The sequence below is a fragment of the Actinosynnema sp. NPDC091369 genome (assembly GCF_044757065.1).
Classification (GTDB): domain Bacteria; phylum Actinomycetota; class Actinomycetes; order Mycobacteriales; family Pseudonocardiaceae; genus Actinosynnema.
Window position 1 is genome coordinate 394,965 of sequence record NZ_JBIVUG010000003.1, and the last position, 111,587, is coordinate 506,551.

At 72.2% G+C, this 111,587-nt stretch carries 115 protein-coding genes, 2 tRNA genes and 3 pseudogenes (2 of these 120 cut by a window edge); 89 read left to right on the top strand and 31 right to left on the bottom strand.

From position 1 onward, the window contains the following. The 4 genes from ACIQMJ_RS14335 to cimA all read left to right on the top strand — a co-directional run. Nucleotides 1-523: the final stretch of a FecCD family ABC transporter permease gene (locus ACIQMJ_RS14335; RefSeq protein WP_499761420.1), read on the top strand. 545 nt of this gene lie to the left of the window's left edge; 523 of the gene's 1,068 nt are visible here — the last part of the coding sequence; its start codon lies off the left edge, out of view; its stop codon occupies nt 521-523. Further along, the gene (locus ACIQMJ_RS14340; RefSeq protein WP_499761421.1) at nt 523-1,275 is read left to right on the top strand and encodes a heme ABC transporter ATP-binding protein; all 753 of its coding nucleotides are present in this window, start codon (nt 523-525) and stop codon (nt 1,273-1,275) included. Before ACIQMJ_RS14335 ends, ACIQMJ_RS14340 begins: the two co-directional genes overlap by 1 nt. Continuing rightward, entirely contained in the window at nt 1,272-2,261 is a 990-nt protein-coding gene (locus tag ACIQMJ_RS14345) for an ABC transporter substrate-binding protein (protein WP_499761422.1), read from the top strand. The genes ACIQMJ_RS14340 and ACIQMJ_RS14345 overlap by 4 nt, the downstream gene beginning before the upstream one ends. A 140-nt stretch (nt 2,262-2,401) precedes the next feature. Next, nucleotides 2,402-4,060 carry a citramalate synthase gene (gene cimA / locus ACIQMJ_RS14350; RefSeq protein ID WP_499761423.1) on the top strand — a complete coding sequence of 553 codons (1,659 nt, stop codon included), beginning with the start codon at nt 2,402-2,404 and terminating at the stop codon, nt 4,058-4,060. Here cimA and ACIQMJ_RS14355 read toward each other — a convergent pair. Beyond that, on the bottom strand, nt 4,041-4,685 hold the full coding sequence (locus ACIQMJ_RS14355) for a S1 family peptidase (protein ID WP_499761424.1): 645 nt from the start codon (nt 4,683-4,685) through the stop codon (nt 4,041-4,043). The genes cimA and ACIQMJ_RS14355 overlap by 20 nt on opposite strands. Nucleotides 4,686-4,742: 57 nt before the next feature. On the opposite strand from ACIQMJ_RS14355, the gene ACIQMJ_RS14360 reads away from it, so the two are divergent. Continuing rightward, nucleotides 4,743-5,513: a fumarylacetoacetate hydrolase family protein gene (locus tag ACIQMJ_RS14360; protein WP_499761425.1), complete on the top strand. Its 771-nt coding sequence runs from the start codon at nt 4,743-4,745 to the stop codon at nt 5,511-5,513. 3 nt (nt 5,514-5,516) lie between these two features. Here ACIQMJ_RS14360 and ACIQMJ_RS14365 read toward each other — a convergent pair whose 3' ends face one another. Then, on the bottom strand, nt 5,517-6,764 hold the full coding sequence (locus ACIQMJ_RS14365; protein WP_499761426.1) for an FAD-dependent oxidoreductase: 1,248 nt from the start codon (nt 6,762-6,764) through the stop codon (nt 5,517-5,519). 89 nt (nt 6,765-6,853) lie between these two features. Here ACIQMJ_RS14365 and gltX point away from each other — a divergent pair, with 89 nt between their 5' ends. From gltX to ACIQMJ_RS14385, 4 genes are all read left to right on the top strand, one after another. Then, on the top strand, nt 6,854-8,359 hold the full coding sequence (gene gltX, locus ACIQMJ_RS14370) for a glutamate--tRNA ligase (protein ID WP_499761427.1): 1,506 nt from the start codon (nt 6,854-6,856) through the stop codon (nt 8,357-8,359). A 104-nt stretch (nt 8,360-8,463) separates the two neighbouring features. Next, on the top strand, nt 8,464-9,201 hold the full coding sequence (locus tag ACIQMJ_RS14375; protein ID WP_499761428.1) for an HAD family hydrolase: 738 nt from the start codon (nt 8,464-8,466) through the stop codon (nt 9,199-9,201). Nucleotides 9,202-9,304: 103 nt separating this feature from the next. Next, a tRNA-Gln gene (locus tag ACIQMJ_RS14380) sits at nt 9,305-9,376 on the top strand. Between the two features lie 89 nt (nt 9,377-9,465). Continuing rightward, nucleotides 9,466-9,538 (top strand) — tRNA-Glu (locus tag ACIQMJ_RS14385). 238 nt (nt 9,539-9,776) lie between these two features. Here ACIQMJ_RS14385 and ACIQMJ_RS14390 read toward each other — a convergent pair. Continuing rightward, on the bottom strand, nt 9,777-10,478 hold the full coding sequence (locus ACIQMJ_RS14390) for an IclR family transcriptional regulator (protein WP_053723084.1): 702 nt from the start codon (nt 10,476-10,478) through the stop codon (nt 9,777-9,779). 71 nt (nt 10,479-10,549) lie between these two features. Between ACIQMJ_RS14390 and leuC the strand changes: the two genes are divergently transcribed. The 3 genes from leuC to ACIQMJ_RS14405 all read left to right on the top strand — a co-directional run bounded on the left by leuC (nt 10,550) and on the right by ACIQMJ_RS14405 (nt 13,470). Next, on the top strand, nt 10,550-11,953 hold the full coding sequence (gene leuC, locus ACIQMJ_RS14395) for a 3-isopropylmalate dehydratase large subunit (protein ID WP_499761429.1): 1,404 nt from the start codon (nt 10,550-10,552) through the stop codon (nt 11,951-11,953). A 15-nt stretch (nt 11,954-11,968) separates the two neighbouring features. Next, entirely contained in the window at nt 11,969-12,571 is a 603-nt protein-coding gene (leuD, locus tag ACIQMJ_RS14400) for a 3-isopropylmalate dehydratase small subunit (RefSeq protein ID WP_499761430.1), read from the top strand. A 209-nt stretch (nt 12,572-12,780) separates the two neighbouring features. Beyond that, on the top strand, nt 12,781-13,470 hold the full coding sequence (locus ACIQMJ_RS14405) for an HU family DNA-binding protein (protein WP_499761431.1): 690 nt from the start codon (nt 12,781-12,783) through the stop codon (nt 13,468-13,470). 252 nt (nt 13,471-13,722) lie between these two features. Here the strand turns inward: ACIQMJ_RS14405 and ACIQMJ_RS14410 are convergent, their stop codons facing one another. From ACIQMJ_RS14410 to ACIQMJ_RS14420, 3 genes are all read right to left on the bottom strand, one after another. Continuing rightward, a complete protein-coding gene (locus ACIQMJ_RS14410; RefSeq protein WP_499761826.1) occupies nt 13,723-14,634 on the bottom strand; it encodes an NUDIX hydrolase in 912 nt (303 codons plus the stop codon). Nucleotides 14,635-14,641: 7 nt separating this feature from the next. Further along, entirely contained in the window at nt 14,642-16,906 is a 2,265-nt protein-coding gene (locus tag ACIQMJ_RS14415) for an RNA degradosome polyphosphate kinase (RefSeq protein WP_499761432.1), read from the bottom strand. Nucleotides 16,907-16,974: 68 nt separating this feature from the next. Continuing rightward, entirely contained in the window at nt 16,975-17,181 is a 207-nt protein-coding gene (locus tag ACIQMJ_RS14420; protein ID WP_499761433.1) for a hypothetical protein, read from the bottom strand. 87 nt (nt 17,182-17,268) lie between these two features. Here ACIQMJ_RS14420 and ACIQMJ_RS14425 point away from each other — a divergent pair, with 87 nt between their 5' ends. Next, nucleotides 17,269-18,855, top strand: coding sequence for an LVIVD repeat-containing protein (locus tag ACIQMJ_RS14425; protein ID WP_499761434.1), 1,587 nt, complete (start codon nt 17,269-17,271; stop codon nt 18,853-18,855). A 173-nt stretch (nt 18,856-19,028) separates the two neighbouring features. Here ACIQMJ_RS14425 and cofC read toward each other — a convergent pair whose 3' ends face one another. Further along, nucleotides 19,029-19,637 (bottom strand): 2-phospho-L-lactate guanylyltransferase, encoded by a 609-nt coding sequence (cofC, locus tag ACIQMJ_RS14430; protein ID WP_499761435.1) that lies wholly within the window; start codon nt 19,635-19,637, stop codon nt 19,029-19,031. 82 nt (nt 19,638-19,719) lie between these two features. Between cofC and ACIQMJ_RS14435 the strand changes: the two genes are divergently transcribed. The 4 genes from ACIQMJ_RS14435 to ACIQMJ_RS14450 all read left to right on the top strand — a co-directional run bounded on the left by ACIQMJ_RS14435 (nt 19,720) and on the right by ACIQMJ_RS14450 (nt 23,150). After that, entirely contained in the window at nt 19,720-20,421 is a 702-nt protein-coding gene (locus tag ACIQMJ_RS14435) for a lysophospholipid acyltransferase family protein (protein WP_499761436.1), read from the top strand. Nucleotide 20,422: 1 nt separating this feature from the next. Then, nucleotides 20,423-21,427, top strand: coding sequence for an NAD(P)H-dependent glycerol-3-phosphate dehydrogenase (locus ACIQMJ_RS14440; protein WP_499761437.1), 1,005 nt, complete (start codon nt 20,423-20,425; stop codon nt 21,425-21,427). Beyond that, a complete protein-coding gene (locus ACIQMJ_RS14445) occupies nt 21,424-22,482 on the top strand; it encodes a cystathionine gamma-lyase (RefSeq protein WP_499761438.1) in 1,059 nt (352 codons plus the stop codon). Before ACIQMJ_RS14440 ends, ACIQMJ_RS14445 begins: the two co-directional genes overlap by 4 nt. A 200-nt stretch (nt 22,483-22,682) precedes the next feature. Beyond that, nucleotides 22,683-23,150: a cysteine dioxygenase gene (locus tag ACIQMJ_RS14450; protein WP_499761439.1), complete on the top strand. Its 468-nt coding sequence runs from the start codon at nt 22,683-22,685 to the stop codon at nt 23,148-23,150. Here the strand turns inward: ACIQMJ_RS14450 and ACIQMJ_RS14455 are convergent. Then, entirely contained in the window at nt 23,134-23,781 is a 648-nt protein-coding gene (locus ACIQMJ_RS14455) for a pyridoxamine 5'-phosphate oxidase family protein (protein ID WP_499761440.1), read from the bottom strand. The two genes, ACIQMJ_RS14450 and ACIQMJ_RS14455, sit on opposite strands and share 17 nt — an antisense overlap. A 68-nt stretch (nt 23,782-23,849) precedes the next feature. On the opposite strand from ACIQMJ_RS14455, the gene pdxR reads away from it, so the two are divergent. Both pdxR and ACIQMJ_RS14465 read left to right on the top strand, forming a co-directional pair. Then, complete coding sequence (gene pdxR / locus ACIQMJ_RS14460; RefSeq protein ID WP_499761441.1) at nt 23,850-25,319, top strand: MocR-like pyridoxine biosynthesis transcription factor PdxR; 1,470 nt, start codon at nt 23,850-23,852, stop codon at nt 25,317-25,319. Nucleotides 25,320-25,380: 61 nt separating this feature from the next. Continuing rightward, nucleotides 25,381-26,448 (top strand): D-alanine--D-alanine ligase family protein, encoded by a 1,068-nt coding sequence (locus ACIQMJ_RS14465; protein WP_499761442.1) that lies wholly within the window; start codon nt 25,381-25,383, stop codon nt 26,446-26,448. A 1-nt stretch (nt 26,449) separates the two neighbouring features. Here the strand turns inward: ACIQMJ_RS14465 and ACIQMJ_RS14470 are convergent, their stop codons facing one another. Together ACIQMJ_RS14470 and ACIQMJ_RS14475 are read right to left on the bottom strand one after the other, a co-directional pair. Beyond that, nucleotides 26,450-27,013, bottom strand: a complete 564-nt coding sequence (locus tag ACIQMJ_RS14470; RefSeq protein WP_499761443.1) for a DUF3515 domain-containing protein — start codon at nt 27,011-27,013, stop codon at nt 26,450-26,452. A 20-nt stretch (nt 27,014-27,033) separates the two neighbouring features. Beyond that, on the bottom strand, nt 27,034-27,267 hold the full coding sequence (locus ACIQMJ_RS14475) for an Lrp/AsnC family transcriptional regulator (RefSeq protein ID WP_499761444.1): 234 nt from the start codon (nt 27,265-27,267) through the stop codon (nt 27,034-27,036). Between the two features lie 97 nt (nt 27,268-27,364). Here ACIQMJ_RS14475 and ACIQMJ_RS14480 point away from each other — a divergent pair, with 97 nt between their 5' ends. Genes ACIQMJ_RS14480 through ACIQMJ_RS14495 form a run of 4 tightly spaced genes read left to right on the top strand, consistent with a single transcriptional unit; the run spans nt 27,365 to nt 30,043 of the window. Beyond that, complete coding sequence (locus tag ACIQMJ_RS14480) at nt 27,365-28,330, top strand: thiamine-phosphate kinase (protein ID WP_141981089.1); 966 nt, start codon at nt 27,365-27,367, stop codon at nt 28,328-28,330. 14 nt (nt 28,331-28,344) lie between these two features. Continuing rightward, nucleotides 28,345-28,815: a GNAT family N-acetyltransferase gene (locus tag ACIQMJ_RS14485; protein ID WP_499761445.1), complete on the top strand. Its 471-nt coding sequence runs from the start codon at nt 28,345-28,347 to the stop codon at nt 28,813-28,815. 17 nt (nt 28,816-28,832) lie between these two features. Continuing rightward, nucleotides 28,833-29,354 (top strand): gamma carbonic anhydrase family protein, encoded by a 522-nt coding sequence (locus tag ACIQMJ_RS14490; RefSeq protein WP_499761446.1) that lies wholly within the window; start codon nt 28,833-28,835, stop codon nt 29,352-29,354. 14 nt (nt 29,355-29,368) lie between these two features. After that, nucleotides 29,369-30,043, top strand: a complete 675-nt coding sequence (locus ACIQMJ_RS14495) for a uracil-DNA glycosylase (protein WP_499761447.1) — start codon at nt 29,369-29,371, stop codon at nt 30,041-30,043. A gap of 209 nt (nt 30,044-30,252) precedes the next feature. On the opposite strand, the gene rpmB is transcribed toward ACIQMJ_RS14495, so the two are convergent. After that, nucleotides 30,253-30,444, bottom strand: a complete 192-nt coding sequence (rpmB, locus tag ACIQMJ_RS14500; protein WP_073891577.1) for a 50S ribosomal protein L28 — start codon at nt 30,442-30,444, stop codon at nt 30,253-30,255. 146 nt (nt 30,445-30,590) lie between these two features. Here rpmB and ACIQMJ_RS14505 point away from each other — a divergent pair, with 146 nt between their 5' ends. The 4 genes and pseudogenes from ACIQMJ_RS14505 (at nt 30,591) to ACIQMJ_RS14520 (ending at nt 36,267) form a co-directional block, all read left to right on the top strand. Further along, nucleotides 30,591-32,183 (top strand): DAK2 domain-containing protein, encoded by a 1,593-nt coding sequence (locus tag ACIQMJ_RS14505; protein ID WP_499761448.1) that lies wholly within the window; start codon nt 30,591-30,593, stop codon nt 32,181-32,183. 14 nt (nt 32,184-32,197) lie between these two features. Next, nucleotides 32,198-32,704: pseudogene (locus ACIQMJ_RS14510) on the top strand (OB-fold nucleic acid binding domain-containing protein); the annotation flags it as partial. Between the two features lie 1,014 nt (nt 32,705-33,718). Then, nucleotides 33,719-35,410 (top strand): annotated as a pseudogene (locus tag ACIQMJ_RS14515) (ATP-dependent DNA helicase RecG); the annotation flags it as partial. Between the two features lie 47 nt (nt 35,411-35,457). Beyond that, nucleotides 35,458-36,267, top strand: a complete 810-nt coding sequence (locus ACIQMJ_RS14520) for an SCO4651 family lipoprotein (RefSeq protein WP_499761449.1) — start codon at nt 35,458-35,460, stop codon at nt 36,265-36,267. 23 nt (nt 36,268-36,290) lie between these two features. Here the strand turns inward: ACIQMJ_RS14520 and ACIQMJ_RS14525 are convergent, their stop codons facing one another. After that, the gene (locus ACIQMJ_RS14525; RefSeq protein WP_499761450.1) at nt 36,291-37,529 is read right to left on the bottom strand and encodes a hypothetical protein; all 1,239 of its coding nucleotides are present in this window, start codon (nt 37,527-37,529) and stop codon (nt 36,291-36,293) included. 469 nt (nt 37,530-37,998) lie between these two features. Between ACIQMJ_RS14525 and ACIQMJ_RS14530 the strand changes: the two genes are divergently transcribed. The 6 genes from ACIQMJ_RS14530 (at nt 37,999) to coaD (ending at nt 44,526) form a co-directional block, all read left to right on the top strand. Next, a complete protein-coding gene (locus ACIQMJ_RS14530; RefSeq protein WP_499761451.1) occupies nt 37,999-41,376 on the top strand; it encodes a pyruvate carboxylase in 3,378 nt (1,125 codons plus the stop codon). Nucleotides 41,377-41,446: 70 nt separating this feature from the next. Further along, nucleotides 41,447-41,857: a hypothetical protein gene (locus ACIQMJ_RS14535; protein WP_499761452.1), complete on the top strand. Its 411-nt coding sequence runs from the start codon at nt 41,447-41,449 to the stop codon at nt 41,855-41,857. A gap of 35 nt (nt 41,858-41,892) precedes the next feature. Then, the gene (locus ACIQMJ_RS14540) at nt 41,893-42,264 is read left to right on the top strand and encodes a hypothetical protein (protein WP_499761453.1); all 372 of its coding nucleotides are present in this window, start codon (nt 41,893-41,895) and stop codon (nt 42,262-42,264) included. A gap of 62 nt (nt 42,265-42,326) precedes the next feature. Further along, on the top strand, nt 42,327-43,418 hold the full coding sequence (locus ACIQMJ_RS14545; protein ID WP_499761454.1) for an MBL fold metallo-hydrolase: 1,092 nt from the start codon (nt 42,327-42,329) through the stop codon (nt 43,416-43,418). A 4-nt stretch (nt 43,419-43,422) separates the two neighbouring features. After that, on the top strand, nt 43,423-43,989 hold the full coding sequence (gene rsmD, locus ACIQMJ_RS14550; protein ID WP_499761455.1) for a 16S rRNA (guanine(966)-N(2))-methyltransferase RsmD: 567 nt from the start codon (nt 43,423-43,425) through the stop codon (nt 43,987-43,989). A gap of 54 nt (nt 43,990-44,043) precedes the next feature. Continuing rightward, a complete protein-coding gene (gene coaD / locus ACIQMJ_RS14555; protein ID WP_499761456.1) occupies nt 44,044-44,526 on the top strand; it encodes a pantetheine-phosphate adenylyltransferase in 483 nt (160 codons plus the stop codon). Nucleotides 44,527-44,530: 4 nt separating this feature from the next. Here coaD and ACIQMJ_RS14560 read toward each other — a convergent pair whose 3' ends face one another. Then, complete coding sequence (locus tag ACIQMJ_RS14560) at nt 44,531-44,758, bottom strand: hypothetical protein (protein ID WP_499761840.1); 228 nt, start codon at nt 44,756-44,758, stop codon at nt 44,531-44,533. Between ACIQMJ_RS14560 and ACIQMJ_RS14565 the strand changes: the two genes are divergently transcribed. The 7 genes from ACIQMJ_RS14565 to mutM all read left to right on the top strand — a co-directional run bounded on the left by ACIQMJ_RS14565 (nt 44,721) and on the right by mutM (nt 48,644). Then, nucleotides 44,721-45,155, top strand: a complete 435-nt coding sequence (locus ACIQMJ_RS14565) for a ribonuclease domain-containing protein (protein ID WP_499761827.1) — start codon at nt 44,721-44,723, stop codon at nt 45,153-45,155. The two genes, ACIQMJ_RS14560 and ACIQMJ_RS14565, sit on opposite strands and share 38 nt — an antisense overlap. Next, nucleotides 45,086-45,802: an SPFH domain-containing protein gene (locus ACIQMJ_RS14570; RefSeq protein ID WP_387487921.1), complete on the top strand. Its 717-nt coding sequence runs from the start codon at nt 45,086-45,088 to the stop codon at nt 45,800-45,802. Before ACIQMJ_RS14565 ends, ACIQMJ_RS14570 begins: the two co-directional genes overlap by 70 nt. Before the next feature lie 105 nt (nt 45,803-45,907). After that, nucleotides 45,908-46,495 carry a YceD family protein gene (locus ACIQMJ_RS14575; RefSeq protein WP_499761457.1) on the top strand — a complete coding sequence of 196 codons (588 nt, stop codon included), beginning with the start codon at nt 45,908-45,910 and terminating at the stop codon, nt 46,493-46,495. Nucleotides 46,496-46,497: 2 nt separating this feature from the next. Beyond that, nucleotides 46,498-46,680: a 50S ribosomal protein L32 gene (gene rpmF / locus ACIQMJ_RS14580; RefSeq protein WP_073896635.1), complete on the top strand. Its 183-nt coding sequence runs from the start codon at nt 46,498-46,500 to the stop codon at nt 46,678-46,680. Between the two features lie 30 nt (nt 46,681-46,710). Next, the gene (gene rnc, locus ACIQMJ_RS14585) at nt 46,711-47,535 is read left to right on the top strand and encodes a ribonuclease III (protein WP_141981102.1); all 825 of its coding nucleotides are present in this window, start codon (nt 46,711-46,713) and stop codon (nt 47,533-47,535) included. A 7-nt stretch (nt 47,536-47,542) separates the two neighbouring features. Next, nucleotides 47,543-47,776, top strand: a complete 234-nt coding sequence (locus ACIQMJ_RS14590) for a hypothetical protein (protein ID WP_499761458.1) — start codon at nt 47,543-47,545, stop codon at nt 47,774-47,776. A 10-nt stretch (nt 47,777-47,786) separates the two neighbouring features. Continuing rightward, nucleotides 47,787-48,644 (top strand): bifunctional DNA-formamidopyrimidine glycosylase/DNA-(apurinic or apyrimidinic site) lyase, encoded by an 858-nt coding sequence (gene mutM / locus ACIQMJ_RS14595; protein ID WP_499761459.1) that lies wholly within the window; start codon nt 47,787-47,789, stop codon nt 48,642-48,644. Nucleotides 48,645-48,647: 3 nt separating this feature from the next. Here the strand turns inward: mutM and ACIQMJ_RS14600 are convergent, their stop codons facing one another. Further along, the gene (locus ACIQMJ_RS14600; protein ID WP_499761460.1) at nt 48,648-49,082 is read right to left on the bottom strand and encodes a MarR family winged helix-turn-helix transcriptional regulator; all 435 of its coding nucleotides are present in this window, start codon (nt 49,080-49,082) and stop codon (nt 48,648-48,650) included. Nucleotides 49,083-49,336: 254 nt separating this feature from the next. Here ACIQMJ_RS14600 and ACIQMJ_RS14605 point away from each other — a divergent pair, with 254 nt between their 5' ends. Further along, nucleotides 49,337-50,014: a response regulator gene (locus ACIQMJ_RS14605; protein ID WP_499761461.1), complete on the top strand. Its 678-nt coding sequence runs from the start codon at nt 49,337-49,339 to the stop codon at nt 50,012-50,014. Nucleotides 50,015-50,041: 27 nt separating this feature from the next. Here ACIQMJ_RS14605 and ACIQMJ_RS14610 read toward each other — a convergent pair whose 3' ends face one another. Continuing rightward, nucleotides 50,042-51,148 carry an NAD(P)/FAD-dependent oxidoreductase gene (locus tag ACIQMJ_RS14610; RefSeq protein ID WP_499761462.1) on the bottom strand — a complete coding sequence of 369 codons (1,107 nt, stop codon included), beginning with the start codon at nt 51,146-51,148 and terminating at the stop codon, nt 50,042-50,044. A gap of 68 nt (nt 51,149-51,216) precedes the next feature. Here ACIQMJ_RS14610 and ACIQMJ_RS14615 point away from each other — a divergent pair, with 68 nt between their 5' ends. After that, nucleotides 51,217-51,747 carry a GNAT family N-acetyltransferase gene (locus ACIQMJ_RS14615; protein WP_499761463.1) on the top strand — a complete coding sequence of 177 codons (531 nt, stop codon included), beginning with the start codon at nt 51,217-51,219 and terminating at the stop codon, nt 51,745-51,747. Here the strand turns inward: ACIQMJ_RS14615 and ACIQMJ_RS14620 are convergent, their stop codons facing one another. The 3 genes from ACIQMJ_RS14620 to ACIQMJ_RS14630 all read right to left on the bottom strand — a co-directional run bounded on the left by ACIQMJ_RS14620 (nt 51,748) and on the right by ACIQMJ_RS14630 (nt 53,576). After that, nucleotides 51,748-52,212: a hypothetical protein gene (locus ACIQMJ_RS14620; protein ID WP_499761464.1), complete on the bottom strand. Its 465-nt coding sequence runs from the start codon at nt 52,210-52,212 to the stop codon at nt 51,748-51,750. A gap of 133 nt (nt 52,213-52,345) precedes the next feature. Beyond that, complete coding sequence (locus ACIQMJ_RS14625; RefSeq protein WP_499761465.1) at nt 52,346-52,840, bottom strand: hypothetical protein; 495 nt, start codon at nt 52,838-52,840, stop codon at nt 52,346-52,348. Nucleotides 52,841-52,871: 31 nt separating this feature from the next. After that, nucleotides 52,872-53,576: a CAP domain-containing protein gene (locus ACIQMJ_RS14630; protein WP_499761466.1), complete on the bottom strand. Its 705-nt coding sequence runs from the start codon at nt 53,574-53,576 to the stop codon at nt 52,872-52,874. A gap of 64 nt (nt 53,577-53,640) precedes the next feature. On the opposite strand from ACIQMJ_RS14630, the gene ACIQMJ_RS14635 reads away from it, so the two are divergent. Genes ACIQMJ_RS14635 through smc form a run of 4 tightly spaced genes read left to right on the top strand, consistent with a single transcriptional unit; the run spans nt 53,641 to nt 58,866 of the window. Beyond that, on the top strand, nt 53,641-53,937 hold the full coding sequence (locus ACIQMJ_RS14635; protein ID WP_499761467.1) for an acylphosphatase: 297 nt from the start codon (nt 53,641-53,643) through the stop codon (nt 53,935-53,937). A gap of 33 nt (nt 53,938-53,970) precedes the next feature. Beyond that, nucleotides 53,971-54,477, top strand: coding sequence for a sigma-70 family RNA polymerase sigma factor (locus ACIQMJ_RS14640; RefSeq protein WP_499761468.1), 507 nt, complete (start codon nt 53,971-53,973; stop codon nt 54,475-54,477). Beyond that, nucleotides 54,474-55,112, top strand: a complete 639-nt coding sequence (locus ACIQMJ_RS14645) for an anti-sigma factor family protein (protein ID WP_499761469.1) — start codon at nt 54,474-54,476, stop codon at nt 55,110-55,112. The genes ACIQMJ_RS14640 and ACIQMJ_RS14645 overlap by 4 nt, the downstream gene beginning before the upstream one ends. A 58-nt stretch (nt 55,113-55,170) precedes the next feature. Continuing rightward, nucleotides 55,171-58,866: a chromosome segregation protein SMC gene (gene smc, locus ACIQMJ_RS14650; RefSeq protein ID WP_499761470.1), complete on the top strand. Its 3,696-nt coding sequence runs from the start codon at nt 55,171-55,173 to the stop codon at nt 58,864-58,866. A gap of 3 nt (nt 58,867-58,869) precedes the next feature. On the opposite strand, the gene ACIQMJ_RS14655 is transcribed toward smc, so the two are convergent. From ACIQMJ_RS14655 to ACIQMJ_RS14670, 4 genes are read right to left on the bottom strand one after another with little or no spacing between them, the layout of a single operon-like run. Then, nucleotides 58,870-59,568 carry a lysophospholipid acyltransferase family protein gene (locus tag ACIQMJ_RS14655; RefSeq protein WP_499761471.1) on the bottom strand — a complete coding sequence of 233 codons (699 nt, stop codon included), beginning with the start codon at nt 59,566-59,568 and terminating at the stop codon, nt 58,870-58,872. A 14-nt stretch (nt 59,569-59,582) separates the two neighbouring features. Further along, nucleotides 59,583-59,918: a hypothetical protein gene (locus ACIQMJ_RS14660; RefSeq protein ID WP_366202248.1), complete on the bottom strand. Its 336-nt coding sequence runs from the start codon at nt 59,916-59,918 to the stop codon at nt 59,583-59,585. A gap of 45 nt (nt 59,919-59,963) precedes the next feature. After that, entirely contained in the window at nt 59,964-61,133 is a 1,170-nt protein-coding gene (locus ACIQMJ_RS14665) for a cytochrome P450 (RefSeq protein ID WP_499761472.1), read from the bottom strand. Between the two features lie 10 nt (nt 61,134-61,143). Continuing rightward, the gene (locus ACIQMJ_RS14670) at nt 61,144-61,722 is read right to left on the bottom strand and encodes a maleylpyruvate isomerase N-terminal domain-containing protein (RefSeq protein ID WP_499761473.1); all 579 of its coding nucleotides are present in this window, start codon (nt 61,720-61,722) and stop codon (nt 61,144-61,146) included. A gap of 47 nt (nt 61,723-61,769) precedes the next feature. On the opposite strand from ACIQMJ_RS14670, the gene ACIQMJ_RS14675 reads away from it, so the two are divergent. After that, on the top strand, nt 61,770-62,705 hold the full coding sequence (locus ACIQMJ_RS14675) for a GNAT family N-acetyltransferase (RefSeq protein WP_499761474.1): 936 nt from the start codon (nt 61,770-61,772) through the stop codon (nt 62,703-62,705). A gap of 7 nt (nt 62,706-62,712) precedes the next feature. Here the strand turns inward: ACIQMJ_RS14675 and ACIQMJ_RS14680 are convergent, their stop codons facing one another. Both ACIQMJ_RS14680 and ACIQMJ_RS14685 read right to left on the bottom strand, forming a co-directional pair. Then, entirely contained in the window at nt 62,713-64,272 is a 1,560-nt protein-coding gene (locus ACIQMJ_RS14680; RefSeq protein ID WP_499761475.1) for a sodium:solute symporter, read from the bottom strand. After that, nucleotides 64,259-65,395, bottom strand: a complete 1,137-nt coding sequence (locus ACIQMJ_RS14685) for an anhydro-N-acetylmuramic acid kinase (RefSeq protein ID WP_499761476.1) — start codon at nt 65,393-65,395, stop codon at nt 64,259-64,261. The genes ACIQMJ_RS14680 and ACIQMJ_RS14685 overlap by 14 nt, the downstream gene beginning before the upstream one ends. Nucleotides 65,396-65,509: 114 nt before the next feature. Here ACIQMJ_RS14685 and ftsY point away from each other — a divergent pair, with 114 nt between their 5' ends. Continuing rightward, nucleotides 65,510-66,844 (top strand): signal recognition particle-docking protein FtsY, encoded by a 1,335-nt coding sequence (gene ftsY / locus ACIQMJ_RS14690; RefSeq protein WP_499761477.1) that lies wholly within the window; start codon nt 65,510-65,512, stop codon nt 66,842-66,844. A 149-nt stretch (nt 66,845-66,993) separates the two neighbouring features. Here ftsY and ACIQMJ_RS14695 read toward each other — a convergent pair whose 3' ends face one another. After that, nucleotides 66,994-67,752: an IclR family transcriptional regulator gene (locus ACIQMJ_RS14695; RefSeq protein ID WP_499761478.1), complete on the bottom strand. Its 759-nt coding sequence runs from the start codon at nt 67,750-67,752 to the stop codon at nt 66,994-66,996. 79 nt (nt 67,753-67,831) lie between these two features. On the opposite strand from ACIQMJ_RS14695, the gene aceB reads away from it, so the two are divergent. From aceB to ACIQMJ_RS14710, 3 genes are all read left to right on the top strand, one after another. Next, nucleotides 67,832-69,364: a malate synthase A gene (aceB, locus tag ACIQMJ_RS14700; protein WP_499761479.1), complete on the top strand. Its 1,533-nt coding sequence runs from the start codon at nt 67,832-67,834 to the stop codon at nt 69,362-69,364. 1 nt (nt 69,365) lies between these two features. Further along, a complete protein-coding gene (locus ACIQMJ_RS14705; RefSeq protein WP_499761480.1) occupies nt 69,366-70,562 on the top strand; it encodes a DUF6986 family protein in 1,197 nt (398 codons plus the stop codon). A 75-nt stretch (nt 70,563-70,637) separates the two neighbouring features. Then, nucleotides 70,638-71,096 (top strand): Imm1 family immunity protein, encoded by a 459-nt coding sequence (locus tag ACIQMJ_RS14710; protein WP_499761481.1) that lies wholly within the window; start codon nt 70,638-70,640, stop codon nt 71,094-71,096. A 34-nt stretch (nt 71,097-71,130) separates the two neighbouring features. On the opposite strand, the gene pucL is transcribed toward ACIQMJ_RS14710, so the two are convergent. From pucL to uraD, 3 genes are read right to left on the bottom strand one after another with little or no spacing between them, the layout of a single operon-like run. Further along, nucleotides 71,131-72,009: a factor-independent urate hydroxylase gene (gene pucL, locus ACIQMJ_RS14715; protein WP_499761482.1), complete on the bottom strand. Its 879-nt coding sequence runs from the start codon at nt 72,007-72,009 to the stop codon at nt 71,131-71,133. Nucleotides 72,010-72,012: 3 nt separating this feature from the next. After that, nucleotides 72,013-72,306: a hydroxyisourate hydrolase gene (locus tag ACIQMJ_RS14720; protein ID WP_499761483.1), complete on the bottom strand. Its 294-nt coding sequence runs from the start codon at nt 72,304-72,306 to the stop codon at nt 72,013-72,015. Beyond that, the gene (uraD, locus tag ACIQMJ_RS14725; protein WP_499761484.1) at nt 72,303-72,788 is read right to left on the bottom strand and encodes a 2-oxo-4-hydroxy-4-carboxy-5-ureidoimidazoline decarboxylase; all 486 of its coding nucleotides are present in this window, start codon (nt 72,786-72,788) and stop codon (nt 72,303-72,305) included. Before uraD ends, ACIQMJ_RS14720 begins: the two co-directional genes overlap by 4 nt. Before the next feature lie 156 nt (nt 72,789-72,944). Between uraD and ACIQMJ_RS14730 the strand changes: the two genes are divergently transcribed. From ACIQMJ_RS14730 to ACIQMJ_RS14875, 30 genes and pseudogenes are all read left to right on the top strand, one after another. After that, nucleotides 72,945-73,724 (top strand): hydroxypyruvate isomerase family protein, encoded by a 780-nt coding sequence (locus tag ACIQMJ_RS14730; protein ID WP_499761485.1) that lies wholly within the window; start codon nt 72,945-72,947, stop codon nt 73,722-73,724. Beyond that, nucleotides 73,721-74,593 carry a 2-hydroxy-3-oxopropionate reductase gene (locus ACIQMJ_RS14735; protein ID WP_499761486.1) on the top strand — a complete coding sequence of 291 codons (873 nt, stop codon included), beginning with the start codon at nt 73,721-73,723 and terminating at the stop codon, nt 74,591-74,593. The genes ACIQMJ_RS14730 and ACIQMJ_RS14735 overlap by 4 nt, the downstream gene beginning before the upstream one ends. A gap of 17 nt (nt 74,594-74,610) precedes the next feature. After that, a pseudogene (locus ACIQMJ_RS14740) lies at nt 74,611-76,210 on the top strand (thiamine pyrophosphate-binding protein). Then, complete coding sequence (locus ACIQMJ_RS14745; protein ID WP_499761487.1) at nt 76,207-77,214, top strand: glycerate kinase; 1,008 nt, start codon at nt 76,207-76,209, stop codon at nt 77,212-77,214. Before ACIQMJ_RS14740 ends, ACIQMJ_RS14745 begins: the two are co-directional and overlap by 4 nt. Before the next feature lie 5 nt (nt 77,215-77,219). Continuing rightward, nucleotides 77,220-78,527 carry an allantoinase AllB gene (allB, locus tag ACIQMJ_RS14750; RefSeq protein ID WP_499761488.1) on the top strand — a complete coding sequence of 436 codons (1,308 nt, stop codon included), beginning with the start codon at nt 77,220-77,222 and terminating at the stop codon, nt 78,525-78,527. Next, nucleotides 78,524-79,522 (top strand): allantoicase, encoded by a 999-nt coding sequence (gene alc, locus ACIQMJ_RS14755; RefSeq protein WP_499761489.1) that lies wholly within the window; start codon nt 78,524-78,526, stop codon nt 79,520-79,522. Before allB ends, alc begins: the two co-directional genes overlap by 4 nt. 125 nt (nt 79,523-79,647) lie before the next feature. Beyond that, on the top strand, nt 79,648-81,186 hold the full coding sequence (locus ACIQMJ_RS14760) for an alpha/beta hydrolase (RefSeq protein WP_499761490.1): 1,539 nt from the start codon (nt 79,648-79,650) through the stop codon (nt 81,184-81,186). A gap of 312 nt (nt 81,187-81,498) precedes the next feature. Beyond that, nucleotides 81,499-82,842 carry an ammonium transporter gene (locus ACIQMJ_RS14765; RefSeq protein ID WP_499761491.1) on the top strand — a complete coding sequence of 448 codons (1,344 nt, stop codon included), beginning with the start codon at nt 81,499-81,501 and terminating at the stop codon, nt 82,840-82,842. Next, entirely contained in the window at nt 82,839-83,177 is a 339-nt protein-coding gene (locus tag ACIQMJ_RS14770; protein WP_073896567.1) for a P-II family nitrogen regulator, read from the top strand. Before ACIQMJ_RS14765 ends, ACIQMJ_RS14770 begins: the two co-directional genes overlap by 4 nt. Before the next feature lie 29 nt (nt 83,178-83,206). Then, nucleotides 83,207-85,561 (top strand): [protein-PII] uridylyltransferase, encoded by a 2,355-nt coding sequence (locus ACIQMJ_RS14775; protein WP_499761492.1) that lies wholly within the window; start codon nt 83,207-83,209, stop codon nt 85,559-85,561. 223 nt (nt 85,562-85,784) lie between these two features. After that, entirely contained in the window at nt 85,785-86,327 is a 543-nt protein-coding gene (locus ACIQMJ_RS14780; RefSeq protein ID WP_499761493.1) for an AAA family ATPase, read from the top strand. 55 nt (nt 86,328-86,382) lie between these two features. After that, nucleotides 86,383-87,921: a signal recognition particle protein gene (ffh, locus tag ACIQMJ_RS14785; protein ID WP_499761494.1), complete on the top strand. Its 1,539-nt coding sequence runs from the start codon at nt 86,383-86,385 to the stop codon at nt 87,919-87,921. After that, nucleotides 87,918-88,994, top strand: coding sequence for an amidohydrolase family protein (locus ACIQMJ_RS14790; RefSeq protein ID WP_499761495.1), 1,077 nt, complete (start codon nt 87,918-87,920; stop codon nt 88,992-88,994). Before ffh ends, ACIQMJ_RS14790 begins: the two co-directional genes overlap by 4 nt. A gap of 142 nt (nt 88,995-89,136) precedes the next feature. Then, nucleotides 89,137-89,847, top strand: coding sequence for a CPBP family intramembrane glutamic endopeptidase (locus tag ACIQMJ_RS14795; protein WP_499761496.1), 711 nt, complete (start codon nt 89,137-89,139; stop codon nt 89,845-89,847). A gap of 9 nt (nt 89,848-89,856) precedes the next feature. Beyond that, complete coding sequence (locus ACIQMJ_RS14800) at nt 89,857-90,639, top strand: CPBP family intramembrane glutamic endopeptidase (protein WP_499761497.1); 783 nt, start codon at nt 89,857-89,859, stop codon at nt 90,637-90,639. Next, nucleotides 90,636-91,403, top strand: a complete 768-nt coding sequence (locus tag ACIQMJ_RS14805) for a LamB/YcsF family protein (protein WP_499761498.1) — start codon at nt 90,636-90,638, stop codon at nt 91,401-91,403. Before ACIQMJ_RS14800 ends, ACIQMJ_RS14805 begins: the two co-directional genes overlap by 4 nt. Before the next feature lie 153 nt (nt 91,404-91,556). Continuing rightward, nucleotides 91,557-92,009, top strand: coding sequence for a 30S ribosomal protein S16 (gene rpsP, locus ACIQMJ_RS14810; protein ID WP_141981137.1), 453 nt, complete (start codon nt 91,557-91,559; stop codon nt 92,007-92,009). Further along, a complete protein-coding gene (locus tag ACIQMJ_RS14815; protein WP_015104447.1) occupies nt 92,006-92,245 on the top strand; it encodes an RNA-binding protein in 240 nt (79 codons plus the stop codon). The genes rpsP and ACIQMJ_RS14815 overlap by 4 nt, the downstream gene beginning before the upstream one ends. Before the next feature lie 8 nt (nt 92,246-92,253). Beyond that, nucleotides 92,254-92,772 (top strand): ribosome maturation factor RimM, encoded by a 519-nt coding sequence (gene rimM / locus ACIQMJ_RS14820; RefSeq protein WP_499761499.1) that lies wholly within the window; start codon nt 92,254-92,256, stop codon nt 92,770-92,772. Then, nucleotides 92,762-93,496, top strand: a complete 735-nt coding sequence (gene trmD, locus ACIQMJ_RS14825; protein WP_499761500.1) for a tRNA (guanosine(37)-N1)-methyltransferase TrmD — start codon at nt 92,762-92,764, stop codon at nt 93,494-93,496. Before rimM ends, trmD begins: the two co-directional genes overlap by 11 nt. A gap of 167 nt (nt 93,497-93,663) precedes the next feature. Then, entirely contained in the window at nt 93,664-94,023 is a 360-nt protein-coding gene (rplS, locus tag ACIQMJ_RS14830) for a 50S ribosomal protein L19 (RefSeq protein WP_053720493.1), read from the top strand. A gap of 34 nt (nt 94,024-94,057) precedes the next feature. Next, nucleotides 94,058-94,960, top strand: coding sequence for a signal peptidase I (gene lepB / locus ACIQMJ_RS14835; RefSeq protein ID WP_499761501.1), 903 nt, complete (start codon nt 94,058-94,060; stop codon nt 94,958-94,960). A gap of 16 nt (nt 94,961-94,976) precedes the next feature. Then, nucleotides 94,977-95,879 carry a signal peptidase I gene (gene lepB, locus ACIQMJ_RS14840; RefSeq protein ID WP_499761502.1) on the top strand — a complete coding sequence of 301 codons (903 nt, stop codon included), beginning with the start codon at nt 94,977-94,979 and terminating at the stop codon, nt 95,877-95,879. A gap of 9 nt (nt 95,880-95,888) precedes the next feature. Continuing rightward, a complete protein-coding gene (locus tag ACIQMJ_RS14845) occupies nt 95,889-96,683 on the top strand; it encodes a ribonuclease HII (RefSeq protein ID WP_499761503.1) in 795 nt (264 codons plus the stop codon). Then, on the top strand, nt 96,683-97,006 hold the full coding sequence (locus ACIQMJ_RS14850; protein WP_033431454.1) for a DUF2469 domain-containing protein: 324 nt from the start codon (nt 96,683-96,685) through the stop codon (nt 97,004-97,006). The genes ACIQMJ_RS14845 and ACIQMJ_RS14850 overlap by 1 nt, the downstream gene beginning before the upstream one ends. 199 nt (nt 97,007-97,205) lie before the next feature. After that, the gene (locus ACIQMJ_RS14855) at nt 97,206-97,559 is read left to right on the top strand and encodes a YraN family protein (RefSeq protein ID WP_499761504.1); all 354 of its coding nucleotides are present in this window, start codon (nt 97,206-97,208) and stop codon (nt 97,557-97,559) included. Then, nucleotides 97,559-99,070, top strand: coding sequence for a YifB family Mg chelatase-like AAA ATPase (locus tag ACIQMJ_RS14860; RefSeq protein ID WP_499761505.1), 1,512 nt, complete (start codon nt 97,559-97,561; stop codon nt 99,068-99,070). Before ACIQMJ_RS14855 ends, ACIQMJ_RS14860 begins: the two co-directional genes overlap by 1 nt. Before the next feature lie 340 nt (nt 99,071-99,410). Further along, a complete protein-coding gene (dprA, locus tag ACIQMJ_RS14865; protein WP_499761506.1) occupies nt 99,411-100,559 on the top strand; it encodes a DNA-processing protein DprA in 1,149 nt (382 codons plus the stop codon). A gap of 33 nt (nt 100,560-100,592) precedes the next feature. After that, nucleotides 100,593-101,570, top strand: a complete 978-nt coding sequence (locus tag ACIQMJ_RS14870) for a tyrosine recombinase XerC (protein WP_499761507.1) — start codon at nt 100,593-100,595, stop codon at nt 101,568-101,570. Then, nucleotides 101,545-102,543: a FliA/WhiG family RNA polymerase sigma factor gene (locus ACIQMJ_RS14875; protein WP_499761508.1), complete on the top strand. Its 999-nt coding sequence runs from the start codon at nt 101,545-101,547 to the stop codon at nt 102,541-102,543. Before ACIQMJ_RS14870 ends, ACIQMJ_RS14875 begins: the two co-directional genes overlap by 26 nt. A 473-nt stretch (nt 102,544-103,016) precedes the next feature. Here the strand turns inward: ACIQMJ_RS14875 and ACIQMJ_RS14880 are convergent, their stop codons facing one another. Further along, nucleotides 103,017-103,586: a M23 family metallopeptidase gene (locus ACIQMJ_RS14880; protein ID WP_499761509.1), complete on the bottom strand. Its 570-nt coding sequence runs from the start codon at nt 103,584-103,586 to the stop codon at nt 103,017-103,019. A gap of 351 nt (nt 103,587-103,937) precedes the next feature. On the opposite strand from ACIQMJ_RS14880, the gene rpsB reads away from it, so the two are divergent. From rpsB to ACIQMJ_RS14905, 5 genes are all read left to right on the top strand, one after another. Beyond that, nucleotides 103,938-104,795: a 30S ribosomal protein S2 gene (gene rpsB / locus ACIQMJ_RS14885; protein ID WP_499761510.1), complete on the top strand. Its 858-nt coding sequence runs from the start codon at nt 103,938-103,940 to the stop codon at nt 104,793-104,795. A gap of 148 nt (nt 104,796-104,943) precedes the next feature. Further along, a complete protein-coding gene (gene tsf / locus ACIQMJ_RS14890) occupies nt 104,944-105,759 on the top strand; it encodes a translation elongation factor Ts (protein WP_499761511.1) in 816 nt (271 codons plus the stop codon). A 139-nt stretch (nt 105,760-105,898) separates the two neighbouring features. Further along, nucleotides 105,899-106,609: a UMP kinase gene (pyrH, locus tag ACIQMJ_RS14895; RefSeq protein ID WP_141984185.1), complete on the top strand. Its 711-nt coding sequence runs from the start codon at nt 105,899-105,901 to the stop codon at nt 106,607-106,609. Nucleotides 106,610-106,655: 46 nt separating this feature from the next. Next, a complete protein-coding gene (gene frr, locus ACIQMJ_RS14900) occupies nt 106,656-107,213 on the top strand; it encodes a ribosome recycling factor (RefSeq protein ID WP_141981148.1) in 558 nt (185 codons plus the stop codon). Nucleotides 107,214-107,274: 61 nt separating this feature from the next. Further along, on the top strand, nt 107,275-108,141 hold the full coding sequence (locus ACIQMJ_RS14905) for a phosphatidate cytidylyltransferase (protein WP_499761512.1): 867 nt from the start codon (nt 107,275-107,277) through the stop codon (nt 108,139-108,141). Nucleotides 108,142-108,156: 15 nt separating this feature from the next. Here the strand turns inward: ACIQMJ_RS14905 and ACIQMJ_RS14910 are convergent, their stop codons facing one another. Beyond that, nucleotides 108,157-108,975: a VOC family protein gene (locus ACIQMJ_RS14910; protein WP_499761513.1), complete on the bottom strand. Its 819-nt coding sequence runs from the start codon at nt 108,973-108,975 to the stop codon at nt 108,157-108,159. 55 nt (nt 108,976-109,030) lie between these two features. On the opposite strand from ACIQMJ_RS14910, the gene ACIQMJ_RS14915 reads away from it, so the two are divergent. Together ACIQMJ_RS14915 and ACIQMJ_RS14920 are read left to right on the top strand one after the other, a co-directional pair. Next, nucleotides 109,031-109,777 carry a class I SAM-dependent methyltransferase gene (locus ACIQMJ_RS14915; protein ID WP_499761514.1) on the top strand — a complete coding sequence of 249 codons (747 nt, stop codon included), beginning with the start codon at nt 109,031-109,033 and terminating at the stop codon, nt 109,775-109,777. Nucleotides 109,778-109,801: 24 nt separating this feature from the next. Then, nucleotides 109,802-110,785 carry an aldo/keto reductase gene (locus ACIQMJ_RS14920; protein ID WP_499761515.1) on the top strand — a complete coding sequence of 328 codons (984 nt, stop codon included), beginning with the start codon at nt 109,802-109,804 and terminating at the stop codon, nt 110,783-110,785. Between the two features lies 1 nt (nt 110,786). Here the strand turns inward: ACIQMJ_RS14920 and ACIQMJ_RS14925 are convergent, their stop codons facing one another. Then, entirely contained in the window at nt 110,787-111,440 is a 654-nt protein-coding gene (locus tag ACIQMJ_RS14925; RefSeq protein WP_499761516.1) for a PadR family transcriptional regulator, read from the bottom strand. A 132-nt stretch (nt 111,441-111,572) separates the two neighbouring features. On the opposite strand from ACIQMJ_RS14925, the gene rlmN reads away from it, so the two are divergent. Further along, on the top strand, nt 111,573-111,587 hold the 5' end (the start) of the coding sequence (gene rlmN, locus ACIQMJ_RS14930) for a dual-specificity RNA methyltransferase RlmN (protein WP_499761517.1). It continues 1,092 nt past the right edge of the window; the window shows 15 of its 1,107 coding nt (coding positions 1-15); its start codon is at nt 111,573-111,575; the stop codon falls past the right edge of the window.

The window sequence follows — 111,587 nt, forward strand, 5'->3', positions numbered from 1 at the left end:
CATGCTGCTGGTCTTCCAGTCGCCGCGCGGCGAGGCCGCCCGGGCCGCCATGTTCTGGCTGCTCGGCAGCCTCGGCGGCGTCACGTGGACGTCCCTGCCGATCGCCGCCGCCGTCACCGCCGCGGGCACCGCCTACCTGCTGACCCGCGCCAAGCACCTCAACGCGCTGTCCATGGGCGACGAGACGGCCACCACCCTCGGCATCGACGTCTCCCGCACCCGCAAGGCGCTGTTCGCCGTCACGGCCGCCATGACCGGCGTGCTGGTCGCGGTCAGCGGCGCGGTCGGGTTCGTCGGCCTGATGCTGCCGCACCTGGTCCGGCTCACGGTCGGCGCGGACCACCGCAAGGTGCTCGCCGTGGCCCCGCTCGCGGGCGCGTGCTTCCTGATCTGGGTGGACGTCGCCGCACGCCTGCTCGCCGCGCCCGAGGAGCTGCCGCTGGGCGTCATCACGGCCGCGCTGGGCGTGCCGTGCTTCATCCTGCTGATGCGCCGCCGCGGCTACGTGTTCGGCGGTCGCTGATGGACGTCCGACTCGAACGCGTCACCGTCGACGGCATCCTGCACGGCATCGACCTGCACGCGCGCGACCACGAGGTGCACGGCATCGTCGGCCCGAACGGCAGCGGCAAGTCGACCACCCTGCGCTGCGTGTACCGGGCGCTGCGGCCGTCCGGGGGAGTGGTGCTGCTCGGCGGCCGGGACGTCGCGGCGACCAGGGCCCGCGACACCGCCGAGCACCTGGCCGCGCTCACCCAGGACAGCCACGTCGAGTTCGACTTCACCGTCACCGAGGTCGTCGCGATGGGACGCCTCCCGCACCGCACGACCCCCGGGCACGACGCCGAGGTGGTCGCCGAGGCGCTGTCGCGAGTGGACGCCGCCCACCTCGCCCACCGCGGCTTCCTGACCCTCTCCGGCGGCGAGCGCCAGCGCGTCCTCATCGCCCGCGCCCTGGCCCAGCAGCCGAAGGTGCTCGTGCTGGACGAGCCGACCAACCACCTCGACATCAGCCACCAGCTCGCGGTCCTCTCGCTGGTCCGGGGCCTGGGCGTGACCGTCCTCGCGGTCCTGCACGACCTCAACCTCGCCGCCGCCTACTGCGACCGCCTGCACGTGCTCGACGGCGGTCGGGTGGTGCGCAGCGGCACGCCGGAGGAAGTGCTCACCCCCGAGGTGCTGCACGAGGTGTTCGACGTCCGCGCCCACGTCGTGCGCCACCCGGCCAGCGGCGTGCCGCAACTGCTGTTCGACCACAGGGAGTCCACCGCGTGAAGAAGCTCGTCGCCCTCGCCGCCGTCCTCACCGCCGTCGTCACCGCCGGCTGCGGCGCGCGGATAGCGCCCGCCGCCGCCACCGCCACGGTCACCGTCACGAACTGCGGGCAGCAGGTCGCGTACGCGGCACCGTCCCGTGTGGTCACCAACGACACCGGCATCGCCGAGATCATGTTCGCGCTGGGCCTCGGCGACCGGATGGCCGGGTACGTCATCGGCGGCGGCCAGGCCGGTGACGTGGCCTCCTCGCCCTGGAAGGCCGACTTCGAGCGCGTGCCGAACCTCGGCGAGCAGATCACCAAGGAGCTGGTCCAGGGCGCGAAGGCCGACTTCGTGTTCGCGGGCTGGAACTACGGGTTCTCGGAGGCCACCGGCTTCACCCCGGACGCCCTCGCCGACCTCGGCATCGCCACCTACCAGCTCACCGAGGCGTGCCGGAACGGCGTCGGCAAGCAGCGCGGCATCATGCCGCCGCTGGACGCCCTCTACACCGACCTGCGCAACCTGGGCCGCGTGTTCGGCGTGGAGGCCAGGGCCGAGGAGCTGATCGCGGGCTACCGGAAGCAGGTGGCCGACGCCGCGAAGCTCGTCGAGCAGAACCGCCCGAAGGTGTTCCTCTACGACAGCGGCCTCGACCAGCCGTTCACGTCGGGCCGCAACGCCGCGCCGCACGACATCATCGGCAAGGCGGGCGGCGACAACATCTTCGGCGACCTCGACGACAGCTGGACCACGGTCGGCTGGGAGGCCGTCGTGGACCGCGCCCCGGACGTGGTGCTGATCAACGACTACGCCGACGGCGAGGCGACCACCCCCGACGAGAAGCGGGCGTTCCTCCAGTCCTACCCGCCGCTGGCCGACGTGCCCGCCGTCAAGCACGGGCGGTTCTTCGTGCTGCCCTACGCGGCCCTGGTGGAGAGCCCGCGCAACCCGGCCGCCATCGAGGCGTTCGCCAGGTTCTTGGCCGATAGCTTCCACCCATAGTGTGGGACGACCCGTCCGCGGCTTGGTATCCGCGGACGGGTTGTGGCACCATCGCGGACGTGGCTCTCCACACCGTGATCATTATTTCCCAGCGCGCCGGGTAGTGCTGCCTCGAAGCACCCGGCGCGCCGACCTCTCGCATGTTGCGGGGGGTCTTTTTGTTTTCCACGATCCCTAGGAGCCCTCTCGTGACCCCCCTCGGTGATTCCTTCCACGTCTTCGACACGACCCTGCGGGACGGTGCCCAGCGCGAGGGCATCTCCTACTCGGTCAACGACAAGCTGGCCGTGGCCCGCCTGCTCGACTCGCTCGGCGTCGGCTTCATCGAGGGTGGCTGGCCGGGCGCCATGCCGAAGGACACCGAGTTCTTCGCCAGGGCGGCGGCGGGGGAGCTCGCGCTCAAGCACGCGCAGCTCGTCGCGTTCGGCTCGACCCGCAAGGCGGGCGTCAAGGTGCACGAAGACGCGCAGGTCAGGGCCCTGCTGGAGGCGCAGACACCGGTCGTGACGCTGGTCGCGAAGTCCGACCGCAGGCACATCGAACGGGCCCTGCGCACCGACGTGGCGGAGAACTGCGCGATGGTCCGCGACACCGTCGCGCACCTGGTCGGCGAGGGCCGCCGGGTGTTCCTCGACGCCGAGCACTTCTTCGACGGCTTCGCCTTCGACCCGGACACCGCGCTGCGCGTGCTGGAGTCCGCTGTGGAGGGTGGCGCGGACGTCGTCGTGCTGTGCGACACCAACGGCGGCCAGCTGCCCCTGGGCCTGGCCGAGACCGTCGCCGACGTGGTCGCCCGCACGGGCTTCCGGGTCGGCATCCACTGCCAGGACGACACGTCCTGCGCGGTGGCCAACACCATCGCCGCGGTGCAGGCGGGGGCGACCCACGTCCAGTGCACCGCGAACGGCTACGGCGAGCGGGCGGGCAACGCGGACCTGTTCGCCGTCGTCGGGAACCTCGTGACCAAACTCGGCCTCCAGGTGCTACCCACCGAATCGCTGGCCGAGCTCACCCGGGTCTCCCATGCGCTGGCCGAGATCGCGAACATCGCACCCGACACCCACCAGGCTTACGTCGGGTCGTCGGCCTTCGCCCACAAGGCGGGGCTGCACGCGAGCGCGATCAAGGTGGATCCGGAGTTGTACAACCACATCGACCCGGACACCGTCGGCAACGACATGCGGGTGCTGGTCACCGAGATGGCGGGTCGGGCCAGTCTCGAACTCAAGGGACGTGAGTTCGGGATCGACCTGACCCGCCGGCCCGACGCGCTCACCAACGTGGTGCGCAAGGTGAAGGACCTGGAGGCGGGCGGCTGGTCGTTCGAGGCCGCCGACGCCTCCCTGGAGCTGCTGCTCCTGGCGGAGATGTCCGACCTGGACGCGCCACCGTTCGTCCTCGAGTCGTACCGCGTCGTGCTCGACCACCACCAGGACGGCGCGATCGTGTCCGAGGCCACGGTGAAGGTGCACGTGGCCGGTGAGCGGGTCATCGCCACCGCCGAGGGCAACGGCCCGGTGCACGCGCTGGACGCCGCGTTGCGCAAGGCGCTCCTGCCCCACCTGTCGTGGTTGGACGCGGTGGAGCTGAACGACTACAAGGTGCGCATCCTGCCCGGATCGCACAACTCGGCCGAGCACGGCACCGACGCCGTCACCCGCGTGCTCGTGGAGTCCAGCGACGGCGAGCGCGAGTGGACCACCGTGGGCGTGCACGGCAACATCGTCGAGGCCAGTTGGCTCGCCCTGTGCGACGCGCTGGTGCACAAGGCGATGAGGGTCAACCCGTCACGAGCGTGAGCCCCTCGGCGGCCAGCACGCGGTTGAGCGGCTCGAAGTAGGACGCGCCGCCGGTGGAGCAGTTGCCGCTACCGCCGAGCGAGTGCCCCTGCGCCTGGGAGCCGGTGAAGATCGGGGCCCACTGGTCGCCGGGCTCGGTGCACACGTTCGTCCGCGTCAGGCCGTAGACGATCCCGCCCGGGTAGTTGACGGTCACGTTCTTCGCCTGCACGGTGCCGCACCGCAAGCCGGTGGTGCGGCCCGCCGCGCACACCTGGCCGCCGACGGGCGTCTCGGCCGAGCCGGTGATGGTGCCGCCGCGCCCGGCGATGGTGGGCCGCTGGACCCACGCGGCGGTGTTGGTGATCCGGACGATCGAGTAGGTCGACCGGACCGCCACGACCGGGCCGACGTCGACGAGGTTGGGGCCGCGGACCACCGTGCCGAGCGCCCCGCAGGACGTCGGCACGATGAGGTGGCCGCGGGCGTTGAAGCCGTTGGCGCAGCGTCCGCCGGACACCGGGTACAGGGTGGTGCCGGCTTCCAGCGGGGTCGGCAGCGCGGCGGCGCCGATCCCTCCCGGGGTGGCCGCGGCCGGCGCGGTCGCGGCGAGGAGCAGGGTCAGCACGATCAGCAGGGTTCGCATCCCTCCGACGCTAGGCACGCACGGTGCCGTTTCAAGCCGCCGGTTAGGGTGATCGCCGTGCGCATTGCCCGTATCGCCCAACCCGACGGCCTGGCCTTCGCCGCGATCGAAGGCGAAGGCGACGACCTCACCGCGGTCGAGATCGCCGACGACCCGTTCGCCAACCCGACGTTCACCGGCCGCCGCTGGCCGCTGGCCGACGTCCGCCTGCTGGCCCCGTTCCTGCCGCCGAAGATCGTGGCCATCGGCCGCAACTACGCCGAGCACGCGGCCGAGCTCGGCAACGAGGTGCCCGCCGAACCGCTGATGTTCCTCAAGCCCAACACCGCCGTGATCGGGCCGAACGCCGACATCAAGCTGCCCGCCGTGTCGGAGCGGGTCGACTTCGAGGGCGAGCTGGCCGTCGTCGTCGGCGTCGGCGGCCGGGACATCCCCGCGTCCCGCGCCCGCCAGTCGATCCTCGGCTACACGATCGCCAACGACGTCACCGCGCGCGACCTGCAGAAGACCGACGGCCAGTGGACGCGGGCCAAGGGCTTCGACACGTTCTGCCCGCTCGGCCCCTGGGTGGAGACCGAGTTCGACCCGTCCGACGTGGCCATCCGCACCGAGGTGGACGGCGTGGTCAAGCAGGACTCGCGCACCTCGCTGCTGCTGCACGGCATCCCCGAGCTGATCGAGTACATCTCCTCGGTGATGACCCTGCGACCGCTCGACGTGATCCTCACCGGCACCCCGGCGGGCGTCGGCCCGCTGACCGCCGGGCAGACCGTCTCGGTGACCGTCGAGGGCCTGGGCACGCTGACGAACACCGTCACCAACCGCTGAGCCTCAGCTCCGCTCGATCCGCTCGGGCGCGCGCCGGGCGAACTCCGGCGCGTGCTCGGGCCGCAGCCCGATGGCCACCAGGTAGGCGGGCACCCCCTGCAACCGGGGGAACCGCGCCATCAGCCGGACCGGCAGCGGCGGACGCCCCGGCGCGGCGCTCGCCGAGCCCGTGAGCGTCGGCTTGAGGAACGAGTCCTGGATGCGCCGCTGGACGGCCTGGGTCACCGCCGTGGGCAGCCACCGCCGGCGCCGCACCTTCGCCAGCACCTCCGGGCCCAACCGGCCGCGGCGCAGCGGCGCGGCGACGAGCCTCGCGGCGGCCACCGCGTCCTGCACGGCCAGGTTGATGCCCACGCCGCCGATGGGCGACATGGCGTGCGCGGCGTCACCGATGCACAGCGCGCCGTCGACGTGCCAGCGCCGCAGGCGGTCGAGCTTCACGTCCAGCAGCTTCACGTCGTCCAGCGACTCGACCGTCCCCATCCGCTCCGCCAGCCACGGCACGAGCGCCACCACCCGCTGCCGGAACGCGGCGACCCCCTCCGCCCGCAGCAGCTCGTCGGTGCCCTTGCGGATGAGGTACGCGCACTGGAAGTAGTCGCCGCGGGGGATCAGCACCATCGCCTGGCCTTGGGTGAACCGCCCGGTGGCGCCGGTGAGCTCGCCGGGGTTGCGCGGCAGCCGGAACCACCACACGTCCATCGGCGCGCCGAACTCGTGCACCGGCAGCCCGAGCTGCTCCCGCACCAGCGAACGCCGTCCGTCGGCCGCGATGACCAGGTCCGCGGCCAGCTCGCCGGTCTCGCCGCCGGGCGTTCGGTAGCGGACGCCGGTCACCTTGCCGCCGCTGCGGACCAGCCCGGTGAATTCGGTGTTCATCCGCAGCGTGAACATCGGCTCGCGCTTGCCCGCGTCGGCGAGCAGGTCCAGGAAGTCCCACTGCGGCACGAACGCGATGTGCTTGTGCGGCCCGGGGAGCCGGGTGAGGTCGCCCATCGTCTGCGGGCCGCTGTCCAGCAGCACCTGCACCTTGTCCACGAGCTGGTGCGGCACCTCGGCGAACGACGGCCCGAGGCCGAGCTCGTCCAGCAGCGTCAACGTCGACGCGTGCACCGTGTCGCCGCGGAAGTCGCGCAGGAAGTCGCCGTGCTTCTCCAGCACCGTCACCTCGACACCGGCCCTGGCCAGCAGCAACCCGGCCACCATGCCCGCCGGGCCGCCCCCGACGACCACGACACCAGTCCTCTCCATGATCCACCCCTCGGTTTTCAACACCGGTTGAATAAGGCCAGGATGCTCCGGAGTGCGGCCCAGGTCAAGCCGGATACGCTGATCGGGTCATGAGCGCACCAGCAGCTCCGCCCGCCGGAGCCGACGCGGCGGTCCGCGTCCGCTTCAGCCCCTCGCCCACCGGCACGCCGCACGTGGGCCTCATCCGCACCGCCCTGTTCAACTGGGCCTACGCGCGCCACACCGGCGGGGCCGTCGTCCTCCGGATCGAGGACACCGACGCGGCCCGCGACTCCGAGGGGTCGTACCTCCAGCTGCTGGCGGCCCTGCGGTGGCTCGGCCTGGACTGGGACGAGGGCCCGGAGGTCGGCGGGCCGCACGCGCCGTACCGGCAGAGCCAACGCCGCCACCTCTACGCCGACATCGCCCGGCGCCTGGTCGAGGCGGGCGAGCTGTACGAGTCGTTCTCCACCGCCGAGGAGAGCGAGGCGCGCCGCCGGGCCGCGGGCCAGGACCCCAAGCTCGGCTACGACGGGCACGACCGCACCCTCACCGAGGAGCAGCGGTCCGCGTTGCGCGCCGAGGGCCGTGCGCCGGTGCTGCGCCTGAAGATGCCCGACGAGGACATCACGTGGGTCGACCTGGTGCGCGGCGAGATCACGGTCAAGGCGGGCAGCACGCCCGACCCGGTGCTGGTGCGCGCCGACGGCGACCCGCTCCACCCGTTCGCGGACCCGGTGGACGACGCCCTGATGGGCATCACGCACGTGCTGCGCGGCGAGGACCTGCTCCCGTCGACGCCGCGCCAGATCGCGCTGCACCGGGCGTTGGCGCGGATCGGCGTGACGTCGTCCACGCCCCGGTTCGGGCACCTGCCGCACGTGCTGGGCGAGGGCAACCGGAAGCTCTCCAGGCGCGACCCGCAGTCGAACCTTTTCCACTACCGCGACCGCGGGTTCGTGCCCGAGGGCCTGCTGAACTACCTGGCGCTGCTCGGCTGGTCCATCGCCGACGACCGCGACGTCTTCTCCGTCGCCGAGCTCGTCGAGGCGTTCGAGCTGGAGCGGGTCAGCGCCAACCCGGCCCGCTTCGACCTGAAGAAGGCCGAGGCGATCAACGCCACGCACCTGCGCGCCCTGCCCGTAGGGGACTTCCTCGACCGCGTGCTGCCCCACCTGGTCAAGGACGGCGTGCTGCCGGCCGACCCCGACCCGGAACAGCTGGCCGTGCTCACCGGCATCGCGCCGCTGGTGCAGGAGCGGCTCGTCGTGCTGTCCGAAGCGTCCGCGATGGTCCGGTTCCTGTTCGTGCCGGAGCCGGACTTCGCGCCCGAGGAGGACGCCGCGGCCAAGGCGCTCGGCGAGGACGCCCGGCCCGTGCTGGAGGCGGCGGTGGCGGCCTTGGAGCCGCTTCCGGAGTGGACGGCCGCCGCGATCGAGGGCGCGCTGACAACGTCTCTTGTGGACGGATTGGGGCTCAAACCGCGCACGGCCCACGCGCCGGTGCGGGTCGCCGTGACGGGCCGTACCGTCTCGCCACCACTGTACGAATCCATGGAACTACTGGGCCGCAGTCGCTCGATCGGGCGATTGCGCCGCGCGCTCGGGGCAATCTGACTGGTTCGTTCGGGCGGTTCAGCGGTGCTTGACCGTGCAAGAACCCCTAGATATCACCTCTCTGGTCGAGTCGGACGGGGGTCGACCGCACCTAGCCTCACGGGGTGACAACCGCAGCCCCGACTTTTACCCCTCGGAGAACCGGCGAGATCCGGGCCGTGTGCCTCGACGTCGACGACACCCTCGTCGACTACAGCACCTCGTCCCGGGCCGCCCTGGCCGCGATGGTCGGCAACGCCGACGCGTGGCCGCTGTGGCAGCGCATCACCGATGAGCACTGCGAACGCCTGCTCGCGGGCGAGCTCGAATACGAGACCATGCGCAACATCCGCACCCGCGCGTTCTTCGCGGCGCTGGGCGAGGAGCTGGACGAGGAGGAGGCGACCCGCCGCGAACTGCACCGGCAGGAAGTCCTCGCGTCCGGCTGGCGGCTGTTCCCCGACGTGGTGCCGTGCCTGGAGTGGCTGCGGGCCACCGGTCTGCCCATGGCGGCCGTGAGCAACGCCTCAGGGCGGCACCAGCGCGTGAAGATCGCCACGCTGGGGCTGGCCCAGTACTTCGACACGGTGCTCATCGCGGGCGAAGTCGGTGCGGCCAAGCCGGACCGGGTGATCTTCGACACCGCCTGCGCCGACCTGGGCGTGGAGCTGGGCGACACTGTGCACATCGGCGACCGCCTGCACGCCGACGCGATCGGCGCGCGCGACGCGGGCATGAAGGGCGTGTGGCTGAACCGCCAGGGTCCGCGCGAGGGCGCGCTGCCCGCGGGCATCTCCGCCATCAGCAGCCTCGCTGAGCTGCCGGAACTCCTGGTCTGCGAGCTGTCGCACGCCTCGGCGTGACCCCGATTTCCGTTCCGCCGGGCCCGTGGTCTAGTATTCCTTCCGGCGGAACGGAGAGGCCCCCACCGAGCAAGACCGGGTGGGAGTCGGGCCGGGAACCCAATGGGGTATGGTGTAATTGGCAGCACGACTGATTCTGGTTCAGTTAGTCTAGGTTCGAGTCCTGGTACCCCAGCTGCAAGGGTAGAAAGAAAGATGTGCTAGACTACCCGAGCAACGCAGGACAGCAAGACATGATAAAGTAAATATCGCCGGTAAGATCCTGGCCCCGTCGTCTAGCGGCCTAGGACGCCGCCCTCTCAAGGCGGTAGCGTGGGTTCGAATCCCATCGGGGCTACAGATCGGGAGATCCCTGTTTCGCTTACGCGAAACGGGGATCTTTCGCATTTACTCCCGGGGGTGCGACCCCCGGACCCCGCGCAGGCGGGGCTTCGCCCCCCTGCACCCCCCGACGCGACCGGGCTCCCGTCCCCGACGCCCGCGATGCGGCGGCGGAGAGTGGGAGCCCGGTCAATACAGGGAGATCAGTGCAGGCACTGGTCGGGGTAGGCGCAGGCAGATGTCTGTGCTGTGCGCTAGAGGCGGGATTGGAGGGCTTCGGCGGCGGCGAGGAGGTCGGCGGCCCAGCGAGCGCCAGGGCGGCGGCCCATGCGGTCGATCGGGCCAGAAACGGAGACCGCGGCCACTACCGAACCCGTGCTGTCGCGCACCGGGGCGGAAACGGAAGCTACGCCCGGTTCGCGTTCCGCTACGGATTGCGCCCAGCCGCGCCGGCGCACTTCCAACAATGTGCGCTCGCCGTAAACCGCGTCGGCCAGAACAGAACGTTGAGTTCCCGGATCCGCCCACGCCGCCAATACCTTCGCGCCCGAACCCGCGGTCATCGGCAAACGCGCGCCGATCGGCACGGTGTCGCGCAAACCACTCGGTGGTTCCGCCGAGGACACGCAGATCCGCTGCATCCCGTCCCGCCGGTACAACTGGACGCTCTCGCCCGTGATGTCGCGCAACCTCGGCAACACCGAGGAGGCCGCGTCGAGCAGCGGGTCGGTGGCCCCGCCCGCCAACTCCGCCAGTGCCGCGCCCGGACGCCAGCGGCCGTCGGAACCCCGTCGCAGCAACCGGTGCACCTCGAGCCCGACCGCCAACCGGTGCGCGGTAGCCCTCGGCAAGCCCGTCCGGTTGCACAACTCGGCGAGCCCACACGGATCCTTTGCGACGGCGTTCAAGACAGCCACTGCCTTGTCCAACACGCCGATCCCGCTATGCTGTCCCACAAGCCGATACTAACTTCCCACTGTCTGGGAAGTCCAGATCTATCGACTGTCCAGATCTTGGGAGAGTTGCGATGAGCCGCACGCTCGCGGAGAAGGTGTGGGAAGCACACGTCGTGCGCCACGGCAGTGGCGCGGAGCCGGACCTGCTCTACATCGACCTCCACCTGCTGCACGAAGTGACCAGCCCGCAGGCGTTCGACGGCCTGCGGCTCGCCGGCCGGCAGCTGCGCCGACCGGACCTGACGATCGCCACCGAGGACCACAACGTCCCGACGGTCGACATCGAGCTCCCCATCGCAGACCCGGTCTCGCGGACCCAGGTCGAGACGCTGCGCAAGAACTGCGCGGAGTTCGGCGTGCGGCTGCACCCGATGGGCGACGCCGAGCAGGGCATCGTGCACGTCGTCGGCCCGCAGCTGGGCCTGACCCAGCCGGGCATGACCGTCGTCTGCGGTGACAGCCACACGTCCACGCACGGCGCGTTCGGCGCGCTGGCGTTCGGCATCGGCACGTCCGAGGTCGAGCACGTGATGGCGACCCAGACGCTGCCGCTGCGGCCGTTCAAGACGATGGCCATCACGGTCGACGGCGAGCTCAAGCCCGGCGTCACGGCGAAGGACATCATCCTCGCGGTGATCGCGAAGATCGGCACCGGCGGCGGCCAGGGCTACGTCCTGGAGTACCGGGGCAGCGCGATCGAGGCGCTGTCCATGGAAGCCCGCATGACCGTGTGCAACATGTCGATCGAGGCGGGCGCCCGCGCGGGCATGATCGCGCCGGACCAGGTCACGTTCGACTACATCCAGGGCCGCCCGCACGCCCCGTCCGGCGCGGACTGGGACGCGGCGGTGGAGTACTGGAAGACCCTGCGCACCGACGACGACGCCGAGTTCGACGCCGAGGTCCGCCTCGACGCCGACGAGCTCACCCCGTTCGTCACCTGGGGCACCAACCCCGGCCAGGGCCTGCCGCTGAGCGCGTCCGTGCCCGACCCCGAAGCCATCGTCGACGAGAACGAGCGCGTGGCCGCGGAGAAGGCGCTGACCTACATGGGGCTGGAGCCCGGCACCCCGCTGCGCGACATCCACGTCGACACGGTGTTCCTCGGCTCGTGCACCAACGGCCGCATCGAGGACCTGCGCGCGGCGGCCGACGTGCTGCGCGGCCACAAGGTGGCCGACGGCGTGCGGATGCTCGTCGTGCCCGGGTCCATGCGGGTGCGCGCGCAGGCCGAGTCCGAAGGTCTGCACGAGGTGTTCCTGGCGGCGGGCGCGGAGTGGCGCCAGGCCGGGTGCTCGATGTGCCTGGGCATGAACCCGGACCAGCTCAAGCCGGGCGAGCGCAGCGCGTCGACCTCCAACCGCAACTTCGAGGGCAGGCAGGGCAAGGGTGGCCGCACCCACCTGGTTTCGCCACTCGTGGCCGCCGCCACCGCCGTGCGCGGCACCCTGTCGTCGCCCGCCGACCTGGTCTGAGGGAGTTCTACGAACATGGAAGCGTTCACCACGCACACCGGGGTCGGCGTTCCGCTGCGCAGGTCCAACGTGGACACCGACCAGATCATCCCGGCCGTCTACCTCAAGCGCGTGACCCGCACGGGCTTCGAGGACGGCCTGTTCGCCGCCTGGCGCGGCGACGAGCAGTTCGTGCTCAACCAGGAGCCGTTCCGGGCGGGCAGCGTGCTCGTCGCCGGGCCTGATTTCGGCACCGGGTCGTCCCGCGAGCACGCCGTCTGGGCGCTCATGGATTACGGCTTCCGGGTGGTCATCTCCTCCCGGTTCGCCGACATCTTCCGGGGCAACTCGGGCAAGCAGGGCCTCGTGGCCGCCCAGTGCGAGCAGTCCGATGTCGAATTGCTGTGGAAGCTGCTGGAGAACGAGCCCGGCACCGAGGTCACCGTCGACCTGACCGCGAACACGGTTGTGGCGAAGGACTTCACCGCCCCCTTCACCATCGACGAGTACACCCGCTGGCGGCTGCTGGAGGGATTGGACGACATCGCCCTGACCCTGCGGCACGCCGATGACATCACCGAGTTCGAGCAGCGCAGGCAGGGTTGGTTGCCGACTACCGATCCGCTGCCCTCGAGGTGACGCCGAAGGGGCCGGATTCCCTCCCCAACAGCGGGAATCCGGCCCCTTCGATCCCTCCGCCGGTCGCCCGGGTGTCCCTCGACAGGTCGTAATTGCCCACGCCACAACAAGAAATCTGGCGTGGCGATTGGTATTTCCTTGCATATGGGCTTACCGTGGGCAATCAGTCGGCCCGACTAGGGCCGTGAGCGTCCTGGGAGGGACTGAAGGTGAACAAGGCCCAGCTCATCGAGGCGCTCGCCGAGCGCCTTGGCGACAAGAAGAACGCCGCTGCCGCTGTCGACGGGCTCGTCGACGTCATCGTCCGCAGCGTCCACAAGGGCGAGAAGGTCAACATCACCGGCTTCGGTGTCTTCGAGAAGCGTGCCCGTGCGGCCCGCACCGCTCGCAACCCGCGCACCGGTGAGACCGTGAAGGTCAAGAAGACCAACGTTCCCGCGTTCCGCGCGGGTTCGACGTTCAAGGACGTCATCAGCGGCACGAAGAAGCTGCCGCGCGTCACGGCCGCCAAGCCCGCCGCAGCCGCGGCGGCCAAGCCGGCCGCCGCGACGAAGGCGCCGGCGACCCGCAGCACCACCGCGCGCGCCACCACCGCCCGCGCGACGCGCAGCACCGGCACCGCGACGCGTGCCGCAGCGGCGGCCACCAAGGCGCCGGCGACCCGCCGGACCGCCGCGGCCGCGAAGCCCGCCGCCACCGCCACCAAGGCCGCGCCCGCCAAGAGCGCCGCGACCAAGGCCACCACCGCCGCGAAGTCGACCGCGGCCAAGGCGACCACGGCGGCCAAGCCGGCGGCGGCGGCCAAGAAGGCCACCACGGCGAAGGCGTCGACGGCGAAGGCCACCACGGCCGCCGCCGCGAAGCCTGCGGCGAAGAAGGCCCCGGCCAAGAAGAAGTGAAGCCGGGCCGGGTGATCACCGGCCAGGCACGCAACACACGCTCAGGGCCCGGTGCGGACGCGCACCGGGCCCTGAGCGCTGTCTACCCCCGGACCGCCGCTCCGGCGCCGCACAGGCGCTCTGAGCCTCCGGAACCCCGAAGCGGGAGAGGACCCCTGAGTTCAACGCTCAGGAGCGGTTGGAACCGGGATAACCGGGAACCCGAACCGTGCCCGAACGGACGCCGGACGTGACCCGAGTGGCCGATTCAGGTCACGTGGTGGGCTTCGGCAGGGCGGTGGGGAAGTAGTGCGCCGAGACCAGCCGCGGCCAGGAGGTGTGCGAGTCCGAAGTGGACCACCCCGGCTCCGGCCGGCGGAACGCCAGCAGCCACGCGCTGCCCTTCTTGCACGGCGTGCCGCTCAACGACACGCCGCCCAGGTCGGCGAGGGTGGACACGATGTCCGGGATCACACCGCCCTGGCTGCACACGACGGCCGTGCCCGCGCCGTCCGCGATCTCCAGCAGCCGCACCAACCCGGCCTCGCGGTCCGGCCAGAACCCCTCCTCGGACAGCCGCGGCTCCAGCAGCACGCCCACGCCCAGGTCCTCCGCCACCCCCTGGACGGTCTCCACGCACCGCACGCGCGGCGCGGAGTGCACCCGCGTCGGCCCCCACAGCGGCAGCATCGACCGCAGGCCACCGGCCTGCCGCCACCCCGCCGAGCTCAACGGCCGCAGGTCGTCGTCACCCGGCCAGTTGTCCCGCTTGCCCGCCTTGGCGTGCCGCACGAGCAACACCGTCGCCAGGTCCGCGGGCTCGGCCGCGAACGCCGCCAGCACCGAGCGGTCGGCGTCCGACGTCACCAGCGCGGACGCCTCGGCGACCGGCAGCCACCGCAGCTCGTCCACCTCGTCGTTCGGCGTGAACGCCCCCGACCCGACCCGCGCGCTGAAGTAGTCCACGACCTTCGGCTTGCCGAAAGCCCGGTACGACACCTGGCACAGGTACCGCCCCAGCACGGCCCGGAACCCGGTCTCCTCCAGCACCTCCCGCACCGCCGCCGCGGGCACGGTCTCACCGGCGTCCAACTTGCCCTTCGGCAACGACCAGTCGTCATAACGCGGCCGGTGCACGACCGCCACGGAACCCTCGCGCCACAGCACGGCGCCTGCTGCCCGGATCACCGCCTCACCCCAGCGCGCGGTGGTTGCGCAGCATCTCGGTCTGGTGGTCGCGCACCCTCGTGCCGTCCGCGGGTGACGCCTCCCACTCGCCGTCCGGCTGGAGCACCCAGCACCGCGTGGTCGGCTCCAGCGCCGAGTCCATCATCGCGTCCAGCTGCGCGGTGAGCTTCGGGTCGGTCACCCGGACCTGCACCTCCACCCGCCGGTCCAGGTTGCGGTGCATCATGTCGGCGCTGCCGATCCAGTGCTCGCCGCAGCCGACGAAGTGGAACACCCGCGAGTGCTCCAGGAACCGGCCGAGGATGGACCGGACGTGGATGTTCTCCGACAGGCCCTTGATACCCGGCTTGAGCGCGCAAACACCCCGCACGACGACGTCCACCCGGACGCCCGCCTGCGAAGCCCGGTACAGCGAGTCGATGACCTGCTCGTCCACCAGCGAGTTCACCTTGATGCGCACCCCCGCGGGCGAGCCGGCCCGCGCGTGCTCGATCTCCCGCTCGATGCGCTCCACGATCCCCCGCCGCACGCCGTAGGGCGCGACGAGCAGGCTGCGGTAGTGGTCCTGCCGGGCGTACCCGGTGAGCACGTTGAACAGGTCGGTGAGGTCCGCGCCGATGGTCGGCTCGGCGGTGAGGATGCCGATGTCCTCGTACAGCCGGGCCGTCTTCGGGTTGTAGTTGCCGGTGCCGATGTGGCAGTAGCGCTGGATCCGGGAACCCTCCTGCCGGACGACCAACGCGGTCTTGCAGTGCGTCTTGAGCCCCATCAGGCCGTAGACGACGTGCACGCCCGCCTTCTCCAGCGCACGCGCCCACTTGATGTTCGCCTGCTCGTCGAACCGCGCCTTGATCTCGACCAGCGCCACGACCTGCTTGCCCGCCTCGGCCGCGTCGATCAGCGCGTCGACGATCGGGGAGTCGCCCGAGGTGCGGTACAGGGTCTGCTTGATGGCCAGCACGCGCGGGTCGGCCGCCGCCTGCTCGATGAACCGCTGCACGGACGTGGAGAACGAGTCGTACGGGTGGTGCACGAGCACGTCGCCCTCGCGCAGGGTGGCGAAGATGCTCTTCGGCGTCTCCCGCTCGCCGAACGCCGAGTGCGTCGCCGGGACGAACGGCGCGTCCTTGAGCTGCTTGCGGTCCACGCTGTAGAGCTGCCACAGGCACGACAGGTCCAGCAGGCCGGGCACCTGGACGACGTCGTGCGGGTCGACCTCCAGCTCGCGCAGCAGCCGTTCCAGCATGTGCTCGGTCATGTCGTCGGCGATCTCCAGCCGCACCGGCGGCCCGAACCGGCGGCGCGCCAGCTCCCGCTCCAACGACTTGAGCAGGTCCTCGTCCTGGTCCTCCTCGACCTCCAGGTCGGCGTTGCGGGTGACCCGGAACGCGTGGCACTCGATCACCTGCATGCCCGCGAACAGCTCGCCCAGGTGCGCCGCGATCAGCTCCTCCAAGGGCAGGAACGTCGCCGTCGGGCTGGTCCGGTCGCTCTCCACCCGGACCAGGCGCGGCACGTTGTCCGGCACCTTGATGCGCGCGAAACGCTCCGCGCCGCCTTCCGGGTCGCGGACGGTGACGGCCAGGTTCAGCGACAGGCCGGAGATGTAGGGGAACGGGTGCGCGGCGTCCACGGCCAGTGGCGTGAGCACCGGGAACACCTGGTCGGTGAAGTAGTTCGACAGCCGCAGCTTCTCGAAGTCGGTCAGCTGCGCCCAGTTGACGATGCTGATGCCGTGCTTCTCCAGCTCCGGCTGGATGTGGTCGAGGAACGCCCTGGCGTGCTGCTCGACCAGCTCCTGGGTGCGCTTGGAGATGTTGGACAGCTGCTCGCGCGGGGTGAGGCCGTCCGCGCTGCGCACCGACAGGCCCGTCTCGTCGCGGCGCTTCAGGCCCGCGACGCGCACCATGTAGAACTCGTCGAGGTTCGACGCGAAGATGGCCAGGAACTTCGCCCGCTCCAGCAGCGGCTGGGAGGCGTCCTCGGCCAGCGCGAGCACCCGGGCGTTGAAGTCCAACCAGGACAGCTCCCGGTTGAAGTACCGGTCGTCGGGCAGGTCGGCCTGCGCCTCGGTGGCCGTGACGGCGGGCGGTGAGCCGGGGAACGAGCGCGTCGGCGCCTCGACGTCCTGGAGCGGCGTGGCACGGGTGCTGCCGCGGCGGACGGCCGGGCGCGGTCCGCGTCGGGGGGTGCTCGCCGCCGGCGTGGCCCGCGGCGTCCTCGTCCGTCGCTTGGGCGCGGGCTGCTCGGGAGTGTTGTCCGTGCTCACGATCAGCATTGTTCCCCAATATGGGCGACAGCGCGCTGAGCGGAGCCGACGAGGAAGTGAACTCCGCGTCACACGGGGCGCAGGACGCCTCGCACGTCACCGGCGGCATCACGCACGAGGGCGACCCGCTGGCCGGGGCGCAGCGCGCGCCAACCGCCTTCGGCGACGGCTTCGGCGGTCACGTCGACCAGCACGCCGTCGTCGCGCAGCACGGTCGCTGAGCCGTCCGGGTGATGGGCGCTCACCGTCGCCTGCTCGCGCGGGTGTTCGGTCACGGGGCAAAGCTAGCCGATTGGCGGGTGGTGGGCGGTCGGGTGGCGCTGCGACGCTCCGCATCGGCCCCATCACCGGAAGGAGTCGGCATGAGGGTTGTGGCAGGGGTGTTGACCGCGTTGCTGGTCGGCGGTGTTGTCGCCGCTGGTCAGGGGACGGCGTCCGCTCGGGCGGCGGAGCCGGTCGCGGGGGCGTCGGAGCCGGCGACGGCGTCGGGTGAGGGGTTGCAGGCGGCGGCGGAGAACGTCGAGCTGCGCGCGGCGATCCCGGAGACCGAGGGTGCCGTCTCCATCAACTTCATGCAGTACCGGCACCGGGACGTGATGTTCCTCAGCGGCACGTTCGGGCTGAAGACGTACGACGTGAGCGATGTCGACCGGCCGAAGCTGCTCGACCACCTGACCAAGCAGGAGCTGGCGCTGCCGGGCGACGACCCCGAGCAGCGGTTCTGGGAGAACGAGGACGTCACCGTCGACCCGCACCGCAAGCTGGTGTTCCTGGCGCGGGAGCGCAGCGCGTTCGGCCGCCAGGCGGGCGCGGACCGGCCGACGGGTGTGTACTTCGTGTCCGCGGTCGACCCGGCCCGGCTGGAGCTGCTGAGCTTCGCGCCGATGGGCACGGGGCACATCACGTCGTGCGTCAACGACTGCACGTACCTGTGGACGACCGGCTACGACGGCACGCCGTCCACCGACCCGGACACCTACCGGCGTTCGGGCAAGGTGTTCGTCACCGACATCCGCGACCCGCGCAACCCGAAGACCCTGGGCACGTACGTGGACCTCAACCGCAACCAGGGCGAGACGCACATGACGCACGACGTCCAGGTGGACGCGGCGGGCGTGGCGTGGGTGGCCGGTACCGGCGGCACGCGCGGCTACTACACGCGCGGTTGGCACCGCGACCCGTTGAGCGGGCGGGTGCGCGAGGCCACACCGGTGGACCCGGTCCCGTACGCGGGCGGCGCGGCGCCGAAGCTGGACATGCCGACGTCGTTCTCGCACAACTCGTTCCGACCGGTCGGGCGGACGCTCAAGGACGGGCCCGAACCGACGCGGGAGCACCCGGCGGGCAGCTTGCTGCTGCACACCGAGGAGGCTTTCGGGTCGGCGACGTGCAAGGACCAGGGGCGGTTCGTGATCTCGTCGCTGGAGGGGTCGACGGGCGGCGAGTCGTGGCGGGCGACGCCCGAGCAGCCGTTCCACCTGAAGACGGTGGGTGTCTGGTCGCCGGACGACCAGGAGGGCACGTTGCCCGGACCGGACACGTTCTGCTCGGCGCACTACTTCGACGTGCACGAGCGGATCGTGGCGTACTCCTGGTACGAGCAGGGGACGCGGTTCCTCGACATCAGCGACCCGGCCAACCCGATCCAGGTGGCCTACTGGCGGCCCGAGGGCGCGGTGTCGTTCGCGCCGTACTGGCACCGGGGGCGGGTGTTCGTGGCGGACATCGCCCGCGGGGTGGAAGTGGTGAAGCTCACGGCGCGGGCGTACGAGGCGCAGGCTTCGCACACGAAGGTGACGTTGAAGACGGTGCCGGTGGGTGCCGGTGCGGCGGAGGTTCGGCCGGTGGAGAGCCCGAGGCGGAGGTTGCCGTTGGCGCCGGATCCCGATTACGGGTTCGCCTGTCCGATGTTGGTGGGGCGGTGCGTGCCCGGGCAGCCCTGCTGCTGAGGTGAAGGCCGGAGATCGGAGGGGCCCTCGCCGGACGGGCGGATCAGCAGGATGACCGCTGCGACGCGGTGAGCCCCGTTCCGGCGTCGTGTCATCCCGCCGACTTGGCGCAGCCAGGTCGGCGGGATGACACAGGGCCCTCTTCCGGGAGGGACGGCGTGGGTGTGCGCGGGTCAGAGGCCGACCGGGGTGACGGTGGCGGAGGTGTGGGGGCCCAGGCCCAGGTCGGCGGCCAGGCGGAGGTCTTCGGCGGTGTCCACGTCGTGGCGCAGGGAGGGCCACGGGCCGAGGAGGGGTGTGGCACCGGAGGCGGTGTGGGCGGCGGCGGAGTCCGGGCCGAACGTGGGGGTCAGGTCGCCGCCGGGGGTGGAGAGCAGGAGGGTGGTGCCCGTGCCCTGGCGGTCCGGGCAGAACGAGCGGCCCCGGGCGGCGGACAGGGCGGCGGTCAGGTCCCGGGTCCGGAGAGCGGGCAGGTCGGCTTGGAGGGCTCCCACGACGGAGTCGGGGTCGCGGGAGCGGAGGAGTTCGAAGCCGAACTGGAGTGACTCGTTGAGACCTTCGGGGCCCGGTGCGGACTCGACGTCGAGGGCGCGCAACTCCGCGATGACGGAGGGGTCCGAGGTGATGGCCAGCACACGGCGGACGGCCGGGAGTGCGGCGAGGATCGTGTCCAAAGCGAACGCCAGCGCCAGCGCCGGGCGGTCCAGTCGGGTGCCGACCAGGCGTGACTTGGCCCGTTCCAGCGTCTTGACCGGCACCACCAGGTCCACGTCGGCTCCCACCCCGCCATACTCCCGGATGCCGGCTGGACCTGGCCAGGGGCTCCGGGGAAGACTCCAGGTCCACGACGAAGAGGGAGTGCACGTGGCCAAGGAGAAGGGCGGCTTCTGGGTCGGGCTCGCCGCGGCGGTCTTCTACCCCGTCACCGCGGTGATGGCGCGGCGGCGCGACGAGGGGGGCGAGCGGGTGCCCAGGACCGGTGGGGCGCTCATCGTGATGAACCACGTGTCCCACCTGGACCCCGTCTACGACGCCGTCTTCACGCACAGGCAGGGGCGCGTGCCGCACTTCCTCGCCAAGCACAGCCTGTGGAACGTCCCGTTCGTCGGCACGGTGGTGAGGGGCGCTCGGCAGATCCCCGTCTACCGCGGCACCGCGGACGCCCAGCAGAGCCTGCGCGCGGCGCACGAGGCGCTGGAGAAGGGGCTCGTGGTCGTCATCTACCCGGAGGGCACGATCACCCGCGACCCGGACGGCTGGCCGATGGCCTCGCGCACCGGTGTGGCGCGGCTCGCGCTGGAGCACGACGTGCCGGTGCTGCCGGCGGCGCGCTGGGGCACCCGCGACCTCTACGACCACTACCGCAAGAAGTTCCGGCCGTTCCCGCGCAAGACCGTGGTGACGAAGGTCGGACCGCCGGTCGACCTGAGCGCCTACCGGGGCCGGCCGGAGAACCTGGCGTTGCTGCGCGAGGTGACCGACGTGCTGATGAACGAGGTCAAGGACCTGCTCGCGGACATCCGCCAGGAGCAGGCGCCCGACGGCTTCTACACCAAGAAGGTCTGACGTGGACCGGGTCGCGGTGCTGGGCGCCGGGTCGTGGGGCACCGCTTTCGCCAAGGTGCTCGCCGACTCCGGCACGGACGTGGTGCTGTGGGCGCGGCGCGCCGACGTGGCCGACGCCATCTCGGAGGAACGGGTCAACGCGGACTACCTGCCGGGCGTGGTGCTGCCCGCGAACCTGGCCGCCACGTCGGACGCGGAGAAGGCGTTGGACGGCGCGCAGGCCGTGGTGCTGGCCGTGCCCAGCCAGACGCTGCGGGAGAACCTGGCCGGCTGGCGGCCGTGGCTGCCGTCGGGGGCGACGCTGGTCAGCCTGGCCAAGGGCGTGGAGCTGGGCACGCTGAAGCGGATGAGCGAGGTGGTCCGCGAGGTCGCCGGGGTGCCGGAGGACCAGGTCGCGGTGGTGTCCGGGCCGAACCTGGCCAAGGAGATCGCGGCCGAGCAGCCGACCGCGACGGTCATCGCGTGCACCGACCACGACCGGGCGGTGGAGTTGCAGCACGCCTGCTCGAACCCGTACTTCCGGCCGTACACGAACGTCGACGTGGTGGGCTGCGAGCTGGGCGGTGCGTGCAAGAACGTGATCGCGCTGGCGTGCGGCATGGCGGCGGGACTGGGGTTCGGGGACAACACGATGGCCTCGATCATCACGCGCGGGTTGGCCGAGACGGCGCGGTTGGGCGCGGCGCTGGGCGCGGACCCGTTGACGTTCGCCGGGTTGGCGGGGTTGGGCGACCTGGTGGCCACGTGCGCGTCGCCGCTGTCGCGCAACCGGTCGTTCGGGGAGCGGCTGGGGCGCGGCGACTCGTTGGCGCAGGCGCAGGAGGCCGCGCACGGGCAGGTCGCCGAGGGCGTGAAGTCGTGCTCGTCGATCCGCGAGCTGGCGGCGCGGGTCGGGGTGGACATGCCGATCACCGACGGCGTGCACCAGGTGTGCCACGAGGGGTTGGACCCGCGCGTGCTGACGGCGGCGCTGCTCGGGCGCGAGCGGAAGGCGGAACGGCAGTGACGTGGGGTGACGGCACGCGCGTCGTGCACACGACGGGCGCCGCGCCCGGTGAGCCGTTCCTGGCCGGGCCGGTGTTCGCCTCGGCGTACCACCTGGGCGGCGCGGACACCTACGGGCGGGCGCACAACCCGACGTGGCGGGCGTTGGAGTCGGCGCTGGGCGAGCTGGACGGCGGCACGGCCGTGCTGTTCCCGTCCGGCATGGCGGCGATCTCGACGTTGCTGCGCGTGGTCCTCGCGCCCGGCGACGTGGTGGTGGTGCCCGGTGACGGCTACTACCTGACCCGCACGCTGGTGGCGGAGATGCCGGTCCGGGTGGTCGAGGCGCCGACGGCCGGGCCGTACCCGTCCTTCGAGGGCGTGCGGCTGGTGCTGCTGGAGTCGCCGTCCAACCCGGGTTTGGACGTGTGCGACATCACGGCGTTGGCCGAGGCGGCGCACGCGGCCGGCGCGTTGGTGGCGGTGGACAACACGACCGCGACGCCGCTGGGGCAGCAGCCGCTGGCGCTGGGCGCGGACGTGGTGGTGAGCAGCGACACGAAGGCCGTGGCCGGGCACAGCGACGTGCTGCTGGGGCACGTGTCGACGGCGGACGCGGACCTGGCGGAGCGGGTGCGCGCGGCGCGGACCACGAGCGGGGCGATCCCCGGTCCGTTCGAGGCGTGGTTGGCACACCGCGGGCTGGGGACGCTGGACCTGCGGTTGAGCCGGCAGGCGGCGAACGCGGCGGCGCTGTACGAGGTGCTGAAGGACCACCCGGCGGTGACCGGGCTGCGGTGGCCGGGCGCGCCCGAGGACCCCGCGCACGAGGTCGCGGCGAAGCAGATGCGGCGGTTCGGCGGGGTGCTGACGTTCGTGCTGGCGGACGAGGCCGCGGTGGCGTCGTTCCTGGAGAAGTCCCGGTTGGTGTTCGCGAGCACGAGCTTCGGCGGCCTGCACACCAGCCTGGACCGGCGGGCGCAGTGGGGCGACCCGGTGCCGGAGGGCCTGGTGCGGCTGTCCGCGGGGTGCGAGGACACCGCCGACCTGGTCGAGGACGTGCTCCGGTCACTCTGACGGGTTTCACCGCGTGGGACGGGTTGCGTGGCGGCGAACCGGCTGCCACCCTCGTCACCATGTCTTTTCGCGCCATGACCGACGGGCGGGGTCACATCGACCTCCGCCTGGTCGCCAGCGCGCTCTGTCCTTCCCGGTGATCGTCTCGCGTCCCGCGCGCCCCTGAGGCCCGCACACTCACCGAGTCCCGAGAAGGAACCATGTTCGCCGTTCCGGAGAACACCATCGCCCTGCCCCAGTCGCACGCCGCGCTGCACCCCGTGCGGATCGCGCTCGACACGGCGGCACGGCGCGAGCGCTGGGCCCACCTGCTCCGCTACGACCCCGAGACCCGCTTCGCCGCGCTGGTCGACCGCACGCCGGAGCAGGAGGTGTGGCTGATGAGCTGGTTGCCCGGCCAGCACGCCGACCTGCACGACCACGGCGTCACCAGCGGCGCGTTCACCGTGGTCAGCGGCTCGCTGACCGAGGTCGTGACGCCCGGCCCGACCCAGGTGCTGCACCACCTCGTGGCGGGGCAGTCGCGGGTGTTCGGGCCGGGGTACGTCCACCAGGTGCGCAACGACGGGAGCGACCCCGCCGTCACGATCCACGTGTTCCGCGACGGCGGGCGCACCCTGCGGCCGGTCCGGTACGACCCCCTGTCGGGGGCTACCTCCGCGCGGTGACGTGCGGCGGCACGTCCCAGTCGCCGACCAGCGCCGGGTCCGGCTCGGGCTCGCCCCACACCGTGCGCAGCGGCAGCACGCCCGCCCACCTCGCGTTGGCCTCGACGTCCTCGGGCTCGTCGCCGGGCGGGCCGCTGCGGATCTTCACCGACGCCTCGGCGAGGTCGAGGGAGAGCACGGCGGTGGCGGCGAGCTCCTTCGCCGTCGGCGGCCGGGCGTAGTCCCACGAGCCGGGCGCGAGGTGCTCGGTGAGCACGCGCAGGGCGTGCCGCTTGGCGTCGGGGTCGGTGATCGGGACGGCGGTGCCGTGGATGACGGCGGCGCGGTAGTTCATCGAGTGGTCGAACGCGGAGCGGGCGTAGACGACGCCGTCCACGAGCGTGACGCCGACGCACACGGGCACGCCGGTCGCGGCTTCGCGGAGGCTGCGCGCGCCGGTGGAGCCGTGCAGGTAGAGCGTGTCCCCGTCGCGGCCGTAGCCCGTGGGCAGCACGAGCGGCGCGTCGTCCACGACGACGGCGAGGTGGCAGACGAGGGCGGCGTCGAGGACCGCGTGCAGCGCCTCGCGTTCGGTCACGGCGCGCTTGCGGCCCCGCTTGATGGTGCTGCGGTCCGTCGGTGACAGCGTCATGGGCTGAGCCTGTCCGGTAAAGTGGCCCTCTTCAAGTGCCAATTCTCGGCGATTTGAGGAGGCCACTTGTGGCGGAGACGGCATTGGCGGTCGTGCTGGACCGCGAGTCGGCCGAACCGCTGGCCGTGCAGCTCGCGGACGCCCTGCGCGCGGCGGCGGCCGACGGCCGGCTGCGCAGCGGCGACCGGCTGCCCTCGACCCGGGCGCTGGCCGAACGGCTCGGCGTGAGCCGGACCGTGACAGCGGCAGCATACGAGCAGCTGCACGCCGAGGGCTGGATCGCGGGACGGCACGGTTCCGGCACGTACGTGACGACGACCCCGCCGGGTGCGTTGAAGGCGCGGACGCGGCGGGCGGCGGCTCCCGTGACGCAGGCGGACGTGGTGGACCTCGCACCCGGCTCGCCGTGGGCCGAGGGGTTGGACCGGGCGGCGTGGCGGCGGGCGTGGCGCGCGGCGGCGGACGTGCAGCCGATGTTCCGGCCGGCCCGGGGCGGGTTGCCGGAGTACCGGGCGGTGGTGGCCGAGCACCTGTTGCGGCACCGGGGGTTGGCCGTGCGGGGCGGGTTGCGGGAGGAGCTGGTGCTGGCGACCGGCGGGACGACGGCGGCGTTGGTGGAGCTGGGCGCGGCCGTGCTGCGGCCCGGTGACGCGGTGGCGGTGGAGGAGCCGGGGTACCAGCGGGCGGTGTGGGCGTTGCGGTCGGCCGGGGTGAAGGTCGTGCAGGCGCCCGTGGACGCCGAGGGGCTGCTGGTGGATGCCGTGCCGCCGGGCGTGCGCGGGGTGTACTGCTCGCCGGCGCACCAGTACCCGATGGGCGGGCGGATGTCGGCGGCGCGGCGGGTGGCGCTGGTGGAACGGGCCCGCGCGGAGGGCTGGCTGGTCGTCGAGGACGACTACGACGGCGAGCTGCGCTACGACGTCGCGCCGCTGCCGTTGCTGGCGGCGCTGGCACCGGACGTGGTGGTGCACCTGGGCACGACGAGCAAGATCCTCACGCCGACGCTCGGCGCGGGGTGGATGGTCGCGCCCGAGCCGATCGCGGCGGAGGTGCTGGCGCACCGCGACCGCACCGGCACCAGCCCGTCCGCGGCGGGGCAGCGGGTGCTGGTCGAGCTGGCGCGCAACGGGGACCTCGGCCGGCACCTGCGCAAGCTGCGGCGCGAGCTGTCGGAGCGCCGCGCGCTGCTGTCGGCGGCGTTCGGCGAGGCGGGAATCCCGGTGCTGGGTGACGACGCGGGCGCGCACGTCGTCGTGCCGCTGCCGTCGGCGCAGGCGGAGCGGGACGTGCTGGCGGACGCGCTGGGCCTCGGGCTGCGGCTGGACGGCCTGGCCCGCCACCACGCCGGCCGGCCGAAGGTGCACGGCGCCGCGATCGGCTACAGCGCCTGCTCCCGCGACCAGCTGACCGCCGCCGTCCCGACCCTGATCCGCATCATCTCCGCCCGTTCCGAACGCTCGACTCACCCGTCCCGAACGCAGGACTCTCGCGAGAGTCGAACGCTCAGGTCCCGAGAGTCGAACGCTCAGGACCCCTGAGTTCTGCGCTCGGGTGTGCGGTGGAGGTGGCCGGTTACGCCATCCGGGTAGGGTCCGAGCCATGACACAGCGCAAGACCAAGGTCGCCGTGGTGTTCGGCGGGCGCAGCAGCGAGCACATGGTCTCCTGCCTGTCCGCCGGCAGTGTCCTGCCCCACCTGGACCGGGACCGGTTCGACGTCGTGCCGGTGGGCATCACGGAAACGGGCGCGTGGGTGATCGGCGCCGACGACACCAAGGCGCTCGAAGTGCGGGACCGGCAGCTGCCCACCGTCAACGCGCTGGTCCCCGTGTCCGGCAACGAACTGGTGCCGGTGGCGCCCACCGAGGTGCTGGCCGACGTGGAGGTCGTGTTCCCCGTGCTGCACGGCGCGTGGGGCGAGGACGGCACCATCCAGGGCCTGCTGGAGCTGGCCGACATCCCGTACGTGGGACCGGGTGTGCTGGCCAGCGCGGTCGCCATGGACAAGGAGTTCACCAAGCGCCTGCTCAAGGGCGCGGGGCTGCCGGTCGGCGAGTTCGCCGTGCTGCGGCGCGACCAGGAGACGCTGACCGAGGCCGACCGGGAACGCCTGGGGCTGCCCGTCTTCGTCAAGCCCGCCCGCGCCGGCTCGTCCGTGGGCATCTCGAAGGTCGTGGACTGGGCCCACCTGGACAGCGCGATCGCGCTGGCCCGCAAGACCGACCCGAAGGTCATCATCGAGGCCGCCGTCTCCGGCCGCGAGGTCGAGTGCGGCGTGCTGGAGTTCCCCGACGGCCGGGTGGAGGCGTCGCTGCCCGCCGAGCTGCGCATCGTCGGCGGCGAGGTCGACTGGTACGACTTCGACGCCAAGTACCTCGACGACGTCTGCGAGTTCGACATCCCCGCCAAGCTGGACGAGCACGTCACCCGCGACCTGCGCGAGATGGCCGTCGCCGCGTTCCGCGCGCTGGACTGCCAGGGCCTGGCCCGGGTGGACTTCTTCGTCACCGACTACGACGAGCTCGTGGTCAACGAGGTCAACACCATGCCCGGCTTCACGCCGATCTCGATGTACCCGCGGATGTGGGCCGAGACGGGCGTGGGCTACCCGGCGCTGCTGACCACGCTCATCGAGACCGCGCTCGCCCGCGGCACGGGCCTGCGCTGACCTAACCCGTGGTGTCCACGGGGCCCTGGGCGAGGGTGTCTCGCACCGCGGTCGAGACGTCCTGCAGGGGCCCCGTGCCCGCATCCGACGGCACGGTCAGCGCCACGTACACCGGCCGGTCCACCACGTACCAGGTGGCCGAGCCGCCCTCGGACACCTCCAGCCACTGCACGTCCGAGATCACCCGCAGCCGGGAGGTCGGGGTGAGGTCACGCGGCCGGTCCAGCCCGCACCTCAGCACGACGGGCTCGCGCAGCCCGTCGCTCCACGCCACCGCGCCGGCGGGGGCGGGCGCGGCGAGCTCGCGGCGCGGCAACGGGACGCCGTCGGACACCAGCTGCGCGGACAGCCCGCCCAGCAGCGCCCGGCACCCGTCCGACCCGGCCTGCGGCGCGGGCACCGGCACGAGCGCCACGGGCCCGGTGTCGGCGGCCGGCGGGTCGTCGCCGCCGCGGGAGAGCAGACCCACGGCCACGACGCCCGCCACGAGCAGCGCGGTGAGCCCGACGGCCACGATCAGCAGCGGTCGGGGCAGCGGCGGGGCGGGTGACGGTTGTGGTGCCACCCCGCTATGACAGCACGGACCTACAGGTGGACCACCGGGCAGGTCAGCGTTCGGGTGATGCCCTCGACGTTCTGGATGCGGGCGACCACGAGCTGGCCGAGCTGGTCGACGGTGTCGGCCTCGGCGCGCACGATGACGTCGTACGGGCCGGTGACGTCCTCCGCGGTGGCCACACCGGGGACGCCGGAGATCTCCGCCGCAACGGCGGCTGCCTTCCCGACCTCGGTCTGGATGAGGATGTATGCGTGCACCACGGCGTGCCCCTTCGTCGCGACAGGTTAGGTCGGGGTAGGAACGTGCACAGCAACGTACCCCAGTTGGGGTTCCGAATGCTCAGAACGGGAGGCAATCTTGCGTCCGGAGCCGCCGCGCAACGCGGACACGGTCGCTGAGGTGGGTGAGTTCGGTCTCATCCGCCGGGTGACGGCAGGTCGGACGCAGCCGCCCACCACCCTGCTCGGGCCGGGTGACGACGCGGCTGTCGTCGCGGCGCCCGACGGTCGCGTGGTGGTGTCCACCGACGTGCTGGTCGAGGGTGTCCACTTCAGACTCGACTGGTCGTCTCCCGAGCAGGTGGGGCGCAAGGCGGCGGCCGTGAACCTGGCCGACGTGGTGGCCATGGGCGCGATGCCGACGGCCCTGCTGATCGGCCTCGCGTGCCCGTCCGACACCCCCTCCGCCGTGGTCGAGGGGATCACCGCCGGGCTGTGGCAGGAGGCGACCGTCGCGGGGGCCGGCGTGGTGGGCGGCGACATGGTGTCGTCCGCGACACTGGTGATCTCCGTTACGGCGATGGGCGACATGGGCGGACTGGAGCCCATCACCCGTTCAGGCGCTCAAGTGGGTGATGTCGTCGCGGTGTGCGGGCGGCTCGGCTGGGCGGCGGGTGGGCTGGCCGTGTTGCAGCGCGGTTTCCGGTCGCCGGTCGCGGTCGTCGGGGCGCAGCGGAACCCCGAACCCCCTTACGCCGCCGGGCCGCAGGCCGCCGCGGCAGGCGCCACGGCGATGATCGACGTGTCCGACGGCCTGCTGGCCGACCTGGGCCACATCGCGGACGAGTCCGGCATCGGCATCGACATCCGCACCGAGCTGCTGGAGGTGCACCCGCGGCTGATCGACGTGGCCGCGGCGCTCGGCGCGGACGCCCGGCACTGGGCGCTGACCGGTGGCGAGGACCACGCGCTCGCGGCGACGTTCCCGGAGCCGGGGGCCGTGCCGGAGGGGTGGCGGACGATCGGCACGGTGCGGCACGGCAGCGGTGTGACCGTCGACGGGCGCGCGTACGAGAAACCCCCTGGCTGGGAGCACTGGCGGTAGGTAGCCTGACGAGTGTGGAACTATGCACGCTCGCGTATGATCATCCAGATTCGGTGAAGTTGATCGCCGAACTCCAGCAGGTCTACCTGGACCGCTACGGCGAGGTCGACGTCACACCGGTCGACCCGGCGGAGTTCGCCGCGCCGCTGGGGCACTTCGTGGTCGGCTACCTCGACGGCGAACCCGTCGCGTGCGGCGGGTGGCGCGCGCACGACGTGGCCGAGCACCCCCTGCGCCCCGGTGACGCCGAGATCAAGCGCATGTACGTGGTGGAGGCCGTGCGCGGCGGCGGTCTCGCGCGGGCCGTGCTCGCGTCGCTGGAGACGGCGGCGCGCGCGGCCGGGCGCAAGCGGATGGTGCTGGAGACCGGGTTGCGCCAACCCGAGGCCATCCGGCTCTACCAGTCCAACGGGTACGCGCGCATCGACAACTTCGGCGTCTACCGGCATCATCCGGAAAGCCTTTGCTTCGCGAAGGATCTCTGAGGCCGGGAGGGACCGCGATGGCGATCTACGCGTTGGGTGACTTCGAGCCGGTGATCCACCCGGACGCCTACGTGCACCCCGACGCGACGGTGATCGGCGACGTGCGGATCGGAGCGCACGCCTCGGTGTGGCCGCAGGCCGTGCTGCGCGGCGACTACGGGCGCATCGAGGTCGGCGAGCGGACGTCGATCCAGGACGGCACGGTCGTGCACTGCACCGAGGTGCACCCGGCGCTGATCGGCGCGGAGTGCGTCATCGGGCACAACGTGCACATCGAGGGCGCGACCATCGCCGACCGGTGCCTGATCGCCTCGGGATCGGTGGTGCTCAACGGGTCCGTGGTGGAGACCGGCGCGATCGTCGGCGCGGGCGCGGTGGTGTCGTTCGAGGGGCACGTGCCGGCGCGGTCGATGGCGCTCGGCGTGCCCGCCCGCGTGCGCGAGGGCTACGTCGTGCCGGACGGCGCGTGGCAGTTCGCCGTGGACAAGTACGTGAACAACATCTTGCTCTACCGCAAGGAACTGCGGCGGCTGGACTGAGATAGGGTCCCGCCGTGGCACGTCCGCTTGAGGAGATCATGGAAGCCGGCTGGGCCGCGGCACTCGCGCCCGTGGCCGATCGCATCGCCGCGATGGGCGAGTTCCTGCGGGCGGAGGTCGCCGCCGGGCGCACCTACCTGCCGGCCGGGGAGAACGTGCTGCGGGCGTTCCAGCAGCCGTTCCACTCGGTGCGGGTGCTGATCGTCGGCCAGGACCCCTACCCGACGCCGGGGCACGCGGTCGGCCTGAGCTTCTCCGTCTCGCCGGAGACGCGGCCGATCCCCAAGAGCCTGGTCAACATCTACACCGAGTACGTGTCCGACCTGGGGCACCCGAAGCCGTCCACCGGTGACCTGACCCCGTGGACCGAGCGGGGCGTGCTGCTGCTCAACCGCGCGCTGACGGTCCAGCCGGGCAAGTCGAACTCCCACCGCAACAAGGGCTGGGAGCCGGTGACCGAGCAGGCGATCAAGGCGCTGGCCGAGCGCGACGCGCCGCTGGTCGCGATCCTGTGGGGCAGCCAGGCCCGCGCCCTCAAGCCGCTGCTGGGCGCCGACCGCTGCGTGGAGTCGGTCCACCCGAGCCCGCTGTCCGCCGCGGGCGGCTTCTTCGGCTCGCGACCGTTCAGCAAGGCCAACGAGCTGCTGGTGAAGCAGGGCGCCGAGCCGATCGACTGGAAGCTGTCGTAACCGACCCCGCTCACCGCCCGTGACGCGCGGCGGCGGAGCACCGCCCTGCCGGCAGGTGCTCCGTCGCACCACGGGATGACAGGGCTGCGCCTCCTCGCGAGTCCCCGGCGAACGCCGGAGGCCCTTCCCCGCGACCGAGGCGGCTCCGGACGCCGAAAGGCCCCCGGGAACGAGTCCCGGGGGCCTTCGACAAGCTCGAGCGCGGGATGTCAGCCGCGCACCACCTTGCCCGCCTTCAGGCACGAGGTGCACACGTTCAGCCGCTGCCGCGTCGAAGAAGAAACCTTCGCGCGCACGGTCTGAATGTTCGGGTTCCACCGGCGGTTGGTGCGCCGGTGGGAGTGCGAGACCGACTTGCCGAAGCCCGGCCCCTTGCCACAGACGTCGCACACGGCAGCCACGTCAGCCACTCCTTAAGGTTTCTTCAGCGGTACTCACGCCCCGGCGGGCGCGCAAGCGTGCACAAGCCTCAGCCGGGCATGGCAACCTGGACAGGGTAGCCGGTGGCGCGTTCGGCCACCAAACCGGGTCGAATACCCTCGCCGGCATGCAGGCTCTCGACGCGGTCGCGGTGCGCCAGTGGGCGGACGCCTGCGTTCGGTCCCTGGACGCGAACCGGGAGGACATCGACCGCATCAACGTGTTCCCCGTGCCCGACGGCGACACCGGGACCAACCTGCTCCAGACGATGCGCTCGGCGCTGGACGCGCTGCTCAGGACACCCGCGGACACGGTCGGGGCGGCGTTGGGCGCGCTAGCGCGCGGCGCGCTGGCGGGGGCGCGCGGCAACTCCGGGGTGATCCTGTCGCAGGTGCTGCGCGGCCTGGCCGAGGCGGCGCACGGCGCCTCCACGGCGACCGGGGCGTCGTTGCGGCGTGCGTTGTGGCGCGCCGACGAGCTGGCCACCGCCGCGGTGTCGGAGCCGGTCCAGGGCACGGTGCTGTCCGTGCTGCACGCGGCGGCCGAAGCGGCTCGCGACTGCCCCTCGGACGAGCTGGACGAGGTCGTGACGGTCGCGGCGAAGGCGGGGGCCGAGGCGTTGGCCGACACCCCGCGCCACCTGGCCGTGCTGGCCCGGGCCGGTGTGGTCGACGCGGGCGGGCGCGGGCTGGTCGTGCTGCTGGACACGCTGGCGGCGGTGATCACCGGGCGCGCGGTCGAGGAGGTCGCGGCGGTCGGCACCGTGCCGCGCGACGCCCTCACCACCGCCCGCGAGGCCGGGTCGTCGGAGTTCGAGTACGAGGTCATGTACCTGCTGGACGGCTCACCCGACGTCGACGCGCTCAAGGACGAGCTGGTGGCCGTCGGCGACTGCGTGTCCGTGGTCGGCGACGGCGCGGGGCTGTGGACCGTGCACGTGCACTGCAACGACATCGGCGCGGCGGTCGAGGCGGGCATCCGGGCGGGCCGGCCGCACCGCATCACGGTCGCCCGGTTCGCCGACCAGATCGCCGCCCAGGCGCCCCGGTTCGTGCGCGACCGGGCCATCGTCGTGCTGGTCGAGGGCGAGGGCGTGGCCGAGCTGTTCCGGTCCGAGGGCGCGGTGGTGTTCGAACCGGGTGACGAGGTGACGGCGGCCGACCTGCTCGCGGTGGTGGTGAGCACGCGGGCGCGGCAGGTGACCGTGCTGCCGGGCGACCCGACCTGGCGCGAACCGCTGGACGAGGCCGTCGCCCAAGCCGTCGCCGCGGGTCAGGACGTCGTGGTCGTGCCGACGTTCTCCCCGGTGCAGGCGCTGGCCGCGTTGGCCGTGCACTCGCCGTCCCGGCGCGCGGGTGACGACGTGGTGGCCATGGCGGAGGCCGCGGCGGCGACCCGGCGCGGCGAGGTGGCCGTGTCGGACCGGGAGGCGATCACCTGGGTCGGCCGGTGCCGTCCCGGCGACCTGCTCGGCATGGTCGACGGCGAGGTGGTCGTGATCGAGCCCGGCGACGCCGACGTGGGCGCGGTGGCGTGCCGGCTGGTCGACCGGATGCTCGCCAGCGGCGGCGAGCTCGTCACCGTGCTGCTGGGCCGGGCCGCCCCGGACGGGGTCGAGCGGGTGCTGGAAGATCACCTGCGCGTCGCGCACCCCGAGGTGGAGCTGGCCGCCTACCCGGGCGGGCAGCGCGACGCGCTGCTGGTTGTCGGTGTCGAGTAGTTGAATAGGCCGGGATGACGACCTTCGACGAGAAGCTGGTGTCGGTGCTCGGCAAGAAGAGCGCCGACGCGCTGGAGGCCGGTCTCGGCCTGACCACCGTCGGCGAGCTGCTGCGCCACTACCCGCGCCGCTACGACGAGCGCGGCAAGCTGACCGAGATCGCCGGGCTGGAACTGGGCGAGCACGTCACCGTGCAGGCGAGGGTGAAGAGCGCGCGGCAGCGGCGGATGAAGTCGCGCAGCGGCGAGCTGCTGGAGGCCGTGATCACCGACGGCACCAGCGACCTGCACCTGGTGTTCTTCGGGCGCGGCTCGCGCAAGGTCGAGCGCGAGCTGCTGCCCGGCCGCGAGGCGATGTTCGCGGGCAAGGTCGGCATGTTCAACGGCAAGCTCCAGCTCGCCCACCCCGACTACCAGGTGCTCGACGGCGAGGGCGTGGCGGCGGCCGACTTCGCGGGCGCGCTCATCCCGGTGTACCCGGCGGCGCAGGGCATCCAGTCGTGGAACGTGTCCAACTGCGTCGAGCAGGTGCTCGCGGTGTGGGACGGCGTGACCGAGGACCCGCTGCCGGAGTCGCTGCGCGCCGAACGCGGCCTGGTCGGCCTGGAGAAGGCGCTGCGCGACATCCACCGGCCCGACGGCTGGGCCGCGATCACGGTCGCGCAGCAGCGGTTGAAGTGGGACGAGGCCATGGCCGTCCAGCTGACGCTGGCCCAACGCCGCCGCTCCGCCACCGCCCGCCCCGCGCCCGCCTGCCCACCCCGGGACGGCCTGGTGCGCGACGCGTTCGACGCGCGCCTGCCGTTCGAGCTGACGGCGGGCCAGCGCGAGGTCGGCGAGCAGATCGCCCGCGACCTGTCCGGCGAGCACCCGATGAACCGGCTGCTCCAGGGGGAGGTCGGCTCGGGCAAGGCGCAACCGCTCGACGCGAAGGTGCTGACGCCGACGGGGTTCCGGCCGATGGGCGACATCCGGCCGGGTGACGAGGTCATCGCCGCCGACGGCGAGGTGACGGTGGTCACCGGCGTGTTCCCGCAGGGCGAGCGCGAGGTCTACCGGGTCGTCCTCTCCGACGGCACCAGCGCCGAGTGCGACCTGGAGCACCTGTGGGCGGTCACCGCGGCGGATCGGCGGGACCGCGGCAACCCGCCGGAGGTGCTGACCCTGCGGGAGATCCGGGACGACCTGGTGACCGCCGACGGCGCGGCCAAGTGGCACCTCCCGACCGCCGCGGCCGCGGAGCTCGACTGCCACGAGGACCGGCCGGTGGACCCGTACCCGGTGGGCCTGCTGCTCGGCGACGGCAGCCTGCTCGACGGGCGGATCACGTTCACGAGCCCGGACCAGGAGCTCGTCGACGGCCTCGCCGAAGCCCTGCCCGCCGGCTGCGAGGTGCGGAAGTCGCCGGCGGGCGGCCAGGACGACTGGCACGTCGTGGGCTCCGAGCCGGGGCGCAACCCGGTGCTCGACGCCCTGCGCGGGCTCGGCGTGCGCGGTCTGGGCTCGCACGCGGAGTTCGTGCCCGAGCCGTACCTCGTCGCGCCGGTGAAGGACCGGCACGCCCTCTTGCAGGGCCTGCTGGACACCGCCGGGACCGTGGACCGCGCGCGGGGGTCGGACGTGACCTTCGCGTCGGCTTCGGCGAGGCTCGCCGAGCAGGTGGGGTGGCTGGCGGAGTCCCTGGGCGGCACCGGTCGGGTCCGGCCGGTGACCGAGGCGGGGAACACCCGCTACCTGGTGAGCCTCCGGCTGCCGGACGACTTCCCGCCGTTCCGGCTCCCGCGCAAGGCCCGCCTGGTGGGGGAGCACGCGGAACCGGTCCGCGCGATCCGCCGGGTCGAGCACGTGGGGCGCAAGCCGGTGCGGTGCATCTCGATCGCCCACCCCGATCAGCTCTACGTGACCGACCACTTCATCGTCACGCACAACACGATGGTCGCGTTGCGGGCGATGTTGCAGGTCGTGGACGCGGGGCGGCAGGCGGCGATGCTCGCGCCGACCGAGGTGCTGGCGGCGCAGCACGCGCGGTCGTTGCGGGAGTTGCTGGGTGATCTCGGGCAGGCCGGGGAGCTGGGTGGGGCGGAGCACGCCACGCGGGTGACGTTGCTGACCGGGTCGATGGGCGCGGCGGCGCGGAAGCGGGCGCTGCTGGAGATCGTGTCCGGTGAGGCCGGGATCGTGGTCGGCACGCACGCGTTGATCCAGGACAAGGTGGAGTTCGCCGACCTGGGGCTGGTCGTGGTGGACGAGCAGCACCGGTTCGGGGTGGAGCAGCGGGCCGCGTTGAGCGGGCGCGCGGGCGGGTCGACGCCGCACGTGCTGGTGATGACGGCCACGCCGATCCCGCGCACGGTGGCGATGACGGTGTACGGCGACCTGGAGGTGTCCGCGCTGCGCGAGCTGCCGCAGGGCCGTTCGCCGATCAGCACGTCGGTGGTGCCGGTGGCGTCCAAGCCGGGGTGGCTCGACCGGGCCTGGCAGCGGATCCACGAGGAGGTCGGCAAGGGGCATCAGGTGTACGTGGTGTGCCCGCGCATCGGCGACGACGCGGCGGAGGACGACGGGGACGCTCCGCCCAAGGAGGACTCGGGCAAGGGCGACGGTTCGGACCGCAGGCCGCCGCTGGCGGTGGTGGACGTGGCGAACCGGCTGGCCGAGGGGCCGTTGCGGGGGCTGCGGATCGACATCCTGCACGGCCGGATGGCGCCGGACGACAAGGACGCCGTGATGCGGGCGTTCGCGGCCAACGAGGTGCAGGTGCTGGTCGCCACGACGGTGGTCGAAGTCGGCGTGAACGTGCCCAACGCCACCGTCATGGTGATCATGGACGCGGACCGGTTCGGCGTGAGCCAGCTGCACCAGCTGCGCGGGCGGGTCGGCCGGGGCAGCGCGCCGGGGCTGTGCCTGCTGGTGACCGAGATGCCCGACGGCACGTCGACGATGGAGCGGCTGCGGGCGGTCGAGTCCACGCTGGACGGCTTCGAGCTGGCGCAGCTCGACCTGGAGCTGCGGCGCGAGGGCGACATCCTGGGCGCGGCGCAGTCGGGCACGCGGTCGGGGCTGAAGATGCTGTCGCTGCTGCGCGACGAGGACGTGATCGCCGAGGCGCGGGTGGTGGCGCAGGAGGTCGTGGCGGCGGACCCGGAGCTGACGAGGCACCCCGGGCTGGCCGGGCTGGTGGCCGGGTTGCTGGACGACGAGCGCGCGGAGTACCTGGAGAAGGCTTAGCGGGAACGGTCGGGAGGGGGCCGGGCGCGATCCGGTTACCCTGGCTTGTGCGCCGATTCCTGCTCGCCCTGGTTCCGCTGGTGCTCGTGGCCTGCTCCGGTGCGCCGGCCGGTGACCCGGCTCCCACCACGTCCTCGCTGCCGAAGGGCGACCTGGCGGTGCTCGCCGAGCGCATCGAGCAGCGGCGGGCGGAGCTGGGGACGGCGGCGTTCCACACCGAGGGGCTCGCCTCCGACGGGCAGGCGACCGAGGTCCGCACCGTCGTGGACGGCGTGGTGCGCCAGGACGGCGACGGTGTGACCGGGTCGATGACGATGGACGTGTCGACCGGCGGGCAGCCGAAGAAGATCGCGCTGGTGCTCGTCCGCGACGGCACGTACGTGCAGGTCGAGGGCGCGCCGATGCCCGCGGGCAAGAAGTGGGGCTTCTACCCGGCGGACGGCGGCGGCGAGGTGGCCGCGCTGCTGCGGGGCTTCGGGCCGAGCGCGACGGTCGGCGCGGAGCTGGACTACGTGCAGCCGCGGGCGGCGCTGATCCTGGGCAAGTCGGCCGAGCAGCTCGACGGGGTGCCGGTGACGCGGTTCGACCTGGTGGTGGACCCGGTGAAGATGGCCAAGGTCATCGAGGACAAGGACATCCAGCTCCAGCACACCCAGCTGGCCGAGTACGGGGTGACGATCTCGGCGGCGGTGTGGGTGGACGACACGAGCGCGCCCGTGCAGGCCGAGTACCGGTTCGAGCTGGACGGCAAGGTCGTCAAGCGGTCCACGACCCGGTTCCGCGGGTGGGGCGAGCCGGTCGAGATCACCGTGCCCGCGCAGGCCGAGGTGGTGGCGGCCGACCAGCTGCCCCAGTAGGCGGCGCTACCCGGACTGCCCGGCTACTTGGACTGCCTGCCCTTCGGGACCGGGAGCTGGGCGGTCGGCTGCTCGGACGGGTCGACGTCCTTGGCCTTGGCCGGGGCGGGCTTGGTGGCAGGTTTGGCCGTCGACTTCGCGGGCGCGGGCTTGGCGGTCGCCGGTGTCGTGGGGGCGTCGGCAGCGGCCTCGGCGGTGGGGGAGGGCTCGGTCTCGGCTGCCTCGTCATCGGCTGCCTTGTCGGCGGCTTCGTCGTCCAGCGGCGTGAGGGACGCCACCGCGCGGGACACCGCTTCCTGAGCGGCGGCGAACTGCTCGCTCAGCGCGCGGTGGACGCGGTGCAGCTCGGCCAGCTTCTCGTCGGCCGCCGTGGTGCGGCGGTCGGCGTGCGCGTCCGCTTCGCTGACGGTCTTCTCGGCGTGCGCGTCGGCGTCGGCGATGGTCTTCTCGGCCCGCGCGGTGGCCTCGCTGATCGCCTGCTCGGCCTTGGCCAGCGCCTCGGACTCCAGCTCGACGACCTGCTTCTCGGTGTCCGCGCGCAGCTCCGCCGCCTCGGCGCGGGCGGCTTCGAGGAGCTTCGCGGCCTCGGCCTTGGCCTCGACCACGTGCACCTCGTGCTCCTTGCGGAGCGTGGTGCGCAGCTCGTCGTACTCCTTGTCGAGGTCGTCGTGGTAGCCCTTGTACTTCTGCTCCAGCTCGACCCGCTTCGCCTCCAGCTCCGCGGTCTTCGCCTCCAGCTCCGCGGTCTTCGCCTCGAAGTCCGCGGTGAGCTTGTCGCGGTCGGCGCGGGTCTCGGCCATCAGCGCCTCGTGCTCGGCGGTCAGCTTGGCCCGCAGCTCCTCGTGCGAGCGCTCCAGCTCGGCGCGCCGCTCGTCGTACTGCCGCTCCAGCTCCGTGGTCCGCTGCTGGTGGGCCGCCTCCAGCTGCCGGCGCCGCTCCTCCAGCTCGCCCATCGCCCGCTGGTGCGCCGCCTTGCCCTCGGCCGCCGCCCGCTCGGCCTCGGCGCGGGTCGCGTTCGCCTGGTCCAGCGCCGCCTTGCGGATGTCGGCGATCTCCTCCTCGGCCAGCGTCATCATCACGCGCACGCGCTCGGTGACGTTGGACGCGCTGGCCGGGCTGGTGGCCAGCTTGCCGAGCTGGGACTTGACCTTGTCGAGCTCGGCACGGGTGGAGCTGAGCATCTTGCTCAGCTCCGCGACCTGGGCCGACGCGGCCTCCCGGGCCCGGTTCGAGTTCTTCAGGTCGAACTCGAGTCGCGTCACCCGTTCGTTCACCTGGCGCTGGTTGTACCCGCGCAGTACGACGTCGAAATGGGTGCGGGCAGCAGGCTGCCCAGTCCCTTCAGCCCCGGCCATGGGCCCAACCCTACCGAGAAGTCGCGCGCGGTAGTCACCCGATGCAGCGAACGCACCGTAACGAGTCGGTGATCCACCGTGTGGGGTGAGCGGTGGACGGCGGGTCGTGCGCTAGGGACCGCGCCGGTCCGCGGTCAATCCGCCGCCCGCGTGCCGAACCGGTCGGGGGCTGCGCTCGACGGGTTCACAAGGGAGAATCCCGGGGCGTGATCCCAGGTCGCGCCCGCCTTGACCGGATGAGTGAACGATCACGATGACGTCCGTCACGTGAGATGGAACTCCCGAGGGGCGGGAAGCGCACGGTAGCGTGCCTTGATTCATCGAGTCCCGCCCCAGCTGGGGCGGGACTCGCCGAGTAACCGGGAGGGAACGCCGCATGTTCCGCAAGGTTCTTGTCGCCAACCGCGGCGAGATCGCGATCCGGGCCTTTCGCGCTGCCTACGAACTGGGCGCCGGCACGGTTGCCGTCTTCCCCCATGAGGACCGCAACTCCCTGCACCGCCTGAAGGCCGACGAGTCGTACGAGATCGGTGAGCCGGGCCACCCCGTCCGGGCCTACCTGTCCGTCGAGGAGATCATCAAAGCGGCCCGCAAGGCGGGCGCCGACGCGGTCTACCCCGGCTACGGCTTCCTGTCGGAGAACCCCGAGCTGGCCAGGGCGTGCGCGGAGGCGGGCATCACGTTCGTCGGTCCGCCGTCGGACGTGCTCGAGCTGACCGGCAACAAGGCCCGCGCCATCGCCGCGGCCCGGGAGGCCGGCCTCCCGGTGCTCAAGTCGAGCGAGCCGTCCAGCGACATCGAGGCCCTCGTGCGCGCGGCCGAGGACATCGCGTTCCCGGTGTTCGTGAAGGCCGTGGCCGGCGGTGGTGGGCGCGGCATGCGGCGCGTCGAGGAACCGGGCGCGCTGCGGGAGGCCCTGGAGGCCGCGTCCCGCGAGGCCGAGTCGGCCTTCGGCGACCCGACCGTGTTCCTGGAGCAGGCCGTGGTCGAGCCCCGGCACATCGAGGTGCAGATCCTCGCCGACGGCGAGGGCAACGTGATGCACCTGTTCGAGCGCGACTGCTCGGTGCAGCGGCGCCACCAGAAGGTCATCGAGATCGCGCCCGCGCCGAACCTCGCGCCGGAGCTGCGCGACCGGATCTGCGCCGACGCGGTGCGGTTCGCCCGGCACATCGGCTACCGCAACGCCGGCACCGTCGAGTTCCTGCTCGACCCGAACGGCAACTACGTCTTCATCGAGATGAACCCCCGCATCCAGGTCGAGCACACGGTCACCGAAGAGGTCACCGACGTGGACCTGGTGCAGTCGCAGATGCGCATCGCCAGCGGCGAGACCCTGGACGACCTCGGCCTGAGCCAGGAGACCGTGCAGCTGCGCGGCGCGGCCCTCCAGTGCCGCATCACCACCGAGGACCCCGCCAACGGCTTCCGCCCCGACACCGGCATGATCAGCGCCTACCGCTCGCCGGGCGGCTCGGGCATCCGGCTGGACGGCGGCACGACCGGCGCGGGCACGGTCATCGGCGCGCACTTCGACTCGATGCTGGTCAAGCTGAGCTGCCGCGGCCGGACGTTCGGCGCGGCGGTGGCCCGGGCGCGGCGCGCGGTGGCGGAGTTCCGCATCCGGGGCGTGTCCACGAACATCCCGTTCATCCAGGCGGTGCTGGACGACCCGGACTTCTACGAGGGCCGCGTCACGACGTCGTTCATCGAGAAGCGCCCCCACCTGCTGACCGCGCGGCACTCCGCCGACCGCGGCACGCGCATGCTCACCTACCTGGCCGACGTGACGGTGAACAAGCCGAACGGCCCGCGCCCGTCCGTCGTGGACCCCAAGGTGAAGCTGCCGGTGGTCGACCTGAACGCCGAACCGCCGGCCGGGTCGAAGCAGAAGCTGGTGGAGCTGGGCCCCGAGGGCTTCGCCCGGTGGCTGCGCGAGAGCAGGGCGCTGGCCGTCACGGACACCACGTTCCGCGACGCCCACCAGTCGTTGCTGGCGACGCGGGTGCGGACGAAGGACCTGCTGGCGGTCGCGCCGCACGTGGCGCGGATGGCGCCGCAGCTGCTGTCGCTGGAGGCGTGGGGCGGCGCGACGTACGACGTGGCGCTGCGGTTCCTGGCCGAGGACCCGTGGGAACGGCTCGCCGCGCTGCGTGAAGCGGTGCCGAACATCACCCTGCAGATGCTGCTGCGCGGCCGGAACACGGTGGGCTACACCCCGTACCCCGAGGCCGTGACCAGCGCGTTCGTCGAGGAGGCGACGAAGACCGGCATCGACATCTTCCGGATCTTCGACGCGTTGAACGACGTCGAGCAGATGCGCCCGGCGATCGAGGCGGTGCGGGAGACCGGCACGGCGGTCGCCGAGGTGTGCCTGTGCTACACGTCCGACCTGTCGAACCCGGACGAGCGGCTCTACACGCTGGACTACTACCTGAAGCTGGCCGAGCAGATCGTCGGCGCGGGCGCGCACGTGCTGGCCATCAAGGACATGGCCGGCCTGCTGCGCCCGCCGGCCGCGGCGCGGCTGGTGACGGCGCTGCGCAAGGAGTTCGACCTGCCGGTGCACCTGCACACGCACGACACGGCGGGCGGGCAGCTGGCGACGTACCTGGCGGCCATCCAGTCCGGTGTGGACGCGGTGGACGGCGCGGTGGCGTCCATGGCGGGCACGACGTCGCAGCCGCCGCTGTCGGCGATCGTGGCGGCGACCGACTACACGGAGCATGCCACGGGGCTCGACCTGCGGGCGGTGTGCGACCTGGAGCCGTACTGGGAGTCCGTGCGCAAGGTGTACGCGCCGTTCGAGTCCGGCATCCCGGGGCCGACGGGGCGGGTGTACTCGCACGAGATCCCCGGCGGGCAGCTGTCGAACCTGCGCACGCAGGCCGTCGCGCTCGGGCTCGGGCAGAAGTTCGAGGAGATCGAGGCCATGTACGCGGCGGCCGACCGGATGCTCGGTCGGCTGGTGAAGGTGACGCCGTCGTCCAAGGTCGTGGGCGACCTCGCGCTGCACCTGGTCGGCGCGGGCGTGAAGCCGGAGGAGTTCGAGGCGGACCCGGGCCGGTTCGACATCCCGGCGTCGGTGATCGGGTTCCTGCACGGCGAGCTGGGCGACCCGCCCGGCGGGTGGCCGGAGCCGTTCCGGAGCAAGGCGTTGCAGGGCCGGTCCGCGCCCAAGGGCGTGGCGGAGCTGTCCGAGGACGACGTGAAGGGGTTGGAGACCGACCGGCGCAACACGTTGAACCGGTTGCTGTTCCCCGCGCCGACGAAGGAGTACCTGGCGCACCGGGAGGCGTACGGCGACACCAGCGTGCTGGGCAGCAAGGACTTCTTCTACGGGCTCAAGCCGGGCGAGGAGTACCAGGTCGACCTGGAGCCCGGTGTGCGGCTGCTGATCGGGCTGGAGGCCATCGGCGAGGCGGACGAGCGCGGCATCCGCACGGTGATGGCGACGTTGAACGGGCAGCTGCGGCCGATCCAGGTGCGCGACCGGTCGATCGCGGCCGAGGTGCCGGTGGCGGAGAAGGCGGACCGGGGCAACCCCGGTCACGTCGCGGCGCCGTTCGCCGGGGTCGTCACGCCCAGCGTGGCGGAGGACGACGTGGTCGAGGTCGGGCAGACGATCGCGACCATCGAGGCGATGAAGATGGAGGCGGCGATCACCGCGCCGAAGGCCGGGCGGGTGAAGCGGCTGGCCGTGCGCGGGGTGCAGCAGGTCGAGGGTGGGGATCTGCTGATCGTGCTGGAGTGATCGTCAGCGCCTCGCCGGGCCGGGCACCCTCGCGGTGCCCGGCCCGGCGGGCGAACGGGGGGTGCGAGGCGTGGGGAAGCGGGACTGGGCGGCTGTCGGTCACCTAGGGGTGGCCGGGTTGCCGTGGGTGGCGCTCGCGGGCGGGTCGTTCCTGCCGCACTGGGGCTACCGCGTGGCGTTGATCGTCGTCCTGTGGCTCTTCGCCTCGGCGCTGGAGCTGCGGGTGACCGGGGTGTCGGGGCAGGCCGCCCGGGTTTCCCCGCTCCGGTGGTTGCGGCACGACCGGGTCGGGCGCGGTCGGGCGGTCCTGCTCGTGGTGGTGGCGGTCGGTGCGGTCGGGTGGGCGGTGCTCGCTTGGCCGGAGTGGGGTTTTCCGGCCGGGGCGCTGGGGCTCGCGGTCGTGCTGGTCGCCTTGGACTACTGCTTGTCCCGGTACGCGGTGCGCAGAGCTCGGCGGGCGGCGGTCGGCGCGGCTCGGTGAGCCGGTCGCGGGTCCCGGTGGAGGAGGGGTTCGGGGTGAGGGTTGCGGTGATCGTCGGTGTGGGGGCGGTGGTGGCGTTCGGGCTGTCGTTGGTGTTGCCCGTGTGGTTGTACGTGGGGGCGTTGTTCGCGGCGGAGGTGGTCGGGGGGATCGCCGGTGACCGGTTGCCGACGCGGGCGGTCGAGCCGGTGGTTCGGCGGAGGTCCGTCCGGTGGTGGTTCGTGCACGACGCGGTGGGGCGCAGTCGGTTGGCGGTGCTGGCGGGCGGTGGGGCGCTGGCGTTGTCGGTGATGTTGTTCGAAGGGGCGCGGTGGTACGCGGCGTCGGGGTTGTGGGTGCTGGTCGGGTTGATGGTCGGGGTTGAGTACGTGTGGTTCCGGCGGGACGCGAGGGCTGAGGGGGTCTGAGTGGTCGTGGCCACATCCGGCGCTGGGGGGAACCGGGTCGTTCGGGGTGGCGTTGGGGTGGCATGAAGAAGGTTGCCGCTGCGTTGTTCGCCCTCACGGCCGGTGCTGTCGCCTGGGCGGCCCGGGATGTGCCGTTGGCGTTCGGCGGGAAGCCGGACGGCGAGCGGGTGCGCAGGTCGCCGCAGTACCGCGGGGGGAAGTTCCACAACGCGGCGCCGACGCGGACCATGCCCGACGGGGCGGCGGGGACCGTGCGGGAGATGTTCTTCGGCGGGCAGCAGCGGCGGCCCGCGGGTGAGGTGCCGTTGGTGCCGCCGGTGGCCGGGGCGTCCTCGGACGGGTTGCACATCACCTGGTACGGGCACGCGTCGACGCTGGTCGAGATCGACGGGGCGCGGGTGTTGATCGACCCCGTGTGGAGCGACCGGTGCTCACCGTCCCCTGTGGTCGGTCCGCGGCGGTTGCACCCGGTGCCGCACGCGCTGCACGAGGTCGGGCCGGTGGACGCGGTGGTGATCTCGCACGACCACTACGACCACCTGGACCTGCCGACGGTGCGGGCGCTGACGCGGGACACCGACGCGGTGTTCGTGGTCCCGCTGGGGATCGGGGCGCACCTGCGGAAGTGGTGGGTGCCCGAAGAGCGGATCGTGGAGCTGGACTGGGACGAGTCGCACGAGGTGGCCGGGGTCACGCTGGTGGCGACGGCGGCGCAGCACTTCTCCGGGCGGGGGTTCCAGCGGGACACGACGCTGTGGGCGTCGTGGGTGCTGAAGGGGCCGGAGCACCGGGTCTACTACAGCGGTGACACCGGTTACTTCGACGGGTACAAGCGGATCGGGGAGGAGCACGGGCCGTTCGACGCCTCCCTGATCCAGATCGGGGCGTACGGGCCGGGGTGGCCGGACATCCACATGACTCCCGAGGAGGGCGTCGCGGCGCACCGGGACGTGCGGGGCGGCCTGCTGATCCCCGTGCACTGGGCGACCTTCAACCTGGCGTTCCACGACTGGTCCGAGCCGGTGGACCGGGTGTGGCGCGAGGCGGAGGCGCACGAGGTGCCGTTGGCGGTGCCGCGGCCCGGTCAGCGGGTCGACGTGGCGAGCCCGCCGGCGGTCGACGGGTGGTGGCAGGCGCTCTCGGTGGGACGATGACCGGGTGACCAGGATTGTCGCGGGTGTCGCCGGTGGCCGCCGATTGCGGGTGCCGCCGCGCGGCACCCGCCCTACTTCCGACCGGGTGCGCGAGGCGTTGTTCAGCTCGCTGGAGACCCTGATCGACCTCGACGGCGCGGTGGTGCTCGACCTCTACGCGGGGTCGGGGGCGCTGGGGTTCGAGGCGATGTCGCGCGGCGCGGTCCGGGCCACGTTCGTGGAGTCGGACAAGCGGGCTGCCGAAGTCTTGAAGAGCAACGCCAAGGTGGTCGCGCTGCCCGGCGTGACGGTGCTCAACCGCACCGCGGAGTCCGTGGTGGGTGCTGCGGCGGAGGTGGCCTGCGACGTGGTGTTCGCCGATCCGCCGTACGCGGTGGGCGACGAGCAGCTCAACCGGGTGCTCGCGTCGCTGGTCACGAACGGTTGGACGAAACCGGGGTCGCTGGTCGTGGTGGAACGCGACGCGCGCAGTGCTGAACCGATCTGGCCAAGTGCCGTGGAATCCTTGCGCAGCAAGCGATACGGCGACACGACGCTGCACTGGGCCGAACAGGTTGACGCCTACGGGTGATGCCGACCACGCACCTGAGTGGATGCGTCCGATCGGGTGCTACCGTCCGAAACCATGACGCGTGCCGTGTGCCCCGGCTCCTACGACCCGGCCACCAACGGACACCTGGACATCATCGGCAGAGCGGCGAAGCTCTTCGACGAGGTCGTCGTCGCCGTGCTCATCAACAAGAACAAGAAGACCTTGTTCTCGGTCGAGGAGCGCACGGAGATGCTGCGCGAGGTCACCGCGCAGTGGCCGAACGTCCGCGTCGACGCCTGGCACGGCCTCCTGGTCGACTACTGCCTGGAGAACGACATCAAGGCCATCGTCAAGGGCCTGCGCGCGGTCAGCGACTACGACTACGAGCTGCAGATGGCGCAGATGAACCACCAGCTCACCGGGGTCGAGACGCTGTTCATGCCGACCAACCCGATCTACAGCTTCCTGGCCAGCTCCCTGGTCAAGGACGTGGCCACCTACGGCGGCGACGTGAGCAGCCTGCTGCCGCCGTCGATCAAGGACCGGCTCGCCGCGCGGCTCGCCGAGGGTCGCTGACCGGTCACGCCCGGTCAACTTTCCGACGGTCTCCTCGTCGCCCGGTGTGGTCAGCGTTCACCGGCATGAGCGAGATCACATCGCGCACCGCGAAGGTGCTGCTCTCCCTGCTGCTGGTCCTGGCGGGCACGGTCGCGACGTCCGCGCCGGCCGCGGCGCGGGCGGCCTGCGGCGACACCTCCGGCTTCCGCCGGGTGGCCCTGTCCAGCCTGCCGAGCCAGGCGACGGACACCGTGCGGCTCGTCCAGCGGGGCGGTCCGTACCCGTACCCGCAGGACAACCAGACCTTCCACAGCCGCGAGGGCGTCCTCCCGGCCTGCTCGACCGGCTACTACAAGGAGCACACGGTCAAGACCCCGGGCGCCTCCACGCGCGGCGCGCGGCGGATCGTGACCGGCGACGCCACCCGAAGCCGTACTTCTCCACGGCCGACCACTACGCGAGCTTCGTCCTGGTGGACATCACCCGTTAGCCGGACACGCCCTGCCGATCTCCCGGCGGCGACGAGATCGGCAGGGCACACTAGGACGGGTACTGCTGTGGGCGCGAGGAGTGTGACGTGTACCGGGTGTTCGAGGCCCTCGACGAGCTGGTCACGATCGTCGAGGAAGCGCGTGGCGTGCCGATGACCTCCGGGTGCGTCGTGCCGCGCGGCGACGTGCTCGAACTCCTCGACGACGTGCGCGACGCCATCCCCGCCGAGCTGGACGACGCCCAGGACGTGCTCGACCACCGCGACGAGCTGGTAGGCAAGGCGCAGCACGACGCGGACCAGGCGGTGAGCAAGGCCCGGTCCGACGCCGAGCGGATGGTCGCCGAGGCGCAGCACGAGGCCGAGCGGATGCTGTCGGAGGCGCGGGCGCGGGCCGAGCGGATGGTCGCCGAGGCCGAGGACCAGGCGCAGCGGACCGTCGCCGCGGGCCGCCAGGAGTACGAGGACCTGGTGGGCCGGGCGCACGCCGAGGCCGACCGGATGGTCCAGGCCGGGCGGGCGAACTACGAGCGCGCCATCGAGGAGGGCCGGGCGGAGCAGGCGCGCCTGGTCGACGGCACCGAGGTGGTGCAGGCCGCGCACGCCGAGGCGGCGCGCGTGCTGGAGGCGGCGCAGACGGAGGCCATCCGGCTGCGCAGCGAGTGCGACGCGTACGTGGACGGCAAGCTGGCCGACTTCGAGGACCTGCTCGCGCACACGCTGCGCAGCGTCGGCAAGGGCCGCTCGCACCTGCGCGGGCCGGCCGTCGCCAGCGCCGCCGCGCCGTTCGACTACCACGAATAACCCGACCGGACGAGGCCCCGACCAGCCGATTTCACTCCGGGGCCCGTTGTCCCGTACCCTTGACCGGCTGGTCGTGGTAAGTCCCCGACGGCAACACCAAACATCATGTCTGAGCATCGTCACGCCGCCGCGCGTCCCACAGCGACCGGGCCCTGGGTCATCGACACCAGGGACCTCGGGCGTCGTGCGGGCTCCAGCCGCGGTGTGCGCCGGACGGTGCCCGCGGAGGGCGTCGGCCTTCTCGGCGTGATCGCGGTGCCGGCGGGGGGCAACGTCGAACTCGACCTCCTGCTGGAGTCGGTGGTCGAAGGCGTGCTCGTGACGGGCACGGCCGCGACGGTGGTCGAAGGGGAGTGCTCGCGCTGCCTGGAACCGCTGTCCGCGGAGGTCGAGGTGGAGCTGACCGAGCTGTACGCGTACCCGGACAGCACCACCGACGAGACCACCGAAGAGGACGAGGTCAGCCGTCTGCACGACGACCTGATCGACCTCGAACCCGTGGTGCGCGACGCCATCGTGCTCGCGCTGCCACAGGTGCCGCTGTGCTCGCCGGACTGCCTCGGGCTGTGCGTCGACTGCGGGGGCAAGCTGGCTGATCTCGGCCCCGACCACGGGCATGAGACGATTGACCCCCGGTGGGCTGCTCTCCAGGAGCGGTTCGACGGGAATCGTGACAATCCAGAGGAGAACTAGTCGTGGCCGTCCCGAAGCGGAAGATGTCGCGCTCGAACACGCGCTCGCGCCGCGCTCAGTGGAAGACCGCTGCCGTGCACCTGGTGGCCTGCCAGAACAAGGCTTGCCGCCAGCCGAAGCCGCAGCACGTCGCCTGCCCGGCCTGTGGCCAGTACGACGGCCGCCAGGTCGTCCAGCCGGCCTGATCACCCCTCTGGCGAAGGTAGCGGCGAATCGTGGGGGGTAGGTCGTCGCGCGGTCGGTCCGCCGACCGCGCCCCGTTGCTCGAAGCGCTCGGCGTCCCTCTGGACGCCGAGCTGCTGACGCTCGCGCTGACGCACCGGTCGTACGCGTACGAGAACGGCGGCCTGCCGCCGAACGAGCGACTGGAATTCCTCGGTGACGCGGTGCTCGGGCTGGTCGTCACCGACCACCTGTACCGCACGCACCCCGAGCTGCCCGAGGGGCAGCTCGCCAAGCTGCGCGCGAGCGTGGTCAACATGCACGCCCTCGCGGGCGTGGCCCGGGGGCTCGGCGACGACGGCCTGGGCGGGCACCTCCTGCTCGGTCGCGGCGAGGAGCTGACCGGGGGCAGGGACAAGGCGAGCATCCTCGCCGACGGCCTCGAAGCCGTCATCGGCGCGGTCTACCTGCAGTTCGGCATAGACACCGCGCGTCAACTCGTTCACCACCTGTTCGACCCGCTGTTGGCCGAAGCGCCGCTGCGAGGTGCTGGACTGGACTGGAAGACGAGTCTCCAGGAGCTGACCGCGTCCGCGGGGCTGGGCGTCCCCGAGTACCGGGTGGACGACCAGGGCCCGGACCACCGCAAGGAGTTCACCGCCACGGTGCTCGTCGGTGGTCAGGCCCACGGCACCGGCGACGGGCGCACGAAGAAGGAAGCCGAGCAGAAGGCGGCCGAGGCCGCCTACCGCGTGTTGCACGAACGGGTTCGCGCCGAGCAGGAGACCGGCGCGTCCGGGAACGGCCACGCACCCGGCTCGGCCGCGCAGGCATCACCCCAGGCTTCACCTCAGGCTGCACCTACCCAGGAAGACTGACGCCGAAATGTATGCCACGAACGTCCGGACCCGGCGCGCGCGCCACGCGCGTCCGTCCCGCCCGCTGAACGCGAGCCGCAACGGCGGCATCCAGGGCCTCGTGCTCGTGCGCGACACCGCCCAGGCGGGCGGTTGGATGCTCAAGCCGACCAAGCCGCAGGCCGCCGCGTACGAGATGCTCGAAGAGCTGGAGCAGGCCGAGGCCGCCGCGGCTGCCGCCGAGCGCGACACCGAGGACTGACCTCCCGCCCGTGCCCGAGCTGCCCGAGGTCGAGGTCGTACGCCGAGGTCTGCACGAGCACGTCGCGGGCAGGACCGTCGACGCGGTCGAAGTCCTGCACCCCCGAGCGATCCGCCGCCACCTGCCCGGTGCGGCGGATTTCGCCGTGCGCCTGACCGGTCAGCGCCTGGAGGCCGCGCGCCGTCGCGGCAAGTACCTGTGGGTCGACCTGTCGGGCGGTGACGCCATGCTCGCGCACCTCGGCATGTCCGGCCAGATGCTGGTCCAGCCCGTCGGCGCGCCGGATGAGAAGCACCTGAGGGTGCGGGTCCGGTTCGCCGACGACGGCCCGGAGCTGCGCTTCGTGGACCAGCGCACGTTCGGCGGGTTGGCGCTGGCGGAGATCGTCGAGGTCGACGGCGCCCGGCTGCCGGGGCCGGTGGCGCACATCGCGCGCGACCCGATGGACCCGGCGTTCGACCCGGACGCGGCGGTCGCGGCCCTGCGCAGGCGGCGCACGGAGATCAAGCGCGCGTTGCTCGACCAGACGCTGGTCTCCGGGGTGGGCAACATCTACGCCGACGAGGCGCTGTGGCGGGCCAGGCTGCACGGGCTGCGGCCCGCGGACAAGCTGACCAGGGCCAAGGCCGCCGAGCTGCTCGCGCACGCCACGCAGGTGATGCAGGAGGCGCTGGGCGAGGGCGGCACGTCGTTCGACGCGCTGTACGTGAACGTGAACGGCCAGTCGGGTTACTTCGACCGGTCCCTGGCCGTCTACGGGCGGGAGGACGAGCCGTGCCGGCGGTGCGGGACGGCGGTCAGGCGCGAGCCGTTCATGAACCGCTCGTCCTACTCGTGCCCCCGCTGCCAACCCCGGCCGCGGGGCTGACGCTCACCGCGGCGGGTCGGCGAGCCTGCGCAACAGCGGCGTGACCGTTCTCAGCGCGTCGCGTTCCTCCGGGTCGAGCCGGGAAATCCGCTCGGACAACAACTCCGCCTCGCCGTGCGCGAGGGACAGGATGGTGTCCCGCCCGAGACCGGTCAGCTCCACGATCGTGGCGCGGCCGTCGGCCGGATCGGATTCGCGGCGCACCAGGCCCGAGGATTCCAGACCCGTCACCACCGTGGTCGCCGTGGGCTGCGAGCACAGCGCCCGCACCGCGATCTCGCCGATCCGCATCGGCCCTTGCGACGCGAGTTCCGCGAGCACCAGCAACTGCGTGGGCTGCAGTCGCCGGACCGATGCGGACTGGCGCAGGCTGCGGATCAGCCGGTGCACGGCGACCACGAGTTGTAACGCGTCCTGATTAGTCACACTGGTGGTCATCAGACCTCCTCGTGGCTCACCGTGAGTGAGCATGTGTCCGAATTCGGACAGGACATTCGCACTTTCGCAGTACGGCTGTCCAGAGAACGGTTGCATTCGCACCCGGATGTACTCACGCTTTCCGCACCGATGCGGAGAGGGAAGCGTCAAAACGGCATAAAGGGTGACCAGGCCCGCATCAAGGCTTCGTCAGGGACTTCGCCGAACGTAGTCGGGCGGGACCGCGCCGCGAGGTCCGGGCGTAGTGTCTCAGCGTGACAAAGGTGCTGGTGGTCGATGACGAGCCGCAGATCGTGCGGGCGTTGCGGATCAACCTGTCGGCCCGCGGCTACTCGGTCCTGACCGCCCACGACGGCACGGAAGCGCTCAAGGCGGCGGCCGAGGGCAAGCCGGACGTGGTGGTGCTCGACCTGGGGCTGCCGGACGTGGACGGCACCGAGGTGATCGCGGGTCTGCGCGGCTGGACGACCGTGCCGATCATCGTGCTGTCCGCGCGGGTCGACTCGGCCGACAAGGTGCAGGCGCTGGACGCGGGCGCCGACGACTACGTGACCAAGCCGTTCGGGATGGACGAGCTGCTGGCCCGGTTGCGGGCGGCGGTGCGGCGCTCGGCGCTGGCCGAGGGCGAGGACGCGCTCGTGGAGACGGCGTCGTTCACGGTGGACCTCGCGGCGCGGAAGGTGCGCCGGGACGGCGTCGAGGTGCACCTGACGCCGACGGAGTGGGGCCTGCTGGAGATCCTGGCCCGCAACCGGGGCCGGCTGGTGGCCCAGAAGCAGCTCCTGCACGAGGTGTGGGGCCCGGCCTACGCCAAGGAGACCCACTACCTGCGCGTCTACCTGGCCCAGCTGCGCCGCAAGCTGGAACCGGAGCCCTCGCGCCCCCGGCACCTGGTGACCGAGCCCGGCATGGGCTACCGGTTCGAGCCCTAGCCGGGCCCGAACCGGCCCCCGTGCCGCTCACCCCGCCGGCATGGTGGGGTGGCTCTGGAACAGCAGCGCGCTGCGCACCACGAGCTCCTTGGTCACCGCCGCCGGTCGTCCGGTGAGCACGCGCTCCTTCGGGTTGTCGTCGGCGTCCACGAACTGGATCAGGCCGTCGCGGCGACCGAGGCTGATGCACCGGATGCGATAGCGGAAGTCGAGCCGGTCGGCCGGCTGCGCACCGCCGAGCCGCTTCGCCAGGGCCCGCACGGCCTGCTGCGTCGTGGGCAGCCCGGTGGCGCACGCCATGCGCAGTTCGAGGCCGTCGTGGCGCTTCATCGCGGCGGCGTCGCCGATGCCCTGCACGTCCGGGTGCGAGATCGACGTCAGCGTCTGGTCGACCAGCATGCGGCCCCGCCCGTCCACCGCGAACCCGGCCCGCGCCGCCAGGTCCGGCACGGCGAACCCGGCCGTCCACACGACCGTGTCGGCGGGGACCAGCTCGCCGCCGTCGAGGACCAGGCCGTCGGCGCGGACCTCGGTGACGCGCGCGTGGTCGCGCACCCGGACGCCGAGCCGGTCGAACACCTTGCGCAGGTGCTGCCGGCCCTTCTCCGACAGGTCGTCGCCGAACCCGCCGCCGGTGACCAGCAGCACGTCCAGGTCCGGGCGCGACTCGGCCAGCTCCGAGGCGGCCTCGACGCCCGTCAGCCCACCGCCCATGACGGCGACCGTGCGGGCGTTCTTGAGCGCCACGGCCAGCTCCTGGGCGTCCTCACGGGTCGAGACGGTGTGGGCGTGCTCGGCCGCGCCCGGGACGCCGCTCAGGTCCGAGTAGCTGCCCAGGGCGTAGATCAGCCGGTCGTAGGCCAGCGCACCGCCGGTGAGCCGGACCTTGCGGGCCTCCGGGTCGATCTCGGTCACCCGGTCCACGACCAGCTCGACGCCGGTGCCCTCGAGGATCTCGGCGAGGGGGACGTCGCGCATCCGCTGCCCCACCGCGAGCTGGTGCAGCCGGACCCGCTCCACGAACCGGTCCCGCGCGTTGACCAGGGTGACCCGCGAGTCGGTCCACTTCGCCGCCAGCTTGGCGGCGGCCAAGCCCGCGTAACCAGCACCGACCACCACGATGTGCTCTTCCATTTCCCCGTCCTTTCGTCACCGGAGGAGCGAGATCGGGGCGCGCGGTGTGACGGCTTAGGGTGTGAGGCGTGTCACCTGTCTCCGTGCTGCACACCTGGCAAGTGCCCGAGGCGACGCTCGTCGCCGTCCGCGAGCTGGTGGACGAGGCGTTCGAGGGCGACTTCGGCGACGAGGACTGGGAGCACAGCCTCGGTGGCGTGCACGCGCTCGCGTGGGACGGCGACGAGCTGATCGGCCACGGAGCGGTCGTGCAGCGGCGGTTGGTGCACGACGGGCGCGCGCTGCGGGCCGGGTACGTGGAAGGCGTCGCGGTGCGGGCGGACCGACGCCGCCAGGGCGTCGGCGGGGCCGTGATGGCGGCTCTGGAGGACGTGGTGCGCGGCGCGTACTCCCTCGGTGCCCTCAGCGCGTCGGAGGACGCCCTGGCGTTCTACGCCGGGCGGGGGTGGCAGCGGTGGCGCGGGCGGACGTTCGCCCTGACGCCCGCCGGGGTCGAGCGCACCGAGGAGGAGGACGACGGGGTCTTCGTCCTGCCGGTCGTGCCGCTCGACCTGGCGGGCGACCTCACCTGCGACTGGCGCGACGGCGACGTCTGGTAGCTACGGCGTCCCCTCGTCGTCCTTGGTCGTCGGCGCGGTGGTGGTGGCCGAGGACGTGGAGGACGAGGACGACGGCGGGCTGAAGGACGACGGCGGGTTGCTCGGCGGCTGGCTGGTGAGCTGCGGCTCGGACGACGCCGTCTCCGCGAGCGACTCCGGCGTCGGGCCCGCCTGCTCGGCCGGCTTCGAGCCCTCCTCCTCGCGCGGCTGCTGCGCGCCCGGCCGCTTGGACACCGTGACCACCAGCGTGGCCGTGCCGCCGCCCGGCCCGGCGGTCGCCGGCGTGTTCGCCGTGGTCAGCACGTCGGCCAGCGGCTCCGGCGGTGGCGCCGCCGTGGACCCGCCGCCGGCCAGCACCGAAGCGAGGGTGGCGATCACGGTGGCCACGGCCGCGCCGCCCGCGGCGAGCAGCGCCACCGAGGAGAGCTTCTTCTTCGGGGTCGCCGGTCGATCTTCCTCGAACACACCATCTCCCTGTGGGGGATCCGGACGGATGGTCAGTGTTCGGGTTATCGGCGGATCTTGTCCCGGGCCGCATCGTTGCCGCGGTCCTCCACCCGATGGTGTGGAGGACCGTCACCTGCGGCCGACGATGTCGTTACTGGCCCGTCCCGGCGGCCGTCGTCGTGGTGGTCGTCGGGGCCGTGGTGGTCGTCGGCGACTGCGAGGTGGTCGTCGGCGGGACCGTGGTGGTGATGACCGGCGGCGGCGTGGTGGTCGTCGGCTGGGGCTGCGGCCCCGGCTCGTCCACCACGGTGGTCGTGGTGGTGCCGTCCGGCCTGGTCACCGTGGTCACGCGGGTGCGGCGCGACGTGGTGGTGGTCGTGGTGGCCTCGGTCGTCGTGGTGGTCGACTCCGCGGTGGTGGTCAGGCTGACCGAGGAGGACGACGACGTGCGCGGCGCCGTGGTGAGGGTGCTGCGGGACACGACGTCCTCGCGCGGCAGCTGGTTGGCCGGTGCGGCGTCCGGGGACGCGCCCGCCAGGGACGCGATGGTGGCGAAGATCGTCGACACGGCGACACCGGACGCGGCCAGCAGCACGTGGGGCGACACGCGCGGGCGGGTGCGCTCGGGCTCCGGGGTCTCGTACAACGGTTCTCCCAAGGTCTGTCGGACGTCTGCTCTACCAGCCGAAGTTCTGGGTCCAGTACCAGCCGCGGGTGTCCAGGCCCACGCCGATGGTGGTGAACCCGCAGTTCAGGATGTTGCGGCGGTGCCCGTCGGAGTTCATCCAGGCTTTCATGACCTGCTCGGCGGAGCGCTGGCCCATCGCGATGTTCTCGCCGCCGGGGTTCGGGTAGCCCGCGGCGCGCATGCGCTGCGCGAAGTCGACGCCCTCCGGCGTGGTGTGCGAGAAGTAGTCGCGCTGCGCCATGTCGGTGCTGTGGCCCTGCGCGGCCTTGACCACCCGTTCGTCCACCTTGAGCGGCTTGCAGCCGGCGAGGTCGCGGGCCTCGTTGACCAGGGCGACGACCTGCTGCGCCTGCGGCAGGTCGGCGGGCGCGGTGGTCGTCGTGGTCACGGGGGACGGTTCGGACGTCGTGGTCGTCGTCTCCGTCGTCGTGGTCGTCTCGGTGGTGGTGGTGGTCGTCGTCGTAGTGGCGGTCTGGGTGGACGACGGCGTTCCGGCGGTGGTCGGCAGGACCTCGGGCGCACGGCTCTGCGCGGGCTCGCCCACGCCCCCGACCCCGCCGACGCCGGTGTTGTCGGAACCGGTGCGCTGTGCTGCGCTTTCCCCGACGAACGGGGCGAGCTGTTCCGGGTTGGCGAAGGCGACGCCGGTCGCACCGGCCGCGCCGAGGAGCAGGCCGACGAGTCCGCCGATCACCGATCGGTTACCGCGCCGTGCTGTCACGGTCGCGCACCGTACCACTAACGGGTGAAATGACAGGATGGCTCTTGTGGCTGGAGTAGAGCGGACCGTGCGCCTGACCGCCTGGGTGCGGGGCCGGGTGCAGGGCGTCGGTTTTCGGTGGTGGACCCGCGCCAGGGCGCTTGAGCTGGGACTTGTCGGTTCGGCGTCCAACCTGCGTGACGGTCGGGTCGAAGTGAACGCCGAAGGTCCGGAATCGGCGTGCCGCGACCTGCTGACCGCGTTGCGTTCGGGCGATACCCCCGGTCGGGTGGACTCGATCGTGGAGCGCTGGTCGGAGGCCCGCGGCGGCCTCACCGGTTTCGTGGAGCGTTGAACGCCGAGGGGCCCGGTGGCGTAGTACATCGATGTGGACCGTGGCGAAGATGTCGTCAGGCAGCTGTACGGCCGTTGGCGCGGCCCGCTGCACGGCTACGTCCTGCGCATGGTCGGCGGTGACCACCAGCAGGCCGAGGACGTCGTCCAGGAGACGCTGCTGCGGGCCTGGCGGCACGTCGACGAGCTGACCCCCGCCGACGCGGGGCCCTGGCTCTACACCGTGGCCAGGAACCTGGTCATCTCCGGCTTCCGCAAGCGCGGCGGCCGCAACAACGAGGTGCCGATCGAACCGGGCGACCTGCCCCCGGTCGCCGACGAGGTCGAGCACGTCCTGCAGAGCTGGCAGGTCGCGGAGGCGTTGCGCGCGCTGAGCACCGACCACCGCAACGTGGTGGTCGAGCTGTACTACCGGCGGCGTTCGGTGGCGGAGGCGGCGGTGGTGCTGGGCATCCCGCCCGGCACGGTCAAGTCGCGCTGCTTCTACGCCCTGCGCGCGCTGCGCGACGCGTTGGAGGAACGGGGGGTCACGCAGTCATGAGCTGTGGCCGGACCGTGGCGCTCGGCGCCTACCTGCTCGGTTCGCTCGACCCGGCGGAGCGGTCGTCGTTCGAGCGGCACGTCGACGGGTGCGCCGCCTGCCGGCGGGAGATGGTGCGGTTGGCGCCGCTGCCCGGGTTGCTGGGGCAGGTCCGGTTGGCGGATCTGGAGCTGCCGTTCGACGACCCCGCGCCAGACCCCGACCTGCGGCCGCTGCCGCCCGAACCGGAGCCCGTGCCCGCGCCGACCCGCCGACGGCGGTGGCCGGTCCTGGTGGGCGCGGGTGTGCTGGTCGTGCTCGTGGCGCTGGGCGCGGTGCTCGTGCCGCACCTGGTCGGGGACGACGCCGTGACCTGGCACGCCGCCGACGCGTCGTCCGGCGTGGTGGCCAGCGCGGACCTCGTCCGCAAGTCGTGGGGCACCGAGCTGTGGGTCAGCACCGAGAACATGCCCAGGGGCACGAGGTGCAAGCTGATCGTCCACGACCGGGCCGGGCGGACCGAGATCGGCGGCTGGTGGGGCACCGACCACCCGGCGGACGAGCGCATCCCCGGCTCCACGTCGTTCCCGGTGGAGGACATCGAACGGCTCGACGTCGTGGTCGACATGACTGTCCTGGTCTCGGTGCGGCCGTGATCGCGCTGGTCAGCGTGCCGACGACTGGTGCGAGGCCCGCACGGGTACTCTGCCCGGCGTGCACCTCAAGAGCCTGACGCTGAAGGGCTTCAAGTCCTTCGCCTCGGCTACCACGCTGCGCTTCGAGCCGGGCATCACGTGCGTCGTCGGTCCGAACGGGTCCGGCAAGTCGAACGTGCTCGACGCGCTGCGCTGGGTGATGGGCACGCAGGGCGCGAAGGACCTGCGCGGCGGCAAGATGGAGGACGTCATCTTCGCCGGCACGTCCGGCCGCGCGCCGCTGGGGCGCGCCGAGGTGACGCTGACCATCGACAACTCCGACGGCGCGCTGCCGATCGACTACGTCGAGGTGTCGATCACCCGCCGGATGTTCCGCGAGGGCGCCACCGAGTACGAGATCAACGGCAACTCGTGCCGGTTGATGGACATCCAGGAGCTGCTCAGCGACTCCGGCATCGGCCGCGAGATGCACGTGATCGTGGGCCAGGGCCAGCTCGCCGCGATCCTGGAGTCCAAGCCCGAGGAGCGGCGCGCGTTCGTCGAGGAGGCCGCGGGCGTCCTCAAGCACCGCAAGCGCAAGGAGAAGGCGCTGCGGAAGCTGGAGGCGATGCAGGCGAACCTGACCCGCCTCACCGACCTCACCGCCGAGCTGCGCCGCCAGCTCAAGCCGCTGGGCAAGCAGGCCGAGATCGCCCGGCGCGCGCAGGTCGTGCAGTCGGAGCTGCGCGACGCGCGGATGCGGCTGCTGGCCGACGACCTGGTGACGCAGCGCGAGGCGTTGGCGCGCGAGGAGCAGGACGAGGCCGCCGCCCGCGCCCGCCGCGCCGAGGTGGAGAAGTCGCTGCAACAGGCCCAGTTGCAGCAGAACGAGCTGGAGGACCAGGTCGCGGCGGACGCGCCGAAGCTCCAGCAGGCCCAGGACACGTGGTACCGGCTGTCGGCGCTGGAGGAGCGGCTGCGCGGCACGGTGCGGCTGGCCGTGGAACGGGAGCGGCACCTGTCGGCGGCGGTCGACGCGCCGCGCGGTGGGCGCGACCCGGACGAGCTGGAGGCCGAGGCCGAGCAGACCGCGCTGCTGGAGCAGGAGCTCCAGGACGGCGTGACCGAGGCCCGCGTCGGGCTGGCCGAGGCCGTGGAGACCCGCGCCGAGCTGGAGCGCGTGGTGTCGGCGGCGGAGAAGGCGCACCTGGCCGCCGTGCGGGCCATCGCCGACCGGCGCGAGGGCCTGGCCCGGCTGTCCGGGCAGGTGGAGGCGCTGCGGTCGAAGACGAGCGCGACCGCCGAGGAGATCGAGCGGATGTCGATCGCGCTGGCCGAGGCGGTCGAGCGGTCCGAGGTCGTGCAGCAGGAGCTCGCTGAGGCCCGCGAGGTGACCGGGACCGAGGACGAGGACGACGTCGGCCTGGACGAGCGGCACCGGCTGGCCGTCGAGGCGGACGACGCCGCGCGCCGCCGGGTCGAGGAGCTGGTCAAGGCCGAGCGGACGGCCGAGCGCGACATCGCGTCGTGGAAGGCGCGGGTCGACGCGCTGTCGCTGGGGCTGACCCGCAAGGACGGCGCGGGCGCGTTGCTGGCGTCCCGGCTGCCGGGGCTGCTGGGCTCGGTGGCGGCGCTGCTGACCGTGGAGCCGGGCGCGGAGGTCGCGCTGGCGGCGGCGCTGGGCCCGATCGCGGACGCGGTCGCGGTGGCGTCGGGCGCGGACGCGGTGGCGGCGTTGGAGCTGCTCAAGGAGCAGGACACCGGCCGGGCGGGCGTGCTGGTGGGCGGCGCGCCGGTGACCGTCGACCGGTCCGGGTGGCCGTCGCTGCCGGCGGACGCGCGCTGGGCCGTGGACCAGGTGCAGGCGCCGGAGCCGTTGCGGCCCGCACTGCACCGGGCGTTGGACAAGGTCGTCGTGGTGGACTCGCTGGCCACCGCGCGGAGCCTGGTGGACGAGCACCCGTCGGTGCGCGCGGTGACCCGTGACGGCGACGTGCTGGGCGCGGACTGGGCGGTCGGCGGGTCCGGGCGCAGCCAGAGCGTCATCGAGGTCCAGGCCGCGGTGGACGAGGCGTCGGAGAAGCTGGCGCTGGCGGAGCGCGCGCTGGAGCAGTCCACGGCGGCCCTGGAGGGCGCTCGGGCCGAGCAGCAGGCGCGCCGGGCCGAGGTCGCCGCGGTGAAGGAGCAGCTCAACGAGGCCAAGGTGCGGCGCGCCCGGTCGTCGGAGCGGCTCAACCGGCTGGCCGCGGCGGTGCGCTCGGCCGAGGCCGAGGTGGACCGGGCGCGGGCCCAGCGGGAGAAGGTCGAGGCGGCCCGCGAGGAGAACCTGCTCAAGCTCGCCGAGCTGGAAGAACGCCTGCTGGTGGCGCAGGAGCAGCCGCTGGACGACGAACCCGACACCGCGCACCGCGACGAGATGGCCGCCGAGCTGGCCGCCGCCCGCCAGGGCGAGGTGGACGCCCGGCTGTCGCTGCGGACCGCCGAGGAACGCGCCCGCGCGTTGCAGGGCAAGGCGGAAGGGCTGCGGCGGGCCGCACGGGCCGAGCGCGAGGCCCGGGAACGCGCCCAGCGCGCCCACGCGGCCCGCGCCCGCGGTGCGGTCGTGGCGAAGGCCGTGGTGCGCGGCGGTGAGGTCGCGCTGGAGAAGATCGCCGCGTCGTTGGCGCGGGCGGCCCGCGAGCGCGACGCGGCGCAGGAGCGGAAGTCGCAGCACGAGACGTTCCTGGCGCAGGTGCGCAACCTGGTCCGCGAGATGTCGGTGGAGCTGGAGAAGCTGACCGACGCCGTGCACCGCGACGAGGTGCTGCGGGCCGAGCAGCGGATGCGCATCGAGCAGCTGGAGACCAAGGTCGCCGAGGAGTTCGGCATCGGCCTGGAGGACCTGGTCGCCGAGTACGGCCCGGACGTGTTCATCCCGCCGTCGCCGCAGGAGGTCGCCGAGTACGAGGCGGCCAAGGAGCGCGGCGAGCCGGTGACCGCGCCGCAGCCCATGCCCTACGACCGGGACACGCAGGCGCGGCGGGCCAAGCGCGCCGAGCGCGACCTCTCGCTGCTGGGCAAGGTCAACCCGCTGGCGCTGGAGGAGTTCGCGGCGCTGGAGGAGCGGTACAAGTTCCTGTCCAACCAGCTGGAGGACATCAAGGCGACCCGGCGCGACCTGCTGACCGTGGTGAAGGAGGTCGACGACAAGATCCTGGAGGTCTTCACGTCGGCCTACGAGGACGTCGCCCGCGAGTTCGAGGTCGTGTTCAAGGTGCTGTTCCCCGGTGGCGAGGGACGGCTCGTGCTGACCGAACCGGACGACATGCTGACCACCGGCATCGAGCTGGAGGCCCGGCCGCCGGGCAAGAAGGTCAAGCGGCTGTCGCTGCTGTCCGGTGGCGAGAAGTCCCTGGCCGCCGTGGCCATGCTGGTCGCGATCTTCCGCGCCCGGCCGTCGCCGTTCTACGTGATGGACGAGGTCGAGGCGGCGCTGGACGACACCAACCTGCACCGGTTGATCGGCCTGTTCGAGCAGTTGCGGGAGCACTCGCAGCTGCTGATCATCACGCACCAGAAGCCGACGATGGAGATCGCGGACGCGCTCTACGGGGTGTCGATGCGGGGCGACGGCATCAGCCAGGTGATCTCGCAGCGCCTGCGCGGTGAGGACAAGCCGAAGCGCGCCAAGGCCGCCGTGACCGCTCCGAAAGCCGAAGCCGCCGCACCCGAGGCCGTCGCTCCGGACGTCGATGGCGTGGCACCGGCCGCGTCCGGCCCGGAGGCGTCGGCCTAGAGCTCAGCGGTCGTCGAGGCGCTTGGCCTCCTCCGGCGTGGGCGCGGTGCCGCCGAGGTGGGCCGGTTGCCACCACTGGCCCTCGCCCGACTCCGGGTACCGGGCCTGGGCGTCGTCCAGCAGCTCCTGCATCCGCTCGCGCAGCGCGGCGTCCGTGGTCGGCTCGATCGGGTCGCCGACGATGATCGTGATCGGCACGTGGCGCTGGGTCAGCGACTTCGGCCTGCCCTTGGTCCACAGGCGTTGCGTGCCCCACACCGCCGTCGGCAGCAGCGGCACGCCGGCCTCGGCCGCCAACCGCACCGCACCGCTCTTCACGTCCTTGACCGTGAACGACCGGCTGATCGTGGCCTCCGGGAAGATCCCGACGATCTCCCCGGACCGCAGCGCGTCCAGCGCCTGCTGGTAGGAAGCCTGTCCGGCGGCCCGGTCCACCGGGATGTGGTGCATCCCGCGCATGAGCGGGCCGGACACGCGGTGCCGGAACACCTCGTGCTTGGCCATGAACCGGACCAGCCTGCGCGCCGGGTGCGCGCCGTAACCGGCGAAGATGAAATCGAGGTAGGAGACGTGGTTCGAGGCCAGCACGGCCCCGCCGGTGGTCGGCACGTGCTCCGCGCCCTCCACGGTGATCCGCATGTCGAGCACGCGGAACATCAGTTTGGCCGCGGCGATCACCGGCGGGTACACGCGATCTGACATGAACCCAGCGTACGTTACTCGTCAGTAGTGCGATCGTGTTCGCGCACCACGCGCGGAACGCCCGCCAGGTCCTCCTCATTGCACAGCAGCTTCAGGGCGTAATACGGCGAACCCTTGGTGTCGTCGTAGTCCAGGTGGACCGCGATCACGTCGACCGCTTCACCGAGCCAGTCCTGCGTCTGCCGCAGCCAGGAAGCTGCGCGCTCCAACGCGTTGGGCAGGTCGTCGTCACGGAACTCGACCGGCCGATAGGGGACCTCTTGCACCTGGTCCCGCTGGTTGGCAGGCATCGGTAGGTCTACCGCCACCCCGCTGTCGTTGAGTTCGAGTTGGATCGTTTCCTCGCTCACCCTCCCAGGGTTCCCCAACGCGAAACGCGCGGCAAGAGATGTCGGTCATCCGAGGCTGACCGGCAACTCGGCCAAACCGCTGACCAGGACCCTCCGCCAGGCCAGCTCCTCGACCGGACGCGCCGCCCGCAGCCCGGGGAACCGCGTCACGAGCACGCCCAGCGCCTCCTGGAGCTCGATGCGCGCCAACTGCGCCCCGAGGCAGAAGTGCGGCCCGGTGCCGAGCGCGAGGTGCTGGTTGGGCGTGCGCGCGAGGTCCAGCGAGTCCGGTGACCCGAACGCGCGCGGGTCGCGGTTGGCCGAACCTATGGCGGCCATCACACCCTCACCGGCCCGGACCACGACGCCCGCGACCTCGACGTCCTCCAGCGCCACCCGCAGCTGCCCGACCTCGCTGAGCCGGGTGAACCGCATCAGCTCCTCCACCGCGCTCGGCAGCAGTGACGGATCACTCACCAACCGGTCCCACTGCGACCGCTCGCGCAGCAGGGTGGCGACGAAGCTGGTGATCTGGTTGGCCGACGTCTCGTGCCCCGCGACCAGCAGGTTCAGCGCGAACGCGACCAGCTCGTCGTGCGTCAGCGGCGTCGCGCACAGCTCGTCGAGCAGGTCGTCCGACCGCGGGGCGCGCCGCTTCGCCGCGACCAGCCCGCCCATGTACTCCAGCAGGCTCGCCATCGCCGCCTCGACCCGCGGCTGCTCGGACATCTCCAGGCTGTACGCGAGCTCGACCCACTCGCGGAACCGCTCGCGGTCGTCGTACGGCACGCCCAGCAGCGTGCAGATGACCTGGATCGGCAGCGGCAGCGCGTACACCTGCCGCAGGTCCGCGCCGTCCACCACGTCGTCCGCCAACCGCTCGCACAGCTCCCGCACCCACGGCCGGGTCCCCGAGATCCGCCGGTGCGAGAACGCGCCGGACACGAGCTTGCGCAGCCGGGTGTGCTCGGGCGGGTCGGTGGTCGGCAGGGTGCCGGGCAGCGGCCGGGACACGCCGACGCGGGGCGCGCCCGCCGCCACCACGCCCGCCCGGGAGAACCGGGGGTCGGCCAGCACCAGCTTCACGTCGTCGTAGCGGGTGACCAACCACACCTCCGCGCCCGCGAGCGTGCGGACCCGGGACACCGGCCGCTCCTCCCGCAGCCGCGCCCACGTGGGCGACGGGTCGAACGCGAAGGCGTCGGCGAAGGGGATCTCCAGGACGTCGTCCGTCATGCCCCCGACGCTAGGAGCCCGGGGGAGCGCAGTGCCAGCGCCATCCGGTGCGCTTCGGCAGGTCGTCGAGCGGGACGCGGCCGTTCGCCCAGAGCAGAGCGCGAGCCGGGTCGTGGTCGGTCGGCGCTTCCGGGAACGTCCGGGCCGGCACCCCGCGCGCCAGGTGCGGCGGGATCTCGAACCCGACCCCGAGACCCCGTCCCGCGTCGTGGGTGTGCACCAGCATCTCGTCGCAGCCCATGCCGGCGAACCCGGCCGCGTCCGCCAGGCCCCACGGGTGCCACCCGAGCTCGCCCGCCGGCGTCGCGTCCACGACCGCTGCCAGCAGTTTCCCGGACGACCGCAGCGTGCGGGCCAGGTCGGCGGGCGACGAGTCGGGCCGCACGCGCACCTCGGTCGTGCTCAGCTCCGCGGGTCCGGCGGCGATGTCCGTCGCGTACCAGAGCAGGCAGTCCGACACGTGCGCGACGGTCTGCGCGACCGTCCAGTCCATCCCGGGCACGACCACCGCCCAGTCGCGATCGGCCACCCCTTCGAGGAACGCCGCGCACCGCTCGGCGACCTCCGTCACGTCCCGTCCGTCCAGCACCGAAAACTCCCTCGCGTTCACCGACCTCGCGGGCGACCATTCCAGACATGTACGACATCCGTCCCGCCGCCCAGGACGACCTGGACGCCGTGCTCGCGTTGGTGCTGCGGCTGCAGGCCGACGACGCGCACCACATCGGCTACCTCGGCGAGACGCTCGGCGACATCTCCGCGGAGCTGGCCGAGTTCGAGCCCGACTGGGCCTCGTGCACGCTGGTCGCCACCGACGACTCCGGGTGGGTCGTCGGCGCGCTCAGCGTCGAGGTCGACCCCGAAACGGACCGCGCCTACCTGCACGGGCCGTTCGTCGACGTGCCGGTCAACCACCCGGCGGGCAGCCGGATCTGGGACCAGACCGCCGACGCCCTCTACACCGCCGCGGCGCCGCTGCTCGACGGCGTCACCGACCGCGAGCTGCTGGGCCACACCGGGCACCGGCGGCTGGCCGCGTTCGCCGAACGGCACCGCTTCGCCGCCGCGCGCGCGTGCGGCATCCACGTCCTCGACGGCGACGGCCTGCGCGGCCTGCTGCTGCGCGAGGCGAGTTGCCCGCGCACCGGGCCGGCCCGCGAGATGCGGGTCCTGCCGACCGACCCGGCCGTGCACGAGGCGGTGGCCGTGCTGCACGAGCGGTGCTTCCCCAAGACCCACCTGTCCGGGCGCAAGCTCGTGGACGGCAGCCGGGGTCACACCGTGGTGGTCGCCATGGACGGCGACCGGGTCCTCGGCTACGCCTCGGGCAAGGCCGAACCCGGCGAGTTCTACCTGGACTTCGTGGCCGTGGAGCCGAACGTGCGGGGGCAGGGCGTCGGCGCGGCGCTGGTCACCGAGCTGGTCTGGAAGCTCGCCGAGAAGTCCGGGGCACGACCCCAGGCCGCCGCCGCGATACTGGCCGGCAACCGCTCCTCCCAACGGCTCTTCGACCGGCTCGGCTTCCGGCTCCACCTCGAACTGGTGGCCTACCGCGCCAACGCCGCCGCCTGAACCCCGACTACGACGCCTTGGCCGACACCACGTCGTCCTGGACGCCCGGCGGCTGGTAACCCCGGTGCCGCAACGACATCAGCCCACCCACGACCAACGTCACCAGCACGCCCAGCACCGTGTACCAGGGGTAGGCCAGTGACACGATCTTCTGGGCGGGCGCGGCCGGCGAGAAGTCGATCGCCAGGGTCGCGTCCGGCCCGACGAACTTCACGCCCAGGATCACGAACGCCATCACGACCACCGTGACCGCGAACGCCACCACCGCGTCGAGCTCCCTGGCCTTGCGGAACACCAGGCCGAGCAGGAACGCGCCGAGCAGCGCGCCGTAGGTGAACCCGGCGATCGACAGGCCCTGCTCGACGATCGGGTTGCCGCGGCGCGTCAACGTGGCGAACAGCCCGGCGCACACGATCAGCAGGCCGGCCCACACCACCGTCCAGATCCGACCCTGGCGGAACACCTCGGCCTCGCTCATCGGCCGCCGCACCACGCGCTGCACGATGTCGGTCACGGTCGAGGACGCCAGCGCGCCCAACGACGACGACAGCGCCGCCGCCAGGATGCCCGCGATCACGAACCCGGACAGCCCGGAGGGCATGTCGTTGACGATGAAGTTGGCGAACAGCTCGTCGTTGTTGTTGAGCCCGAGGTCCTTGACCGGGTTGGCCGCCTTGTAGAACGCCCACAGCATCACGCCGATGAACAGGAACAGCGCGAACTGGAGGAACACCACCACACCGCTGGCGATCAGCGCCTTCTGCGCCGAGCGCACGTCCTTCGTGGCCATCAGCCGCTGCACGATCAGCTGGTCCGCGCCGTGCGAGGCCATGGACAGCACCGCGCCGCCGATGAACGCGACGACGATCGCGTACGGCGAGGTGAACGCGCTGGCGCTGAAGTCGAGGACCTGGAACTTGCCCGCCTCGGCGGCACTGGCGAACCACCCGTCGGGCAGCTTGCCGTTGAGCACCAGGATCACCGCGAACGCGCCCACGACGTACCAGAGCATCTGGATCGCGTCGACCCACACCACGGCCCGCACGCCGCCGAGGAAGCTGTAGACGACCATCGCGACGCCCAGCGCCGCCACGATCACCCAGTACGACACGTCCACGCCGTACGCGACGAGCACCACCTTGATCGGGATGGCGGTGGCGAACAGCCGCAGGCCGTCCGCGAGCAGCCGCGTGACGAGGAACGTCAGCGACGCGGTGCTCTGGATGTTGCGCCCGAACCGCTTGCCGAGGAAGCCGTAGGCGGTGATCAGCTCGCCCGCGATGTACTTCGGCAGCAGCACGAACGACACCACGATCCGGCCGATCAGGTAACCGATGGCCAGCGACAGGAACGTCATCGTGCCCAGGTAGGCGACCGTCGGCACGCTCAGCACGGTGAGCGTGGACGTCTCGGCGGACACCACCGAGACGCACACGACCCACCACGAGATGCGGCGTTCGCTGACGAAGTAGTCGGTGGCGGAGCGCTGCCGCCCGGCGATCCACACGCCCAGCAGCGGCATGCCCACCAGGAACAGCACGATGATGCCGACATCAAGTGCGCGCATGGCCTCTCCCATCCGACTGCCTCTCACGGCGGCCGATCGTCAATCCCGTCACGGCGGTGATCACGGGCTCGGGCAGGCGCAGCGGGTAGCGGCCGGGGGTGATCGACCCCAGCGGGCGCGGACCGGCGGCGCCGGTGGCGGACGGCACGTTCGCGGGCAGGCCGTGCCAGGTCAGGAAGCCCAGCAAGGCGGCGAGGTAAGCCTCCTTGCCCGCGGCGGGCAGTCCCAGTTCGTCGCTGGTGCGCAGGTCCACCCGGCGGCCCAGCGACTCGACCAGGGCGGGGTTGCGCATGCCGCCGCCGGAGCCGATCACGGTCCCCTCGCACTCGGTGGCGATCGTGCGCGCGGTCAGCTCGGTGAGCGTGGCCAGCAGGTCTTCGGCGGGCATCGTCAGGCCCTCGGTGACGCGGTCCAGGTAGGCGCGGTTGAAGTGCTCCTTGCCGGTGGACTTGGGCGCGGGCAGCGCGTAGTACGGGTCGGCCAGCAGGCGGTCGAGCAGTTCCGCGTGGACCCGGCCTCGGCGGGCGTACTCGCCGTCGGTGTCCTGGTTGCGCAGCCCGCCGGACAGCACGGTCATCGCCGCGTCCATGAGCGCGTTGCCCGGTCCGGTGTCGTAGGCGACGACGCCCGCGGGCGAGACCTTGGTGACGTTGGCGATGCCGCCGATGTTCAGCGCGGTGGCCGGTCCGTCGAAGTCGGCCAGCCAGAGGGCGTCCAGCGTGCTCGCCAGCGGCGCGCCGTGACCGCCCGCGGCGACGTCGCGGACCCGCAGGTCGGCCACCACCGGCAGGCCGGTCGCTTCGGCTATCCACGCGGGCTGGCCGAGCTGGAGCGTGCCCAGGCAGCGGCCGTCCTCCACCCAGTGGTGCACGGTCTGGCCGAGCGACGAGACCAGGTCGCCCCGGTAGCGGGCGGCGACCTCGGCGAACGCCTGGCCGAGCCGGGTGTCGAGCGCGCACAGCTCGGCCGCGCTGGTCGGTGGCGTGCGCAGGTCCTCGGGGAACGGGTGCTCGGCGTGCTCCACGGGGGTCAGCACGACGGTCCGGCCGTCGATGGACAGGTCGGCCACGGCCACGTCGATGGCGTCCATCGACGTGCCGGAAATGAGCCCGATCACCCTCACGCCCTGTGGTCTATTCCACACTGAACGCCTGCGCAAGAGTGTTGGTGGGAAAGTTGCCTGAAATCAACCTGGTTCGTCGATCGTCAACATAGGATGGCGTGCGAGGATTGCGCCGTGTCCACCACGTCCCTGATCTGGATCATCGTCGTCGTCGCGGCACTGCTCGCGGTCGCCCTCGTGACGGGCGTCGTGCTGGCGCGACGCCGGCGGATCAGCCTCACCGAGCCCGAGCAGGACAAGCCCGCCAAGGGGTACCAGGCCGGTGGCGCGATCACCTTCAACGCGCCCGCGCCGCCGGTGGCCGAACCGACCAGACCGGCCGAGCCGGTGGAGCGCGCCGGGGCGTCACCCGCTCCCGCGCCGGTCGAACCCGTCGAGCACCCCGTCGCCGACCGCACCGAGGTGGACGGGCAGCCGGGCGTCGGTGACGACGCGGCCGTGCCGCGCGACTCGCTCAAGCGCGGGTTCGTCGAGGTCGACCTGCCCGAGGAAGCCTCCGAGATCGAGGAGATCGAGCCGACCTCCGGGCGGCTGGAGCGGCTGCGCGGTCGGCTGTCGCGGTCGCGCTCGACGTTCGGGCAGGGCCTGCTGGGGCTGCTCGGCGCGGGCGACCTGGACGAGGACTCCTGGACCGACATCGAGGACACGCTGCTGATGGCCGACCTCGGTGCGGCGATCACGGACCAGATCGTCACGGCGCTGCGGGAGCAGATCGTGGCGCGCGGCGTGCGCACGTCCGACGACGCGCGGGCGTTGCTGCGGGACGTGCTGGTCGACGCGTTGCACCCGGAGATGACCCGCGCGGTGAACGCGCTGCCGCACACCGACGGCTCCGGCGGCGTGAAGCCGGCCGTCGTGCTGGTGGTGGGGGTGAACGGCGTCGGCAAGACCACGACGACGGGCAAGCTGGCGCGCGTGCTGGTGGCCGACGGCCGGACCGTGCTGCTGGGCGCGGCCGACACGTTCCGCGCGGCGGCGGCCGACCAGTTGGAGACGTGGGGCTCGCGGGTCGGCGCGTCGACCGTGCGCGGTGCCGAGGGCGCGGACCCGGCGTCGGTGGCGTTCGAGGCGGTGAAGCAGGGCGTCGCGGCCGGTGTGGACACCGTGCTGATCGACACCGCGGGCCGGCTGCACACCAAGACCGGCTTGATGGACGAGCTGGGCAAGGTCAAGCGCGTGGTGGAGAAGCAGGCGGAGGTGGACGAGGTGCTCCTCGTGCTCGACGCCACCACCGGGCAGAACGGCCTGACCCAGGCGCGGGTGTTCGCCGAGGTGGTCGACGTGACCGGCATCGTGCTGACCAAGCTGGACGGCACCGCCAAGGGCGGCATCGTGTTCCAGGTCCAGCGCGAGCTGGGCGTGCCCGTGAAGCTGGTCGGCCTGGGCGAGGGCGCCGACCACCTGGCCCCCTTCGAACCCGCCGCCTTCGTCGACGCCCTCCTCGACTAACCCGCGAGTCGAACGCTCAGGTCCCGCGAGTCGAACCTTCAGGACCCCCGAATTCAACGCTCAGGTACGCAGTCGTGTGACCTGAACGGCGAACTCGGGGGTCCTGAGCGTTCGACACGCGGGACCTGGAGGTTCGACTCGCGCGGGGATCAGGAGTGGGAGTGGGTGGAGAGGCGGGTGGCGGTGGCGAGGACCTCGGGGACGATGCGGGACAGGGACTCCTTGGTCAGGCGGCTGTCCGGGCCCGAGACGGAGACGGCGGCGAGGGTCGGCGCGCCGTGCAGGGGGACGGCGACGCAGCGCACGCCCAGCTCCTGCTCGCTCTCGTCGAGCGCGTAGCCCTGCTCGGCGATCCGGTCCAGCGACGCGACGAGCTCGTCCGGGTCGGTGATCGTGTTCGGGGTGTAGGCGGGCATGCCCGTGCGGGCCAGCAGGGCGCGCACCTCGTCGCGCGGCAGCTGGGACAGCATCGCCTTGCCCACGCCCGTGCCGTGCGGCAGCAGCCGGCGGCCGACCTCGGTGAACATCCGCATCGAGTGCCGTGACGGCACCTGCGCCACGTACACCACCTCGTCGCCGTCCAGCACGGCCAGGTTCGCCGTCTCCTCCACCTGGTCGACGAGCTGCGCCAGGAACGGCCGCGCCCACGTGCCGAACTGCCGCGACGCGCTCTCGCCGAGCCGGATCAGCCGGGACCCGAGCGTGTAGCGGCGGTTGCTGTTCTGCCGCACGTACCCCAGCGTGACAAGGGTGCGGATCAGCCGGTGGATGGTCGGCAGCGGCAGCCCGGAGGTGGCGGCCAGCTCGGACAGGCTCGCTTCACCACCCGCGTCGGCGAGGCGTTCCAGCAGGTCGAAGGCGCGTTGGAGGGACTGGACGCCGCCCGTGGACTCCCGTGCCACCGACATCACTCCTTCGTTGCCGTTCCGCGTGGTGAAAACTATAGTCCGCGAAGTAGAAACCGACTCGGAATCGAGGTGGGCTTCCATGTCCGGTGTTCGCGTCCTCGGGGGCGAAGTGGAACGCGGTGACGAGATCCTCACGCCGGACGCGCTGGAGTTCGTCGCCGGCCTGCACCGCGACTTCGCCGCCACCCGCGACGAGCTGGTCGCCCGACGCGCGCGACGCCGTCCGCTCGGCTTCCTGCCCGAGACGCGGGCGGTGCGCGACGGTGACTGGCGCGTCGCCGAAGCACCCGAGCCGCTGCGCGACCGGCGGGTGGAGATCACCGGGCCCACCGAGCGCAAGATGACGATCAACGCGCTGAACTCCGGCGCGAAGGTCTGGCTGGCCGACCTGGAGGACGCCAACACCCCGCACTGGCACAACGTCGTCTCCGGCCAGGTCAACCTCTACGACGCGGCCCGCGGCACGATCGAGCACACCTCCCCGGAGGGCAAGCGCTACGCCCTGCGCGACGACGTGGCCCGCCCGGCGATCGTGGTCCGGCCGCGCGGCTGGCACCTGCCCGAGCGGCACCTCGAGATCGACGGCGAGCCCGCCGTGGGCGCGTTGGTCGACTTCGGCCTGCACTTCTTCCACAACGCCGAGCTGGGTCGGCCCTACTACTACCTGCCGAAGATGGAGAGCCACCTCGAAGCCCGGCTCTGGAACGACGTCTTCACCGCCGCGCAGCAACGGCTCGGCGTGCCGCACGGCACGATCCGCGCGACCGTGCTGATCGAGACGATCCCGGCCGCGTTCGAGATGGACGAGATCCTGCACGAGCTGCGCGACCACGCGTCCGGCCTGAACGCGGGCCGCTGGGACTACCTGTTCAGCGTCATCAAGTACTTCCGCGACGCGGGGCCGGACGCCGTGCTGCCCGACCGCAACGCCATCACGATGACCGTGCCGTTCATGCGCGCCTACACCGAGCTGCTGGTGCGCACGTGCCACAAGCGGGGTGCGTTCGCGATGGGCGGCATGGCGGCGTTCATCCCGAACCGGCGCGACCCGGAGGTCACCGCGCAGGCGCTGGAGAAGGTCCGCGCGGACAAGACCCGGGAGGCGGGCGACGGGTTCGACGGCTCGTGGGTGGCGCACCCCGACCTGGTGCCGGTGTGCCGGGAGATCTTCGACGCGAAGCTGGGGGACAAGGCCAACCAGCTCGACGTGCTGCGGCCCGAGGTGTCCGTCACGGCCGAGCAGCTGCTGGACTTCAAGTCGGCGGGTGGCGGCGCGACCCGGGCGGGTGTGGAGTCGGCGGTGGACGTCGGCGTGCGGTACCTGCTGTCGTGGTTGGGCGGCAACGGCGCGGCGGCCATCCACAACCTGATGGAGGACGCCGCGACCGCGGAGATCTCCCGTTCGCAGTTGTGGCAGTGGGTGCACAACGGCGTCGTGCTGGACGACGGCACGCCGGTCACCGCCGAGCTGGTGCGCGAGGTGCTGGCGCGGGTGAAGGGGGAGCTGGACGGCGAGCACCTGGACCTGGCCGTCGAGCTGTTCGAGCAGGTCGCGCTGGCCGACGACTTCGTGGACTTCCTGACCCTGCCCGCTTACGAGCGGATCGGCTGACGTGCCGCGGACGTCGTTGTCGGCCGAGGCGGTGCGGGCGGTCACCGCGCGGCTGTCCGATGTGGAGCTGCGCTCGCCGGCGGGCCGCCAACCCGTGCACACGTGCTACGTGCCGGCCGACCGCGTGACCCCGTCCACGCCGGCCGAGTGGGGCGCGCAAGCGCTTGCGGCGTTGGACGGGCACGCGCCGGACGGGCTGGGCGACGTGCTCGACCTCGCGCCGGAGGTGGCGCGGGTCGTGGACGGGCGGGTGCGGGCGAAGCTGGCCGCCGAACCCGTGGAAGACCTGCGGATCGACTTCGAGGACGGCTACGGCGTCCGCTCCGACGCGGAGGAGGACGGTGACGCCGAGCGCACCGCGCTGGTGGTGCGGGAGTGGCTGCGCGACGGCACGGCGCCGCCGCGGTTCGGCCTGCGGATGAAGTCGTTCGACACCAGGGCGCTGCGCGAGCGGGGCATCCGCACGCTGGACGTGTTCCTCACCGCGCTGGGCGAGGCGCCCGAGGCGTTCGTGATCACGTTCCCGAAGGTCACGTCGGTCGCGCAGGTCGAGGTGCTGGGCGACGTGCTGGACCTGTTCGGGCTGCCGCTGCGGTTCGAGATCCAGGTGGAGACGACGCGGTCGATCGTGGACCCCGAGGGCAGGTTGGCCCTGCCGCGGTTCATCGAGGCGGGCCGCGGCCGGGTGACCGGGCTGCACTTCGGCACCTACGACTACACGGCGGGCTGCGGCCTGGGCGCGGCGCACCAGCACCTCGCGCACGGCGCGTGCGACTTCGCCCGCAACGTCATGCAGGTGTCGGCGGCGGGCACGGGCGTCGCGCTGTCCGACGGCTCCACGAACGTGCTGCCGGTCGGCGACGACGTGCACGAGGGCTGGCGCACGCACTACCGGCTGGTGCGGCGGTCGTTGGCGCACGGCTTCCACCAGGGCTGGGACCTGCACCCGGCGCAGCTCGTGACGCGGTACGCGGCCGTGCACGCGTTCCACCTCGAAGGCGTGGAGGCCGACGCCCGCCGGCTGCGGGCGTACGTGTCGCGGGTGGGCGGTTCGGTGCTGGACGAGCCCGCGACGGCCCAGGCGTTGTCGACGTCGTTCCTGCGCGCCTTGGACTGCGGGGCCCTGGACGAGGACGAGATCGGCCGCGCGACGGGACTCACGGTGACCGAATTGCGGGCTCTAGCCAGAAGAGAGTGATCTTGGCATCGCTGGATGGGGTGATCCTCGGAGCAGCGAAAGGCCGAAACACGCGACACCGGTCAGGGTGTGTGCATGACCATGCGGGCCGGGTTGTGGACCGGGCTGCCGGACCTGGAGCGGGCGGAGTTCCGGTACCAGGTGGTGGCGTGCGCGGCGGACGTGGACGTGCTCATCGCCGCCTTGGCGCGGCCCGAGTGCAATGACGGGATGCTGGAGCACTTCGCCCGCGCGCCCGACGCGGAGGGGGAGAGCGACCACAACCTGGTGCTCGCCGTGCGCGGCCGGTGGGGCTACCTGAACTACGTGGACGACGAGTTCACCGGCTGGCCGAAGGGCGAGCCGGACGCGCCGTACGTGGACGAGGCGTACACCGACTTCCCGCCGGGCGTGGGCGTGCCGCTGACGACGTACCGCGACATCCTGCTGGAGTTCATGTTCACCGCCCGCCGGCCGACGGTCGTGGACTGGTACGAGGAGGCCGACCTGTTCCACACCTGGCGGCTGCAACGCATGGCGCTGCACAAGAAGTGACCGTGCTCCCCGGCCCGGGGAGCACGGTCGCCGCTCAGAACGTCGGCAGCGCGTACCAGGCGGAGCCGGCGTCCTCCGCGTCGTCGCGCAGCACGGAGCCCTCGATCAGCCCGTACGGCCGGTCGGCGGCGTGGAACACCTCGTTGTCGTTCTCCAGCCCGAACGGCGACAGGTCCACCGCGAAGTGGTGCTTGTTCGGCATCGACAGCCGCACCTCCGCCACCTCCGGCCGGGCCCGCAGCACCGCCTCGCCCATGGCGTACAGGGTCTGCTGCAACGACAGGCTGTGCTTGGCCGCGAACGTCGTCAGCAGCAGCCGCCGGATCTCGGCGAAGCTGTCCGCCCAGTCGACGTCGGAGCCCTGGTAGCGCCACCGCGCCGTCACCGACGTGGCCAGGATGCGGTCGTCGGTCTCCTTCAGCGTCGTGTACTCGTCGCGCGGGAAGCCGTGGAACTCCGATCCCGTCGACTTGAGCACGACCACGTCCCGCACGCCCGACACCACCCACGCGCGGTCGCCGTCGATCGTCACGGCGGTCGTGCGCTTCTCGTTGCCGGCTTGGACGAACGAGTGGTCGTTGCCCTCGATGCGCTGCCACGAGTGCTCGTCGATGAGCACGCGCGCGCCCGTGATCGCCTCCTGCGTCGAGACGAAGTGGCGGCCCAGGCGCAGCGCGAAGTCCTCGATCTCGCCCACCGGGGCCTGCTTGGCGAACGCGTAGACGGTGTTCTTCTGCGTGTCGGTCGCCAGCACCTTCGAGTTGTCGCCGGTCAGGTGCGTGTCCGCCAGGTCGCCGCGCAGGGAGGTGCTGACCGTGAGGTCCTTGATCGCGTGCACGGCGCCGTCGCGGGTGACGGTGACGAGGCGGTTCTCCGCCTTCCCGTACTGGTTGGGCCCCAGGACGATGGCCATCGGTCAGCTCCCTCGGTAGGTCGTGAAGGCGAACGGGCTCAGCAGGATCGGCACGTGCAGGTGCGGCGGGTCGCCGGTGACCCGGAAGGCGACGGTGATCTCGGGGTAGAACGGCGTGTCGACCTGGAACACCAGCCGGTGCACGCCCGGCGCGAGGTCGCGCGCGAACCGCAGCCGGCCGTCGTCGTCGGTGACGCCCTCGGCCAGCACCTCGCGGTCGCGCTCCAACCGGACCGGGACGGCGGCGCGCGGTCGGCCCGCCTCGGCGTCCAGCACGTGGGTGGACAGCGTCGTCATGCCAGCACCTTCCTCAGCCTCAGCGCCGCGATCCTGGCCAGCTCCCGGTTGACCACGCGCAGCTCCACGTCCGGCGGGTTGTCCATCCGGGACGTGAGGTCGGCCAGCACCTGATCGCCGCTCAACCCCGTCGCGCACACCAGGTAGATGTGCCCGAACCGGTCCTCGTAGGCGGCGTTGGCGACGTGGAGGCGGTCGGCGAGCGACGCGGCGACGCCGGACTGCTCGTCGGCCGACCACTTCGCCGACACCCCGTCCCCCGCGGCCCGCTCGCCGATGCGGGGGTGGCCCGCGATGGCGGCGCGCACCTCGTCGTCGCTCAACTCGGCGTGCCGGTCCGACGCGGCGAGCAGGTCGCCCACATCGGCGTAGGGGCGGCCGGCCAGCAGCGCGTCGACCCAGCGGGGCACGGCGAGGCAGTCGGTGAGCAGGGGCCGGAGCTCGGCCGGGGGCGCGGAGTTGAACCCTTCCAGATCGGGCACAAAGGCTCCCTTTTCTGTATCGCGGAATCTCATTTCCGCAAAGAGGGACGGTACGAGCGCCCTCCGAGCGTGTCAACAGTCTTGCGCCGCCGTCGAATGGCTGCCTACTCTCTCGTTGTATGGAAGTTAGCTTCCGCATTGTGGAAGGACGCTCCTATGCGTTTCGACATCAACCTCTCGATCCTGTTCACCGACCTGCCGGTGCTCCAACGGCCCGCCGCGGCCCGCGCGGCCGGGTTCGACGCGGTCGAGTTCTGGTGGCCGTTCGCCGAGGCCGTGCCGCCGACCCGCGAGGTCGAGGCGTTCGAGGCGGCGCTCGTCGACGCCGACGTCCGGCTCGTCGGGCTCAACTTCTTCGCGGGCGACCTGCCGGCGGGCGACCGCGGCCTGGTCGCCTGGCCCGGCCGGCAGTCGGAGTTCCGCGCGAACGTCGAGATCGCGGCCGGCATCGCGGGCCGGCTCGGCTGCCGCGCGTTCAACGCCCTGCACGGCAACTTCCCCACCACGGACGCGGCGCTGGACAACCTCGCGTACGCCGCCGACGTGGCCGCCGAGGTCGGCGCGGTGGTGCTCATCGAGCCGCTGTCCGGCGCGCCGGAGTACCCGCTGCTCACCGCCGCGGACGCGCTGGAGGTCGCCGACCAGGTCGGCCGCGACAACGTGGCGCTGCTCGCCGACCTCTACCACCTCGCCGTCAACGGGGACGACCTCGACGCCGTCGTCTCCGACCACGTCGACCGCATCGGCCACGTGCAGATCGCCGACGCGCCGGGGCGCGGCGAGCCGGGCACCGGCGAGCTCGACGTCTTCGGCTACCTCGCCGAGCTCGACGCCAACGGCTACGAGGGCTACGTGGGCCTGGAGTACCGGGCGCGGACCGGCGGCTTCGACTGGCTCCCCCGGGCGGGCTCGACCACGGGGAGGACCGCGCGATGAGCGCCATCGGGTTCATCGGCCTCGGCATCATGGGCACGCCCATGTCGGCCCACCTGGCGGCCGCGGGCCACCGGGTCACCGGCTTCGACCTGAACCGGGACGCGCTCGACAAGCTCACCGCGGCGGGCGGCACGGCGGCGGCGAGCGCGCGTGACGCGGTGCGGGACGCCGAGGTCGTCATCACGATGCTGCCCGACCACCCGCAGGTGGAAGAGGTCGTCCTGGGCACGGTCCTGGACGCGGTCGACCCGGGGACGCTCCTGATCGACATGAGCACCATCCGCCCGGAAACGTCCCTCGCCGTCGCCGAGGAGGGCGCGAAGCGGGGCGTGCGGGTGCTCGACGCGCCGGTGTCCGGTGGCGAGACGGGCGCGGAGCGCGCCACGTTGTCGATCATGGTCGGCGGTGCCGAGGCCGACTTCGCCGCCGCCCGGCCGCTGTTCGACGTGCTGGGCGAGACCGTCGTCCACGTCGGTCCGCACGGCGCGGGCCAGGTGGTCAAGGCCGCGAACCAGCTCGTGGTCGGCGGCATCCACGCGCTGGTGGCCGAGGCCATCGTGCTGCTGGAGGCGTCCGGGGTGGACGCCGAGGCCGGCCTCGACGTCCTCGCGGGCGGGCTGGCCGCCAACCGGGTCCTGGACCTCAAGCGCGACAGCATGATCGCGCGCGAGTTCCGACCGGGCTTCCGCATCGACCTGCACCACAAGGACATGGGGATCGCGCTCGCCGCGGCCCGCCAGGTCGACGTCGCACTGCCGGTGACGGGGCTGATCGCCCAGCTCATCGCGTCCGGCCGGGCACAGGGCTACGCATCCCTCGACCACTCGGCGCTGCTCAAGGTCGTCGAGAACCTGTCCGGGAGGGCCTGATGGCTCGGATACCCGTCATGCAAGCGGTCGTGGAAGTCCTCAAGAGCGAGGGGGTCGACACGGTCTTCGGCTGCCCCGGGGCGGCGATCCTGCCGCTCTACCAGGCCATGGAGCGGGACGGCACGATCGAGCACCTGATCGTGCGGCACGAGGAGGGCGCCACGCACATGGCCGACGGCTGGTCGCGCACGACCGGCGCCGTCGGCGTGGCCATCGGCACGTCCGGCCCGGCCGGCACCAACATGATCACCGGCCTCTACACCGCGCAGGCCGACTCGGTGCCGATCCTGTGCGTCACCGGGCAGGCGGCCACCACCAAGCTGCACCAGGAGGCGTTCCAGGCGGTCGACATCGTGGCGGTCGCCGCGCCCGTCACCAAGTGGGCGGTGCAGGTGAAGGAGGCCGCGCAGGCCCCGTGGATCTTCCGGGAGGCGTTCCGGGTGGCCCGGTCCGGCCGGCCGGGGCCGGTGCTGATCGACCTGCCGATCGACGTGCAGAAGCAGGAGATCGAGTGGGACCACACCATCGACGCGCCGCTGCCCGTGACGCGGCCCGAGCCGCACCCGGCGCGCGTCGAACGGGCGTTGGACATGCTGCTGGCCGCCGAACGGCCGCTGCTGCTCGCGGGCGGCGGCGTGATCCTGGCCGAGGCGCACGAGGAGCTGCTGGCGCTGGCCGAGCACCTGACCGTGCCGGTCCAGGCCACGCTGATGGGCAAGGGCGCGGTCGACGAGGACCACCCGCTGTACGCCGGGATGACGGGCATCCAGACGTCGCAGCGGTACGGCAACGCGTCGTTCCTGGAGAGCGACCTGGTGGTGGCGCTGGGCGCGCGGTTCGGCGACCGGCACACCGGCGATTTCGCCACCTACCGGGGCGACCGGAAGTTCATCCACGTGGACGTGGAACCGACCCAGATCGGCAAGGTCTTCGGACCGGACCTCGGCGTGGTGGCGGACGTGAAGGCGTTCCTGCGGGCGCTGCCGGCCGCGGCGCGGGCCCGGACCGGACCCCGCCCCGACAACGCCTGGGCGGCGCGGACCCGTGAGCTCAAGGCGACTTTGCCGCGCCGCGAGGACTTCGACACCGTGCCGGTGAAGGCGCCCCGGGTGTTCAAGGAGATCAACGAGTTCTACGGGCCGGACACGTACTTCGTCACCGCGATCGGGCTGTACCAGATCTGATCGGGCCAGCACCAGAAGGCGCACAAGCCGCGGCACTACCAGGTGTGCGGCCAGGCGGGGCCGCTCGGCTGGGAGATCCCGGCCGCGATCGGGGTGAAGAAGGCGCTCAAGCGCACCGACCCGGACGCCGAGGTGGTGGGCGTCGTCGGCGACTACTCGTTCCAGTTCCTGGTGGAGGAGCTGGCCGTGGGCGCCCAGTACGACGTGCCGTTCGTGCTGATCATGCTGAACAACGAGTACCTTGGAAGCCTACGGCTGCTCCGGCACCAGGGTCACCGAACCGGGCCGCATCCGGGAGAGCCTGGAGTGGGCGCGGGAGGAGGCCGACCGCACCAGCCGCCCCGTCCTGGTCGAGATCATGATCGAACGCGAGGGCAACACCGCCAACGGCACCTCGATCGCCGCCGTCCGCGAGTACGAAGAGGTGCCGTGACGGGGCACGTCGTCGTGGCGCCCGACAAGTTCAAGGGCACGCTCACCGCGCCGCGGGTCGCCGCCGCCGTCGCGCGCGGCCTGCGGGACGTGCGGCCCGACCTGGACGTGCGCTGCCTGCCGGTGGCCGACGGCGGCGACGGCACGGTCGACGCCGCCGTCGCCGCCGGGTTCGTCCGGGTCCGCCGGTGGGTCACCGGGCCCGTCGGCACGCCGGTGCCGGCGAGCTTCGCGGTGCGCGGCGACACGGCGGTGGTCGAGGTGGCCGCGGCCGCCGGCCTGGCCCTGCTGGACCGCCCGGCCCCGATGACGGCGACCAGCCGGGGCGTGGGCGAGCTGCTGCGCTCCGCCCACGACCTCGGGTGCCGGCGCATCGTGCTGGGCGTGGGCGGCAGCGCGTGCACCGACGGCGGCAGGGGGATGCTCGACGGGTTGGCCGGCCGGGACCTGCGCGACGTCGAGCTGGTCCTGGCCACCGACGTGGACAACCCGCTGCTCGGCCCGCGCGGCGCGGCGGCCGTCTACGGACCGCAGAAGGGCGCGACGCCGCGCCAGGTGCGGGAGCTGGAGTCCAGGCTCCGGGCGTGGGCGGACGAGGTCGACCCGGCGTGGGCCGACCACCCGGGCGCGGGCGCCGCCGGGGGCATCGGGTTCGCCGCGCTGGCCGTGCTGGGCGCGACCAGGCGGGCGGGCATCGACGTGGTGCTCGACCTGGTCGGGTTCGCCGACCACCTGCCCGGCGCGCGGCTCGTGATCACCGGTGAGGGCTCCCTGGACGCCCAGACCTCGCACGGGAAGGCGCCGGCGGGCGTGGCGAGGGCGGCGGGCGGCGTGCCGGTCGTGGCGGTGGCCGGCCGGTGCGCGGTCGACCCCGCCGAGCTGGGCCTCGTCGCCGCCTACGCCCTGCTGGACGTCGAGCCCGACCTGCGGCGCTGCCTGACCGCGCCGGAACCGCTCCTGCGCCGTCTGGGCGGTCGCATCGCCGCCGACCGGCTGGGAGAGTGACGCTCATGGACCTGGTGCTGCGCGCTGCCCGAGTCGTCACGCCCGACGGTGAACGCCGCGCCGACGTCGGCGTCGCGGACGGTCGGATCGTCGCCGTGGCCGACCACCTGGACGCCGGGACCGTCGTGGCGCTCGCCGACGACGAGGTGCTGCTCCCCGGCCTGGTGGACACGCACGTGCACGTGAACGACCCGGGCCGCGACGAGTGGGAGGGCTTCGGGACCGCCACCCGGGCGGCGGCGGCCGGCGGCGTCACCACGATCGTCGACATGCCGCTGAACAGCCTGCCGCCCACGACCACCGTCGAGGCGCTGAAGGCCAAGCAGGACGCGGCCCGCGGCCGGGTGCACGTCGACGTCGGCTTCTGGGGCGGCATCGTGCCCGGCAACCTGGACGACCTGGAGGCGCTGCACGACGCGGGCGTGTTCGGCTTCAAGTGCTTCCTGATCCACTCGGGCGTGGACGAGTTCCCGCACGTCACCGAGGACGAGCTGCGGGCCGCTCTGGCCAGGCTGCGGTCCCGGGACGCCCTGACGATCGTGCACGCGGAGGACCCGCACGAGGTCACCGAACCCGGCCCCGACTACCGCGCGTTCCTGGACTCCCGGCCGCACCGCGCCGAGACGCACGCCGTCACCACCGTGGTCGACCTGGCCAACGAGACCGGGGCGAGGCTGCACGTGCTGCACCTGTCCAGCGGCGAGGCGCTGCGGCAGGTGCGCACCGCCAAGGAGCTGGGGCTGAGGGTGACCGCCGAGACGTGCCCGCACTACCTGACGTTCGTGGCGGAGGAGATCGGCGACGCGGCCACCGAGTTCAAGTGCTGCCCGCCGATCCGCGACGCGGCCAACCGCGAGCAGCTCTGGCGCGCGTTGCGCGAGGACCTGATCGACCTCGTCGTCACCGACCACTCGCCGTGCACCCCGGAGCTGAAGCAGGGCGACTTCGCCACCGCGTGGGGCGGCATCGCGAGCCTGCAACTGGGCCTGCCCGCGGTGTGGACGCAGGCCAGGCAGCGCGGGCACGCGCTGACCGACGTGGTCCGGTGGATGGCGACCAACCCCGCCGACCTGGTCGGCCTGACCGCGAAGGGCCGCATCGCGCCGGGCGCGGACGCGGACTTCTGCGTCTTCGCCCCGGACGAGGCGTTCGTGGTCGACCGCGCCGCGCTGCGCCACCGCAACCCCGTGACGCCGTACCACGGCCGGCCGCTGGCGGGCGTGGTGCGGCAGACGTGGCTGCGCGGCCGGCCGACCGACGACCGGCCGCGCGGCCGGTTGCTGAGCCGAGAACCGGACAGAGGAGACGCATGACGGAAGTCCCCGGCTGGACCCGACTGCCCGACCTGGCGTGCCGCTCGGTGGGCGGCAGCGTGGTGTGGGCCAACGACGAGTCGTTCGCCGAGCGCGAGAACCTGATCCGCAAGCCCGAGCCGCGGTTCGAGACCTACACGTTCGGGCACAAGGGCCAGGTGTACGACGGCTGGGAGACGCGCCGCAGGCGGGAGAGCGGCGAGGACCGGGCGATCGTCCGGCTGGGCCTGCCGGGCGTGGTCGAGGGCGTGGTGGTCGACACCGCGTTCTTCACGGGCAACTACCCGCCGTTCGCGTCGGTCGAGGCAACCTCCGCGCGGGGCTACCCGGCGCCCGACGAGCTGACCGACTGGGAGACCGTGGTGCCCAGGTCGCCGCTCGGCGGCGACCGCAAGCACTACTTCGAGGTGTCCGCGCGCCGCCGCTACACGCACGTGCGGCTGACCATCCACCCGGACGGCGGGGTGGCCAGGCTGCGGGTGCACGGCACGCCGGTCGCCGACCCCGACCTGATCCTGCCGGACGCGCTGGACCTGGCCGCGCTGGAGCACGGCGCGCGGGTCACCGGGTGCAGCGACATGTTCTACAGCGACCCGAGCAACCTCATCGCGCCCGGCCAGGCCACCGTGATGGGCGAGGGCTGGGAGACCGCCCGCCGCCGCGACGACGGCAACGACTGGGTCGAGGTGGAGCTGGCCGCGCCGGGCGTGATCCGGCTGGCCGAGCTGGACACCAGCCACTTCAAGGGCAACGCGCCGGGCTGGGCGTCCGTGCGGGCCCGTGACGCGCGGACCGGCGCGGAGTTCGACGTGCTGCCGCGCACCCGGTTGCAGCCCGACACCCGGCACCGCTTCCGCGTCGACGACGCGCCCGAGGCCACGCACGCGCGGCTCGACATCTACCCGGACGGCGGGATGGCACGGCTGCGGCTGTTCGGCGGCTTGACCGCCGAGGGCCTCAGGGTGATCACCCAGCGCTACCAGGACTTGCGCTGACCGAGGGGTGAGGTTGTCAGCCCTCGGGCTGATCACAGGTGAGACTTCAGTCGGTTGTGGCCCGTTCGACCGCCCTGGAAGCCTGCGAAAACCCGATTGGGTGAACAGGAACTAGGGAGGAACCTGTGCGACCGATCATCAGGGCGCTGGGCGGTGTGGCGACCGCGCTGGCGCTCGCAGTGGGCACGACGTCGGTGGCGTCGGCCGAAACGGAACCGGACGCGCTGGGGGCGGGCCGGATCGACTGGCAGCCGTGCCCGGAGCTGGCCGAGGTGGAGTGCGGCACCTTGGAGCTGCCGATCGACTGGGCGAACCCGCGCGGTGAGAAGTTCGGCCTCGCCGTGGCCCGCCGCAAGGCCACCGACCCGGCCAAGCGGATCGGTGCGATGGTCATCAACCCGGGTGGGCCGGGCGGCTCGGGCGTGAACTTCGCCCTCGGCGCGGACGGCTACTTCAGCCCGGAGGTGCAACAGCGCTTCGACATCGTCGGGTTCGACCCGCGCGGCGTCGCCCGCAGCCAACCCGTCCAGTGCTCGATCGAGCTGCTGCGCGCCCAGCCGTCGCTCTACCCGACCGACCAGCGCGGGTTCGACGCGCTCGCCGCGTACAACCGCGAGCTGGCCGCCGACTGCCGCGAGCACAGCGGCCCGATCTACGACCACGCCGACACCGGCGCGGTAATCAAGGACATCGACGCGCTGCGCCGGGCCCTCGGCGAGCGCAAGATCAACTACTACGGCCTGTCCTACGGCACGCTCATCGGCCAGCAGTACGCCGAGGAGTTCGGCCGCCACGTCCGCGCCATGGTCATCGACTCGAACATGGACCACAGCCTGGGCACGTGGCGGTTCAACGAGACCGAGGCCGAGACCGCCGAGGACTCGTTCCGCGAGTTCGTGAAGTGGTGCGACCGCACCGAGTCGTGCGCGCTGCACGGACAGGACGTGGCCGAGGTGTGGGACGACCTGCTCGCCCGCGCCGACCGGGGCGAGATCACCGACCCGTTCGACCCGAGCCGCAAGGTGACCGCCGACGACATCATCGGCACCGCGTTCGGCGCGTTCTACGGGCCGGAGTGGCAGCAGCTGTCGGACTTCCTGGTCGAGCTCGGCGCGGGCGCGAAGCCGACGGCCTTCGCGGCGGCGGAGGAGACCGCGCGCAACCCGTTCCCGGCCGTGTTCTGCCAGGACTGGGCGATCCGCGTCAAGGACCACCGCCAGTTCTCCGCCCTGGTCGACCGGGCCCGGCAGCTCGCGCCGCACATGCGCGGCTCGTCGCTCGGCCACACCGCGATGGCGGGCTGCGTCGGCCTGCCCGAGCAGGTGAACAACCCGCAGCACCGGCTGCGGATCGAGGACGCGCCGAAGATCCTCATGCTGAACGCGCTGCACGACCCCGCCACCGGGTACGAGTGGGCCGTCAACGCCCACCGGCAGAGCCGCGACACCACGGTCCTGCTGACCTACGAGGGCTGGGGCCACGGCGTCTACGACCGCAGCGACTGCACCCGCGGCGCGACGGACGACTACCTGATCACCCTCAGGACCCCGCGTCCCGGGGCGCGCTGCGCGGCGGTCGAGCCCGCGCCGCAGTCGGTCGCGTCGCCGGGCGTCGAGCTCCGGCCGGCGGGTCCGACCCAGGCCATCCCGGGCTGGCTCGGGTAACCCGGCGCCGGGCCGCCCCCGCCGCGCGGTGGGGGCGGCTCCGGCCGGGTCGGACCGCCGGTGACCGAGCGTCGCCGGGCTCTCCTCCGCATCACACGAAACACCGCAAAGGCGAGTTCGGCTCGCACGGTCCGTCACCGGAAATTTCGCGGTCACCCGGACGGATCGCGGGCGGAACTGCTCGCTTCAAGCCCGCGAAACGTGCCCGTAACACCAGGGCCCGGACAGTTCACCTGCGCGAAACCTCGGGCGCAACCGCGCGAAACAGGCCATACCGATGCTCCCTGCAACCGACGTGCAGTGGAGGTCGACGTGGATACAGGGGACACCGCCTGGGTGCTCACCAGTGCCGCACTGGTGCTGTTGATGACGCCGGGACTTGCCTTCTTCTACGGGGGCATGGTCCGGTCGAAGAGTGTGCTCAACATGATGATGATGAGCCTGGGCGCAATCGCCGTGGTCGGTGTGCTCTGGGTGCTGGTCGGCTATTCCACGGCGTTCGGCACCGACGTGGGCGCGGGCCTGCTCGGCAAGCCGTTCGAGTTCTTCGGCCTGGACGGCCTGCTCGGCAAGGAGTCGGCGTTCGGGACCATCCCGACGACGGTGTTCGTCGGGTTCCAGGCGATGTTCGCCATCATCACGGTGGCGCTGATCTCCGGCGCGATCGCGGACCGCGCCCGCTTCGGGCCGTGGCTGCTGTTCGCCGCCCTGTGGTCGCTGCTGGTCTACTTCCCGGTCGCGCACTGGGTGTTCGACTTCGACGGCAAGGACGCCGACGGCAACGTCGTCGACCCGGGCGGCTGGATCGCCAACAAGCTGATGGCCATCGACTTCGCGGGTGGCACGGCGGTCCACATCAACGCCGGTGCGGCGGGTCTCGCGCTGGCGCTGGTCCTCGGCAAGCGCGTCGGTTGGCCGAAGGACCGGATGAAGCCGCACAGCCTGCCGCTGGTCGTGCTGGGCGCGGGCCTGCTGTGGTTCGGCTGGTTCGGCTTCAACGCGGGCTCGGCGGTCGCCGCCAACGGCACTGCGGGCGTCGCCTTCGTCAACACCCTGGTCGCCACCTCCGCCGCGATGCTCGGCTGGCTGCTCGTCGAGCGCGTCCGCGACGGCAACGCCACCACCCTCGGCGCCGCGTCCGGCATCGTCGCGGGCCTGGTCGCCATCACCCCGGCCTGCTCCTCGGTCACCCCGCTCGGCGCCATCGCGATCGGCGCGATCACCGGCGCCCTGTGCGCGCTGGCGGTCAGCCTGAAGTACCGCTTCGGCTTCGACGACTCGCTCGACGTGGTCGGCGTGCACCTGGTCGGCGGCCTGGCCGGCACCATCCTGATCGGCTTCTTCGCCAGCTCCTCCGCCCCGGCGGGCATCGACGGCCTCTTCTACGGTGGCGGCGTGGACCAGCTGTGGCGGCAGGCCGTGGGCGCGCTCGCCGTGCTCGTGTACTCGTTCGTGCTCAGCCTGGTCCTGGGCTACCTGGTCAAGCTCACCGTCGGCTTCCGCGCCGACGAGGAGGCCGAGGTCGGTGGCATCGACGAGGCCGAGCACGCGGAGACCGCGTACGAGTTCGGCAGCGGCATCGGCACCCGTAGCGGCAGCAAGCCCAGTGTCGCCGCCGGCGCCACTGCGGTCCTCGAGGGGAGCAACAAGTCATGAAGTTGGTCACCGCGATCATCAAGCCCTTCACGCTGGACGACGTGAAGGCGTCCCTGGAGCAGCTGGGCGTGCTGGGCATGACCGTCAGCGAGGTCCAGGGGTACGGCAGGCAGAAGGGCCACACCGAGGTCTACCGCGGTGCCGAGTACGCCGTGGACTTCGTGCCCAAGCTGCGCATCGAGGTCCTGATCGACGACACCGCCGTGGAGAAGGTCCTCGACGCCGTCGTGGAGGCCGCGCGCACCGGCAAGATCGGTGACGGGAAGGTCTGGGTGACGCCGGTCGACACGGTCATCCGGGTCCGCACCGGGGAGCGCGGCTCGGATGCCCTATAGGGCTCCGGAGTAGGCAGGGGGACGGCCGGATGGACAACGCCGAGACGGCCGTCGTCACGGCCGACGACCTGGTGCGAGCACGCGATCGGCTGCTCGCGCCAGGTCGGCGCCGTTTGACGGGGGAGTCGCTGCGCGAGGCGCTGGTGGACCTGCACGAGTTCTGGCTCACCGCGCACGCCTCGCAGGCGGGCGTCGGCGGACCGGGCAGCGGGGTCGCGCTGGTCGCCGTGGGGGGTTTGGGCAGGCGCGAGCTGGTGCCCTATTCCGATCTCGACCTGCTCCTGGTGCACAACGGGCACAAGGGCGTGGACGGGATCGCCGAGAAGCTCTGGTACCCGCTGTGGAACTCCGGCATCGGCCTGGACCACTCGGTGCGCACGGTCGGCGAGGCGTTGCGCGTCGCCGCCGGTGACCTGCGCACCGCGCTGGGGCTGCTGGACATCCGCCACATCGCGGGCGACCAGGAGATCAGCGGGCGGCTGACCGACAGCGCCCGGCAGGCGTGGCGGAGCGGGGTGCGCACCCGGCTGGACGAGATGGCCGAGTCGGCGTCGCGGCGCTGGGCGCGCAGCGGCGAGATCGCGCACCGCGTCGAGCCGGACCTCAAGCACGGCCGGGGCGGGCTGCGCGACGTCACGCTGCTGGACGCGTTGAGCGCGGCGCAGCTGACCGACCGGCCGTCCGCCGAGGTCAACGAGGCCCGCAAGCTGCTGCTGGACGTGCGCACCGAGCTGCGCCGGGTGGCGCGCAAGCCGCGGGACGTGCTCCGCGCGCAGGACGGCGACGAGGTCGCGACCGCGCTGGGCCTCCAGGACCGCTTCACGCTGGCCCGCTCGATGTCGTCCGCGGCCCGCACGATCGTCTACGCGGTGGACGTGGCCATGCGCACGGCGCGCGCCGCGGTGCCCAAGCGCGGACTGGGCGTGTTCGCCCGTTCCCCGCTCCGGCGCGCACCGGCCCGGCGTCCGCTGGACGAAGGCGTCGTGCTGCACGGCTCCGAGGTGGCGCTGGCGCGTGACGCCGTGCCCAGCCGCGACCCGGCGCTGCTGCTCCGCGTGGCCACGGCCGCCGCGCGCAGCAAGCACCCGATCGCGCCGGGCACGTTGGCCAAGCTCGCCGACTCCGCCCCGGAGCTGCGCCAGCCGTGGCCCCGGGAGGCGCGCGAGGAGCTGCTGGCCCTGCTGGGCACCGGCACGGGCTTGATCGACGTGGTCGAGGCGCTGGACCGCACGGGCCTGTGGGGCAGGCTCTTCCCGGAGTGGGGCGCGGTGCGCGACCTGCCGCCCCGCGACGCCGCGCACACCTGGACGGTGGACCGGCACCTGGTGCAGGCCACCGCGCACGCGGCCCGCCTGGTCACCAGGGTGTCGCGGCCCGACCTGCTGCTGCTCGGCACGCTGGTGCACGACATCGGCAAGGGCAGGCAGGCCGACCACTCCGAGGTCGGCGCGGCGCTCACCACGCAGATCGCCGAACGGCTCGGCCTGTGGCCGCAGGACGTGGCCACGCTCACCGCCCTGGTGCGCCACCACCTCCTGCTCCCGCACACGGCGACCCGACGCGACGTGGAGGACGAGGCCACCGTGCGCCGCGTGGTGGAGACCCTCGGCGGCGATCCGGTGCTGCTGGAGCTGCTCTACGCGCTGGCCGAGGCCGACGCCGTGGCCACCGGGCCGGGCGTGTGGTCGGACTGGAAGGCTTCGCTGATCAGCGACCTGGTCGCGCGCTGCCGCACGGCGATGGCGGGCGACCCGCTGCCCGAGCCGGAGCCGCTGGACCAGCGCCAGCGGGACCTGGCGCAGGCCGTGCTGGACAGCGGCAAGCCGGACGTGCTGGTCGACCCGGGCGACCACGCGGCCACCGTCACGGTGGTGGCGCCCGACCGGCCGGGCACGCTGTCGCGGGCGGCGGGCGTGCTCGCGCTCAACTCCCTGGAGGTGCACGCCGCGACGCTGCGCTCCCATGAGGGCGCCGCGGTCGACGTGTTCACCGTGTCGCCCCGGTTCGGCTCGCTGCCGGACGTGACGCTGTTGCGCGAGCAGCTCAGCCGGGCGCTGGACGGCTCCCTCGCGCTGGCCGACAAGCTCGCCGCGAAGGAGCGCGACTACGGCGGTCCGCCGCTGGACCCGCCACCGCCGAAGGTGCTCTGGTTCGACGACGAGTCGACCGGCGCGGTGGTGCTGGAGCTGCGCGCGGCGGACCGGATCGGGCTGCTGCACCACGTCGCGGACGCGCTGGAGCAGTCCGGTGTGGACATCGTGTGGGCGCGGGTGTCGACCCTGGGTTCCACGGTGGTCGACTCGTTCGCCATCACGGTGCCGACCGGCGTGGACGCCGACCGGCGCCGCAAGATCGAACGGGCCGTGCTGCTGGCCGCGCGCTGAGGTTGCGTAGGTCTACGCACAACCGACCAAGGGGGCTCACGCTGCCGGCGGACCCCCGTGCCGGGAGAAGCTTCTCCCGTGGCGCGGGGGGACCGCCGGGGTTCGGGGGGACGAGGCGGGACGACGCCACCACGTGGTCGGGAGCGGCCTGTCGAGGGGTCGGGCCGCCCCCGATCACGGCGGAACTCGTGGACGTCCGAAACGTCTCTTTAGTATGGATGCGATGACCGCTGTCGCCGTGAGGCCGCGCTCGCTGGTCGTGCTGGCCGGACTGCCGGGAGCGGGTAAGTCGACGCTGCTCGCCGCCGCCGACACCGACGGCGCGCCCGCCGTCGTGCTGGACTCCGACCAGGTGCGGACCGCGCTCCGCGCCCTGTTCCCCGACGCCCTGCCGTACCGGCTCTACCGCCCGCTCGTGCACCTCGTGCACCGGTTGCGCATCGCCTGGTTCGCGGTCACCGCGCGCGGCCTGCTGCTGGTCCACGAACCGTCGACCCGACCGACGACCCGCGCCGGCCTGGTCGCCGTGGGCGTGCTCACCAACCGGCCGAGGCACTTCCTGTGGCTGGACGCGAGCGCCGAGGAGGCGCTGTCCGGCCAGGTGGAGCGCGGCCGGCTGATCCGGTCCCGGTCGTTCACCCGGCACGTGCGCCGCGCGGACCGGCTGCGGCCCCGGTTCGCCGCGGGCGTGCCGCCACGTGGCTGGCAGGGCCTGACCCTGCTGACCCGGCGTGACCACCTGCGCCTGTCGGTGACGCCGGCGTGAACGGCTACCCTGAGTGCGAGGAACCCACCGACGACGTGCGAGGTCTGGCGGCATCGTGTTCAACACCCTTTCCGACCGGCTCACCTCGGTCCTGCAGAACCTGCGGGGCAAGGGGCGGCTGTCCGAGGCCGACATCGACGCGACCGCGCGCGAGATCCGGGTCGCGCTGCTGGAGGCCGACGTCGCGCTGCCCGTGGTGCGCACGTTCATCGCGAAGGTCAAGGAGCGCGCCAAGGGCGCCGAGGTCAGCCAGGCCCTGAACCCGGCCCAGCAGGTCGTCAAGATCGTCAACGAGGAGCTGGTCGGCATCCTCGGCGGGGAGACCCGCAGGCTCAACCTGGCCAAGAACCCGCCGAGCGTGATCATGCTCGCGGGCCTCCAGGGCGCCGGCAAGACCACCCTGGCGGGCAAGCTCGCCAAGTGGCTCAAGGGCCAGGGCCACACCCCGATGCTGGTGGCGTGCGACCTCCAGCGCCCCAACGCGGTGACCCAGCTCCAGGTGGTCGGCGAGCGCGCGGGCGTGCCCGTGTTCGCCCCCGAGCCGGGCAACGGTGTCGGCGACCCGGTCGACGTGGCCCGCAAGGGCATCGAGGAGGCCAAGCGGGCGCAGCACGACATCGTCGTGGTCGACACCGCGGGCCGCCTCGGCGTGGACGAGGAGATGATGCGCCAGGCCGTGGACATCCGTGCCGCCGTGCAGCCCGACGAGGTGCTGTTCGTGGTCGACGCGATGATCGGCCAGGACGCGGTGAACACCGCGACGGCGTTCCGCGACGGCGTCGGCTTCACCGGCGTGGTGCTCACCAAGCTCGACGGCGACGCCCGCGGTGGCGCGGCGCTCAGCGTCCGCGAGATCACCGGGCAGCCCATCCTGTTCGCCTCGAACGGGGAGAAGCTGGAGGACTTCGACGTCTTCCACCCGGACCGGATGGCGAGCCGGATCCTGGGCATGGGCGACATGCTCACCCTGATCGAGCAGGCCGAGCAGGCGTTCGACGCCGAGCAGGCCGAGGCCGCCGCGGTCAAGATGGGCTCCGGCCAGCTCACGCTGGAGGACTTCCTGGAGCAGATGCTGGCCCTGCGCAAGATGGGACCCATCGCGAACCTGCTGGGCATGCTGCCCGGCGCGGGCCAGATGAAGGACCAGCTGGCCAACCTGGACGAGAAGCACCTGGACCGGGTGCAGGCGATCATCCGCGGCATGACCCCGGCCGAGCGCGACGACCCGAAGATCATCAACGCCTCCCGCCGGCTGCGCATCGCCAACGGCTCGGGCGTCCGGGTCAGCGACGTGAACGACCTGGTCAACCGCTTCTTCGAAGCCCGCAAGATGATGAGCCAGATGGCGGGCCGCTTCGGCCTGCCCGGCGCGGGCGGCAAGAACAACCGCAAGGGCAAGGGCAAGAAGGGCAAGAAGGGCAAGGGCCGCGGCCCGACGCCGCCGAAGGTGCGCGGCGGGTTCCCCGGCATGCTGCCCCCCGGGATGCCCGGCATGCCGCCCCAGGGCGGCGGCCCCGCGCTGCCGCCGGGGCTGGGCGGCTTCGACCAGCTCCCGCCCGGCTTCGACCCGTCGAAGCTGAAGTTCGACAAGTGAGCGGCCTGCACCTGCGGGGCGTCGTCCTCCCCGAGGGCGGCGACCCGCGGGACGTGTGGGTGGTCAACGGGCGCATCCGCACGAACCCGGTGCCCGGCGCGACCACCGTCAGCACCGGCGGCTACCTGGTGCCCGGCCTGGTCGACGCGCACTGCCACGTCGGCCTGGGCGCCAAGGGCGCGGTCGACCTGCCCGAGGCGGTGGAGCAGGCCCTCACCGACCGGCGGGCGGGCGCGCTGCTGATCCGCGACTGCGGCTCGCCGCTGGACACCCGCCCGTTGCAGGAGCGCCTGGACCTGCCGCGGCTCATCCGCGCGGGCAGGCACCTGGCCCGGCCCAAGCGCTACATCAAGTACCTGGGCGTGGAGGTCGAGGACCCGGCCGACCTGCCGGCCGCGGTGGCCGAGCAGGTCGAGAACGGCGACGGCTGGGTGAAGCTGGTCGGCGACTGGATCGACCGCGCCACCGGCGACCTCGCGCCGCTGTGGACCGAGGACGTGCTCACCGAGGCGATCAAGGTCGCGCACGAGGGCAAGGCCAGGGTCACCGCGCACGTCTTCGGCGAGGACGCCCTGCCCGCCCTGCTCAACGCGGGCATCGACTGCATCGAGCACGGCACCGGCCTGACCGACGACACGATCGCGCAGATGGCCCGCAACGGGACGGCGCTCGTGCCGACGTTGATCAACATCGAGAACTTCCCGGCCATCGCGGCGGGCGCGGACAAGTACCCGGGCTACCAGAGCCACATGCGGGACCTGTACGCGCGCAACACCGCGACCATCGCCAAGGCCGTCGAGGCGGGCGTGCCGGTGTTCGCGGGCACCGACGCGGGCGGCGGCATCGAGCACGGCCGGATCGTGGACGAGATCAAGGCCCTCCACGGCGTCGGCATGACCCCGACCCAGGCCCTGGGCGCCGCCTCCTGGGCCGCGCGCGAGTGGCTGGGCTTCCCGTCGCTCACCGAGGGCGCGGCGGCCGACGTCGTGGTCTACGACGCCGACCCGCGCGAGGACCTCGACGCCCTGCGCCACCCGAAGCTGGTCATGCTGCGGGGCCGCATCCACGCCTGACCTCGGTGGCGGTAGGAAATCCGCGACCAGGGCGCCTGACGTGGAGTTCTTCCGCCACCCGAGGTGAGTTCTGCGGCCGTCAGGGTGATCTTGAACGGCCTCGTGCAGCACTCCGCCCCACCGGACCACTACGTTCGGACGAGTGGAGGAACAGCAGGACCGGGACAGCGGTCGGGCGCACTGGGGCTTCCTGGCGTTCTTCACCGGCCTGGGCGGCTACCACCTGGCGATCCTGGGCTTCACCGCCGCCACGGCCGACCGCTTCGCCGAGGTCGACATCACCGACCCGCCGGTGCTCGGCCCGCTCCTGCTGCTGGTCTTCCTGCCCAACGTCCTGCTGGGCCTCGGCCCGGTCGTCATCTCGTGGTACCGGGGCGACGGGCCGGGCAAGGACTTCGGCCTGCTGCCGACCGTCCGGGACCTCAAGGTCGGCCTGGCCGCCGGCGGCGCGGCGCTGCTGGCCGCCTGGCTGCTGGGCGCGCTGCTGCTGAGCATCAACCCGGACCGGTCCGGGTCGCTGGACGAGATCGAAGCGCTCTCCGGCGGCCGGACGATCTGGCTGGCCGCCGCGGCGCTGTTCGTGTTCCTCGGCGCGCCGCTGACCGAGGAGCTGCTCACCAGGGGCGCCCTGTGGCAGGCGCTGGCGCACTACCGCATCCCCAAGCTCGCGATCCTGGCCCTCACCGCCGTCGTCTTCGCGTTCCTGCACGAGGAGAGCTGGCGGATGCTGAGCCTGTTCGCCCAGGGGCTCGCCATCGGCGCGGCCCGCATGATCACCGGCCGGGTGGCCTCCAGCGTGGTGGCGCACGCCACGAACAACCTGCTGCCCGCCGTCTACCTGTACATCGGCTGACTAGGGTGGATGGCTGTGACACGACCGGATGAACCACCGCCGAGCCTGATCGCCAGCGTCCGCGCGGTCGGCCGGGGACCGGAAGCGGTGGACGCCGGCCAGCGCTGGGGCTTCGGCGCGTTCCTGCTGGTGGAGGCCGTCTTCATCCTCAGCGCGGTGTTCATCACCGCGGTGGCCCGCACGTCCGGCACGGACATCGGCACCTCGATCTCGTTCGTGCTGGTCGGCTCGATGGTCCCGACGGTCCTGGCCGCGGCGGTCGCGGTCACCATCACCTACCTGCGCGGCAACGGCCCGTTCCAGGACCTGCGGCTGGCCTGGGACTGGGCGGACGTCAAGATCGGCCTCAAGCTGGGCGCGCTCGGCCTCGTGCTGACCTACGTGGCCGCGGTGATCTGGTCGCGGGTCGTCGGCGACAGCAACGCCACCTCCGCGATCGGCGAGCTGGTCGACGGCGCCGGGCTGCCCGTCTCCGCCGCCGTCCTGATGTTCCTCTACGTGTGCTTCCTCGGGCCGGTGTGCGAGGAGGTCATCTACCGCGGCCTGCTGTGGGGGGCGATCGAGCGGCAGCGCTGGAGCCGGTGGGCGGCGTTCGTGCTGACCACGCTGATCTTCGCGGCCAGCCACCTCGAACCGCTGCGGACGTCGCTGCTCATCGTCATCGCGCTGCCCATCGGCATCGCCCGCCTCATCACGCGCAGGCTCACCGCGAGCGTGGTGGCGCACGTCATCAACAACTTCCTGCCCGGCCTCACCCTCCTGCTCGTCTCGGTCGGGGTGATGCCCGCGTGACCGCCCGCGGGATCGACCTCAACAGCGACCTGGGCGAGGGCTTCGGCATCTGGCGCCTGGGTGACGACGAAGCCCTGCTCGGCATCGTGACCAGCGCGAACGTAGCCTGCGGCTTCCACGCGGGCGACCCGTCGACCATGCGCCGTGTGTGCCGGCAGGCCGCCGCCGCGGGCGTCGCGGTGGGGGCCCAGGTGTCCTACCGCGACCTGGCGGGCTTCGGCCGCCGGTTCATCGACGCCGACCCCGCCGAACTGGCCGACGAGGTGCTGTACCAGATCGGGGCGCTGGACGCGTGCGCCAGGGCGGCCGGGACGCGGGTCGAGTACGTCAAGCCGCACGGCGCGCTCTACAACGCCACCGTGCACCACGACCGGCAGGCGCAGGCCGTCGTGGACGGCGTGCGGGCGTTCGGCGAGCTGCCCGTCCTCGGGCTGCCCGGCTCGCGCCTGCTCCACCACGCCGAACGGGCGGGCCTGCGCCCGGTGCGGGAGGCGTTCGCCGACCGCGCGTACACCCCGCAGGGCGCCCTCGTGCCGCGCACCGAGCCGAACGCCGTGCTGAGCGGCACGGACGCCGTGCTGGCGCAGGTGCTGCGCCTGGCCGAGCGCGGCGAGCTGGTCGCCGTGGACGGCACGGTGATCGCGGCGGAGATCGACTCCCTCTGCCTGCACGGCGACACCCCGGGCGCGGTCGAGCACGCGAAGCGGATCCGCGCGGCACTGGCGGACGCGGGCGTCCCCGTGGCCCGATTCGTGGTCCGGTAGACCCGTCTGGCAGAATGGTTGGTTGTTCGCCGAGGTCGGTCCCTCTCACCGTGCCATGGCGCCCCAGACACCTGGGCTTTCACCACCCGTGCCCCACTCGGGTGAGGACTGCCCGCACCTGAGCACACGAGAGCACGAGGAGCACCCACACCCGTGGCCGTCAAGATCAAGCTTCAGCGGCTTGGCAAGATCCGTCAGCCGTACTACCGGATCGTCGTCGCCGATGCCCGCACCCGCCGCAACGGCAAGGCCATCGAGACGATCGGCAAGTACCACCCGAAGGAAGAGCCGTCGTTCATCGCGGTGGACAGCGACCGCGCGCAGTACTGGCTGGGCGTCGGCGCGCAGCCGACCGAGTCGGTCCAGCGCCTGCTGGAGATCACCGGTGACTGGCAGAAGTTCAAGGGCCTGCCGGGCGCCGAGGGCACGCTGAAGGTCAAGGAGCCCAAGCCGAGCAAGGCGGACCTGTTCGCCGCCGCGCTGGCCGCCGCGGGCGACGCGCCGTCCACCGAGGCGACCACGCCGAAGAAGAAGTCGGCGAAGAAGGACGACGCCAAGAAGGCCGACGCCGAGGCCGCTCCCGAGGCTGCCAAGGACGAGGCGTGAGCTTGTTGGCTGACGCCCTCGAGCACCTCGTTCGGGGCATCGTCGACCACCCGGACGACGTCCGGGTGAACCTGGTCACGACCCGCCGCGGTCGCACGCTGGAGGTCCACGTCCACCCGGACGACCTCGGCAAGGTGATCGGCCGCAGCGGTCGCACCGCGACCGCCCTGCGCACCGTGATGGCCGGTATCGGTGGTCGTGGCGTGCGCGTCGACGTGGTCGACACCGACCGCTGAACGCGCACATGGACGTCGTCGTCGGCCGAGTGGCCAAGGCGCACGGGATCAGCGGCGAGCTCGCGGTCGACGTGCGCACCGATTCGCCCGAGACCCGGTTCGCGAAGGGCTCGGTGCTGGCCGCCAAGCTGCGCGACGGCACGTCCCGCAACCTCACCGTCGCAGCCGCCCGGAACCACTCCGGGCGGCTGCTGGTGCGTTTCGAGGAAGTGCTGACGCGCGACGTCGCCGAGACGCTGCGCGGCACGGTGCTGCTCGGCAGCACCGAGGACCTGCCGCCGACCGGCGACCCGGACGAGTTCTACGACCACGAGCTCGAAGGGCTGACCGCCGAGCTGGTGGACGGCACGAGGATCGGCACCGTGCTGGAGATCGTGCACGGGCCGGGCGGCGAGCTGCTCGTGGTCAAGCGCGAGAACGGCGACGAGACCCTGGTGCCGTTCGTGCGCGAGATCGTGCCGACGGTGGACATCGCGGGCAAGCGCGTCGTGCTGGACCCGCCCGAGGGCCTGCTCGATGCGGATTGACGTCGTCACGATCTTCCCGGAGTACCTGGACCCGCTCCGCGCCGCCCTGCTGGGCAAGGCGATCGACAAGGGCCTGATCAGCGTCGGCGTGCACGACCTGCGCGACTGGACGCACGACGTGCACAAGGCCGTGGACGACAGCCCGTACGGCGGCGGTCCCGGCATGGTGATGAAGCCCCAGGTGTGGGGCGAGGCGCTGGACGCGGTCTGCACCCCGGCCACCCGCCTGATCGTGCCCACGCCCGCCGGTCGGCCGTTCACCCAGCGGATGGCGCACGACCTGGCCGCCGAGGAGCACCTGGTGTTCGCCTGCGGCCGGTACGAGGGCATCGACCAGCGGGTGGTGGACGACGCGTCGCGCCGGATGCGCGTGGACGAGGTCTCCATCGGCGACTACGTGCTCGTCGGGGGCGAGGTGGCGGTGCTGGTCGTGGTCGAGGCCGTGGTCCGGCTGCTGCCCGGCGTGCTCGGCAACCCGAAGTCGGCCGCCGAGGACTCGTTCTCCGACGGCCTGCTGGAGGGCCCCAGCTACACCCGGCCCGAGGTGTGGCGCGAGCTGGCCGTGCCCGACGTGCTGCGCTCGGGCAACCACCGGGCGATCGACCGGTGGCGGCGCGACCAGTCGCTGCGCCGCACCCGCGAGCGCCGTCCCGACCTGCTCGACGCGCTGCCCGAGGGCGCGCTCGACAAGCACGACCGCAAGCTGCTGGACGAGCTCGACTAGGGGCGATTTCTCCCCGCCGCCCCTCGTCTGGCACACTGGACAGGTTGCTGCACCCGGTTCAACTCATCCGGCGTGCGCTAGGCCCGCCCCCGTGCGCGTGTGTAACTTGAGATGTTCCGCGCCCTGGGGGAGTACGCAATACACGTGAGGACGAGGACGGACCACCGATGAACACCCTGGACGCTCTTGACGCCCAGTCGCTGCGCTCCGACATCCCCAGCTTCCGGCCGGGCGACACGCTGAAGGTCCACGTCCGCGTCATCGAGGGCTCCCGCGAGCGGGTCCAGGTGTTCCAGGGCGTCGTGATCCGCCGGCAGAACGGCGGCATCCGCGAGACCTTCACCGTCCGCAAGGTCTCGTTCGGTGTCGGTGTCGAGCGCACCTTCCCGGTGCACTCCCCGAACATCGCCGAGATCGAGGTCGCCTCCCGCGGCGACGTCCGCCGGGCGAAGCTGTACTACCTCCGCGACCTGCGCGGCAAGGCCGCGAAGATCAAGGAGAAGCGGGACGCCAAGCCGGCCTCCTGACGCCGGGCACACGCGGAAGCAGTAGCCTGCCCACGTGGCAGATCCCGTGCACCGCTCCGCTGACGAAGACGGTCAGGATCCCGCAGTCGAGTCCACTCCGGACTCGACTGCGGGTGGCAAGTCGAAGAAGGACAAGAAGAAGCCCCCGCTCTGGCGCGAGCTTCTCGTGCTCGGGGCCACGGCCCTGGTCCTCACCATCCTGATCCAGACGTTCCTCGCGCGGGTGTACGTGATCCCGTCGCAGTCGATGGAGGAGACCCTCCACGGCTGTCCGGGGTGCAACAACGACCGCGTGCTGGTCGACAAGCTGGTCTACGACTTCACCGACATCGAGCCGGGCGAGGTCGTGGTCTTCCGCGGCCCCGAGACCTGGGGCAACAACGACTTCACGTCCAACCGCTCGGACAACCCGATCGTGGCGGGCATCCAGTCGGTCGCCTCCCTGGTCGGGCTCGCGCCGCCGGACGAGCGCGACTTCGTCAAGCGCGTCGTCGCCGTGGGCGGGCAGACCGTCGAGTGCTGTGACGAGCAGCATCGGGTGAAGGTCGACGGCAAGCCGCTGGACGAGCCGTACATCTACTGGCAGCCGGGCACCTCGCCGGAGAACCACGACCCGTTCGAGCCGGTCAAGGTCCCCGAGGGTCACCTCTGGGTGATGGGTGACAACCGCACCAACTCGACCGACTCGCGCAAGCAGGGCGGCGGCGGGCTGGCGGGCACCGTGCCCGAGGAGAACGTCATCGGCAAGGCCCGGGTCATCGTGCTGCCGCCGTCGCGCTGGCAGGGCATCGGCGACCACAACCCGCAGGCCGTCGCGCTCGGCGCGCCCGCGTGGCAGGGCGCCATCCCGGCGGGTGCCGGCGTGGCCGCGGCGTGGCCGCTGGTCTTCTTCGGCCGCAAGGTGCGCAGGCGGTTGACCAGGGCCTCACAGGTCTGATCGGTACGCTGGGCGGGTGGTAGACGTCGCATCGTCGCGCGGGTCCTCCGACGAGGGGGACCCGGAGCACGAGGAGAAGGTCGAGCAGTGGCGTGCCCGTGCGCGCAAAACGACCAAGCGCAAGGGTTCGTTCTGGAAAGAGCTGCCGATCCTGATCGGTGTCGCGGTGGTGCTCGCGGTGCTGATCCAGTCGTTCCTGGCGAAGGTCTACATGATCCCGTCGGAGTCGATGGAGCAGACGCTGCACGGCTGCTCCGACGGCTGCTTCGGCGACCGGGTGCTGGTGGACAAGCTGACCTACGACTTCACCGAGCCCGGACCCGGTGACGTGGTGGTCTTCCACGGGCCCGACAGCTGGATCAACCAGGACTTCGTGGCCGCCGAGCCGACGAACCCGGTGGTCAAGGCCGTGCACGGGCTCGGTTCGCTGCTGGGGTTCCCCTCGGCGAACGAGGAGGACTTCGTCAAGCGGGTCATCGCGGTCGGCGGGCAGACCGTGCAGTGCTGCGACGACCGCAACCGGGTCCTGGTGGACGGCAAGCCGCTGGACGAGCCGTACGTGTACTGGGCACCGGGTCGCAGCACCGTGCAGGAGTCGTTCGCCGAGCTGAAGATCCCCGAGGGCTTCCTGTTCGTGCTGGGTGACAACCGCAACGACTCGTGCGACTCGCGGTGCCAGGGCGACGGTCGCGAGGGCGGTCTGGTGCCGGTGGACAACGTGGTGGGCAAGGCCCGGGTGATCGTGCTGCCGCCGTCGCGCTGGCAGGGCGTGGGCGACCACAACCCGCAGGTCGTGGCCATCGGCGCGCCCGCGTGGCAGGACGCCCTGCCCGCCGGGGCCGGTCTGGCCGCGGCGTGGCCCGTGCTGCTGCTGGGCAAGCGGGTGAGGGCGCGGTTCCGGGGTTCGCGGCTGGGATAAGGTCGACAGGTGATCCGCAAGCCGCCTCGTGTCCAGGTTCGGCAGACCGCGGGCATCTGGGCCTTCGAGGCCGCGCTGGACCGGCGCGGTTTCGGTCCGGTGGCCGGCGTGGACGAGGCCGGTCGGGGCGCGTGCGCGGGGCCGCTGGTGGTGGCGTCGTGCGTGCTCAAGCCGGGTGACGCGGCGAAGTTCGACGGGCTCACCGACTCGAAGCTGCTCACCGCCGCCGCGCGGGACCGGATGTACGACCTGGTGCTCAAGCGGGCCCGGGACTACGCGGTGATCGTGATCCCGGCCGCCGAGGTCGACCTGATCGGCGTGCACGTGGCGAACATCGAGGGCATGCGGCGCGCTGTCGCACGATTGGGTGCACATCCCGGGTACGTCTTGACCGACGGCTTCCCGGTGCCCGGTCTCACCGCGCCGAACATGCCGGTGGTCAAGGGCGACCGGGTGGCGGCGTGCGTCGCGGCGGCGTCGGTGCTGGCCAAGGTCACGCGGGACCGGATCATGACCGGGCTGCACGAGGAGCTGCCCGTCTACGGGTTCGACGTGCACAAGGGCTACAGCACCCCCGAGCACGCGGCGGCGCTCGCGGAGCACGGCCCGAGTGCGCAACACCGCTGGTCGTATGCGAACGTGGCCGCCGCGGCGCAACGGCACGGGCTGGAACCGCCGCACGGGGTGGCGCGCGGCGTGATCGCCGCCGCCGTGGTCCAGAATGGGACAACCCCGCAGACCAGCGGTGGCAGGCTCGCGACGAGGAGGGGCGCGGATTCGATGATTACCCGCGCGGAGGCGTAATGAGTGCAGAGGATCTCGAGAAGTACGAGACCGAGATGGAGTTGTCGCTGTACAAGGAGTACCGCGACATCGTCAGCCAGTTCTCGTTCGTCGTGGAGACCGAGCGGCGGTTCTACCTGGCCAACTCGGTGGACGTGCAGGTCCGCAACGCGGACGGCGAGGTCTACTTCGAGGTGCGGATGTCCGACGCGTGGGTGTGGGACATGTACCGCCCCGCCCGGTTCGTGAAGAACGTCCGGGTGATCACCTTCAAGGACGTCAACGTCGAGGAGCTGGACAAACCGGAGCTGAGGCTGCCCGAGGACGGTCCGTTCAACTCCTGATACCCGCAAAGTCGCAGGGGCCTGCCCGAAGGGGCGGGCCCCTTTGCGTCTTTCGCCCCATACCACGCGATACCGACAATTTCCCTCGCGCTGTCCACAGCCCCTGAAGTTGTCCACAGCCGGCGAACTCCCCCTCGCCGGCCTCCCTCCCGCTCGGCAAGGTCGGAACCAGGACCGACCGATCGCGGGGGAGTGGGACATGGGCACGGCAACCGAGTTGGGCCGGCGCGGCGAGGACGCGGCGTGCCGGTACCTGGAGCACCAGGGGCTGTCGATCCTGGCGCGCAACTGGCGGTGCGACGACGGCGAGCTGGACGTCGTGGCGACCGACGGCGCGCGGCTGGTGGTGGTCGAGGTGAAGTGCCGTTCGGGCACCTCGCGGGGCACGCCGCTGGAGGCCGTGACGCCGGAGCAGCTGGAGCGGGTGCGCAGGGCGGCGTTGCGCTGGCTGAGCGCCCACCGGGTCGGCCGGGTGGAGATCCGGTTCGACGTGATCGCGATCGAGTGGCCGCCCGAGGGCCGGGTCCGGCTGCACCACCTGCGGGGTGTGTGATGGCGCTCGCGCGGACGTGGTCGGTCGCGTTGTTCGGTGTGGACGGCGTCCCGGTGGAGATCGAGGCCGATGTCGGCGTCGGGACGGTGAAGACGCAGCTCCTGGGCCTGCCGGACGCCGCGCTGCACGAGTCGAAGGACCGGGTGAAGGCGGCCGTGCGCAACAGCGGGCACGACTGGCCGTCCCAGCGCGTGACGCTGGGCCTGTCGCCGGCCACGCTGCCGAAGAACGGTTCCGGCTACGACCTGGCCATCGCGTGCGTGGTCCTGGCCGCGGCCAAGGTGATCCCCGGCGAGCGCCTGGCCGGCACGGTCCTGCTGGGCGAGCTGGCCCTGGACGGCCGGGTGCGCGCCGTCCGGGGCGTGCTGCCGGCGTTGGTGGCGGCGAGGCGGGCGGGGCTGACGGAGGCGGTCGTCCCGGTCGACGTGCTCCGCGAAGCCGCGCTGGTCGACGGGATGGCGGTGCACGGCGCCGCGACCCTGGTCGACGTCCTGTCGTGGTTGACCGGCGAGCACACCCTCCACCGCACCACCCCGCCCGCCCTGGCCCCGCCGCCGGACGGTCCGGACCTGGCGGACGTCATCGGCCAGCCGGAGGCGAGGTGGGCGCTGGAGGTGGCGGCGGCGGGCGGGCACCACATTCTGCTGACCGGCCCGCCGGGGACGGGCAAGACGATGCTGGCCCAACGCCTGGCCGGCCTGCTGCCGCCGTTGTCGCGGGAGGAGGCGTTGGGCGTCACGGCGGTGCACTCCGTCGCCGGGCTCCTGACCCCGGAGTCGCCGCTGGTGACCACGCCTCCGTTCATCTCGCTGCACCACTCGACGTCCACCGTGGCGCTGATCGGCGGCGGCACCGGCATGGCGAGGCCCGGCGCGATGAGCCGAGCCCACCGGGGCGTGCTGTTCCTGGACGAGGCCAGGGAGTTCGGCGCGGCCAAGCTGGAGGCGCTGCGCACCGCGCTGGAGGAGGGCGAGGTCCGGCTGGCGCGGCGTGACGGCATCGCCCGCTACCCGGCCCGGTTCCAGCTCGTGCTGGCCACCAACCCGTGCCCGTGCGCACCGCCGAAGGACATCGACTGCGTCTGCCTCCCGGCCGCCCGCAGGCGCTACCAGAGCAAGCTCTCGGGCCCCTTGCTGGACCGGGTGGACCTGCGGGTCGTGATGCGGCCCCTGACCGCGATGAGCGGCATCGAGGTCTCCCCACCGGAACCGACAGCCGCCGTCCGCGAACGCGTGCACAAGGCCCGCACCCGTGCCACCGAACGGTGGTCCGCCCACGGCTGGCTGACCAACGCCGAGGTCCCGGGCCCGGCCCTGCGCCGCGAGTACGCCCTGCCCCGCCCCGTCACCTCCGTCCTCGACCGAGCCCTGACCACCGGCACGTTGACCGGCCGCGGCGCCGACCGCTGCCTCCGCGTCGCCTGGACCCTCGCCGACCTGGCCGAAGTCGACCGCCCCACAACCGACCACGTGGCCGCCGCCCTGGAATTCCGAGAGCGCAGGAAGTCATGACCACCCACCCCGCCGCATCGCCGGAACCACCCACCTCCACCCAACCCTCAAGCTCCCCGCCCGCCACCCCGACCCGTCCCACCCCCATCACCTCACCCTCGGCCCTCACCACCACTGCCACCGCCACCGCCCTCGACCAGTCCCCACCCCTCTCGCGGACCTCCGCTTCGCCGACTTCCACCCCGGCCCTCGCGCCACCGACCGGGCTGTGGCGGAACCCGTCCCAGGACCCGTCGTTCGTCCCGTCCTCCCTAGCGCGAGCGGTGCCTGAGCTCGGGCCTCCCGTCGCCGAAGCAGGCCCGGCAGCCGGGCCCAGCCGGGACGAATGGTGGCGGTGGTCGTGAGTGGCGACGAAGTCCGGTTGGCGCGTGCCTACCTGTCGCGGGTGGCGGAACCGCCGGCGGCGGCGTTGGCCCGGTTCGTGGCCGAGGTCGGTCCGGTGCGGGCGGCGGAGAGGGTCCGGGCCGGTGAGGTGCCTCCCGGGGTCGGTAGCCAGACGTCGGCGCGCCGGGCGTTGGACCGGGCCGAGGAGGACCTGGAGGCGGCGGCGAAGATCGGTGGGCGCCTGGTGATCCCGGAGGACGACGAGTGGCCTCGTTGGCCCTTCAACGCCCTGACGATCGCCGCCGCCAACGGTGTGCGGTGCGGGGTGGAGCCGTTGGCGTTGTGGGTCCGCGGTGAGGCCGGTCTGGCCGCGATCACCGAACGGGCGGTCGCGGTGGTCGGCAGCCGGTCGGCTTCCGGGTACGGGCAGCACGTCGCCGGCGAGTTCGGGTTCGGGCTGGCCGAGGCCGGGGTCACGGTGGTGTCCGGTGCCGCCTTCGGCATCGACGGGGCCGCCCACCGGGGCGCGATAGTGGCGGGCGGCCTGACGATCGCCGTGCTGGCCTGCGGGATCGACGTCGCGTACCCCTCCGGCCACCAGGCCCTGCTGGACCGCATCGCGAGCCAGGGCCTGGTGGTGAGCGAGTACCCACCGACGCACACGCCCGCGCGTCACCGGTTCCTGACGCGGAACCGCCTCATCGCGGCCCTCGCCGAGGGCACGGTGGTGGTCGAAGCCGGACGGCGCAGCGGTGCCAAGAACACGGCGGCGTCGACGGCGGCACTCGGTCGGGTGCTCATGGCCGTTCCCGGACCGATCACGTCCAGCAGCTCGTCCGGCTGCAACGAGCTGCTGCGATCCGGGGTCGCGCTGCCGGTGACCAGCGTGGCCGAGATCATCGAGTCGACCGGTCGGCTCGGCGTCGACTTGGTCGAGGCCACCAGGAACACCGACACCGGACCGCCGCAGGGTGACGCGATGCGGGTCTTCGAAGCGCTGGGGCTGACGTTCGGGCACAGCCCGGAGGCGATCTCCGTGGAGTCCGGAGTGGAGCTGGCACGGGTGCGCGCGTTGTTGCCCCAACTGGAACTGGCCAGTCTCGCCGAGCGCGTGGAAAGCGGTTGGAAGCGCTCCCAGAACGGGAGTTGGCGTGGCGATACTTGACCAAGAGCGCTTGAGGGCGCAGCGTCAGGGGCTATGTCCCCGCAGCCGCCCGCTCGGACACGTCGTGTCGACCTGGTTCGCCTGCGTCGCGCGCTGCCCGCGGACGTGGCGACGGCCCTGGACCGCTACGAACGCCACCTCGCGATGGAACGCGGCCTCTCGCCGCATACGATGCGCGCCTACCTCGGCGACGTGGTCGCCCTGCTGGTCCACTTAGCCGGCGGCACGCCCGACAACGCCACCGTGGAAGCGATCGACCTGGCCGGGCTGCGGTCGTGGCTGGCTTCCCAGCACTCCGCAGGCGCGAGCCGGACGACGATGGCCAGGCGTGCCGCGTCCGCCCGCACGTTCACCGCCTGGGCCGCCCGTGACGGACTGCTCGCCGCCGATCCCGGCCCGCGGCTCTCCGCACCCCGGCCCCACCGGACGCTCCCCGCAGTGTTGCGGCCGGAGCAGGCCGACGCCGCCATGGCAGTTGCCGGAGTAGGTGCGGAACAGGGCGATCCGGTTGCGCTGCGTGACCGGGCCGTGGTGGAGTTGCTGTACGCAACAGGTGTCCGGGTCGCCGAGTTGTGCGGGCTCGACCTCGACGACGTGGACTACTCCCAAAGGGTGATTCGGGTTCTGGGCAAGGGTAGTCGCGAACGCACCGTGCCGTTCGGCGTTCCGGCCGAACGGGCTGTACGGCGCTGGGTGGAACACGGCCGATCCGCCCTGGTCAACGACCGTTCACAACGCGCGCTGCTGCTCGGTGCGCGCGGCGGTCGGCTCGATCCGCGTACCGCCAGGCGAGTTGTCCACGATGTAGTGGGTGCGGTACCCGGCACGGCCGACACCGGGCCCCACGGCCTGCGCCACTCCGCGGCCACGCACCTGTTGGAAGGGGGAGCGGACCTGCGCACCGTCCAAGAGCTTCTTGGTCACGCTACGCTCGCAACGACTCAGCTCTACACACACGTCACCGTCGAACGGCTGAAGGCGATCCATGACCGAACCCACCCCCGCTCCTGACGTCGCAGGGGGAGGTTCGCGGACCGCAACCGTGACCTCTCCCTCCGCCGCGCACGTCGGGACCTCGTCGGCGGCGCGCACCGCGACTGGGACGAACGGTCACCACGTCGACGACGAGCCGCTGCGCACGAACGGACACGCCCTGCCCGCGGCGCCGGGCAGACCGGCCCACGCGGCGTCCGAGTCGCGCACCGCCGATGACGTGGAAGCCGGGATCATCGCGCTGTGGCACAACTACGGCGAATCCCGCCTGCAAGCCCTGCGCGACCGCCTGGTGCTGCACTACGCGCCGCTGGTGAAGTACGTCGCCGGCCGGGTCGGCACCGGCCTGCCCGCGCACGTCGACGTGGCGGACCTGATCCAGTCGGGCATCTTCGGCCTGGTCGACGCGATCGAGAAGTTCGAGCCCGAGCGGGGGCTGAAGTTCGAGACCTACGCCATGCAGCGCATCCGCGGCGCGATCCTCGACGACCTGCGCTCGCAGGACTGGGTGCCGCGCTCGGTCCGCAGCCGCGCCCGTGACGTCGAACGCGCCCTGGAACGCCTCGGCGGCCGACTCCAGCGCACCCCGACCGACCGCGAGCTCGCCGCCGAGCTGAAGATCGGCCTGGGGGAGCTGCGCGAGCTCTACGCCCAGCTCCAGCTGACCAGCGTGGTCGCCCTGGACGAGCTGATCGCCGCCGGCCGCAGCACCGGCGGCGCGGGGTCGTCGCTGGCCGAGTCCCTGCCCGACGAGGGCGCGGAGGACCCGATCGCCACCCTGGTCGACCAGGACAGCCGCCGCCAACTCGCCGACGCGATCGCCCAGCTCGCCGAACGGGACCGCGTCGTGGTCACCCTGTACTACTTCGAGAACCTGACGCTGGCCGAGATCGGCAAGGTCCTGGGCGTCACGGAGTCCCGCGTGTGCCAACTGCACACCCGGGCGGTGCTGCGGCTGCGCACCAAGTTGAACGAGCAGCTGGAGGCTTGACACCCGACCGCCACCGGCGTCGGTCGACCTCCAACCCGGTAGAGCGCCGCGGTTCGGTGGTGGGTCCTGACGCGCGCCGCGAGCTGGTGAGCCGCCGGCCTGGCTGATTGCGGGATGCGCCGGGCACGAGCCGGCAGGGCCTTCGCCGCGCGAGGACACGGGTCGGCCGCGCGGGACCACCGCCAAGTCAGGGCGAGAGGGCTGCGGGACCTGTGGGTCGGCACCGGGCAGTGGCCTCGGCGGTGCGAAAAGCCGGTGTCGGGAAGCCGGGGTTCGGTAGCTGGGCAGGTGTGGCCGGATCAGATGTGACCAGGTCAGACGTCGGTGGACGAGGGATTGCTGGTTGCGGGGTCAGGCGTGGCTGGGCAAGGGTGGCTGGTGGGGAGTGGCCCGGTAAGGGGCGAGGTCGTGGCGAGTGGTGCTGGTAGGGCGGGCGGGTTGTCTCAGGGCGTGGGGCCGGTGGTGGGCGGGGGTCAGCGGTGAGTGGGCTCGTCCAGAGGTGGGGATGAGGGCTTCTGGCAGGGGCAGGTGGGGTGGGGGAGTAGGCGGACGCGGCCGTTGGTCAGCAGGTGCAGGGGGTCGAGGTAGGTGCGGGAGCGGGGTGGGGTCGGGCGGACCGCGCCCCAGTGCAGGCAGGCGTCGGTCGGGCAGCCCTCGTGGCCCGGCTGCAGGGTGCCGATCGGAGTTCCCCGGCGGACCCGCTGGCCGCGGTGGACGGTGGGGTGCACCGGTTCGTAGGTGGTGCGCAGGCCGCCGGGGTGGAGCAGGGAGACGAGCCGGCGGTCGGCCACCGGGCCCGCGTGCAGGACCACGGCGTCGGCGGCGGCCAGGACGGGGCTGCCCGGTGGGGCGGCCAGGTCGACGCCGCGGTGGCCGGCGGCGTACTCGGTGGCCGGGGGGTCGAAGGTGCGGACGACCCGGTGCGGTGGGGCCAGCGGCCAGGTGAAGCGGGGTGGGCGGGACGCCCGCGCGAGCGGGGCCAGGGGTAGCGTCACGGTGGCTGTCAAGGCCAGGACCAGCAGTGTTCGCATGGTGGGAGTCATGGGTCCAGGGTCGCCGGGCGCACCTGCGGCTACCAGTGGCTTCGGCTCACCTGTGGACAACTCGCGGGCCTGTGGACAACTCCCGGGCCCGGTTCGTGGTTCTCCGCCTGACCGGCGTACACTCGGTCCGCGGCCCGTGTGAGTGCGGGGCGACTTCGCGTGCCAATGCAGATCCGACCGAGTTTCGGCGTGGTCGAGTCACGGCGTCCAGCGGTCCAGAGGTGAGCTGCCTCCGGTTCGGACGGCGGCAGGGGCACCAGGGCGGCGGTCCGACCCGGCCCGCCGCGATCAACCGGAACGCGCGCCGGCCCACCGCCAGGCGCGCCTGAACGAAGAGGTGCGAACCCGGCCATGGCCGTCGTCACCATGAAGCAGCTGCTCGACAGCGGCGTGCACTTCGGGCACCAGACCCGTCGCTGGAACCCGAAGATGAAGCGCTACATCTTCACCGAGCGCAACGGCATCTACATCATCGACCTCCAGCAGACGCTGACCTACATCGACCGGGCTTACGAGTTCGTGAAGGAAACGGTCGCGCACGGCGGGTCGATCCTGTTCATCGGCACCAAGAAGCAGGCGCAGGAGGCCATCGCCAACGAGGCCCTCCGCGTCGGCATGCCCTTCGTGAACCAGCGCTGGCTGGGCGGCATGCTCACCAACTTCTCCACGGTGCACAAGCGCCTCCAGCGGCTCAAGGAGCTGGAGTCGATGGAGCAGACCGGCGGTTTCCAGGGTTTCACCAAGAAGGAAATCCTGATGATGAACCGCGAGAAGGACAAGCTGGAGCGCACGCTCGGCGGTATCCGCGACATGTCCAAGGTGCCCAGCGCCGTGTGGATCGTGGACACCAAGAAGGAGCACATCGCCGTCGGCGAGGCGCGCAAGCTGAACATCCCGATCGTGGCGATCCTCGACACGAACTGCGACCCGGACGAGGTCGACTACCCGATCCCGGGCAACGACGACGCGATCCGGTCCGCCGCGCTGCTGACCAAGGTCGTGGCCGAGGCCGCCGCCGCCGGTCTGATGCAGCGCTCCGGCGCGCGCACCCAGGCCGCCGACGGCGCCGACAAGCCCGAGCCGGGCGTCGGCACCGACGAGCCGCTGGCCGAGTGGGAGCAGGAGCTGCTCGTCGGCGCCGAGGCGACCGAGGCGCCGGCCGCGGCCCCCGCCGCCCCGGCCGAGGGCTCCGAGGCCGTCCAGTCCTGATCGCGAGCACGCCGCGCCCGCCCTCCACGGCGGGCGCGGCGTACCCGCAGGACCGGCACCGACCCGCTCCCCAGCACCACACCCAGCGCGTACACGCGTCGGCGAGCGAAGCCGACGATCAGACCGCAGAAGGAACGGAAATCGCACGATGGCGAACTACACCGCCGCTGACGTGAAGCGCCTCCGCGAGCTGACCGCCGCAGGCATGATGGACTGCAAGAAGGCGCTCGAGGAAGCCGAGGGCGACTTCGACAAGGCGGTCGAGATCCTGCGCATCAAGGGCGCGAAGGACGTCGGCAAGCGCGCCGAGCGCACGACCTCCAACGGCCTGGTCGTGGCCGAGGACGGCGTCATGATCGAGCTGCGCTGCGAGACGGACTTCGTCGCCAAGAACGCCGACTTCCAGGAGCTGGCCTCCCGGATCGTCGCGGTCGCCAAGGCCACCCGCCCGGCGGACGTCGACGTCCTCAAGGCCACCGACCTCGACGGCAAGGCCGTCGACGCGGTCGTCCAGGAGTTCTCCGCCAAGATCGGCGAGAAGCTGGAGCTGGCCAAGGTCGCCGTCTTCGACGGCACCGTGACCACCTACCTGCACCGCCGTGCCGCCGACCTGCCGCCCGCCGTCGGCGTGGTGGTCGAGTTCACCGGCGACAACGAGGACGCCGCCCGCGGCGCCGCGATGCAGATCGCCGCGATGCGTCCCCGCTACCTCACCCGCGACGAGGTCCCCGCGGACGTGGTGGCCAACGAGCGCCGCATCGCCGAGGAGACCGCTCGCGAGGAGGGCAAGCCGGAGGCGGCGCTGTCCAAGATCGTCGAGGGTCGCGTGAACGGCTTCTTCAAGGACGTCGTGCTCCTGGAGCAGGCTTCCGTGACCGAGTCCAAGAAGACCGTCAAGGCTGTCCTGGACGAGGCCGGGGTCACCGTGACCCGCTTCGCCCGGTTCGAGGTCGGCCAGGCTTGATCCGCGTGAGGGCGGGGTTGCGCGCAGACGTCGCGACCCCGCCCTTGCCGTGTCCAGAGGAGTACCTGTGAGCGCAGAGGTAGATCACCCGAAAGCGGATCACGCCGACGAGCAGCCCGTCCACGGCTACCGCCGGGTGATGCTCAAGCTGGGCGGCGAGATGTTCGGCGGCGGCGGTGTCGGCGTCGACCCCGACGTGGTGCAGACCGTCTCCCGCCAGATCGCCGCGGTCGTGCGGACCGGGGTCCAGGTCGCGGTCGTCATCGGCGGCGGCAACTTCTTCCGCGGCGCGGAGCTGCAGCAGCGCGGCATGGACCGCAGCCGCGCCGACTACATGGGCATGCTCGGCACCGTGATGAACTGCCTCGCCCTGCAGGACTTCCTGGAGCGCGAGCACGGCATCGAGACCCGCGTGCAGACCGCCATCACGATGGGCCAGATCGCCGAGTCCTACATCCCCCGCCGGGCCATGCGGCACCTCGACAAGGGGCGCGTGGTCATCTTCGGCGGCGGCGCGGGCATGCCGTACTTCTCCACCGACACGACGGCCGCGCAGCGCGCGCTGGAGATCGGGTGCGAGGTCGTGCTGATGGCCAAGGCCGTGGACGGCGTCTACACCGCGGACCCCAAGATCGACCCGGACGCGCTGATGTTCGACAACATCACCCACCGGGAAGTGCTCGAACGCGGCCTGAACGTCGCCGACGCGACCGCGTTCAGCCTGTGCATGGACAACAACATGCCGATCATGGTCTTCAACCTGCTCACCGAGGGGAACATCGCGCGAGCCGTGCGCGGTGAGAAGATCGGCACACTGGTGAGCACCCCCGGTGGTCGCCCGTCCTTCTAGACCTGCTGGGATTCGAGCCGAACTGCGCACACCAAGGGAGTCAGCCGTGATTGACGAGACCCTCCTCGACGCCGAGGAGAAGATGGAAAAAGCGGTGTCCGTGGCGAAGGAGGACCTGGCCGCGGTGCGCACCGGCCGTGCCAACCCCTCGATGTTCTCCCGCATCGTGGTCGAGTACTACGGTTCGCCCACCCCGCTCAACCAGCTGGCCAGCGTCGCCATCCCGGAAGCGCGCATGGCGGTGATCAAGCCCTACGACGCGAGCCAGCTCAACGCCGTCGAGAAGGCCATTCGCGACTCCGACCTGGGCGTGAACCCCAGCAACGACGGCTCGATCATCCGCGTGGTGATCCCGCAGCTGTCCGAGGAGCGCCGCCGCGAGATGGTCAAGGTCGCCAAGGGCAAGGGCGAGGACGCCAAGGTGTCCGTCCGCAACATCCGGCGCAAGGCCAAGGAAGAGCTGGACCGCCTGGTCAAGGACGGCGAGGTCGGCGAGGACGAGGGCACCAGGGCCGAGAAGGAACTGGAGAACGTCACGCACCGCTACGTCGCCCAGATCGACGAGCTGGTCAAGCACAAGGAAGCCGAGCTGCTCGAGGTCTAGGCGGTCACGTCGGGGTCGACGGGTCGGGTCAGCAGTCCGCGCGCTTCAGTACGCGGCCGTGATGGGAGCACAACAGGTGTCAGGCGGCGGTGACCAGGGCGCGCCGGAGAAGAGCGCGTCACGCGCGGGGCGCAACCTGCCCGCGGCCATCGCCGTGGGCGTCGGCTTGGGCGCGGTCATCCTCGTCGCGCTGCTGACGGTGCGCGAGCTGTTCGTCGGCGTCGTCGCGATCGCCGTCGCGGTGTCGGTGTACGAGCTGGCGGGCGCGTTGCGGCGGGGCGCGGGCATCCGCGTCGGCCTCGTGCCCGTGCTGCTGGGCGGGCAGGCCGTGGTGTGGCTGGCCTGGCCGTACGAGCGCGGCGGTGTGCTCAGCGCGTTCGTGGTGACGATCCTCGTGTGCCTGATCTGGCGGCTGAAGGACGGCGCGGACGGCTACCTGCGCGACGTCACCGCGTCCATCTTCACGGTCGCCTACGTGGCCGTGTTCGCGTCCTTCGCGGTGATGCTGGTCGTGCCGGACGACGGGGTGTTCCGCGTCCTGGCGTTCCTGATCGGCGTGGTCCTGTCCGACACCGGCGGCTACGTGGCCGGCGTGCTGTTCGGCAAGCACCCGATGGCCCCCACCATCAGCCCGAAGAAGTCCTGGGAGGGTTTCGCGGGCTCGATGGTGGCGGGCATGGTCGGCGGCGCGCTCACCGTCGGCCTGATGCTCGACGGCCAGTGGTGGCAGGGCGTGCTGTTCGGCGCGGCCCTGGTCGTCACCGCGACCGCCGGCGACCTGGTCGAGTCGCTGATCAAGCGCGACCTCGGCATCAAGGACATGGGCACGCTGCTGCCCGGTCACGGCGGCCTGATGGACCGGATGGACTCGCTGCTGCCGTCCGCCGTGGTCGCCTGGCTCCTCCTGCACGTGTTCGTGCCCGGCTAGGTCGTTGTTGCCCGGCTAGTCGTCGTACGGGTCGTCCACGCGCGTCTCGGTGGCCTCTTCCTCCGACAGGGGAGTGGTCCGGGACGGGTCGATCACGGAGAACACCGCGCCCGCGTGGTCGGCGACGACCGTGATCCGGCCGAACGGCGTGTCGTACGGCTCCACGGTGACGCGCCCGCCCAGCTCCAGCACCCGGGTGGCGGCGGAGTCGGTGCCGATCTCCGGCGCGGCGGTGAAGTACACCATCCAGTGCGCCGGGGTGTCCGGCGTGAACGCCCGGCCCATCCGCTGACGGCCCAGCACCGTGTGGCCCTGCACGCCCCACAGCGTGTAGTCCACCGCCTGACCGTCACCGATCTGGGTGATCTCGTAGCCGCACAGCTCGCCGAAGAACTCGTCCGCGAGCTGGCCGTCACGCGTGTTCAGCTCGGCCCACGCGTACGCGCCGTGCCCGTCCGTGCCGAACACCCAATCGGGTGGAACGTGCCGGAAGCCGACCACCGCGCCGGTCGGGTCGGCGATCACGGTGACCGTGTCCGAGGGCTCGCCGAGCACCTCGCCGCCCAGCGCGAACGCCTTCTCGGCGGTGGCGCGGGCGTGGGGCGTGTTCAGGTACAGCGTCCACGCGCTCGGCTGGGCGGCGACCACCAGTTCGGCCACCGGCACGCCGTCCACCAGCGCGATCGCGTTGCCGGGCGCGTCGGCGAAGTTCCAGCCGAACAGCCCCGAGTAGAAGTCGACCGCGGCCGGGAGGTCGGTGGTCGCGATGTCGACCCAGCACGGTGCGCCGTGGTGCAGCTCGGCCAGGGCGGGAGAATTGGGGACGATCGACACCACGTACCTCCTGCGTGCTGGGTATTCGATCACGCTACGGCTCTAGAGTCGTCCCGTGAAGGGATTCGTCCGCGCCGCGTTGGCCGCCGTCCGGCCTGTCGACGTCCTGCCGAGCCCGAACATCTGGCGCTGGCCCGAGGTCTACGAGGTGGAGAACCGCGCGCAGGACGTGGACGGGGCCATCTGGGGCGCGCTGCGCGAGGAGTGCGACTGGACCGGGCGGGACGTCGTCGACGTCGGGTGCGGCGACGGGTTCCACCTGCCGGTGTTCGCGCGTGAGGCGCGTTCGGTGATCGGCGTCGAGCCGCACCCTCCGCTGGTGCAGCGCGCTCGGGCGCGGGTGGCGGACGTGCCGAACGCCGAGGCCGTGGCCGGGCCCGCGCAACGGCTGCCATTGCGTGACGCGACCGCGGACCTGGTGCACGCGCGGACGGCGTACTTCTTCGGTCCGGGCTGCGAACCGGGGCTGCGCGAGGCGGACCGGGTGCTGCGGCCGGGTGGAGCGCTGGCGATCGTGGACCTCGACGGGCTCGCCGAGCCGTACGGGCCGTGGCTGTGCGCCGACGAGCCGCGCTACAACCCGGTGGACGTGGAGCGGTTCTTCGCGGACCAGGGGTTCTCGTTGCGCCGGGTGCGCGCGCTGTGGCGGTTCGAACGCCGTGCGGACCTGGAGGCCGTGTTGCGCATCGAGTTCTCCGAGGGGGTCGCGGAGAAGGCCATCGCGCACACGCCCGGCCTGTCGTTCGAGGTCGGCTACCGCGTGCACGTGCGGCGCAAGCCCACCGGCATTGTGCTGCCTTGATAGCGCTCACATAGGATTCGGACCGTGGAGAACAGGAACGCGGGCAGGTTGGGTCGGCAGGTCGGCGTCGTGGGTCTGGGCTGCTGGCAGCTCGGCGCGGACTGGGGCCAGGTCGAGGAGTCCGACGCGCTGGCCGTGCTGCACGCGGCCGCCGACACCGGCGTGAACTTCTTCGACACCGCCGACGTCTACGGCGACGGCCGCAGCGAGACGTTGATCGGCAAGTTCCTCCGCGAGCGCGGCGACGCGGGCATCACGGTGGCCACCAAGATGGGCCGCCGGGTCGAGCAGACGCCGGAGAACTACACCCGCGAGAACTTCCTGGCCTGGAACGACCGGTCGCGCGCCAACCTCGGCGTGGACACGCTCGACCTGGTCCAGCTGCACTGCCCTCCGACCCCGGTCTACTCGACCGACGAGGTGTTCGACGCCCTGGACGAGATGGTCGAGGCCAAGCGGATCGCCGCGTACGGCGTGAGCGTGGAGACCGTCGAGGAAGCGCTGACCGCGATCGCCCGGCCGGGTGTCGCCAGCGTCCAGATCATCCTGAACGCGCTGCGGCTCAAGCCACTGGAGCGGGTGCTGCCCGCGGCGGCGGAAGCGGGCGTGGCGATCATCGCCCGCGTCCCGCTCGCCTCGGGCCTGCTGTCCGGCAAGTACACGGCGTCGACCACGTTCTCGGCCGACGACCACCGCAACTACAACCGCAACGGTGACGCGTTCGACGTCGGCGAGACGTTCTCCGGCGTGCCGTTCGAGGTGGGCCTGGAGGCGGTGGAGCGGCTGCGGCCGCACGTGCCCGCCGGCGCCACCATGGCGCAGTTCGCGCTGCGGTGGATCGTGGACCAGCCCGGTGTCACCGTGGTCATCCCAGGCGCGCGCAACGCCGAGCAGGCTCGGGCCAACTCGGCCGCCGCGGACCTCGCGCCGCTGCCGGCGCAGGCGCTGGACGAAGTGCGCGCGGTGTACGACTCGCTGATCCGGCCGCTGGTCCACGACCGCTGGTAGGTCACTCCTCCGGGTCGTCCTCCTCGACGTCGAGCTCGCCGAGGATCGCGTACAGCTTGCGGCGGGCCTCGCCGAGCACTTCGACGGCGCGGGCCTGCTGCTCGCGCGTGCCCGCGTGCGCCATCTGCTGCATGGCCGCGCCCAGGTGGCGTGCGGCCGTGCGCAGCTTCGCGGCGTGCGCGTCGAGGTCGTCGTTGACCTGCTGCCACGGCGGCGCGCCGTCGAGCTTGGCGGCCTCCTCCCGACCCGACTCGGTCAGCGTGAACAGCTTCTTGCCGCCCGCCTCCTCGGTGGAGGCGACGAGGCCCTCGTCGGCCAGCAGCTGGAGGGTCGGGTAGACCGAGCCGGGGCTGGGCCGCCAGAGGCCGTCGGTGCGGCGGCCGATCTCCTGGATCATCTCGTAGCCGTGCATGGGGCGTTCGGCGAGCAGCGTGATGACCGCCGCGCGGACGTTGCCCCGGCGCTGCCTGCCGCCGCGCCCCCGTCCCCGGCCGTGACCGCCGAAGCCGGGTGGCTCGGGTGGGAGCGGCGGGCCGGGGAACGGGCCGCCGCGGTCGAAGCCGCCGCCGCCGAACCCCCTTCGTGGATCTCCGAAACCGTGCTCGCGGTGGAGCCGGTGGTCGTGGTGCCGGTGTCCGTGTCCGTGGAAACGCATCTTCATGCTCCTTGTATCGATCGGTTGCGACGTGTCGACGATATATCGGAACGTATCGCGATGCAACGGTGATGGCGGTCGCAGTCGGCGTGGTCCTGTGCACTCCGCGCGCATGGGACACTGGAGGGCGCTATGACTGCCCTCCCC

Excerpts from the sequence above, each read along its gene's own strand:
- pucL (WP_499761482.1), bottom strand. The coding sequence starts at position 72,009 with ATGGCCATCGTCCTGGGGCCCAACCAGTACGGGAAGGCGGAGAACCGC.
- pyrH (WP_141984185.1), top strand. The coding sequence starts at position 105,899 with ATGCTCAAGCTGGGCGGCGAGATGTTCGGCGGCGGCGGTGTCGGCGTC.
- ACIQMJ_RS14735 (WP_499761486.1), top strand. The coding sequence starts at position 73,721 with ATGAGCGCCATCGGGTTCATCGGCCTCGGCATCATGGGCACGCCCATG.
- ACIQMJ_RS14355 (WP_499761424.1), bottom strand. The coding sequence starts at position 4,685 with ATGCGAACCCTGCTGATCGTGCTGACCCTGCTCCTCGCCGCGACCGCG.
- ACIQMJ_RS14925 (WP_499761516.1), bottom strand. The coding sequence starts at position 111,440 with ATGCGTTTCCACGGACACGGACACCGGCACCACGACCACCGGCTCCAC.
- leuD (WP_499761430.1), top strand. The coding sequence starts at position 11,969 with ATGGAAGCGTTCACCACGCACACCGGGGTCGGCGTTCCGCTGCGCAGG.
- ACIQMJ_RS14800 (WP_499761497.1), top strand. The coding sequence starts at position 89,857 with ATGGCTGTGACACGACCGGATGAACCACCGCCGAGCCTGATCGCCAGC.
- ACIQMJ_RS14875 (WP_499761508.1), top strand. The coding sequence starts at position 101,545 with ATGACCGAACCCACCCCCGCTCCTGACGTCGCAGGGGGAGGTTCGCGG.
- ACIQMJ_RS14600 (WP_499761460.1), bottom strand. The coding sequence starts at position 49,082 with ATGACCACCAGTGTGACTAATCAGGACGCGTTACAACTCGTGGTCGCC.
- ACIQMJ_RS14590 (WP_499761458.1), top strand. The coding sequence starts at position 47,543 with ATGTATGCCACGAACGTCCGGACCCGGCGCGCGCGCCACGCGCGTCCG.
- ACIQMJ_RS14695 (WP_499761478.1), bottom strand. The coding sequence starts at position 67,752 with ATGTCGGTGGCACGGGAGTCCACGGGCGGCGTCCAGTCCCTCCAACGC.
- ACIQMJ_RS14655 (WP_499761471.1), bottom strand. The coding sequence starts at position 59,568 with ATGTCAGATCGCGTGTACCCGCCGGTGATCGCCGCGGCCAAACTGATG.
- ACIQMJ_RS14365 (WP_499761426.1), bottom strand. The coding sequence starts at position 6,764 with ATGGAGAGGACTGGTGTCGTGGTCGTCGGGGGCGGCCCGGCGGGCATG.
- ACIQMJ_RS14775 (WP_499761492.1), top strand. The coding sequence starts at position 83,207 with ATGGACAACGCCGAGACGGCCGTCGTCACGGCCGACGACCTGGTGCGA.
- aceB (WP_499761479.1), top strand. The coding sequence starts at position 67,832 with ATGTCCGGTGTTCGCGTCCTCGGGGGCGAAGTGGAACGCGGTGACGAG.
- trmD (WP_499761500.1), top strand. The coding sequence starts at position 92,762 with ATGCGGATTGACGTCGTCACGATCTTCCCGGAGTACCTGGACCCGCTC.
- tsf (WP_499761511.1), top strand. The coding sequence starts at position 104,944 with ATGGCGAACTACACCGCCGCTGACGTGAAGCGCCTCCGCGAGCTGACC.
- ACIQMJ_RS14675 (WP_499761474.1), top strand. The coding sequence starts at position 61,770 with ATGTACGACATCCGTCCCGCCGCCCAGGACGACCTGGACGCCGTGCTC.
- ACIQMJ_RS14730 (WP_499761485.1), top strand. The coding sequence starts at position 72,945 with ATGCGTTTCGACATCAACCTCTCGATCCTGTTCACCGACCTGCCGGTG.
- ACIQMJ_RS14780 (WP_499761493.1), top strand. The coding sequence starts at position 85,785 with ATGACCGCTGTCGCCGTGAGGCCGCGCTCGCTGGTCGTGCTGGCCGGA.
- ACIQMJ_RS14860 (WP_499761505.1), top strand. The coding sequence starts at position 97,559 with ATGGCGCTCGCGCGGACGTGGTCGGTCGCGTTGTTCGGTGTGGACGGC.
- ACIQMJ_RS14490 (WP_499761446.1), top strand. The coding sequence starts at position 28,833 with ATGGCGATCTACGCGTTGGGTGACTTCGAGCCGGTGATCCACCCGGAC.
- ACIQMJ_RS14855 (WP_499761504.1), top strand. The coding sequence starts at position 97,206 with ATGGGCACGGCAACCGAGTTGGGCCGGCGCGGCGAGGACGCGGCGTGC.
- cimA (WP_499761423.1), top strand. The coding sequence starts at position 2,402 with ATGTTGCGGGGGGTCTTTTTGTTTTCCACGATCCCTAGGAGCCCTCTC.
- ACIQMJ_RS14505 (WP_499761448.1), top strand. The coding sequence starts at position 30,591 with ATGCAGGCTCTCGACGCGGTCGCGGTGCGCCAGTGGGCGGACGCCTGC.
- ACIQMJ_RS14465 (WP_499761442.1), top strand. The coding sequence starts at position 25,381 with ATGACACAGCGCAAGACCAAGGTCGCCGTGGTGTTCGGCGGGCGCAGC.
- ACIQMJ_RS14450 (WP_499761439.1), top strand. The coding sequence starts at position 22,683 with ATGTTCGCCGTTCCGGAGAACACCATCGCCCTGCCCCAGTCGCACGCC.
- ACIQMJ_RS14530 (WP_499761451.1), top strand. The coding sequence starts at position 37,999 with ATGTTCCGCAAGGTTCTTGTCGCCAACCGCGGCGAGATCGCGATCCGG.
- ACIQMJ_RS14720 (WP_499761483.1), bottom strand. The coding sequence starts at position 72,306 with ATGACGACGCTGTCCACCCACGTGCTGGACGCCGAGGCGGGCCGACCG.
- rimM (WP_499761499.1), top strand. The coding sequence starts at position 92,254 with ATGGACGTCGTCGTCGGCCGAGTGGCCAAGGCGCACGGGATCAGCGGC.
- rpsB (WP_499761510.1), top strand. The coding sequence starts at position 103,938 with ATGGCCGTCGTCACCATGAAGCAGCTGCTCGACAGCGGCGTGCACTTC.
- ACIQMJ_RS14665 (WP_499761472.1), bottom strand. The coding sequence starts at position 61,133 with ATGACGGACGACGTCCTGGAGATCCCCTTCGCCGACGCCTTCGCGTTC.
- ACIQMJ_RS14575 (WP_499761457.1), top strand. The coding sequence starts at position 45,908 with ATGTCTGAGCATCGTCACGCCGCCGCGCGTCCCACAGCGACCGGGCCC.
- gltX (WP_499761427.1), top strand. The coding sequence starts at position 6,854 with ATGAGCGCACCAGCAGCTCCGCCCGCCGGAGCCGACGCGGCGGTCCGC.
- ACIQMJ_RS14850 (WP_033431454.1), top strand. The coding sequence starts at position 96,683 with ATGAGTGCAGAGGATCTCGAGAAGTACGAGACCGAGATGGAGTTGTCG.
- ACIQMJ_RS14635 (WP_499761467.1), top strand. The coding sequence starts at position 53,641 with ATGGCTCTTGTGGCTGGAGTAGAGCGGACCGTGCGCCTGACCGCCTGG.
- ACIQMJ_RS14455 (WP_499761440.1), bottom strand. The coding sequence starts at position 23,781 with ATGACGCTGTCACCGACGGACCGCAGCACCATCAAGCGGGGCCGCAAG.
- alc (WP_499761489.1), top strand. The coding sequence starts at position 78,524 with ATGACGGAAGTCCCCGGCTGGACCCGACTGCCCGACCTGGCGTGCCGC.
- ACIQMJ_RS14905 (WP_499761512.1), top strand. The coding sequence starts at position 107,275 with ATGGGAGCACAACAGGTGTCAGGCGGCGGTGACCAGGGCGCGCCGGAG.
- ACIQMJ_RS14870 (WP_499761507.1), top strand. The coding sequence starts at position 100,593 with ATGTCCCCGCAGCCGCCCGCTCGGACACGTCGTGTCGACCTGGTTCGC.
- ACIQMJ_RS14710 (WP_499761481.1), top strand. The coding sequence starts at position 70,638 with ATGACCATGCGGGCCGGGTTGTGGACCGGGCTGCCGGACCTGGAGCGG.
- ACIQMJ_RS14645 (WP_499761469.1), top strand. The coding sequence starts at position 54,474 with ATGAGCTGTGGCCGGACCGTGGCGCTCGGCGCCTACCTGCTCGGTTCG.
- ACIQMJ_RS14340 (WP_499761421.1), top strand. The coding sequence starts at position 523 with ATGGACGTCCGACTCGAACGCGTCACCGTCGACGGCATCCTGCACGGC.
- ACIQMJ_RS14880 (WP_499761509.1), bottom strand. The coding sequence starts at position 103,586 with ATGACTCCCACCATGCGAACACTGCTGGTCCTGGCCTTGACAGCCACC.
- ACIQMJ_RS14425 (WP_499761434.1), top strand. The coding sequence starts at position 17,269 with ATGAGGGTTGTGGCAGGGGTGTTGACCGCGTTGCTGGTCGGCGGTGTT.
- leuC (WP_499761429.1), top strand. The coding sequence starts at position 10,550 with ATGAGCCGCACGCTCGCGGAGAAGGTGTGGGAAGCACACGTCGTGCGC.
- ACIQMJ_RS14680 (WP_499761475.1), bottom strand. The coding sequence starts at position 64,272 with ATGCGCGCACTTGATGTCGGCATCATCGTGCTGTTCCTGGTGGGCATG.
- allB (WP_499761488.1), top strand. The coding sequence starts at position 77,220 with ATGGACCTGGTGCTGCGCGCTGCCCGAGTCGTCACGCCCGACGGTGAA.
- ACIQMJ_RS14770 (WP_073896567.1), top strand. The coding sequence starts at position 82,839 with ATGAAGTTGGTCACCGCGATCATCAAGCCCTTCACGCTGGACGACGTG.
- ACIQMJ_RS14545 (WP_499761454.1), top strand. The coding sequence starts at position 42,327 with ATGAAGAAGGTTGCCGCTGCGTTGTTCGCCCTCACGGCCGGTGCTGTC.
- coaD (WP_499761456.1), top strand. The coding sequence starts at position 44,044 with ATGACGCGTGCCGTGTGCCCCGGCTCCTACGACCCGGCCACCAACGGA.
- rplS (WP_053720493.1), top strand. The coding sequence starts at position 93,664 with ATGAACACCCTGGACGCTCTTGACGCCCAGTCGCTGCGCTCCGACATC.
- ACIQMJ_RS14610 (WP_499761462.1), bottom strand. The coding sequence starts at position 51,148 with ATGGAAGAGCACATCGTGGTGGTCGGTGCTGGTTACGCGGGCTTGGCC.